Annotated in this window: 111 protein-coding genes, 1 tRNA gene and 1 other RNA gene; 49 read left to right on the forward strand and 64 right to left on the reverse strand. The window is 62.2% G+C overall.

Annotated elements, in window-relative coordinates; all coding sequences use genetic code 11:
- Positions 1–63: 63 nt before the first annotated feature.
- Positions 64–288 (reverse strand): helix-turn-helix domain-containing protein, encoded by a 225-nt coding sequence (locus ATO9_RS16085; RefSeq protein WP_202902151.1) that lies wholly within the window; start codon positions 286–288, stop codon positions 64–66.
- Positions 289–360: 72 nt separating this feature from the next.
- Between ATO9_RS16085 and ATO9_RS23570 the strand changes: the two genes are divergently transcribed.
- Together ATO9_RS23570 and ATO9_RS16095 are read left to right on the forward strand one after the other, a co-directional pair.
- Positions 361–780 (forward strand): helix-turn-helix domain-containing protein, encoded by a 420-nt coding sequence (locus ATO9_RS23570; protein ID WP_162183077.1) that lies wholly within the window; start codon positions 361–363, stop codon positions 778–780.
- A 9-nt stretch (positions 781–789) separates the two neighbouring features.
- The gene (locus ATO9_RS16095; RefSeq protein WP_043751553.1) at positions 790–1,074 is read left to right on the forward strand and encodes a hypothetical protein; all 285 of its coding nucleotides are present in this window, start codon (positions 790–792) and stop codon (positions 1,072–1,074) included.
- Positions 1,075–1,179: 105 nt separating this feature from the next.
- Here the strand turns inward: ATO9_RS16095 and ATO9_RS24335 are convergent, their stop codons facing one another.
- From ATO9_RS24335 to ATO9_RS23590, 11 genes are all read right to left on the reverse strand, one after another.
- Entirely contained in the window at positions 1,180–6,882 is a 5,703-nt protein-coding gene (locus ATO9_RS24335; protein WP_156127892.1) for an ATP-binding protein, read from the reverse strand.
- Positions 6,883–7,042: 160 nt separating this feature from the next.
- Positions 7,043–7,189: an integrase core domain-containing protein gene (locus ATO9_RS24340; RefSeq protein ID WP_156127893.1), complete on the reverse strand. Its 147-nt coding sequence runs from the start codon at positions 7,187–7,189 to the stop codon at positions 7,043–7,045.
- Positions 7,186–7,611 carry a hypothetical protein gene (locus tag ATO9_RS23575; protein WP_052418393.1) on the reverse strand — a complete coding sequence of 142 codons (426 nt, stop codon included), beginning with the start codon at positions 7,609–7,611 and terminating at the stop codon, positions 7,186–7,188. Before ATO9_RS23575 ends, ATO9_RS24340 begins: the two co-directional genes overlap by 4 nt.
- Before the next feature lie 272 nt (positions 7,612–7,883).
- Positions 7,884–8,171 carry a HigA family addiction module antitoxin gene (locus ATO9_RS16105; RefSeq protein WP_043751556.1) on the reverse strand — a complete coding sequence of 96 codons (288 nt, stop codon included), beginning with the start codon at positions 8,169–8,171 and terminating at the stop codon, positions 7,884–7,886.
- 11 nt (positions 8,172–8,182) lie between these two features.
- On the reverse strand, positions 8,183–8,464 hold the full coding sequence (locus ATO9_RS16110; RefSeq protein ID WP_043751558.1) for a type II toxin-antitoxin system RelE/ParE family toxin: 282 nt from the start codon (positions 8,462–8,464) through the stop codon (positions 8,183–8,185).
- A 31-nt stretch (positions 8,465–8,495) separates the two neighbouring features.
- Positions 8,496–8,951 (reverse strand): DUF6634 family protein, encoded by a 456-nt coding sequence (locus ATO9_RS24345; protein ID WP_156127894.1) that lies wholly within the window; start codon positions 8,949–8,951, stop codon positions 8,496–8,498.
- Positions 8,908–9,384 carry a hypothetical protein gene (locus ATO9_RS16115; protein WP_043751561.1) on the reverse strand — a complete coding sequence of 159 codons (477 nt, stop codon included), beginning with the start codon at positions 9,382–9,384 and terminating at the stop codon, positions 8,908–8,910. Before ATO9_RS16115 ends, ATO9_RS24345 begins: the two co-directional genes overlap by 44 nt.
- Before the next feature lie 103 nt (positions 9,385–9,487).
- Positions 9,488–9,712 (reverse strand): hypothetical protein, encoded by a 225-nt coding sequence (locus tag ATO9_RS24745; protein ID WP_052418394.1) that lies wholly within the window; start codon positions 9,710–9,712, stop codon positions 9,488–9,490.
- Positions 9,713–9,715: 3 nt separating this feature from the next.
- Positions 9,716–10,282 carry a hypothetical protein gene (locus ATO9_RS24750; RefSeq protein WP_052418395.1) on the reverse strand — a complete coding sequence of 189 codons (567 nt, stop codon included), beginning with the start codon at positions 10,280–10,282 and terminating at the stop codon, positions 9,716–9,718.
- A gap of 747 nt (positions 10,283–11,029) precedes the next feature.
- Complete coding sequence (locus tag ATO9_RS24755; protein ID WP_052418396.1) at positions 11,030–11,359, reverse strand: plasmid mobilization protein; 330 nt, start codon at positions 11,357–11,359, stop codon at positions 11,030–11,032.
- Positions 11,360–11,466: 107 nt separating this feature from the next.
- Positions 11,467–12,549: a helix-turn-helix domain-containing protein gene (locus ATO9_RS23590; RefSeq protein ID WP_052418397.1), complete on the reverse strand. Its 1,083-nt coding sequence runs from the start codon at positions 12,547–12,549 to the stop codon at positions 11,467–11,469.
- Positions 12,550–13,103: 554 nt separating this feature from the next.
- Here ATO9_RS23590 and tig point away from each other — a divergent pair.
- From tig to ATO9_RS16145, 3 genes are all read left to right on the forward strand, one after another.
- Positions 13,104–14,432 carry a trigger factor gene (gene tig / locus ATO9_RS16135; protein ID WP_043751565.1) on the forward strand — a complete coding sequence of 443 codons (1,329 nt, stop codon included), beginning with the start codon at positions 13,104–13,106 and terminating at the stop codon, positions 14,430–14,432.
- A gap of 134 nt (positions 14,433–14,566) precedes the next feature.
- Positions 14,567–14,911, forward strand: a complete 345-nt coding sequence (locus tag ATO9_RS16140; RefSeq protein ID WP_043751568.1) for a hypothetical protein — start codon at positions 14,567–14,569, stop codon at positions 14,909–14,911.
- A 69-nt stretch (positions 14,912–14,980) separates the two neighbouring features.
- Positions 14,981–15,394, forward strand: coding sequence for a DUF1330 domain-containing protein (locus tag ATO9_RS16145; RefSeq protein WP_043751570.1), 414 nt, complete (start codon positions 14,981–14,983; stop codon positions 15,392–15,394).
- Positions 15,395–15,529: 135 nt separating this feature from the next.
- Here the strand turns inward: ATO9_RS16145 and rplI are convergent, their stop codons facing one another.
- The 3 genes from rplI to rpsF are packed head-to-tail and all read right to left on the reverse strand — an operon-like array spanning position 15,530 to position 16,773.
- Positions 15,530–16,147, reverse strand: a complete 618-nt coding sequence (rplI, locus tag ATO9_RS16150) for a 50S ribosomal protein L9 (RefSeq protein ID WP_043751573.1) — start codon at positions 16,145–16,147, stop codon at positions 15,530–15,532.
- Between the two features lie 12 nt (positions 16,148–16,159).
- The gene (gene rpsR / locus ATO9_RS16155; protein ID WP_005852865.1) at positions 16,160–16,387 is read right to left on the reverse strand and encodes a 30S ribosomal protein S18; all 228 of its coding nucleotides are present in this window, start codon (positions 16,385–16,387) and stop codon (positions 16,160–16,162) included.
- Positions 16,388–16,416: 29 nt separating this feature from the next.
- A complete protein-coding gene (rpsF, locus tag ATO9_RS16160) occupies positions 16,417–16,773 on the reverse strand; it encodes a 30S ribosomal protein S6 (RefSeq protein ID WP_043751578.1) in 357 nt (118 codons plus the stop codon).
- A 345-nt stretch (positions 16,774–17,118) separates the two neighbouring features.
- Between rpsF and ATO9_RS16165 the strand changes: the two genes are divergently transcribed.
- The 4 genes from ATO9_RS16165 (at position 17,119) to ATO9_RS16180 (ending at position 20,122) form a co-directional block, all read left to right on the forward strand.
- Positions 17,119–17,358, forward strand: a complete 240-nt coding sequence (locus ATO9_RS16165; RefSeq protein WP_043751581.1) for a hypothetical protein — start codon at positions 17,119–17,121, stop codon at positions 17,356–17,358.
- 138 nt (positions 17,359–17,496) lie between these two features.
- Positions 17,497–18,432, forward strand: a complete 936-nt coding sequence (gene fabD / locus ATO9_RS16170; protein WP_043751585.1) for an ACP S-malonyltransferase — start codon at positions 17,497–17,499, stop codon at positions 18,430–18,432.
- Between the two features lie 77 nt (positions 18,433–18,509).
- Complete coding sequence (gene fabG, locus ATO9_RS16175) at positions 18,510–19,247, forward strand: 3-oxoacyl-[acyl-carrier-protein] reductase (protein WP_043751587.1); 738 nt, start codon at positions 18,510–18,512, stop codon at positions 19,245–19,247.
- The gene (locus tag ATO9_RS16180) at positions 19,247–20,122 is read left to right on the forward strand and encodes a DMT family transporter (protein WP_043751590.1); all 876 of its coding nucleotides are present in this window, start codon (positions 19,247–19,249) and stop codon (positions 20,120–20,122) included. Before fabG ends, ATO9_RS16180 begins: the two co-directional genes overlap by 1 nt.
- A gap of 74 nt (positions 20,123–20,196) precedes the next feature.
- Here ATO9_RS16180 and ATO9_RS16185 read toward each other — a convergent pair whose 3' ends face one another.
- Positions 20,197–23,766 (reverse strand): efflux RND transporter permease subunit, encoded by a 3,570-nt coding sequence (locus ATO9_RS16185; protein WP_043751593.1) that lies wholly within the window; start codon positions 23,764–23,766, stop codon positions 20,197–20,199.
- Positions 23,763–25,034: an efflux RND transporter periplasmic adaptor subunit gene (locus tag ATO9_RS16190; RefSeq protein WP_043751596.1), complete on the reverse strand. Its 1,272-nt coding sequence runs from the start codon at positions 25,032–25,034 to the stop codon at positions 23,763–23,765. The genes ATO9_RS16185 and ATO9_RS16190 overlap by 4 nt, the downstream gene beginning before the upstream one ends.
- A gap of 231 nt (positions 25,035–25,265) precedes the next feature.
- Between ATO9_RS16190 and ATO9_RS16195 the strand changes: the two genes are divergently transcribed.
- Genes ATO9_RS16195 through der form a run of 3 tightly spaced genes read left to right on the forward strand, consistent with a single transcriptional unit; the run spans position 25,266 to position 28,901 of the window.
- Entirely contained in the window at positions 25,266–25,949 is a 684-nt protein-coding gene (locus ATO9_RS16195; RefSeq protein ID WP_043751598.1) for a tetratricopeptide repeat protein, read from the forward strand.
- 44 nt (positions 25,950–25,993) lie between these two features.
- Positions 25,994–27,358 (forward strand): PQQ-like beta-propeller repeat protein, encoded by a 1,365-nt coding sequence (locus tag ATO9_RS16200; RefSeq protein ID WP_238318789.1) that lies wholly within the window; start codon positions 25,994–25,996, stop codon positions 27,356–27,358.
- Positions 27,359–27,416: 58 nt separating this feature from the next.
- Positions 27,417–28,901, forward strand: a complete 1,485-nt coding sequence (gene der, locus ATO9_RS16205; protein ID WP_043751605.1) for a ribosome biogenesis GTPase Der — start codon at positions 27,417–27,419, stop codon at positions 28,899–28,901.
- 71 nt (positions 28,902–28,972) lie between these two features.
- Here der and ATO9_RS16210 read toward each other — a convergent pair whose 3' ends face one another.
- Positions 28,973–29,671 carry a hypothetical protein gene (locus tag ATO9_RS16210; RefSeq protein ID WP_043751608.1) on the reverse strand — a complete coding sequence of 233 codons (699 nt, stop codon included), beginning with the start codon at positions 29,669–29,671 and terminating at the stop codon, positions 28,973–28,975.
- A 367-nt stretch (positions 29,672–30,038) separates the two neighbouring features.
- Between ATO9_RS16210 and ATO9_RS16215 the strand changes: the two genes are divergently transcribed.
- Positions 30,039–30,275 (forward strand): EF-hand domain-containing protein, encoded by a 237-nt coding sequence (locus tag ATO9_RS16215; RefSeq protein ID WP_052418398.1) that lies wholly within the window; start codon positions 30,039–30,041, stop codon positions 30,273–30,275.
- A 70-nt stretch (positions 30,276–30,345) separates the two neighbouring features.
- On the opposite strand, the gene serS is transcribed toward ATO9_RS16215, so the two are convergent.
- From serS to ATO9_RS23595, 4 genes are all read right to left on the reverse strand, one after another.
- Complete coding sequence (gene serS / locus ATO9_RS16220; RefSeq protein WP_043751611.1) at positions 30,346–31,635, reverse strand: serine--tRNA ligase; 1,290 nt, start codon at positions 31,633–31,635, stop codon at positions 30,346–30,348.
- A gap of 90 nt (positions 31,636–31,725) precedes the next feature.
- Positions 31,726–32,565 (reverse strand): metallophosphoesterase family protein, encoded by an 840-nt coding sequence (locus ATO9_RS16225; protein WP_052418399.1) that lies wholly within the window; start codon positions 32,563–32,565, stop codon positions 31,726–31,728.
- A complete protein-coding gene (locus tag ATO9_RS16230; RefSeq protein WP_052418400.1) occupies positions 32,562–33,548 on the reverse strand; it encodes a diacylglycerol/lipid kinase family protein in 987 nt (328 codons plus the stop codon). Before ATO9_RS16230 ends, ATO9_RS16225 begins: the two co-directional genes overlap by 4 nt.
- Positions 33,549–33,696: 148 nt before the next feature.
- Positions 33,697–35,016 carry a PRC-barrel domain-containing protein gene (locus ATO9_RS23595; RefSeq protein WP_052418401.1) on the reverse strand — a complete coding sequence of 440 codons (1,320 nt, stop codon included), beginning with the start codon at positions 35,014–35,016 and terminating at the stop codon, positions 33,697–33,699.
- Positions 35,017–35,170: 154 nt separating this feature from the next.
- Between ATO9_RS23595 and pdxA the strand changes: the two genes are divergently transcribed.
- Positions 35,171–36,172 (forward strand): 4-hydroxythreonine-4-phosphate dehydrogenase PdxA, encoded by a 1,002-nt coding sequence (pdxA, locus tag ATO9_RS16245; protein ID WP_043751614.1) that lies wholly within the window; start codon positions 35,171–35,173, stop codon positions 36,170–36,172.
- Positions 36,173–36,214: 42 nt separating this feature from the next.
- Here pdxA and ATO9_RS16250 read toward each other — a convergent pair whose 3' ends face one another.
- From ATO9_RS16250 to ATO9_RS16265, 4 genes are read right to left on the reverse strand one after another with little or no spacing between them, the layout of a single operon-like run.
- The gene (locus ATO9_RS16250; protein WP_043751617.1) at positions 36,215–37,423 is read right to left on the reverse strand and encodes a beta-ketoacyl-[acyl-carrier-protein] synthase family protein; all 1,209 of its coding nucleotides are present in this window, start codon (positions 37,421–37,423) and stop codon (positions 36,215–36,217) included.
- Positions 37,420–37,680: an acyl carrier protein gene (locus ATO9_RS16255; RefSeq protein ID WP_043751620.1), complete on the reverse strand. Its 261-nt coding sequence runs from the start codon at positions 37,678–37,680 to the stop codon at positions 37,420–37,422. The genes ATO9_RS16250 and ATO9_RS16255 overlap by 4 nt, the downstream gene beginning before the upstream one ends.
- A gap of 33 nt (positions 37,681–37,713) precedes the next feature.
- Positions 37,714–38,805, reverse strand: a complete 1,092-nt coding sequence (lpxD, locus tag ATO9_RS16260; RefSeq protein ID WP_043751623.1) for a UDP-3-O-(3-hydroxymyristoyl)glucosamine N-acyltransferase — start codon at positions 38,803–38,805, stop codon at positions 37,714–37,716.
- Between the two features lie 33 nt (positions 38,806–38,838).
- The gene (locus ATO9_RS16265; RefSeq protein ID WP_043751627.1) at positions 38,839–40,467 is read right to left on the reverse strand and encodes a L,D-transpeptidase family protein; all 1,629 of its coding nucleotides are present in this window, start codon (positions 40,465–40,467) and stop codon (positions 38,839–38,841) included.
- Between the two features lie 312 nt (positions 40,468–40,779).
- Between ATO9_RS16265 and mepK the strand changes: the two genes are divergently transcribed.
- Entirely contained in the window at positions 40,780–41,349 is a 570-nt protein-coding gene (mepK, locus tag ATO9_RS16270; RefSeq protein WP_052418402.1) for a peptidoglycan L,D-endopeptidase MepK, read from the forward strand.
- 99 nt (positions 41,350–41,448) lie between these two features.
- On the opposite strand, the gene ATO9_RS16275 is transcribed toward mepK, so the two are convergent.
- Entirely contained in the window at positions 41,449–42,132 is a 684-nt protein-coding gene (locus ATO9_RS16275) for an invasion associated locus B family protein (RefSeq protein WP_043751630.1), read from the reverse strand.
- A 501-nt stretch (positions 42,133–42,633) separates the two neighbouring features.
- On the opposite strand from ATO9_RS16275, the gene ATO9_RS16280 reads away from it, so the two are divergent.
- On the forward strand, positions 42,634–44,187 hold the full coding sequence (locus ATO9_RS16280) for a helicase HerA-like domain-containing protein (protein ID WP_043751906.1): 1,554 nt from the start codon (positions 42,634–42,636) through the stop codon (positions 44,185–44,187).
- A 190-nt stretch (positions 44,188–44,377) separates the two neighbouring features.
- On the opposite strand, the gene gpt is transcribed toward ATO9_RS16280, so the two are convergent.
- Both gpt and fabI read right to left on the reverse strand, forming a co-directional pair.
- The gene (gene gpt / locus ATO9_RS16285; protein ID WP_043751633.1) at positions 44,378–44,884 is read right to left on the reverse strand and encodes a xanthine phosphoribosyltransferase; all 507 of its coding nucleotides are present in this window, start codon (positions 44,882–44,884) and stop codon (positions 44,378–44,380) included.
- Between the two features lie 168 nt (positions 44,885–45,052).
- Positions 45,053–45,871 carry an enoyl-ACP reductase FabI gene (gene fabI / locus ATO9_RS16290; RefSeq protein WP_043751636.1) on the reverse strand — a complete coding sequence of 273 codons (819 nt, stop codon included), beginning with the start codon at positions 45,869–45,871 and terminating at the stop codon, positions 45,053–45,055.
- Positions 45,872–45,977: 106 nt separating this feature from the next.
- Between fabI and pdxH the strand changes: the two genes are divergently transcribed.
- The 6 genes from pdxH (at position 45,978) to ATO9_RS16320 (ending at position 53,700) form a co-directional block, all read left to right on the forward strand.
- Entirely contained in the window at positions 45,978–46,583 is a 606-nt protein-coding gene (pdxH, locus tag ATO9_RS16295) for a pyridoxamine 5'-phosphate oxidase (RefSeq protein WP_043751639.1), read from the forward strand.
- A gap of 117 nt (positions 46,584–46,700) precedes the next feature.
- Positions 46,701–47,240 carry a cold-shock protein gene (locus ATO9_RS16300; protein WP_043751641.1) on the forward strand — a complete coding sequence of 180 codons (540 nt, stop codon included), beginning with the start codon at positions 46,701–46,703 and terminating at the stop codon, positions 47,238–47,240.
- Entirely contained in the window at positions 47,237–47,725 is a 489-nt protein-coding gene (locus ATO9_RS16305) for a DUF192 domain-containing protein (protein WP_052418403.1), read from the forward strand. Before ATO9_RS16300 ends, ATO9_RS16305 begins: the two co-directional genes overlap by 4 nt.
- A gap of 45 nt (positions 47,726–47,770) precedes the next feature.
- Positions 47,771–47,847: transfer RNA gene (locus ATO9_RS16310), tRNA-Pro, on the forward strand.
- A gap of 714 nt (positions 47,848–48,561) precedes the next feature.
- Positions 48,562–52,221 carry a vitamin B12-dependent ribonucleotide reductase gene (locus tag ATO9_RS16315; RefSeq protein WP_043751911.1) on the forward strand — a complete coding sequence of 1,220 codons (3,660 nt, stop codon included), beginning with the start codon at positions 48,562–48,564 and terminating at the stop codon, positions 52,219–52,221.
- Between the two features lie 702 nt (positions 52,222–52,923).
- Positions 52,924–53,700 carry a transglutaminase-like domain-containing protein gene (locus tag ATO9_RS16320; RefSeq protein WP_043751643.1) on the forward strand — a complete coding sequence of 259 codons (777 nt, stop codon included), beginning with the start codon at positions 52,924–52,926 and terminating at the stop codon, positions 53,698–53,700.
- A gap of 3 nt (positions 53,701–53,703) precedes the next feature.
- Here ATO9_RS16320 and ATO9_RS16325 read toward each other — a convergent pair whose 3' ends face one another.
- From ATO9_RS16325 to hemB, 3 genes are all read right to left on the reverse strand, one after another.
- A complete protein-coding gene (locus tag ATO9_RS16325; protein ID WP_043751647.1) occupies positions 53,704–55,275 on the reverse strand; it encodes an acetolactate synthase large subunit in 1,572 nt (523 codons plus the stop codon).
- A gap of 153 nt (positions 55,276–55,428) precedes the next feature.
- Entirely contained in the window at positions 55,429–55,989 is a 561-nt protein-coding gene (locus ATO9_RS16330; RefSeq protein ID WP_043751651.1) for a lipid-binding SYLF domain-containing protein, read from the reverse strand.
- A gap of 199 nt (positions 55,990–56,188) precedes the next feature.
- A complete protein-coding gene (gene hemB, locus ATO9_RS16335) occupies positions 56,189–57,187 on the reverse strand; it encodes a porphobilinogen synthase (RefSeq protein WP_043751653.1) in 999 nt (332 codons plus the stop codon).
- Between the two features lie 146 nt (positions 57,188–57,333).
- Between hemB and ATO9_RS16340 the strand changes: the two genes are divergently transcribed.
- The gene (locus ATO9_RS16340; RefSeq protein WP_043751657.1) at positions 57,334–57,861 is read left to right on the forward strand and encodes a hypothetical protein; all 528 of its coding nucleotides are present in this window, start codon (positions 57,334–57,336) and stop codon (positions 57,859–57,861) included.
- A 1-nt stretch (position 57,862) separates the two neighbouring features.
- Positions 57,863–61,339 (forward strand): transcription-repair coupling factor, encoded by a 3,477-nt coding sequence (gene mfd, locus ATO9_RS16345; protein WP_043751659.1) that lies wholly within the window; start codon positions 57,863–57,865, stop codon positions 61,337–61,339.
- Positions 61,340–61,480: 141 nt separating this feature from the next.
- Here the strand turns inward: mfd and ATO9_RS16350 are convergent, their stop codons facing one another.
- The 4 genes from ATO9_RS16350 to ATO9_RS16365 are packed head-to-tail and all read right to left on the reverse strand — an operon-like array spanning position 61,481 to position 63,462.
- Positions 61,481–62,062, reverse strand: a complete 582-nt coding sequence (locus ATO9_RS16350; RefSeq protein WP_043751662.1) for an HD domain-containing protein — start codon at positions 62,060–62,062, stop codon at positions 61,481–61,483.
- Entirely contained in the window at positions 62,043–62,561 is a 519-nt protein-coding gene (locus ATO9_RS16355; protein WP_043751666.1) for a hypothetical protein, read from the reverse strand. The genes ATO9_RS16350 and ATO9_RS16355 overlap by 20 nt, the downstream gene beginning before the upstream one ends.
- Positions 62,558–62,809, reverse strand: a complete 252-nt coding sequence (locus ATO9_RS16360) for a hypothetical protein (RefSeq protein ID WP_043751669.1) — start codon at positions 62,807–62,809, stop codon at positions 62,558–62,560. The genes ATO9_RS16355 and ATO9_RS16360 overlap by 4 nt, the downstream gene beginning before the upstream one ends.
- Positions 62,809–63,462: an alpha/beta hydrolase gene (locus ATO9_RS16365; RefSeq protein ID WP_043751673.1), complete on the reverse strand. Its 654-nt coding sequence runs from the start codon at positions 63,460–63,462 to the stop codon at positions 62,809–62,811. The genes ATO9_RS16360 and ATO9_RS16365 overlap by 1 nt, the downstream gene beginning before the upstream one ends.
- A 156-nt stretch (positions 63,463–63,618) precedes the next feature.
- Between ATO9_RS16365 and iscR the strand changes: the two genes are divergently transcribed.
- From iscR to ATO9_RS16425, 12 genes are all read left to right on the forward strand, one after another.
- A complete protein-coding gene (gene iscR, locus ATO9_RS16370; RefSeq protein WP_043751675.1) occupies positions 63,619–64,092 on the forward strand; it encodes a Fe-S cluster assembly transcriptional regulator IscR in 474 nt (157 codons plus the stop codon).
- 124 nt (positions 64,093–64,216) lie between these two features.
- Positions 64,217–65,260: a cysteine desulfurase family protein gene (locus ATO9_RS16375; RefSeq protein WP_043751679.1), complete on the forward strand. Its 1,044-nt coding sequence runs from the start codon at positions 64,217–64,219 to the stop codon at positions 65,258–65,260.
- A 35-nt stretch (positions 65,261–65,295) separates the two neighbouring features.
- Positions 65,296–66,834 carry a Fe-S cluster assembly protein SufB gene (sufB, locus tag ATO9_RS16380; protein WP_043751682.1) on the forward strand — a complete coding sequence of 513 codons (1,539 nt, stop codon included), beginning with the start codon at positions 65,296–65,298 and terminating at the stop codon, positions 66,832–66,834.
- A gap of 18 nt (positions 66,835–66,852) precedes the next feature.
- Positions 66,853–67,740 carry an FkbM family methyltransferase gene (locus tag ATO9_RS16385; protein ID WP_052418404.1) on the forward strand — a complete coding sequence of 296 codons (888 nt, stop codon included), beginning with the start codon at positions 66,853–66,855 and terminating at the stop codon, positions 67,738–67,740.
- The gene (locus tag ATO9_RS16390; RefSeq protein WP_043751685.1) at positions 67,737–68,504 is read left to right on the forward strand and encodes an FkbM family methyltransferase; all 768 of its coding nucleotides are present in this window, start codon (positions 67,737–67,739) and stop codon (positions 68,502–68,504) included. The genes ATO9_RS16385 and ATO9_RS16390 overlap by 4 nt, the downstream gene beginning before the upstream one ends.
- A gap of 1 nt (position 68,505) precedes the next feature.
- Entirely contained in the window at positions 68,506–68,820 is a 315-nt protein-coding gene (locus tag ATO9_RS16395; protein ID WP_043751687.1) for a heavy metal-binding domain-containing protein, read from the forward strand.
- A complete protein-coding gene (locus ATO9_RS16400; protein ID WP_043751690.1) occupies positions 68,820–69,428 on the forward strand; it encodes a hypothetical protein in 609 nt (202 codons plus the stop codon). The genes ATO9_RS16395 and ATO9_RS16400 overlap by 1 nt, the downstream gene beginning before the upstream one ends.
- 23 nt (positions 69,429–69,451) lie before the next feature.
- Positions 69,452–70,207: a Fe-S cluster assembly ATPase SufC gene (gene sufC, locus ATO9_RS16405; protein WP_043751694.1), complete on the forward strand. Its 756-nt coding sequence runs from the start codon at positions 69,452–69,454 to the stop codon at positions 70,205–70,207.
- Complete coding sequence (sufD, locus tag ATO9_RS16410) at positions 70,207–71,493, forward strand: Fe-S cluster assembly protein SufD (RefSeq protein ID WP_043751697.1); 1,287 nt, start codon at positions 70,207–70,209, stop codon at positions 71,491–71,493. The genes sufC and sufD overlap by 1 nt, the downstream gene beginning before the upstream one ends.
- Entirely contained in the window at positions 71,493–71,978 is a 486-nt protein-coding gene (locus ATO9_RS16415) for a YIP1 family protein (RefSeq protein WP_043751700.1), read from the forward strand. The genes sufD and ATO9_RS16415 overlap by 1 nt, the downstream gene beginning before the upstream one ends.
- A complete protein-coding gene (locus tag ATO9_RS16420; protein ID WP_043751704.1) occupies positions 71,975–72,559 on the forward strand; it encodes a Yip1 family protein in 585 nt (194 codons plus the stop codon). The genes ATO9_RS16415 and ATO9_RS16420 overlap by 4 nt, the downstream gene beginning before the upstream one ends.
- Positions 72,559–73,779 (forward strand): aminotransferase class V-fold PLP-dependent enzyme, encoded by a 1,221-nt coding sequence (locus tag ATO9_RS16425; RefSeq protein WP_043751706.1) that lies wholly within the window; start codon positions 72,559–72,561, stop codon positions 73,777–73,779. Before ATO9_RS16420 ends, ATO9_RS16425 begins: the two co-directional genes overlap by 1 nt.
- Before the next feature lie 16 nt (positions 73,780–73,795).
- Here the strand turns inward: ATO9_RS16425 and ATO9_RS16430 are convergent, their stop codons facing one another.
- Genes ATO9_RS16430 through ATO9_RS16445 form a run of 4 tightly spaced genes read right to left on the reverse strand, consistent with a single transcriptional unit; the run spans position 73,796 to position 78,120 of the window.
- On the reverse strand, positions 73,796–74,365 hold the full coding sequence (locus tag ATO9_RS16430) for a TetR/AcrR family transcriptional regulator (protein WP_043751711.1): 570 nt from the start codon (positions 74,363–74,365) through the stop codon (positions 73,796–73,798).
- Positions 74,362–74,808 (reverse strand): PaaI family thioesterase, encoded by a 447-nt coding sequence (locus ATO9_RS16435; protein ID WP_052418405.1) that lies wholly within the window; start codon positions 74,806–74,808, stop codon positions 74,362–74,364. The genes ATO9_RS16430 and ATO9_RS16435 overlap by 4 nt, the downstream gene beginning before the upstream one ends.
- A 54-nt stretch (positions 74,809–74,862) precedes the next feature.
- On the reverse strand, positions 74,863–77,574 hold the full coding sequence (locus ATO9_RS16440) for a hybrid sensor histidine kinase/response regulator (RefSeq protein ID WP_043751713.1): 2,712 nt from the start codon (positions 77,572–77,574) through the stop codon (positions 74,863–74,865).
- A gap of 36 nt (positions 77,575–77,610) precedes the next feature.
- Entirely contained in the window at positions 77,611–78,120 is a 510-nt protein-coding gene (locus ATO9_RS16445; RefSeq protein WP_052418406.1) for a putative pterin-binding protein, read from the reverse strand.
- A gap of 153 nt (positions 78,121–78,273) precedes the next feature.
- On the opposite strand from ATO9_RS16445, the gene ATO9_RS16450 reads away from it, so the two are divergent.
- From ATO9_RS16450 to ATO9_RS16465, 4 genes are all read left to right on the forward strand, one after another.
- The gene (locus ATO9_RS16450; protein WP_043751716.1) at positions 78,274–78,867 is read left to right on the forward strand and encodes a response regulator transcription factor; all 594 of its coding nucleotides are present in this window, start codon (positions 78,274–78,276) and stop codon (positions 78,865–78,867) included.
- 121 nt (positions 78,868–78,988) lie between these two features.
- On the forward strand, positions 78,989–81,823 hold the full coding sequence (locus ATO9_RS23600) for a methyl-accepting chemotaxis protein (protein ID WP_052418407.1): 2,835 nt from the start codon (positions 78,989–78,991) through the stop codon (positions 81,821–81,823).
- Complete coding sequence (locus ATO9_RS16460) at positions 81,823–82,896, forward strand: protein-glutamate methylesterase/protein-glutamine glutaminase (protein WP_043751719.1); 1,074 nt, start codon at positions 81,823–81,825, stop codon at positions 82,894–82,896. The genes ATO9_RS23600 and ATO9_RS16460 overlap by 1 nt, the downstream gene beginning before the upstream one ends.
- Before the next feature lie 18 nt (positions 82,897–82,914).
- Positions 82,915–83,430, forward strand: coding sequence for a chemotaxis protein CheD (locus ATO9_RS16465; protein WP_043751722.1), 516 nt, complete (start codon positions 82,915–82,917; stop codon positions 83,428–83,430).
- 49 nt (positions 83,431–83,479) lie between these two features.
- On the opposite strand, the gene ATO9_RS16470 is transcribed toward ATO9_RS16465, so the two are convergent.
- The 10 genes from ATO9_RS16470 to ATO9_RS16515 form a co-directional block, all read right to left on the reverse strand.
- Positions 83,480–83,875 carry a hypothetical protein gene (locus ATO9_RS16470; RefSeq protein ID WP_043751725.1) on the reverse strand — a complete coding sequence of 132 codons (396 nt, stop codon included), beginning with the start codon at positions 83,873–83,875 and terminating at the stop codon, positions 83,480–83,482.
- On the reverse strand, positions 83,872–84,258 hold the full coding sequence (locus ATO9_RS16475) for a response regulator (RefSeq protein ID WP_043751728.1): 387 nt from the start codon (positions 84,256–84,258) through the stop codon (positions 83,872–83,874). The genes ATO9_RS16470 and ATO9_RS16475 overlap by 4 nt, the downstream gene beginning before the upstream one ends.
- A 1-nt stretch (position 84,259) precedes the next feature.
- Entirely contained in the window at positions 84,260–85,150 is an 891-nt protein-coding gene (locus ATO9_RS16480) for a CheR family methyltransferase (RefSeq protein WP_052418408.1), read from the reverse strand.
- On the reverse strand, positions 85,147–85,605 hold the full coding sequence (locus ATO9_RS16485; protein WP_043751731.1) for a chemotaxis protein CheW: 459 nt from the start codon (positions 85,603–85,605) through the stop codon (positions 85,147–85,149). The genes ATO9_RS16480 and ATO9_RS16485 overlap by 4 nt, the downstream gene beginning before the upstream one ends.
- Positions 85,598–87,766 (reverse strand): chemotaxis protein CheA, encoded by a 2,169-nt coding sequence (locus tag ATO9_RS16490; RefSeq protein WP_081979624.1) that lies wholly within the window; start codon positions 87,764–87,766, stop codon positions 85,598–85,600. Before ATO9_RS16490 ends, ATO9_RS16485 begins: the two co-directional genes overlap by 8 nt.
- A 9-nt stretch (positions 87,767–87,775) precedes the next feature.
- Positions 87,776–88,141, reverse strand: a complete 366-nt coding sequence (locus tag ATO9_RS16495) for a response regulator (protein ID WP_043751734.1) — start codon at positions 88,139–88,141, stop codon at positions 87,776–87,778.
- Positions 88,138–88,413, reverse strand: coding sequence for an STAS domain-containing protein (locus ATO9_RS16500; RefSeq protein ID WP_052418409.1), 276 nt, complete (start codon positions 88,411–88,413; stop codon positions 88,138–88,140). The genes ATO9_RS16495 and ATO9_RS16500 overlap by 4 nt, the downstream gene beginning before the upstream one ends.
- Before the next feature lie 212 nt (positions 88,414–88,625).
- Positions 88,626–89,603: a methyltetrahydrofolate cobalamin methyltransferase gene (locus ATO9_RS16505; RefSeq protein WP_043751737.1), complete on the reverse strand. Its 978-nt coding sequence runs from the start codon at positions 89,601–89,603 to the stop codon at positions 88,626–88,628.
- A gap of 161 nt (positions 89,604–89,764) precedes the next feature.
- Positions 89,765–90,700: a methylenetetrahydrofolate reductase gene (locus tag ATO9_RS16510; RefSeq protein WP_043751739.1), complete on the reverse strand. Its 936-nt coding sequence runs from the start codon at positions 90,698–90,700 to the stop codon at positions 89,765–89,767.
- A gap of 26 nt (positions 90,701–90,726) precedes the next feature.
- Positions 90,727–91,029 (reverse strand): virulence factor, encoded by a 303-nt coding sequence (locus ATO9_RS16515; protein WP_043751744.1) that lies wholly within the window; start codon positions 91,027–91,029, stop codon positions 90,727–90,729.
- Positions 91,030–91,779: 750 nt separating this feature from the next.
- Here ATO9_RS16515 and ATO9_RS16525 point away from each other — a divergent pair.
- Both ATO9_RS16525 and ATO9_RS16530 read left to right on the forward strand, forming a co-directional pair.
- Complete coding sequence (locus ATO9_RS16525) at positions 91,780–92,892, forward strand: Ppx/GppA phosphatase family protein (RefSeq protein WP_043751751.1); 1,113 nt, start codon at positions 91,780–91,782, stop codon at positions 92,890–92,892.
- Between the two features lie 99 nt (positions 92,893–92,991).
- Positions 92,992–93,708, forward strand: coding sequence for an RlmE family RNA methyltransferase (locus ATO9_RS16530; RefSeq protein WP_043751753.1), 717 nt, complete (start codon positions 92,992–92,994; stop codon positions 93,706–93,708).
- 33 nt (positions 93,709–93,741) lie between these two features.
- Here ATO9_RS16530 and ATO9_RS16535 read toward each other — a convergent pair whose 3' ends face one another.
- The gene (locus ATO9_RS16535) at positions 93,742–93,921 is read right to left on the reverse strand and encodes a hypothetical protein (RefSeq protein WP_043751755.1); all 180 of its coding nucleotides are present in this window, start codon (positions 93,919–93,921) and stop codon (positions 93,742–93,744) included.
- A 353-nt stretch (positions 93,922–94,274) separates the two neighbouring features.
- Here ATO9_RS16535 and ATO9_RS16540 point away from each other — a divergent pair, with 353 nt between their 5' ends.
- Positions 94,275–94,934 carry a hypothetical protein gene (locus ATO9_RS16540; protein ID WP_043751758.1) on the forward strand — a complete coding sequence of 220 codons (660 nt, stop codon included), beginning with the start codon at positions 94,275–94,277 and terminating at the stop codon, positions 94,932–94,934.
- A gap of 200 nt (positions 94,935–95,134) precedes the next feature.
- On the forward strand, positions 95,135–95,941 hold the full coding sequence (locus ATO9_RS16545; protein WP_052418410.1) for a Crp/Fnr family transcriptional regulator: 807 nt from the start codon (positions 95,135–95,137) through the stop codon (positions 95,939–95,941).
- 11 nt (positions 95,942–95,952) lie between these two features.
- On the opposite strand, the gene ATO9_RS16550 is transcribed toward ATO9_RS16545, so the two are convergent.
- Positions 95,953–96,228, reverse strand: coding sequence for a hypothetical protein (locus ATO9_RS16550; RefSeq protein ID WP_043751762.1), 276 nt, complete (start codon positions 96,226–96,228; stop codon positions 95,953–95,955).
- Between the two features lie 62 nt (positions 96,229–96,290).
- Between ATO9_RS16550 and prfA the strand changes: the two genes are divergently transcribed.
- The 3 genes from prfA to ATO9_RS16565 all read left to right on the forward strand — a co-directional run bounded on the left by prfA (position 96,291) and on the right by ATO9_RS16565 (position 99,133).
- Entirely contained in the window at positions 96,291–97,340 is a 1,050-nt protein-coding gene (prfA, locus tag ATO9_RS16555) for a peptide chain release factor 1 (RefSeq protein WP_043751765.1), read from the forward strand.
- A complete protein-coding gene (gene prmC, locus ATO9_RS16560) occupies positions 97,337–98,200 on the forward strand; it encodes a peptide chain release factor N(5)-glutamine methyltransferase (protein ID WP_238318790.1) in 864 nt (287 codons plus the stop codon). The genes prfA and prmC overlap by 4 nt, the downstream gene beginning before the upstream one ends.
- 243 nt (positions 98,201–98,443) lie before the next feature.
- Positions 98,444–99,133: a DUF4167 domain-containing protein gene (locus ATO9_RS16565; protein WP_043751768.1), complete on the forward strand. Its 690-nt coding sequence runs from the start codon at positions 98,444–98,446 to the stop codon at positions 99,131–99,133.
- A 7-nt stretch (positions 99,134–99,140) separates the two neighbouring features.
- Here the strand turns inward: ATO9_RS16565 and ATO9_RS16570 are convergent, their stop codons facing one another.
- The 9 genes from ATO9_RS16570 to ATO9_RS16610 all read right to left on the reverse strand — a co-directional run bounded on the left by ATO9_RS16570 (position 99,141) and on the right by ATO9_RS16610 (position 105,425).
- On the reverse strand, positions 99,141–99,365 hold the full coding sequence (locus tag ATO9_RS16570) for a ribbon-helix-helix domain-containing protein (RefSeq protein WP_043751771.1): 225 nt from the start codon (positions 99,363–99,365) through the stop codon (positions 99,141–99,143).
- Positions 99,365–99,571: a DUF4169 family protein gene (locus ATO9_RS16575; RefSeq protein WP_043751774.1), complete on the reverse strand. Its 207-nt coding sequence runs from the start codon at positions 99,569–99,571 to the stop codon at positions 99,365–99,367. Before ATO9_RS16575 ends, ATO9_RS16570 begins: the two co-directional genes overlap by 1 nt.
- Positions 99,572–99,626: 55 nt before the next feature.
- On the reverse strand, positions 99,627–100,223 hold the full coding sequence (locus ATO9_RS16580; RefSeq protein ID WP_043751940.1) for a protein-methionine-sulfoxide reductase heme-binding subunit MsrQ: 597 nt from the start codon (positions 100,221–100,223) through the stop codon (positions 99,627–99,629).
- A gap of 66 nt (positions 100,224–100,289) precedes the next feature.
- Entirely contained in the window at positions 100,290–100,892 is a 603-nt protein-coding gene (locus tag ATO9_RS16585; RefSeq protein ID WP_043751777.1) for a 2-hydroxychromene-2-carboxylate isomerase, read from the reverse strand.
- Positions 100,893–101,015: 123 nt separating this feature from the next.
- Positions 101,016–102,407 carry a class II fumarate hydratase gene (fumC, locus tag ATO9_RS16590; protein ID WP_043751779.1) on the reverse strand — a complete coding sequence of 464 codons (1,392 nt, stop codon included), beginning with the start codon at positions 102,405–102,407 and terminating at the stop codon, positions 101,016–101,018.
- 161 nt (positions 102,408–102,568) lie between these two features.
- Entirely contained in the window at positions 102,569–103,126 is a 558-nt protein-coding gene (locus ATO9_RS16595; RefSeq protein ID WP_043751782.1) for a class I SAM-dependent methyltransferase, read from the reverse strand.
- Between the two features lie 114 nt (positions 103,127–103,240).
- Positions 103,241–103,735, reverse strand: coding sequence for an SspB family protein (locus ATO9_RS16600; protein ID WP_043751786.1), 495 nt, complete (start codon positions 103,733–103,735; stop codon positions 103,241–103,243).
- A 70-nt stretch (positions 103,736–103,805) separates the two neighbouring features.
- Positions 103,806–105,026 (reverse strand): chromate efflux transporter, encoded by a 1,221-nt coding sequence (gene chrA, locus ATO9_RS16605; protein ID WP_043751789.1) that lies wholly within the window; start codon positions 105,024–105,026, stop codon positions 103,806–103,808.
- A gap of 90 nt (positions 105,027–105,116) precedes the next feature.
- On the reverse strand, positions 105,117–105,425 hold the full coding sequence (locus ATO9_RS16610; protein WP_043751792.1) for an NIPSNAP family protein: 309 nt from the start codon (positions 105,423–105,425) through the stop codon (positions 105,117–105,119).
- Between the two features lie 106 nt (positions 105,426–105,531).
- Between ATO9_RS16610 and ATO9_RS16615 the strand changes: the two genes are divergently transcribed.
- A complete protein-coding gene (locus tag ATO9_RS16615; protein WP_043751797.1) occupies positions 105,532–106,233 on the forward strand; it encodes an ArsR/SmtB family transcription factor in 702 nt (233 codons plus the stop codon).
- A gap of 1 nt (position 106,234) precedes the next feature.
- Here ATO9_RS16615 and ssrA read toward each other — a convergent pair.
- Both ssrA and tyrS read right to left on the reverse strand, forming a co-directional pair.
- Positions 106,235–106,585: a transfer-messenger RNA gene (gene ssrA / locus ATO9_RS23925) on the reverse strand.
- Positions 106,586–106,686: 101 nt separating this feature from the next.
- Positions 106,687–107,940, reverse strand: coding sequence for a tyrosine--tRNA ligase (gene tyrS / locus ATO9_RS16620; RefSeq protein ID WP_043751798.1), 1,254 nt, complete (start codon positions 107,938–107,940; stop codon positions 106,687–106,689).
- Positions 107,941–108,003: 63 nt separating this feature from the next.
- On the opposite strand from tyrS, the gene ATO9_RS16625 reads away from it, so the two are divergent.
- A complete protein-coding gene (locus tag ATO9_RS16625) occupies positions 108,004–109,107 on the forward strand; it encodes an anhydro-N-acetylmuramic acid kinase (protein WP_043751802.1) in 1,104 nt (367 codons plus the stop codon).
- Positions 109,108–109,110: 3 nt separating this feature from the next.
- On the opposite strand, the gene ATO9_RS16630 is transcribed toward ATO9_RS16625, so the two are convergent.
- Positions 109,111–109,737, reverse strand: a complete 627-nt coding sequence (locus ATO9_RS16630) for a YitT family protein (protein WP_043751805.1) — start codon at positions 109,735–109,737, stop codon at positions 109,111–109,113.
- Positions 109,738–109,834: the final 97 nt, after the last annotated feature.

Genomic DNA, 109,834 nt, shown 5'->3' on the forward strand with positions numbered 1-109,834 from the left:
GTTGGCGCAGACTCTACATTAAGGTGAGGGATTTCGCGGGGGGCAGGTCATTGGCCATGAGCTTCATTCCCGCCCTGTCGAGTGGCAAGGTCTCACGCTCGGTGCCACCATGTTGTCGGAAACGAACTCTTCAATCGCGTTCCGCGGCAGATAAAAGTTCGATCCGATGCGAAGGTGGCGCAGCTTTCCATCTTTCAGCAGCTGTCTGATCCGTTTCTCCGGCCATCCGCTATGCGCCGCCAGCTCACGCGGTGTGAGGATGTCCAATGTGTCGTAAGTGCTTTCCATCTCCTGCCTCATCTCGCTATGATGTGGAAATGGTGCCCTTGCGGGGCACGATATTGGGATATTAGGTCACAAATGGGTACACCGCAAGGGGTAATCCCTCTGCTGCCAGAGCGATTGAATGCTGTGCGAAAAGGCGCCGAGCTTTCGCAGGTCGATTTCGCGAAACGCCTCGGTCTGTCACCTCGCGGCTACAAGAACTATGAACTGGGTCTCAGGGAGGTGCCGCTCTCTGTCGTGAGTACGGTCCACCAGGAGTTTGATGTCGACCTTCACTGGCTCGTATACGGTGAGGTGGGCAGCGTATCTTCCCTGGCAGCCGAGGGGGCGATGTTAAGGGTCATGCGGAGCGTCCGCGCCTTCGAGAAAAAGCAAGGTGTCGCGCTTTCGGATGAAAAGGCTGATGTCGTGACGACTTATCTTTTTAGGCAGCTCCTGAGACGCCCTGATTTTTCTGATGATGAGATGTGGGAATACCTTGAAACAACGCTTTAGGAGGTCACGATGAACGCTGATGAACTCTCAGAGCGCTTGGACTACAACGAGCGGGTCATTGGAACCAAGATCCTTCGGGCAATGCTGATATTCGCCGGCATTGATGCTGTCGCATACGTAATATTCTTACTGGCCCATATTCTTGGTTCTGATACCTCGTGGCGCGTCATTCCTGGTATTGTTGCCCTGGTGCTGACTTGCGTTGTTCTCGCATTGGGCGCGGTTGTCTTGTACCTTCGGCAGCACTTCCGCCGCAATCAGGTAGCTCTGCAGAACAAGAGCAAAAGACTCTAGTGTTCGCCGCCTGATTGAAGATGTCCAATTGAGGCAGGGCGTTGAAAGCTGAGCCGCAGCTCAGCTTCCTTAAAGCCGACACAAGTCAGTATTGCAGCAAACTTCTCAAATTCTTTCACTGCGTCGCTCATAGATCTTCTTCGCAGCGAAGTAATCGCCCTGTTGCACCTTACTAAATGCAAATTTCTCAACCGCAACTCTCAATCTTACCACTAAATAAAGGTCACTGCCTAAAGCATTCGAGATCTTCTCAAGATCGCCAGTAGAACAGCATGTAGCCACAGCAAAATTCGAACCAAGCCCTCGTAGACGTGCAGGAAACCACTCTTCCAACCAGAACTTCCAGTAAGCGATCGTTTCGCGACCGAACACGAAAGCTACTCGATCGGTGGAGGGTTCAGAAATGTGCGAAGAACCATCGATATTAAACTTCGGCTCAACATAGCCACGCATACAGAGCTCTGCTTGCCAGCGACCGACATCTCGAGGGATGACTCTTTCGACTAATCTATTACCACCCGCCTTGGTCATATGGTCAAAAATCTTGCCTAGCTGTCCCTGATGCTCTTCCTCCGTAACGATCATACATTCCCAATCCACGTCAACTCCGCGCTCATCAGACCGAAGTGGCCCACTAGCAAACAGCGGGACTTCACTGGGAAACCTCCAATTGTCTAAGAAACGCTGTAGCGCCGCGTCACTTATGTCTGCACCGGATAAATTTAAGTCCCCAAATTTCGGCCAAAAGTCAGGGCGCCGACTGGAGGAGATATCCGAAAATGGCTGACCAAACGGTAGGGCGGGAACGAGATATTCAGCTAAGCCTGCATCGTCCAAAATTCCCTTAGAAACGCAGTATCCGATAGTGCGCAGATACGCCGAGACAATCGCACTTTCACAGTTCCAAGAAAGAGAACAGCTCACATTTTCTAGGCTATTATACTTTTCACTTATGAAGTCGCTGTGATTGAAAAAATAAAAAGGCTTACGCTTGGTCAGCTCTTCCCATTCAGCGGCCATCCGGAGGTCAAGCCTAAGGCTGCAGACGTAAGATAACTTTTGTATTAGCACATTCCAAATACTAGGGATGCCATTTTTAGATCGCTCCATCCTCTCCGATAGCCTAAGATTGCCCTTCGAAAAATCTGAGTACTTTAGATTTTCGAACTGAGTGCTGAACCCTAGATTTCCAAGAATGTACTCAGACAACACAGATGGGTATCTTATGGCAGAACGTATTTCAGACTCGGAAAAGGTTCCCGTGCCACTCAACTTCAATACCGATAAAAGATCACAAATATCCGCTTCATAACAAAGCGTGCCCAACTTCTCCAAATACAAGATGCGGAAATTTTCTTCGGTGAGCAGTAGGTTAGAAATTTCTTTCGCAGCTTTCAGCCTCGCCACCTTGTCTGGAATAAAGTAGTAGGCAAGCAACATTCGGCCTGAGACGTTGGCTACTTCCTCGGCCTTTAATGGCAAGTACTCTGGAGGTAAATTTAGGTGCCGAATGCCTGATTCGAATCCGATAAGCATAGCCTCAGTTACGGCAACAGCTTCATCAAACTGCTCTGACTCAATTAAAAATGCAACCAGATTATCAGTTGGTGCCAGATGCCAGGTATTTAATCTAGTGGTTTTTCCCTCGTGATTTAACGTCTTTTGGAGCAGGTCCTGCCAGTTCTTCTTATATATCCGTGCATATTTCTTAAGCTTAACGGTAGACTCTCGGCCACCATACGCAGACCAAAGTTGATTAGTGTTAATATCTCTTATAGCCCACTTGTAAGCGGTTTTCTTACCTTGGAGTCTTCGGCTAAGTTCAAAGACTTCTCCGAGGTTTCGTTCAAGTCCCCACCCTCTGTCTTTGAATTTTCCTGAAATTTCCTCTATCGCCGAAATGACTTTCAGTCCCTCTCCGGCGTCACTCCAGTATTTTATCCAATCAGATATAATTTCTTCGTATGAGAAGTTATTTTCAGATTTCAACGAGGCTTCAAACTCCCCAACTCTCTCAGGTGGGAAATCTGAAAAAACTAGTTTGGTCTCTTGAGGGGATGAGTTAGTTTCCGAAGGTGGCCGGTCGTTGCCTGAATACAGCCCACCCAGAAACTCGATTTGCTCGTCGTGAATACGTTTAAGTTTTTCGCTTCCTGTTGCTCGCTCCTCAAGTGCAATCAGCGACTTTCTTGAAACCAGACATCTAAGCAGGGCCATGTCCGTATGCGATGACGCATCGGTAAACTTAACAAAGGAGGAAAGAATGCAATCGACCGCTCTCCAATTTTGAACTTCTAGATGGTAATCAAGCTCGGCTGATAGCCGATCAAATGAACACTGACCTGTTAGGTCGAAATACCAATTCGGAAGATGTCGAATTTCTCTCTCAGTAAAATCAAAGACTCCGCATGTTGGCGATGACAATCGGCGAAGCCAGCCGGGTACGTCTCCAATGTTCGAATTAGCACAATATTCAATCGCCTGATATAGATCGTGAAATGATATGTCCTTGCGCCAGCCGTGACCAAGCATGTGAAGGCTAGTCAGTTCAAGCAGTGCGTTGGCTTGACAATCACCTTGGAAACGGCGCGCCAAATCGCAAAGCTCCAAAGCATCATTGGCAAGCGTGCCAATGTTATCTGTTCGCCCCCTCAGTTCAACGTACAGTAGTCTAAAATGATACTCTCCGACATGTTTCGGAATGAACTCCTGGCAAGATTTTGAAAGGACAAAATCAAGCCAGACGTTAGAAGAAAAGCTAGGAATTCTTATTAGTTCATCGATTACTTTTTCCGACATCTCCTCGGCCATCTTGGATCTGTACGTCAAAAAGCACAAATCGACAGATATTTCATTGATGGCTCGCGACACACTCGTCAGATGAGATGAAACACTGTGGTCGGCTTCGTGCCACGAGGGGATGTCAACTGCATCCCAAAACTGGAACAACGAAACCGTCGAGAAACGCCCGCTATCGTTGATTTCCTGGGCTACAATCTGGGCTAGACACGTCAGAGCTGTTTTAACGGCGGCCTTGAACTTCTGTTCGTCGGTTCGCGGAATATCAACAAGATCAATAGGATCAGAAATTTTCCTAAGAGCTTGTGAAAATTCATACAAGAAGTGTTCGCGATAGCCAAGTTCGCATATTTCGTCTTCGAGTGCGGGTTCGCTTAGTGAGGCGATGTCTGAGCCGAGTAAAGCGTTTAAAGCTCGTGTTGTGTAGGATATTGTAAGATGTGGTAAATCAGTACGGCCTTCAACATCTATCTCAGCGACTAAGCAGGCCCAAGAAACAAGTTCCTTTGTCTTTTCCGAAAATTTAGCTAAGAAATCGTATGTAGCTACCTCAGCCACAGATTCTGCGTTTCCGTTCTCTATCAGCTTTGATAGATAACGAATTACGAGTTTCTCCTTTTTTCTGACTCTGCCGAAGAAATTCGACAGTAGATCATAATGTGGAGTGGACATCTGTGAAAGAACATCTACGGCTATGTAAACTAGGTCACTTACCCTGTTGGGCCGATGATCGCCTTGAAACTTTACTGCAAGTTCCAGACGGCGCATCACCTCGTAGAAACATCTTTTGCAGATATCGTCATCAAAGGTTCTCGAAACCGCAGGTAGGATCTTGATCTCTTCATCAGAAAGAAACCTCAAGTTATCTAGTTTCAGGAGCTTTGGATATTCATCCTTTTGAAGAATCAAGGCGCACTTGTGAAATAGAGCTTGATCTTGGATTTGCTGTTCAGGCCCATTTAAGACCCTTACTCGAATCCCTCTGAGGCGAACCAGTTCGCTATAAAGACTTTTTTCTAATGCGTATCTCTCGCTCTCTGAGATGATGTGATCGATGTGATCGAGGGAATAACCACTTGAGACTGAGTGTAGCGCCCAGTCCTTCGTCACCCCTTCAAAAAGCACTTCTGGATTTCCTAATTTTGCTTCAATCAGCCACTTCCAGCCCCATTGCCAGTAGTCTGGAGCGCCATTGTCCAACCAGCTTTTGACCCGCTCCATCAGGACGTGTAGCATGTCTTTAAACTCGTCCGTTCCATGAAGAAAGACGGTCAAGCTTCCATGAAAAGGATGAATCCCACTTTGCCGTTGCTCAATTAGATGTTGAACCTCACCGAAGGCGTTTTGAAAGCTAATAGCTTCAGTATAGCATTTTGACAGGTTCCCTTTATCTGGCCATGGGAATTGTACGCACGCGATTAACAGTAAAATATCTTTCGAACCTCTGCTCAGGCCGGTCCAGAGATGCTGATAGTATTGCCTAATGTCCCCATTGGGACATGGCAGAATGTCATCCATCCTGTAGGCTGACAGATGTCTATCTTTTGCCAGTAGATCCCTAACAGAATAGATTAGGTGCAAAGGGTAGCCTCTAGTCTTAGAAACTAGAGCCTCGGTAATTTCATTCAATTCACGGTCAACGTGATTGTCTCCTCCGTTAAGTAGGAATGATTTCGCATCATGCAGGCCAGATAACCAAGACCTGGTCGAAGCAAAATCCATGGGGGGCAGATCAATCCAAAGTTTTTTGGGAGCCGTGCTTGTCAAACTGTTAGGAAGAAAGCTTTCATCAATTGGTTGAGTTCCGAAAAACAGGCAAACTTCCTCTTTCAACGGCACGAGCCTATTGAGGAGATGGGTTAGTTGGGAGATGTCGGGTCGGTCTCGATGCACATGATCAAGTCCGTCAACAATCACTACGAGGTTCTTCCCTTTTTCTTTCAGACTCTTAGAAACTGCACGGACACATTCATTGAATTTCATTTCCTCGATTTGTGACATACTCACATACTCAGGAAACGCCTCTTGAAGCTGGAACATCATCGATTTTATCGCATGTTCGGAGCGAATACGATCTATGACGCTACTTGAACCTAGCCAATAATGGTGTCGTATTACAGTCACCCCACCACCAATGAGCTTCTCGCTCAAATACGATAGATAAGTGCTTTTCCCAATGCCTGGCTGCCCCACGATAACATAACAACCCGGAGCGGACGATTTTGACACTAGATCGGTGTGAAATGATTGCGAGGGTGGTAAGTAATGATCGGGAATAACAAAGTCTTGGGAGAGCTTTTGAACCAAGTTCGCTCTCAAGATTTCTTCAATATCGATCAGGTTCCATGTTCCATCTGGAGAAGGGAAGTTTCGACGTGTAGCTGACTGGCGGATGACTCTCTGAAGACGGTAGAAACCTTCCTCATTCGTATGATCTGGCACCAATCGGTCGTGCAACTTACTTTCAAAGTCCTCAATAAGCTGCTCACTGTGCGCAAAATTGAAGTTCAAGCAAAAGTTCTTGGCTTTCTGGGCGCTACCTAGCTGAAGTTCAAACTTTTCCCTCACAGGTTGTGGCAATTTGTTGTAGTCCAACCTCCTGCCTGTAAGCGCGTTCTTGAACTCTAGGTTAGGGATGCGATTGGTTCTCAGAGATGCGACTGCGAGCTGTCCAGATGCAGTAAACTTTTCAACATCATGAGACCACTTCTGAAGCAAAGAGGTCCCTTTTCCCTCTTGCTTAAGTAACCAGTCGAAGCCCAAAGCCAATTTATCACGAGACGGATCAATGGTGAATTTAACCTGTGTAAGCTCGAACGAGCCATCAGGTCTTTTACAAATGACGTCATCGAGGCCCTTTAAATTTTCTTGTTCAATATCTCCCTCGATTCGAACCCATTCGTACTTTTGGGGGTCATTGTACCAGTCGATAATAAAGCCTATGCAGACCAAATCTTGGTACTCATATCCGGTACGTGTAAGTTGGGTTGGTTTAATGTTGCTCGCCATTGAAGTCTTGTCTTTCAGTTGAAGGCCGAAACTCAGAAACTATCTTTTTTGCGGGTACCCTTCTTGCGGGGACTTGGTTGTAGAATTTATGCGGCCATTCTCAGTTTTAAAACGGGGCTCGCGCCGCCGTTTACTGTGGTGGGCGTTCTGTGTGGTAGGCCTAGAGCCACTCGGTGGCAATCTGCTGCACGTCGTCGATGCTATCGAAGATATGAAAGTCCGGCCATTCGTTTCTGGCCGTTAGATTGTGGCTTGCGGCATCGGCCTTCAGCTGTAGCTTTCCGGACTGGATATAGGTCAGGGTCATCCTTGTGCTCTGCCCATTCCATAAATTTGCCGCTGAAGTCTTCCGAGCAGCAACTGGGCCGCACCATCTTTGGCGCGCCGTCCGATGATATGGTTCAGCGCTCTGACGCCGCTCTCCGCGAGCAGCGAGAAGTCTATCTGAATGCCCGAGCCTTTGCGGTTGAAGTTGTCCAGAACTTTCAGCAAGCGGAACTGGCGACCGTCACCAATCCGATCAGCCATGGAGTCCATCGACCAGTCCTCGCTTACACCTTCCGGCAACTCCAAGGCACTGAGCTTGTCTCGCTTTAGCCGTATGGGCAGCTTGCTCCGCAGGTTCAGTTCCGTCTCGCGGTAGATGAACGAGTAGCGTTCGGCATGTGATGCGAGGGTCGCCAAAGGGCGATCAATCTCTAGCAGGTGATCGAATTTCTGACTGGTCATCGGAAAAGTTCTTCGTCCCTTCGCCTATCCCGAGAGTTTATCACTTTTCCTGCGATTGCAAGCTGTTGGGAATTCTGTTTCGCAATCCGCTCAGCCCAATACCCGCTACTAGCATCATGCCCATTTGGCCATCCGAAGAAAGAGGTTGCCGCCCTTGGCGGCAGCCGCCTTTCCGTCCCCTGCCTTGTGGGGGCGATGTCCTCCAAGGCGGCGGGGACCAGGCCCGACCCGCTCGCATCACGACGGGCCGTAGGGACGGGTCTGGTGCCCGCTCAGGCCACCAAAGGTTCGATTTCGGACACGTCAATTTGCTGGATGGCGGCGTGCATGTCGAAATTGGTCTGCATGTTCATCCAGTATTCTGGGGTCGTGTTAAATACGCGGGCAAGGCGCAGCGCCGTGTCCGGCGTCATGCTCGTCGCACCCTTAACCAGCCGTTCGATACGGGTCCGCGGAACGCCGAGGCGACGGGCCAGTCCGATCGCGCCGATATCAAGCGGATCAAGATACAGCTCTTTCAGGACTTCGCCGGGGTGCATCGGATCGTGAAGCAAACTCATGACGTCTCCTTTCAGTGGTAATCGACGATCTCCACTTCGGCTGGTCCTTTCGGGGTCCAGACGAAGCAGATGCGCCATTGGCCGTTGATCCGCACCGAGTGCTGCCCGGCACGATCTCCCTTCAGTTCCTCGAGGTTGTTGCCAGGAGGGAAGCGTAGGTCTTCCATCGCAACAGCCGCGTCCAGCGCCGTGAGCATTGCCCTCGTGCGCTTCACGAGATCGGCGGGAAACCCTTTACCGTACTTTCCTTGCAAGGCGTTCGTGGCAAGTTTGCCCTTGGCGCTTTGGATCATGACAGGTATGTATCACGACGTGATGCATGTGTCAAGGTGTGATACATTTGCGCTGCGCCCCTTCGCGCCAGATATTTCGATGTGTCTCCAGACGGGCCGCCGTCGCAGCCAGCGCTCGACCTACAGCGCCCTCCGGTCCTGGGATGTCCCCGACCACTTCGCACACAGCACCAAGCCGATACCAGCGGCTGAAGGATCGAAGCCAACCTTTTGAAGTACCGAAATCGTAATGGAAACCGATCACTGGCGACGTCGTGACCCATGGATCAGAAATCGTTGGGTGGCCGCTCAGGTCTCCTTCAGCGCGGATGGCGTCACCCTCGCGCTTGATAAAGAACCAGTTCTGAAGGAGCGGAGCATCTTCCAGGTCGGAAATTTGCGGCCCAGCTTCTGCGGCTTCGATCGCAAAGAGCAGGGCCTCTGGGGGAACCTGACCAATCATATCAACCTGTTTCTCCCTTGCCGTAGAGCCTTTCGATTTCAGCAAAGAAAGCTTCCTCGTCGAGTTCGAACTCCATGCGTTCCATGGGGCGCAGATCATAGGCCAGCACTTTCATGATCACCATGTTGATCGAGAGGGCGTCCTCGTAGGAGCGTGCCGACGGAAGCTCCACATGAAGGTCGTAAGTTCCGTCGTCTCGTGCTGCGATGCGGATCGACCCCTCTTGGGCCTCGCTATCGATCACCACCGCTCCGTCCCTTTTCAGAGCTTTGCAGCGTGTGACGGTCCGGCAATGTTCAAGAACCGGCGGCAAAGAGTCCAGAAGCAACTCCAGCGCATCGGATTTTCCGGGCGGATTGAGGTGGTACGCACGGGTGTTCTCGATGAGGAGAAAAGTGCTGCCAAAAATCTCTCGGATCGCGTTCTGTGTCGTCCGTGCCTCTTGAGCACGTTTCGCTGACTTGGTTGACCTGACCATGAAGTGGCCTCCTTGCTGATGTTAGGTGACTAAGGCCCATCTTGAGGCGAGTTGCTCGGGCTGGGAGCGGGCCGCCTTGGTGGGGTGAGGTCCTGATCGACCTTCACCTCCTGAACCGGAACCCGCGCGGCTGTTTTGCCTCCGGCTCCGGCTTTGCCTCCGGGGCCTGCAAAGACTGCTCCAAGCCGTTCAAGGACTCGTGCAACTCCTTCTGCAAGCGCGCGAGCGATCTCTCTTGCTCGATCAATCTCGTCATGCAGTCTTCCACGCCTTTGCCGAGCTCTTCGACGCAGGACAGCAACTCGCGCTCCAAGTTCGTCAGGGTCATCCGTTACTCCTCTCGCTGAAGACAGGTGCGCCCAGCCCCGGTCCCTAGCGGACAGCGTGTCGGCACGAGGCCGGGCGGCAGGGCGATCAATTCGCCAAGGCCGCCCACGCCCCGGATCGTTCGGCTGCCTTGCAGCGCCTCGGGCGGCTGCGCCAGGCGCGGGGTCGGCGTGGGCTGATTGCTGGCGATCATCAACGTCACCGCCAGGAATGACCCGCTGAGCGTTAGCGCAGCCATAACTCCGCCTACCAGCGCCACCCGCGCCAGCGTGTGCCGGGTCAGCAGCCTGTTGAGCCGCTGGCTGCGCGCTTGGAGCGCTTCGATCCTCTCCTCGATCGCGTTCAGCGTCTCCGTCGTCTCGCGGTTCAGGCTGTGCAGCCGCTTGCGGGTCTGGTTCTCGAACTCGGCCGTATCGCTCGTGATTGTAGAGAAGGCGCTTCTGGCGCTCTTCGTCCACGCGCCGCTCAAGCTCTTCAACTGCGATTCCAGCGAGTCGAGCTGAGAGGTCAGCAGGCTGTCCATGTTCGCCTGGATGCGCGGGTTGAGTTTGCTCTGTGGTCCAGTTTTCATCGAAGATCGCTCCTTTCAGACGCCAGCGCTCGCCGCTGTCTGGGTCCAGTACGGTGAGGTAGGCCTTGCCCTTGCGGGGTAGCTCGAAGCCGATCTCGGTCAGCGCATCGATCATCGACGCGCGGTCCCGGATCGCGCCGATCGCGATCTGGCCGTCGATCCAGCTGTTCAGCTGCCCGCGCGTGGCGGCGCGGGCCGGTTCCTCGGGCACGGCCTGCGTCTGCCGAGCGCGCGCCGGATCGAGCGGATCGGCCCAGCCATGCCGCCGGTTCTCCAGATCCACGAAAGCGCTGAAGGCCGCCTCGTGGCCAGGCGGCGCAATGTTCAGGCTCTTACGGGTCGAAAGCTCCATGCGGGGCATCAGGAAGTGCAGCTCGACGCGCCCAGCGTGGGTGTGACGCACCCAGAGCATGTCGAACTGGTCGCCTTCCAGCCCGGCGCAGGCGAACTCCTCGAAGCGCTGGATGAGTGCGCGCTGCTGGTCCTCTGTCGGCGCGTCCTCGGGGGCGAAGCTGATAACACCGCTCTTGTAGCGCCATTGGTGCGGCACGGCATCGATGAGCGCCTGCATCCGCGCGGGTTGGCCCTCGATGACCGCGGGCAGCGTGGCACGCCGATCCCAGACCTGCTGCCCCCGCGCGTCCCGGATCGCGTTGCGGTGTTCGTCATAGGCCTTCACCGTCTCGGCGATCAGGTAGGCGACGGCGGGGGCAGCCGGCCCCTGACCATGGGGGAAGAACTTTACCATCATGCCCGCCAGTCCTCGCGCAGGCCGTCCAGCTCCCGTTCGATGGCGACCAGCGAAGCGGAGAGGGCCAACAGGTCGATCCGGTCCAGCGTGCCGAGCTTACGCGCCGCGTTCAGCGCACGGGCGATCTGGTTGAGGTTGGCCCCGATGCGCAACAGTGCGACCAGCAGATCCGGGTCGGCTTCGGGGACCACCTTCCGATGACCGCTGCGCACCAAGGGCAACCGTTCGCGGAGCAGCTCGGCCAGCGGACGCCGGGCGCGCCGGGCTTCCACCTCGAGGCGCGCCTTCTCCGAAGCAGAGCAGCGGAACGCGATGGTTTCGGTCAACGGCTCGGCGTATTTGGGCGTCCTGCTCTTGGCGGGGTTCGAAGGGGCGGCAGGCCCCTCGCATGGTCCCGTGTGCAACACGGGTGACCTTGCTGTCTTCCGATCAGTCACGGACGCACCTCGCCTGTATTGCGTCTTAGCTCAGCCACGAGTGCTGCAATGGCCGCGTCGCCGCGCGTTGTTTTCCGCGTCAATCCGATGAAGGCTGCCGCCGGGTTACGCACCGCGAAGCGGTCGTGCCTCCCGGCGTTCCTGTCAGCGATGACCAGGCAGAGCAGCAAGCGCAGCTCTCCCAGCCGGTCGCGCGCTGCATCCCATTCCAGCCCGGATATCCCCAGCATCTGCGCCCGTTCTCGTGCCGCCAGCGCCAGGGTTCTTCTGCTGGGTCGGGCCCCTTCGTCGGCCGCTTCGGCGTAGACCTGAATGACCTCGGCCATCTCGTCGCTGGCCAACAGACAGACCTGAGCCGGGCTGATCGAAACCTCGGGCTCGGGTCTACAGGTTTCGATTTTCTTATCTCTCTTGGTATCAGGTCGGACCAAACTGTCCGACGGCGCGGTCTGAACTGTCTGACCGGAGGCGGGCGAAAACTCGGCGAGGATGACCTCCAGCGCGTCGATCAGCGCGAACATCCGACCGGCGTCCCGGACCTCGGAGGGTCGTAGACGCGGGAAGGCCTCACGCGCTGCAATGAGCGCCTTCGGCGCATCGAGGCTGCGAATCTGCCGGATCAGATCGTTCAGCCGGTTCCGGTCCTCCTTTAGCTCTTCCGCCGCACGCGCTGTCCGACGGATGCGCGCCAGCAACTCCGGTGCACGCTCGATGAGCGGCGCGAAGTTGATGCCGCCCGCCGAGACGATACGGCCGTCCTCGCTCCGCCGACCGAAACGCCGGCCATTCGCCGCGCCGGTCCGGAGAACCAGCCCGCGCTCCTCCAGCCGGGTCTCTATTCGCGTGATCCTGCGGATGTGGAAGTTCATGCGATCGGCCAGGCCCGCGACGCGCTCCCAGACGGCGCAGATGCGGCCGGGCAAGAAGTCCTCCGCGCGGGCCAGCCGGAAGACGCAGCGCAGGTAAGCCAGGTCCTCGTCGCGCAGGCCCAGTTCGGTGCGCAGCTTGGCGAGCACGTCGAGGAGTTCAAACGGCTTCACGCCTGCGGGGAGGCCGGAATGGGTCAGCGTGATGCTCATGACGCACTCCCAATGCTTGCGGCAGAGGAAGCGGCGCGGTATGAAGCAGGACGATATACTTTTGTTTTGCCGTCGGTGGGAGTTGCAGCTTCCCCGGCGGTTTTTCTTTGCCTGAAAGGCATTTCAGGGCGTTTCGCAGAGTCACGGTTCGTTCTACGTGTGTCCTGCGAAATTTCTCGACTAACCATTTGATTGGGCGCATTATTCGTCCAATTTAGGTTCTGGCGCCTTTGGTGTGGGGGTTCGAGTCCCTTCACCCGCACCATTCATTAACCAGCTCAAAAACGGTTGGCCGTGTAGAGAACGGCCATTCCCTCACACACCTGCGAATGTGGTCGTGAGGGCCTGCTCTGGCTCCATCGGCATAGTTCCCGGAACCCAGACACATCCATTATGCAGGACAGATCGCGAGACTTGTTTTTGTGGTCCCCCGAACAACTCGGCATGATGTGGCAGATCCGCCTTGCACGTTGGCTTTGCGGCGCATAGAAGGGCGCCTGATTTGGCCGGCGCGTTGCGACCGGCCCCGCGACGTTATGGAAGGACGACAAGCGATGCAGGTCACCGAGACCCTGAACGAAGGCCTCAAGCGCGGCTACCAGATTACGCTTCCCGCAAGCGAGCTGGACGCCAAGGTGAACGAGAAACTGGCCGAAGCGCAGCCCGAAGTCGAAATGAAGGGATTCCGCAAGGGCAAGGTCCCGATGGCGCTGCTGAAAAAGCAGTTCGGCCCGCGGATCATTGGCGAAGCGATGCAGGAAGCCATCGACGGCGCGATGACCGATCACTTCGAAAAGTCCGGTGACAAGCCCGCTATGCAGCCCGACGTCCAGATGGTCGACGGCGAGACTTGGAGCGAGGGCGACGACGTCGTCGTCACCATGAGCTATGAAGCCCTGCCGGAAATCCCCGAAGTCGACCTGAAGGCGATTTCGCTGGAGAAGATGGTCGTGAAGGCCGAGGACGAAGCCGTCGAGGACGCGCTGAAGAACCTCGCCGAGAGCGCACAGGATTTCGAAGCCAAGGACGGCGCGGCCGAAGATGGCGATCAGGTCGTCATGGACTTCGTCGGCAAGGTCGACGGTGAAGCATTCGAAGGCGGTTCCGCCGAGGATTATCCGCTGGTGCTGGGCTCCAACTCCTTCATCCCCGGCTTCGAAGAGCAGCTGGTTGGTGCCAAAGCGGGCGAAGAGAAAGCCGTCAACGTCAAGTTCCCCGAGGAATATGGCGCAGAGCATCTGGCCGGCAAGGATGCCGTGTTTGACTGCACGATCAAGGAAGTGAAGGCGCCCAAGGCAGCCGAGATCGATGACGAACTGGCGAAGAAATACGGTGCGGACGATCTGGCCGCGCTGAAGGCCCAGGTCGCTGAGCGTCTGGAAGCCGAGTATTCCGGCGCGGCCCGCGCTGTCATGAAGCGTGGCCTGCTGGACGAGCTGGACAAGGCCGTGTCCTTCGAACTGCCGCCGTCGCTGGTCGAAGCCGAAGCCAAGCAGATTGCACATCAGCTGTGGCACGAGGACAACCCCGAGGTTCACGATCACAACCACGGTGAGATCGAAACCACCGAGGAGCACACCAAGCTGGCAGAGCGTCGCGTGCGCCTCGGCCTGCTGCTGGCCGAGCTGGGTCAGAAAGCCGAGGTCGAAGTGACCGACGCCGAGATGACCCAGGCAATCATGAACCAGGCACGTCAGTACCCGGGTCAGGAACGTCAGTTCTTCGAATTCGTTCAGCAGAACCAGCAGATGCAGCAGCAGCTGCGCGCGCCGATCTTCGAAGACAAGGTTGTCGACTACGTCTTCGAACTGGCCACCGTCAGCGAAAAGGAAGTCTCCAAGGAAGAGCTCCAGAAAGCTGTCGAAGAGCTGGAACAGGAATAAGGTCCATTCGACCAACGGTTCTGAAAAGGGTCGCCTCCGGGCGGCCCTTTTTCCATTTGTCGGGTGATGTTCGGGAGTGTTGACCGGCGGACCTTGCCCTGAGACACCTTGGACGTCTCTGTACGGAGCCGCCAATGCGCCTCATCCCTCTGATTATGTGCCTGTTGGTGACCCCAGTCGTCGCAGAGGACAAGGTGCACCGGCTCGCCATCACCGGCGACACGCTTATCGTGGACAACACGACCATCCGCCTGAAGGACACCGAATGCCCACCCTTCACGACCGATGAGGGCAGGGCGGCCAAGCTGCTGGTCACCGCGATGCTACGGGCGCCCCTGGTCGAATGCGCCTATGTCGACGGCCCGGACGGCAATGTCGGCGACTGCATCTACCGAACCACCAAGCTGGCCCAGAGGGCGCGGTCCATGGTCGATGAGTTGCGCAAGCGGAACCTCTGCCAGCCCCGGACTTCGCTTTGATCAGGATGGGGTTGCGACCGGGCTGGTGATGTCCCAACCTCGGACGCAAACAGCGCAGGGGAGGACGCTATGCATATCGGTTTCACCAAGGAAGGGTTTGAAGCCTTCAAGGCAGATGACAGGCCCGGCCCGATCCATATGCTCAACCTCGTCCGGCTGCGCGACAAGGCGGAATACGAGGACGGTCGCACGGCAACCGGGGCCGAGGCTTACGCTGCCTATGGCCGGGAAAGCCAGCCGGTGCTGGAGCGTCTTGGTGGTCGGATCGTCTGGCGCGGGCGCATGGAACACATGCTGATCGGGCCTCAGGATGAAAAATGGGACCTGTGCTTCATCGCGGAATACCCATCGGTGCAGGCCTTCGTCGACATGATTTACGACAAGGAATACCGCAAAGCGATGCTGCATCGGCAGGCCGGGTGCAGCGACAGCCGCCTGATCCGGATGGAGCCGCTGGATGCTGGTGGCAATTTCGCCGAGTGACCGACGCGCCGTCTTGCGCTGCCGGTTCTTTTGAACGTATTCGCTTGCGGCTTCGGATCAATCCCAAGCCGGACGCGCAAAAGAAAAAGCCGCGGCGCTTTCGCACCGCGGCTTTTCCAATCAGTTGAAACCGGCTCAGTCTTCGTCGTCCGAGGAGGCTTCGGCCGCCGGAGCGGGCGCATCGTCGTCGTCCGAAGAGGCTGCGCCGATATCGTCGAAGAGTTCCGAGATCTCGAACTCTGCAGCGGCTTCTTCCTCTGCGGCCAGGTCCTGGATGGACTTGCCGGAGGCCTGAAGCTCGGCTTCTTCCGGGGAGCGGGCGACGTTCAGGGTGATCTGAACTTCGACTTCCGGGTGCAGGTAGATGTCGACATTGTGCATGCCGAGTTCCTTGATCGGCAGCGGAATGATGACCTGCTTGCGCTCCACGGTGTAGCCGGCCTCGGTGGTGACGGCAGCCACGTCGCGGGGCGTGACGGAGCCGTAGAGGTTGCCACCGTCGGAAGCAGAGCGAATCACGACGAAGACTTCGCCGTCGATGCGCTGTGCCAGGGCTTCGGCTTCTTTCTTGGTCTCCAGGTTGTTCGCTTCCAGTTGGGCCTTCTGGGCTTCGAACTGGGCGATGTTTTCCTTGGAGGCGGTCAGGGCCTTGCCCTGCAGCAGCAGGTAGTTGCGGGCATAGCCGGGCTTGACGGTGACGACGTCACCCATCTGGCCGAGCTTGGCGACGCGTTCGAGAAGAATGACTTCCATTGCTTCAGCTCCTTACTTGACGGCGTAGGGCAGCAGGGCGAGGAAGCGGGCGCGCTTGATGGCGCGGGCCAGTTCACGCTGCTTCTTGGCCGAAACGGCGGTGATGCGGGACGGGACGATCTTGCCGCGCTCAGAGATGTAGCGCTGCAGCAGACGGGTGTCCTTGTAGTCGATCGCAGGTGCATTGTCGCCCGAGAAGGGGCAGACCTTGCGGCGGCGGAAAAACGGTTTTGCGGCCATGGGTTAGGTTCCTTTCCTTAGGCTTCGGATCAACGGCGCTCGCGACGGCGATCGTCGCGGTCTTCGCGCTTCTGCATCTGGACGGACGGACCTTCGGCATGTTCGTCGACCTTGATGGTCAGCACGCGCATCACGTCGTCATGCAGCCGCATCAGGCGTTCCATCTCCTGGACGGCCGGCGCCGGGGCGTCGGAACGCAGGAAGGCATAGTGGCCCTTGCGGTTCTTGTTGATCTTGTAGGCCATCGTCTTGACGCCCCAGTACTCGTTATCAACGAGTTTCCCGCCATTGTCGGACAGGACGGCACCAAAATGTTCGATCAGCCCTTCGGCCTGCGCGTTGGAAAGATCCTGGCGCGCAATGAATACATGCTCATAGAGCGGCATGTTTGCTCCACTTCTGTCTAGGCGCGTTTCAAAGGCGGGGCAGACCTTCCGCACCCCATCCACGAGAGTCCGCGCGGTTCGATATCCTTTGCGGAAGGAAGCGCTGCTCTAACCCGGATCGTCCTGTCTGGCAAGGGGCTGGGACGCGGTATCTGCGTATCATGTGGCAGGTCATCCGGCAGCGTTTGCAACTCCCAGTCGAGCAGGCCTTGCAATGTTGCAATTTCGCCTTTGCCGCCATCGCTCGCCTTAAAGGCGATTAAGACACAATCCTGACGCATTTGAGGTGTTGATGGAGGAACGGAAACAAATCCGCCAATAATAAGAAGACCAAGACCCGCTATCATGACCTACAATTCTCATATCTCCGACACGCTCCCGGGCCGCCGCTATACTCCCGCTGAGGAACAACCCTCCTTCCCGGGGATCACGATTGCACCATCGATCTTCTGGACCGTTGGCGCAGGTGCGCTCGGTGTCGGGGCGATGATGGTCTGGCCCGGCCTCTGGCCGGTGATCTCGGTCGCACTGGCTATGGTTGCAATCGTCGGGGTGCCGCGCATCCTGGGGCCGCGCCGCCGGTAAACCGCGTCAAAGGCGGTTTCGCGCCACTTCTCCCGGGCCGGAAACGCTGCGCTGCAGAAGGTTCGCATCACGTGCGGGCCTGCATTGCCATGCGCTGCGACACAGGCTATCCCCGCCGGAACAAATTGGGAGACAGACATGACACGCGCATTCGTGTTCCCCGGACAGGGGGCTCAGACGATCGGCATGGGCAAGGCTCTGGCCGATGCCTATCCCGCGGCCAAGGCGGTTTTCGACGAAGTTGACGAGGCTCTGGGGGAAAGCCTCAGCGGCCTGATCTGGACCGGCGAACAGGATGACCTGACCCTCACCCAGAATGCTCAGCCCGCGCTCATGGCAACGTCGCTCGCTGCATTTCGCGCGCTGGAGGCCGAAGGGATCAGCATCGATGCGGCGTCTTTCGTGGCCGGGCACTCCCTTGGTGAATATTCCGCCCTGGCGGCGGCCGGCACGCTGAGCGTCGGTGACGCCGCGCGTCTGTTGCGGATCCGGGGGCGCGCCATGCAGGAGGCTGTGCCGGTTGGCGTAGGCGCCATGGCGGCATTGCTGGGGCTCGATTTCGAAACGGCCAAGGCCGTCGCAGAGGAAGCGGCACAGGGGGACGTTTGCCAGGCGGCGAACGACAACGACCCCGCGCAGGTCGTGGTGTCCGGTCACAAGGCTGCCGTCGAACGCGCCGTTGAAATTGCCAAGGGCAAGGGGGCCAAGCGCGCCGTTCTGCTGCCCGTCTCCGCCCCGTTCCATTGTGCGCTGATGGAGCCTGCGGCCAAGGTCATGGCTGACGCCCTGTCAGACGTGACACTATCCGCTCCCAAGGTGCCGGTGGTCGCGAATGTCCGGGCCGAAGCAGTCAGCGACCCCGACACGATCCGCGAACTGCTGATCGAACAGGTGACCGGTTCGGTTCGCTGGCGCGAAAGCGTTGCCTGGATGTCCGGTCAGGGCGTTACCGAGATCTGGGAGATCGGTGCCGGTAAGGCTCTCTCTGGTATGATCCGCCGGATCGACCGTGCCATCGAATGCCGCGCCGTTGGCACACCCGAAGATGTCGCCGCCGTGAAGGACGCCATCTGAGGTCCTGCAAAGGATAGAATTCCCGGCCCCCGTCGCGTTCCCCGTGACGGATAGGGCAAAACAGAGAAGGCAATAGAATGTTTGACCTGAATGGAAAAGCGGCGCTTGTCACCGGGGCCTCCGGTGGGATTGGCGGCGAAATCGCCAAGGCGCTGCACGGTGCGGGGGCCATTGTCGGCCTCTCTGGCACCCGAGTGGAACCGCTGCAGGCCCTGGCGGACGAACTGGGCGAACGCGCCCACGTGCTGCCTTGCAACCTGGGCGACGCCGACGCGGTCGAAGCCCTGCCGAAAGAGGCAATCGCAGCCATGGGCAGCCTGGACATCCTGGTGAACAATGCGGGCATCACCCGTGACCAGATCTTCATGCGCATGTCCGACGAAGACTGGGCCAAGGTGATCGAGGTCAATCTGACCTCCACCATGCGCCTGTGCCGCGCCGTGATGCGCCCGATGATGAAGGCCCGTTGGGGCCGGATCGTGAATATCTCCTCCGTGGTCGGCGCGACCGGCAATCCGGGGCAGGTGAACTACGCGGCCTCCAAGGCGGGCATGGTCGGCATGACCAAGTCCATCGCCTACGAAGTGGCCAGCCGCGGCATCACCGCCAACTGCGTCGCGCCCGGCTTCATCACCACGGCGATGACCGAGAAGCTGACGGACGACCAGAAGGACGCGATCCTGAAACAGGTGCCGACCGGCCGCATGGGCGACCCGAAAGAGATCGGCGCCGCCGTGCTCTACCTGGCCAGCCCCGAGGCGGGCTATGTCACCGGCACCACCCTGCACGTCAACGGCGGGATGGCGATGCTCTGATGCGGTGGTCGGTCAGGCCGGAATGGGTTCTGGCCGGCGTCACCTTCATCTGGGGCGGTACGTTTCTAGCCGTTCAGACGGCCCTGACATGGTCGGGGCCGTTGTTCTTTGTGGGCCTGCGCTTTGCCATGGCGGCGCTGTTCATCGGCGCCTTGTCCTGGCGAAGGTTGCGGCACCTCACGGTCACTGAGCTGTGGGCCGGTGGTTGGATCGGTTTGGCCATTGCCTTGGGCTATGGATTGCAGACTGTCGGTTTGCAGACGATCGCGTCTTCGAAATCGGCATTGATCACCGCGCTCTACGTGCCTTTGGTGCCGATACTGCAATGGATCGTGCTGGGGCGGCCACCGGGCATGCTGACATGGATCGGTGTGGGCTGCGCGACGTTGGGCCTGATCCTTGTCGCGGGGCCGGAGGCCGGCGGGATCGGCTTTGTCTACGGTGAGATCGTCACGATCATTTCCGTCTTCGCCATCGCGGCAGAGGTTATCCTGATCTCGCGCTTTGCCAATCAGGTCGACGCGGCCCGCGTGACGGTGGTCCAGTTGATCGTCGCGTCTATCCTGTGTTTCGCCGCGATGCTTCCAGCTGGTGAAAGCCTGCCGGACCCCGATTGGCGCATCCTTGTTTTTGCCGCGATGCTGGGCCTCGCCTCTGCCCTGATCCAGCTGGCGATGAACTGGGCGCAGAAGAGCGTCTCGGCCACGCGGTCCACCCTCATATATGCCGGAGAGCCTGTCTGGGCCGCCATAATCGGCCGGATCGCCGGGGAGCGCCTGCCTGTCGCGGCACTCTTCGGGGGTGCGCTGATCGTCCTGGGGATGGTGTTGGGGGAATGGCCCGCGCGCCGCAGGCCGGGTCGTCTGCCGGATTAGCTGCGCCGGGTCTTTCGCATTGCCTGGCCCGGAAAAGGAAAAGGCGCGCCGTGATGCGCGCCTCTGACCTGGGTTTATTCTGCAGCGCGTAACGTCGCCGGGGCTGGCGCTTCGCTGTCGTCGCTTTCCAGCGGCCAGATGATCTCGGGCCGTTTGACGCGGCGGGCGGCGCGGCGCAGGGCCCAATCCTGAGCGGCGCGGCTGCCGCGACCAAAGGACAGGCGGGCCAGAAGCCGGGCGAACCAGTTGACATAGGTGCCGAACCAGACCCGCAGCGCCAGCAGCGAGGGGGTGACCACCAGCGTCAGCACCGTCGCCACGCCAAGGCCGAAGACAACAGCCGTAGCCAGCTGTTTCCACCACAGCGCCGTCGGGCTATCGATCGAATAGCCACCGTTCCAGAAATCCAGCGACAGGCCGAACATCATGGGCGCGAGGCCCGCCATCGTCGTGATCGTGGTCAGCAGAACCGGGCGGATCCGTTCCTCTGCCGTGCGGATGATCGCCTCGATGCGCGGCATGTATTGCGAGAACTCCTGGTAAGTGTCGATCAGAACGATGTTGTTGTTCACCACGATCCCAGCCAGCGCGACGATCCCCGTACCCGTCATGATGATCGAGAACGTCTGATCCATCACCAGCATGCCGATCAGGACGCCGGTGGTCGACAGGACGACGGCCAGAAGCACCAGCACCGAATTGTAGATCGAATTGAACTGCGCCAGCAGTATGATGAACATCAACCCGAGCGCGGCCCCGAAGGCCTGACCCAGGAAGGCAGAACTTTCCTCCTGATCTGCCTGGTCACCTGTCCATTCCCAAGTGATCCCCGTCGGCAGGGGATCGGTTTCCAGCCATTCGGTGATCTGTTCGATCCGTTCGTTCGGCGTGATCGGGGCCTGGGTTTCGGTGCCGTCTTCGGCGATCACCGTCTTGGTCAGGCCATCGGCCACGGCGGCCTTGACGTCGTAGAACCGTTTCTGGTCGATCCGGTCGATCTTGGCCAGCTTGGCCACGGGTTCGCGGGTGATGAAGTTGGACAGCGGAACAAGCCCGTCGGAGGTCCGCACCTTCAGCGTGTCGAGCGTCGACAGGACGCGGTCCTCTTCGGGCAGGCGCACGCGGATCTCGATCTCCTCGTCCGAACTGTCGACGCGCATCGTGTCCAGCAGGATGCCGCGCGTGACCAGCTGCACCATCGCCCCGACGGTCGCCACATCCGCGCCAAACCGACCGGCCTTTTCGACATCCACGTCGATCTGCCAGTCGATGCCGGGCAGGGGGAGCGTATCCTCGATCAGGCGGAGGCCCTCCATCTCTTCGAAATGCTGCCGCACCGTGTTGGTCGCCGCCTGAAGCGTGTCGAAATCGTCGCCCATCAGACGCAGATGCACCGGCTTGGCCGATGCCGGGCCCATGCTGGCCGAGAGGATCTCGACCTTGATGCCCGGGATGGATTGGATCTGCTGGGTAAGTTCCTCGATCACGAGGTCGCCATCGAGGTCCGGCCGGTCCATCCGGTCCTCCCATGGCACGATCTCGAGCTGGACCTGGCCGATCGTATCCAGCGGCGGCTGCGCGCCACCGGTATTCGAGTTCAGGCCACCGTCACCGGCAAAGGCAAAGGCGTTCAGAACGCCCGGATGCGTGAGCACGACCTCCTCGACCTCGCGGACAAGCTCGTCCTTCTGGGCCAAGCTCAGGTTGCCGCGGGCGCGGACATAGACGATGGCTTGCTCGGGCTCGCTTTCGACGAAGAATTCGGTGCCCTTGTTGTTCGCACCGTAGGTCTGGAAGGTTGCACCGACGAAGACAACGACAGCTACGACGGTCAGCAACGGCATGATCGGGTTGCCTGCCAGCAGCTTGATGAACCAGCCAAAGGCGGTGCGGCGGTGACCCGCGCGGATCTTCTTGCGGCCCCAAGTGATCTTGGCCGCCCCGATGGTAACGGAGGCCGCGAAGACGCCAAGGCAGAAGATCACTGCCCCGGGCAGCAGGGCCAATGCCCCGTCCGGGGCCTGATCGCCAAGCAGGTAGGCCGGGTTCAGCGTCTGCATCGCGCCGATGAACACCACGTAGAGCGCGACAACCACCAGCACTGCCCGCACGGCCCATGGGGCAGAGCGGCGCAACGCGTCAGACATGTTACCAAGCGCGCGGGAGAACCGGCCGGACACGCCGCCCATGACGGGCAGGTAGACCAGCGCCACCACCAGCGAGGCCGAAAGGACGAAGATCAGCGTGACGGGCAGCATCCCCATGAACTCACCCGGAACACCGGGCCAGAACAGCATCGGCAGGAAGGCGCAAAGCGTCGTCGCTGTGGACGAGATCACGGGCCAGAACATCCGCTGTGCGGCCTCGACATACGCGTGCATCGGGCCGACGCCGTCCTGGATGCGCTTGTCCGCATATTCGACGACGACGATGGCACCGTCGACGAGCATGCCGACGGCCAGGATCAGGCCGAACATGACGATGTTCGAAATCGCGACCCCCATAAGCCCCAGCAACACGAAGCACAGCAGGAAGGAGGTCGGGATGGCAAAGCCCACCAGAAGCGCAGGCCGCGGGCCAAGCGCGGCCAGAACGACGATCATCACCAGAGCGATTGCCGTCAGGACCGAGCCTTCAAGCTGCGACACCATGGAGCCGACGACGCGGCTCTGGTCATTGGAGGTGCCGACCTCGACCGCCGCTTTCAGTTCCTCGGGCCAGGTTTCCTGCTGGGCGGCGACGACGCGCTTCACCTCTTCGGCGGTGTCGATCAGGTTGAACCCCTTGCGTTTCACCACCTGCAGCGCGGTCGTCTTCTCGCCGTTGAACCGTGCGGTGCCGGTGCGGTCCTCGAAGGTCAGCCGGATCTCTGCCAGGTCGCCCAAAGTCACGATCCGGTCGCCGTTCCTTTTGACGGGCAGGGAATAAACGTCCTGTGGTTCGTCGAACGACCCTGGGATCTTGACCGAGAACGTGCCCTGGTTGGTTTCCACCTCGCCGGCGGCGATCAGCTGGTTGTTGTTCTGGACGACGTTGATCAGTTCGGCGGCGGTGACGTTGTAGCTTTCCAGTCGCAGCGGGTCGATCACGACTTCCAGCATCTCGTCGCGATTGCCGGCGATACCCGCCTCGAGAACCGCATCGATCCCCTCAACGGCCTCCTGCAAGTCCTTGATCACAGTCGCCATTGTCCGCTCCGGCACCTGGCCGGTCAGGTTGACGATGATGATCGGAAACTCGGAGAAATTGATCTCGTTGATCGTGTATTTCTCGGATCCTTCGGGGAAATTGCTTTCCGCGGTCGACATGGCATCGCGCACGTCGGCCATGATCTTGGTCTTGTCCCAGCCAAACTCGAATTCCAAAGCCACACCGGCATAGCCCTCGGATGCGGTGGAGGTCATTTTCTTAAGACCATCAAGGTCTTGCAGCTCGGTCTCCATCGGCTTGATCAACAGTGTTTCACTGTCGGCCGCCGAGATGCCAGGGAAGGGGACCGATACGAAAAGAGCCGGGATTTCGATGTCCGGCTCACCCTCTTTTGGCAATGTCGCGTAGGCAAAGCCGCCTGCCAGCAATGACAGGACGACGAAGGCCAGGACCATTCGGGCGCGGGATGCGGCCCATGAGACGATGCCGGTCATTGCTCGGTCTCCTTGACGGTGGGCGCGACGGGCACGCCGGCCACGACATATTCCTGGCCGATGACGATGACCTGGGCGGTCTTAGGCAGGCCGGTCACCCAGACGCCTTCCGGCGTATCGCGCAGCAGGCGCACGGGTTTGAACCCGGCCATGTTGTCATCTTCGACGGTCCGGACACCCAGCTTGCCGTCATCGTTCAGCGTCAGGGCCGATTGCGGGATCAGGTGCGCGTCGGCACCAGCGGATTCGATACCGATCTCGGCGGTCAGACCGTCGCTGATCGAGAGATCGGCGTTTGGCACTTCGATTTCCACGCGGAAGGTTCGGGTCTGCGGGTCGGCGGCGCGGGACAGGAACGTGACGGTCCCGACGACCTGTTCCCCGGTGGCGGCCAGACGGGCACCGGCCCGGGCGCCTTGCTTGACGCGACCCACCTCGGTTTCGGGCACGAAGCCGACCAACTTGATCGGGTCCAGTTGCAGGATCGTGGCGCAGAGCCCGCCGTTTTGCAGCAACGACCCCAGTTCAGCCGTGTCCGCCTCCAGCAGCCCGCCGAAGGGGGCGTGGATCTCGGTCAGCGTCAATGCGCGTTCTGCGGATGCGACGGCGGCTTCGGCAGACTGAATCGCCGCCTGTGCCGTGCTCAGGCCGCTGCGGGCCTGGGCCACTGCAGCCTCGGCAGAACGGACCGACGCCTCGCTCGACACCACGCGGGTTTCGGATGCAAAGCCGCCTTGCGAGAGTTTCTGCGACGCGTTCTGGTTGATGCGTGCTTCGGCGAGCACGGCCAGGGCTTCTTCGACGCGGGCCTCGGCGGAAGGGACGTTGGCTTCGGCTTCGGCCAGCCGTGCCTCGGCTTCGTCCAGCGTGTTCTGCTTGGTGCCGGGGTCCAATTCGCATAGCAGGTCGCCTTCCTGCACCAGCGCGCCTTTGCGGATCGGCGTGGAGATGACCGTGCCGGTCGTCTCCGCGCGCAACTCGACGCTGCGTGCGGCTTCGGTCTGGCCACGGATCACGACAGCGCTGTCGATGACCTGTGCTTCGGACATGATCGTCACAACGCCCACGGGTTTGACGTCAGGCGTCTTGTCGGCGACGTCCACGACCGGCTCTGCCGCTTCGGGCTCTGCGGTGTCTTCGTCCTGCTGCAATAATTCGACCGGTGCAGCCTCTCCGCGTGCGACGGCGAGCAGCGTGTCGCGTTCCATAATCAGCCCGTAAAGAACAAGGACGACCAGGATTGCGCTGAGTATAGGAAATAGTCGCATAACAGAGGGGCCCGATGACAATATTCAACCAGTTTGCCCCGAAGTAGCGATTGCGGCCTCCATTACAAGAGGGCGAGGGGCATTTTCTAAACTGTATAGTTCAGAATCGATTTTCTGCAACGCCGCATAGGGTGAGAACTCTGTTTCTCCTGCCAAACACGGACAATTTCCCGCTCTTGGCACTGCTGGGACGACAGGTTAAGACGGGCCAACCAGAAACAGGGGGTCGTTTTGAGCCAGTCGGATTCTTTCATTGACGAGGTGACCGAAGAGGTCCGCCGTGACCGGCTTTTCGCGATGTTCCGCCGCTATGGCTGGATCGCGGCTGTCGTTGTCATCCTGATCGTCGGCGGCGCGGCCTGGAACGAATACCGCAAGTCGCAGGACCGCGCCCGGGCCGAAACCTTCGGCAATGCCCTGCTGTCCGCTCTGGAACAATCCGAGGCGCAGGAACGCGTGACGGCTCTCGACAGCATTCAGGCGGAAACGCCGGGGGCCGCTGCCGTGCGCGACCTGATGAAGGCGGCCGAAGCGTCCGAAGCCGGGGATACCTCGGGCGCGGTGGATACGCTCACTGTCGTGGCCAACAATCCCGACCTGCCGCTCATTTACCGTTCGCTGGCACAGTATCGCGCGCTGGCGCTTCAGGGCGATACGCTCAGCCCCGCAGATCGCCGTGCGGCCTATGAAGGGCTGTCCGCGCCGGGCGCACCGCTGCGCCACCTCGCGCTGGAACAGATTGCGCTGACCCATGTCGAGGAAGGGGATCGCGACGCGGCCCTCAACGCCTTGAATTCGCTTCTGGAAGAGGCCGGTCTGTCTGCGGACTTGCAACGAAGGGTTTCTCAGTTGATTGTGTCCCTCGGAGGGTCGCTGGACGGCGCCTCGGACGAGGCATCGTCGGACGGAAATTGAAGGGCCGCGGCCTTTTAGGGAATATCGGCGGGGGCGCAGGACCAATGGCATCGCTTGCAATGGCTAAGAACATGAACGGGATCGCATCCCTCGGGCTGCGTCTGGCCCTGATCGGCAGCGTCGCCACGCTCGCGGCCTGTGCCGAACCCGAGAGCTACCTGACCGGCAAGCGCGAAGATATCTCTTCGGTCTATTCCGACGCGCCGGTGGACGAACCTGACGCCGAAACCGTCGACCGCACCGAACCGGTTGCGATCCCGGGCGCCGTGAACAATGCCAACTGGCTGCAACGGCCGGGCTCGCCCTCAACCCGTACCAGCAATGCCGCCTTCACCGCGTCGCCGTCGCTGATCTGGACCGCGAATATCGGGGCCGGCGATGGCCGCCGCGGTCGCATCACCGCCGATCCGGTGGTCGCCGATGGTCGTGTCTTCGCACTCGACAGCGAAGCCAAGGTGACCGCCGTCTCGACCGGCGGCGGTGTCGTCTGGAGCCGCGATCTGGTCCCGGCGCGCGACAATGCCGGTGATGCCTCCGGCGGGGGCCTCGCCTACGGCGCGGGCAAGCTTTTCGTGACGACGGGTTATGGCGAACTGACCGCGCTGGACCCGGCGACCGGTGCGATCCTGTGGGAACAGGACCTCGACGCCGCTGGCACCGGGTCCCCGACCGTGATCGGCGACTTGGTCTACCTCGTCTCCGGGGACAGCACCGCATGGGCCGTTGAAACCGGCAACGGCCGCATCCGCTGGCAATTGGCCGGGACGCCCGACAACAATACCCTGGCCGGTGGTCCGGCCCCCGCCGTGGCAGGCGAGAACGTGATCTTCGCCAATGCCTCGGGTGAGGTTCAGGCCGTCGATCGTGTGGGTGGCCTGCGCAAATGGGGCGCCCTGGTCAGCGGCCGTCGCCCGGGATACGCTCGGTCGGTCGTGACCGATATCAGCGGTGATCCGGTCGTCGCCAATGGCCGCGTCTATTCCGGTATCCAGTCCGGCTCCATGGTCGCGCTCGATGCAGAAACCGGCGAACGGCTCTGGTCTGCCAAGCAAGGTCCGATGTCGTCGGTCTGGTCCGTCGGCAATGCCGTCTTCCTGGTCTCGGACCGGAACGAACTGGTCCGGCTGGACGCGGAAACCGGCGAAAAGGTCTGGGGCACCGAACTTCCGCTCTTCACCACCGACCGCCCCCGCCGCCAGCGCGCGGTCTATCCGCATCACGGCCCTGTCATGGCGGGCGGTCGGCTTGTCGTGGCGTCCGGTGACGGCGTTCTGCGCCTCTTCGACCCGGCCTCGGGCGACCTGGTGGGGCAGGCCGCGCTGCCCGGCGGGGCGACCACGAACCCGGTTGTGGCCGGGGGGACGCTTTATGTGGTATCCGCTCGCGGGCAATTGCACGCTTTCCGTTAAGCCCGGAATAGGCTATCGGGGCGTCTTTCGCAGCTTCTGACAAGGTTCGAGGCCTCAGATGTCCTTTACTCTCGCCATCGTCGGGCGGCCCAACGTGGGCAAGTCGACGCTTTTCAACCGCCTTGTGGGCAAGCGCCTGGCCCTGGTCGACGACCAGCCGGGCGTGACCCGTGACCTGCGCGAAGGCGATGCCAGGCTGGGCCATCTGCGATTCACGGTGATCGACACGGCCGGCCTGGAAGAAGCGACCGATGAAAGCCTTCAGGGCCGGATGCGCAAGCTGACGGAACGGGCCGTGGACATGGCCGATATCTGCCTTTTCGTGGTCGATGCGCGCGCTGGCCTGACCGCCTCGGATCATTTCTTCGCCGATATCCTGCGCAAACGGTCGGCCCATGTGATCCTCGCCGCCAACAAGGCAGAGGGGCGTGCCGGTGAGGACGGCCTGATCGAGGCCTACGAGCTGGGCCTGGGCGAACCGCTGCGCCTGTCCGCCGAACATGGCGAAGGGATGAGCGAACTGGCCGCCGTGCTGGACCCGATCGCCGAAAGCTTTGCCAAGAAAGAGGCCGCAGCCGCCGACGCCATGGAGCAGGCGGGTCTGACCCCCGACACCGATATCGATGTGGACGAGGAGCCGGAGGAGGACGAAAGCTGGCGCCCCAGCGACGAACGCCCCCTCCAGGTCGCCGTGGTCGGTCGCCCCAATGCGGGCAAGTCGACCCTGATCAACAAGATCATCGGCGAAGATCGCCTGCTGACCGGGCCCGAGGCCGGGATCACCCGCGATTCCATTTCTCTCCGCACAGAATGGGATGGGCTGCCGGTTCGCATCTTCGACACGGCGGGCATGCGCAAGAAGGCCAAGGTGCAGGACAAGCTGGAACGGTTGTCGGTGTCTGATGGTCTACGCGCCGTGAAGTTCGCGGAAGTCGTGGTCGTCCTGCTGGATGCGGCGATTCCCTTTGAACAACAGGACCTTCGCATTGCCGACCTTGCCGAACGCGAGGGCCGGGCTGTCGTGGTCGCCGTGAACAAATGGGATCTCGAAGAGGACAAGCAGGGCAAGCTGCGTGATCTGAAGGAGTCCTTCGAACGGCTTCTGCCGCAGCTGCGCGGCGCACCGCTCGTCACCGTTTCGGCCAAGACCGGGCGTGGCCTTGATCGTCTGAACGCGGCAATCGTGCGGGCGCATGAGGTCTGGAACAGCCGGGTCTCTACCGCAAAGCTGAACCGCTGGCTGATCGGCATGCTGGAACAGCACCCACCGCCCGCGCCTCAGGGCAAACGGATCCGCATGCGCTACATGACGCAGGCGAAGACGCGGCCGCCTGCCTTTGTCGTGATGTGCTCGCACCCCGACAAGGTGCCGGACAGCTATTCCCGCTACCTGACCAACGGTCTGCGGGAAGGATTCGATATGCCGGGCACGCCGATCCGGCTCTACCTGCGGTCCCAAGCGGACAAGAACCCTTACAAGGGCCGCAAGAAGGCTACCCCGTCCCGCCTGCGCAAGCACCTTGGAAAACCGAAATTGTCGTGAAGTGACAACGCGCTACGGTGCGTTTCGGAACCGATATGCGAACCGCGGCCCTCTTCCGGCCGCGGTGGCTGTCACGAGCGTTTCAGCACGAATGGCAGGCCCAGAAGCCCCATTCCGATGACCGGTAGGGCGATCATCAGCGGCTCTGCCGGGGCGAGGTTCGACACGACGATCCCGATCAGCGCCCAGACCAGCACCAGCAGGTAAGTGATTTCGGGCAGGATGCGCAGCACGATCGACGCCAGCGCCAAGGCTCCGATCAGAAAGGCCGCATGGATCGTCAGGACCGGGGTTGCGCCATATCCCGTCGCCAGCACCGCAGTCGCCACCGACGATGCAGCGGTCAGCCAGCCACAATAGAGCGCGACCGGCGCCCGCAGCCACCAGCGATCCGTCAGCGGTGTGTGCAGCAGCGCTATCAGGGCCGTGCCCCACATCACCCAGATCAGGACTGTTGCCCAGATGGGCGAGATATTGGCTACCGGTATCCACGCCGCCCCGACGACCAACGACGCGATCAGCGGCCAGCGTGTCCTGTCCCAGGCCGGGTCCTCGTCGCGTTTAAACAGGCCATACCCGGCAGAGAAGATGAGCCAGGCATAGATCAGGCCCCAGATGGAAAATGCCCACCCCGCAGGCTGGATCGGCGGATCGGTCTGCGGCACCGGGAATTGGTCGGGCGAGAAACCGTTGAACCCGGTCGACAACCAAGGCGACAGGGCAAATGCAACGGCGGCGGTGAATGTCAGGATGGCCTTCATGCGTATCATGTTAACCCTACGCGTGAGCCCCCGGTTTGGTTCATTTCAGCCCACGCTTCAGGCAGAATCATCAGCCGATCCGGTCATGGCGGAAACTGGCGCAAATCAGGGCTTTGCGTAAGTGACGATTTGGTTGTGCCGAATGCCGCCCAACCTTCGGCAAGGGCTGGCCGGTTCGGTCGAAAACCGGCCCGGCCGCGGCACCACCAATGCGCGAAACGCAGCCGCAGCCTTCGCGCTTTGGGCATGCGCTTGCGCAAAACCGTGGTCCAGGGTTTCGGACGTTCACAGCGTATTGCCCGCTCTCTCCCTCTCACCCAGCTTCCCTCCTGACGGTCCGTGAAGCCGTCACATCAACCTCAACAGGAGAGAAAACATGATGAACTCGATGACCCGTATCGCCGCGATCCTTGGCCTGACCGCGACCCCGCTTCTGGCGGAAACGATGGTCGAGGACACGGATTCCAGCGGCAGCTATTCCATGGAGGAACTGACCGTCTCCTATCCGGAGCTGACCGAGGCGCTGTTCATGGAAATGGACGCCGATGCCAGCGGCGAGGTGAGCCCGGAAGAGCTGACAGCCGCCGTGGATGCGGGCCTGATCGAAGAGTGATCGCTCTGGGGAGCTGACACCGAAAGGCAAAGGGGCCGCACCCGGGGTGTCCGGGTGCGGCCCTGATCGTTCAGACGAGGACGCCGTCGGCGGTCAGGGTCGTCTTGCCGCCCAGCCAGGGATGCAGCGCCTCGGGCAGGACGACAGAGCCGTCTTCCTGCTGACCGTTTTCCAGCACCGCGATCAGGCAGCGCCCGACGGCGAGGCCCGATCCGTTGAGCGTATGCACGAATTCCGGCTTGCCGCCTTCGGGGCGGTAGCGGGCATTCATGCGGCGCGCCTGGAAGTCACCGCAGACCGAGACCGAGGAGATCTCGCGATAGGCGTTCTGACCGGGCAGCCAGACCTCGATGTCGTGGGTGCGGCGTGCGCCGAACCCCATGTCGCCCGTGCACAGGGCCACGGTGCGGAAGGCAAGGCCGAGGCGCCGCAGGATGCCCTCTGCGCAGTCGGTCATGCGGTCCAGCTCGGCGCGGCTTTCCTCGGGCTTGGTGATCGACACCATCTCGACTTTCTCGAACTGGTGCTGGCGCAGCATGCCGGCTGTGTCACGACCCGCGCTGCCGGCCTCGGACCGGAAGCACTGGGTGTGGGCGACGTAGCGGCGGGGCAGGTAGCCTTCGTCGATCATTACGTCGTTGACGATGTTGGTCAGCGTGACCTCCGCGGTCGGCACCAGCCACCAGCCCTCGCGGGTCTGATAGCTGTCCTCGCCGAACTTGGGCAGCTGACCGGTGCCATACATCATCTCTTCCTTGACCAGGACCGGGGTCCAGGTCTCGGTCAGACCGTTTTCGGTCGTGTGGGTGTCCAGCATGAACTGCGCGAGCGCGCGGTGAATGCGGGCAACACCGCCCGACAACACGACAAAGCGCGAACCGGACAGCTTGGCCGCCGTTTCGAAATCCATACCGTCCTTCACGCCGGGCAGCTCGTAATGCTCCAGCGGCTTGAAGGCGAATTCGGGCGGCGTGCCATGGGTCCGCAGTTCGACATTGTCGTCCTCGTCGGCGCCGTCCGGCACATCGTCGTGGGGCAGGTTGGGAATGCCCATCAGCATGTCGGTCAGCTGGCTGTCCAGCTCTTTCGCCTCGGATTGCATTCGGGCGACCTCGGCCTTCTTCTCGGCCACCAGCGCACGCAGCCGTTCGAACTCGGCCTCGTCACCACTGGCCTTGGCCTTGCCGATCGCCTTGGAGGAGGCGTTCTGTTCCGCCTGGGCGGTCTCGGCCGCATGAATGCGGCTGCGGCGTTGTTCGTCCAGCGCCAGGATCTCGGATGAGACCGGCGACACCCCGCGACGGGCCAGGGCGGCGTCAAAGGCGGAGGGGTTCTCGCGGATAGCGCGGATATCGTGCATGATCTCGTTCCGGAATCAGTCAGGTTGAAGTGTGACTGCTTATGGACGATTTTCCCCTCGGGCAAAACAGGTGCTGCAAACCTGTCTATCTCAGGCCCGGTCGGCGGGGATTTCCTGCACCGACGGGCTTTGCCATCCGTCCTGGCCGCGATGGAATATCAGCTCTTCCCGCGCCGAGAACCGGTAATCCGGCCCGGCAATCCAGCGGGTGATCGTCACCCGGCTGTCTTCGCCCGGTTTTCCGATATCCAGCATTGCGAAATCGTTGGGCTCCCCGCGCTGGCGCGTGGACAGGCCCGTTCCGCAATGCAGTTGCAGGGCACCGGGGGCTTTCGGGTCGGGCGGGGTGATGACATGCCAGCGGTGCAGATGCCCCGAAAGGACGATGTCGGCCCCGGCTTCGGTCAGCTTGGTCAGGCCCTTGGCGGCGTTCCGCATGCCTTTCTTGTCGCTGTGGGCGGGCATGTCGAAGGGATGATGTGCGACGATCACGTTCAGGCGCGACGCCGGGCCGGATTGGCACAGCATCGCCGCGCGACGGATCGACGACCCGCGCGCCCAGCCGCTTTGCCACTGCCAGGGCGAGGCGGTGTTCAGCCCGATCACTGCAAGGTCGGGGCACAGCCAGGTCGGCTCGAGGTCGGGCGAGATATGGCGCCGGTACATGGTGAAGGGACGCAGGACGCGCCGTAAGGGCCGATGGATCGGCAAATCGTGGTTGCCAGGCACGGAAAGAACCGGCGCATCCAGATGGTCGATGAAGGTTCGCGCGGCGCGGAACTGGCTGGAAAAGGCCCGTTGGGTCAGGTCCCCGGAAATCGCAACCACGTCGGGGGCGAGGCGATTGACGGTTTCGATCAGAGGGCGAAGCAGTTCAGGCTTGTCGCGGCCGAAATGCAGGTCGGACAGGTGGATCAGTCGGGTCGTCATGATGGGTCTTGGTCAGTCTCCGGTGCGATGACGCGCAATACGTCCTTGTGCAAGGTGAAGCAGAAGGGGCTTTTCATCTCGCTCTTCTCGCCATCCCGCGCGACGAGTCGCTTTTTCTGCCGCGTCTCGATCTTCACCTCGCGACCGTGGATCAGCTCCATGTCGCGCCCGGGACGGGCGGCGCGACCGGCGAGACGCAGGGCGCGCAGGATCAGCCCGTAGCGCCCGGTATCCGGCGCCACGTAGAGCGCGAATTGCCCCTCGCGCACCTTGTCGGCGCCGGGCAGGTCAAATTCCTCGATCTGGTAGGCAGAATTCGCGACGAAGGCGAGGGGGCTTTTCGCGCGTCGCGGCTCTCCGTCGACCGTGATCTTCATCGACAGGGGGCTGCCAAGCGTCATCAGCGCGCGCAGCACGGACCAATAGGCAGCGATGCGGCTGCGCCCCCATTTGCGGTAGATGCCTTCGCGCTGGTCCAGGATCGCGGGATAGGCCCCCAGCGACGCGTTGTTGAGGAAGACATGTCCATTGACCTCTCCGATGGACAGGGGACGCACCGGCGCCTGTGCCAAAGTGCGAGCGGCGGCATCGGGATCGTCCTGCGGAATGTTCAGGGACCGGGCGACGTAGTTGAAGGTGCCCAGCGGAATGATCCCCAGCGGCGGCACGTCGTGTCCCTGCTGCTGGCGTTCGAACAGGACCGAGGTCACACCGGCGATAGAGCCATCGCCTCCACCGACCGCCAGGATGTCGATGTCATCCTCCAGCGCCTCGCGGGCCACGTCGGTCAGCGACCGGCCATCCTTGACCACGTGCAGGCTGGCCTGTGCGCCGTGGCGGTCCACAGCGTCGCATATCTGGTCGAACAGCCCCGGGTCCCGGCGTCCGGAGCCGGGATTGGCCACGATCGCGATGCGGCGCGGGGCCGCGTCGGTCGCCTGTGCCGGTCCCGACGGCGAAAGAGGGGAGGGTTTGAGATACATCCGAGGGCCCTTTTCAATGCTCCTAGACGAACGCTGGCGGGGCAGGGTTGTTCCCCTTTTCCGTTCTCCGGCTCCATCCCCCCAAACATGCGCGCACGAAAAAGGGGGCCGAAACCGGCCCCCTTTCTCAATTCTCAATCGACAGCGATTACTGTTCGAAGCGCGGCATCTCTTTGAGATCGCTTTCGATCATCGCGGTGTAGATGCGCAGTTCATTGCCACCGTCCTGCTGCATGATCTTCAGATCACTCAGCTTCAGGGCGACCGGCTTTTCGCCAAGGCCGAGGAAGCCACCAACATCGACGATCGCGTCGGTGATTTCGCCTTCTTCGGTCACGACCAGATCGGAGACTTCACCGATCCACTTGTCGTTGGCGTCGTAAACGCGGGCACCGTCAAGATTTTCGGCGGTCAGCACGGCGTCACCAGCGGCCGAGAAGTTCTCGCCGTTCATGTCACCTTCGGCTTCGGCATCCGCTTCGGCCATGTCTTCGCCCATCATCGGCTCACCGGTTTCTTTCGAGGCAGCCATGTTTTCGGCGTCGGCATCGGTCGCTTCGTCAGCGGCTTCGGCCATCTCGTCGTTGGCCTCGTCAGCAGCGGCCGCGATGTCATTGCCGGTTTCTTCGGCAGTGTCTTCGGTGGATTCTGCTGCGTCGGCAACGGCTTCGCCGGTCTCTTCGGCTGCGTTTTCAGCGCCTTCGGCAACGTCTTCACCGGTTTCTTCAATGGCTTCGCCGGTGTTTTCAGCGGCCTGGGCCATGTCTTCGCCGGTTTCTTCCATCGCTTCGCCGGCATTGTCCGCGGCGTCGGCCATTTCGTCGCCGGCCTCGTCCATGGCTGCTTCGGCTTCGTTGCCGGCCTCTGCCATCTCTTCGCCAGCTTCGTTCGCCATCTCTTCGGTTTCCGCTTCGGCGGACTCCATCGGCGTCTCGTCGGTCATGCCGTCTTCGGACGCTTCGGTCCCGGTGGCGGCTGCCATGTCGGAGCCTTCGCCATCTTCGGACATGTCCGCGCTGGCCTGCTGTTCGGCACCAAATTCAGGCGCTTCTTCCAGCGTTGCCGGGTCGGCGTTCAGGACGAGGAAGAAATCGTCGGCATCTTCGGTCGAGCTGTCGGAGACGAACTGGACGTCGGACAGTTTGGCCGCGACCTGGCGCTCGCCAATGCCGAGGAAGCCACCGATATCGACCAGAACGGCGTTGACCTGGCCATCGCGGGACATGATCACATCGTTGATTTCACCGATGTCTTCCCATTCCTGGCCGGCACCTTCGGCTTCGGTCATCTCGCCGGAATTCTCGGCGGCGTAGACGCGCATCCCGATGAAGTTGGAGGCGTGGATCGACTGTTCGCCCGGCTGCGCCATGAACGGCGAAGCGGCGGTTGCATCTTTGTGAGCTTCGGCCTGAACGGCACCGGCAGCACCGGCGGCGATCAGGGCAGTGGTCAGCATGAGATGTTTCATGAGGGGGTCCTCTCCATTTTGTGTAAACGACGCGGCGTCGTTCTTGTTGGGCCAACACGGGGTTGGACATTCCGGTTCCCGCCGAAACGCACTTGTGTTGTAAATTGCTGAAAAGGGGGATTTTTTCACCCTCCATCCGAGGTAGGCTGGCGACATGACAGATTCGAAAACAAGCGTGATCCCGCTTGCCGTTACCCTTGGCGATCCGGCGGGAATCGGCCCGGAGGTGGCCCTGCGGGCCGCGACGCGACCCGGTGCCCCCCGCTGCGTATTGCTTGGCGAACGCGCCACGGCACTACGGGCGCGGGACCTCGTTGCGCCGGGCCTCGACATCGTCGAGATCTCTGATCCGGGTACGGAGGTGCCGGAGGCATCTCTGCCGTTGATCGTGACGGGCAAAGCCCCCGCGCATCCCTATGGACAGGTCAGCGCGGCGGCCGGGCAGGCGGCCTATGATGCGATCCTGAAGGCCATTGATCTTGCGCGCGCCGGCGCGGTGTCGGGCATCGTCACCGCCCCGATCCACAAGGAGGCCCTGTCTGCCGCCGGGATACCGTTCCCCGGCCATACGGAGATGCTGGAGACCCATGGCGGCGTGCGCGAGGCCGGGGGCCGCGTCGCCATGATGCTGGCCAATGACGAGATCCGGACAGTTTTGGTCACCATCCACGTCTCGCTCAAGGATGCGATAGATCAGGCGGATTTCGAAGCGCAGATGCGAGCCATCCGCCTCGCTCAGCAGGGCTGTCGCGCCTTCGGCATCGCCGCGCCGCGCGTGGCGGTGGCCGGTCTGAACCCCCATGCGGGCGAAGGCGGGCTCTTCGGGCGCGAAGAGATCGAGATTATCGCGCCCGCCATCAAGGCCGCGCAGGCCGAAGGGATCGACGCGTCAGGCCCCTGGCCCGGCGATACGGTCTTCATGCAGGCGCGTCAGGGGCGGTTCGACGTGGTCGTGGCGCAATATCACGACCAGGGGCTGATCCCGGTCAAATACATGGGGCTCGAGAAGGGCGTGAACGTGACGCTCGGGCTGCCCTTCGTGCGGACGTCGCCAGATCACGGCACGGCCTTCGACATTGCGGGGCAGGGCATCGCCGACCCGGCCTCCATGGCGACGGCGATGGAGATGGCCGCGCGGATGGTCGCAGCGCTCTAGACCTGTCCGTAGGTTGATGAAATCAAAGGGCTGTGCCCGGCCTTAGACCTTGCGCAGCGCCAGAACCGCGTTCAGACCACCAAAGGCGAAGGCGTTGGACAGGGCGACGTCCACCTTCGCCTCGCGGGCTTCGTTCGGGACGATGTCCAGCGCGCATTCCGGATCCGGTTCCTCGTAACCGATGGTCGGGGCGATGACCCCGTCGCGCACGGCCATGATACAGGCCAGCAGCTCCACCGCGCCGGTGCCGCCGATCAGGTGGCCATGCATCGACTTGGTCGAGGACATCATCAGGTTGTCCGCATGCGGCCCGAAAGCATCCGCTACGGCTGCACATTCGGTCTTGTCGTTGGCGGCGGTCCCGGTGCCATGGGCGTTGATGTAGCCGACCTCTTCGGGGTTGATCCGGGCATCGCGCATCGCGCCGGAAATCGCCCGTGCCGCGCCCTGCTTTGAGGGCATCACGATGTCGGAGGCGTCAGAGGACATGGCATAGCCGATCACCTCGGCCAGAATCTCGGCGCCGCGCGCCTTGGCGTGTTCGTATTCCTCGAAGACGAAAACCCCCGCGCCTTCGCCCTGAACCATGCCGTTGCGGTTGGCTGAGAAGGGGCGGCAGGCATCCTTCGACATGACGCGCAGCCCTTCCCAGGCCTTCACGCCGCCGAAGCACAGCATGCTTTCCGACCCGCCGGTGACCATGGCGGGCGACATGCCGGAGCGGACCATCTGGAACGCCTGCGCCATTGCGTGGTTCGACGACGCACAGGCGGTCGAGACGGTAAAGCTCGGCCCCTTGAGATTGTATTCCATCGACACGTGGCTGGCGGCCGCGTTGTTCATCAGCTTGGGCACGACGAAGGGATGAACACGGTTCTTCCCATCCTCGTAGACCGAGCGGTAATTGTCGTCCCAGGTCGACACGCCACCGCCCGCCGTGCCCAGAACGACACCGGCCCGTGCGGCCAGATCTCCGATGAATTCCAGCCCGGATTGGGTGATCGCCTCGCGCGCTGCGATCAATGTGAACTGGGTGAACCGGTCATAGAGCGCCATCTGCTGGCGGTTGAACTGGCTGTCGGCCTCGAAACCCTTGACCTGACCGCCGATGGTGATGGCCAGCCGTTCGACATCGCGGAATTCCAGTGCCCCGATGCCACAGCGGCCTTCGCGCATGGCGTCCAGTGTCTCATCGACCGTGTGACCAAGCGCGTTGATCGTTCCCGCGCCGGTAATGACAACGCGTTTCACGAGGTCTGTTCCGCCACCAATTTCCGGATACCCGCAACGATCGCGCCGACATTGGTGATGTCGAAATCGCTTTCAGAGGGTTCATTGGCGTTGAAGGGAATCTGGATGTCGAATTCCTCTTCGATGGCGAAGATGCTTTCGACCAGACCCAGGCTGTCGATGCCCAGATCCTCCAGCGTCGAGTCATCGGTGACATCGGACGGCTCGATCATGGCCTGATCGGCGATGATCTTGATGACTTTGTCCCGGACGTCCATGCGACTTCCCCCCTAGACTATGCTGCCCGTGATCTAATCTTTCTGACCCGTCTTGAAAACCGCTTTCTGCAACTCTGCGATGTCCTGCAGAAGGCGGGGCAGACGACGCTGGGCTTTGTAGATTTCCAGATGCGTGTCCATCTTGATGCCCGGATAGCCAAGGATCACACGGCCTGCGGGGATCTTGTTCAGAATTTTCGTACCGCCACCGGCCACGACGTTGTCGCCGATGCTGGTATTGTCGGTTACGCCGACCTGTCCGCCCAGGATCACATTATTGCCAACAGTGGTCGATCCCGCTACGCCGACAAGCGCGGCGAACAGGCAATCATTGCCGATCCGCACGTTGTGGGCCACGTGGCAGAGGTTGTCGATCTTGCAGCCATTGCCGATCTGGGTGGGCCGGATCGTGCCGCTGTCGACGCAGGAATTCGACCCGATCTCGACATCGTCGCCGATCACGACGGAGCCGAGGGAATGGATGCGAATCCAGCTCTGCCCCTGCGCCGTGACCTCTTCGCCCAGCGTGGCGCGGGCCTGTTCGACGGTCGATTCCTCGGGCGTGACAAAGCTCAGCCCATCAGAGCCGATCACCGATCCCGGCTGCGCCACGAAACGCGCGCCGATCCGGACGCGGGCCATGATGCGGGCCGTGGCATGCAGAAAGCTGTCGGGCCCGATCGTGCTGCCCATGCCGACATAGCATTGCGGCCCGATCACGGTGCCGTCGCCAATTTCGACATCCGGTCCGACATAGGCCATCGGCCCGATGGTCACGTCGCGGCCGAGCTTGGCCGACGGATCGACCATGGCCGAGGCATCGACGCCACGGGGATAGCCCTGGCCCGGATCCATCATGGCGGTCAGGCCAGCCATGGCGACGCGCGGACGGGGAACAAGGATTGCCGCCTCCAGGCCCAGCTCCTGCCAGTCGGCATCGGCCCAGAGCATCGCGGCCCGTGCCTTGCCTTCGGGCAGGGCCTTGGCGAAGGCGGGTTTCATGGCCAGCGCCAGCTGTTCGGCGTTGCAATCAGCGGGTTCGGCGCAGCCCGAAACGCTCATCCCGGTATTGCCGGCGGCGGTGCCGCCGACTTCGCGGGCGATTTCCTCGATCGTGTATGACATGCGGGCCTCCCGGACGAAACTGTCCGGGCCGGGTTACCCCTGAACGCCGCGCAGTTCCACCCCTTCGCGGGCCAGCGCGTCCCAGATCTTCGCATCCCGCCCATAGACGTCACGGCGATAAGTCATCTGACCCTTCGCCTGGCTCATCGCGGTGCGATAGATCAGGTGGACCGGCAGCGGTTCCTTCAGATCAACCTTGGTCTCGAGCCCGGTATTCAGCTTGGACTTGAAGAAACCTTCGGGGTCATCGACCTGCCAGGCCAGCAGCGCATAGGCGAAATCGAAAGGTTCGTTCAGGCGGATGCAGCCGTGAGAGAACGCGCGGACATCGCGGCTGAACAGACTTTTTGCAGGCGTATCATGCAGATAGATGTTGTTCTTGTTCGGGAACATGAATTTCACCAGCCCAAGCGCATTGCGGGACGAGGGCGGCTGTTTCAGGTCAAACGGGAAGTTGCGCGCATTGTAGGCGGCAAAGTTCACCGCGCTGCGATCCACCACGCGGCCACGGCCGTCGATCAGCTTCAGATGACCATTGGAATAGGGGTTCCGCTGGAAGGCCGGCAGGTATTCACTCACCGCGATGGAGCGCGGGACGTTCCAGGTCGGGTTGATGATCATGTGTTCCATCACGTCCGAGAATTCCGGCGTGCGGTGTGTGGACAGGTTTTTCCCGATGACGGACCGGGTTTTGAAATAGACCTTGTCGTCTTCCATGATCCTGGCGTGGAAATCGGTCAGATTCACAAGGACATGGCGGTCGCCACGATCCCGGTTGAGCCAGCGTTCCCGCTCCATCGCGACGATGACGGATTGCAGGCGGGCCTCGGCAGGTTCGTTGATCTCGTCGATGGTCGTGCGGCCGGCAACGCCGTCTTCGGGCAGGCCGTGGTCGATCTGGAATTGCAGGACCGCGCCTTCCATCTCGCTGTCGTAGGTCATGTCGACCCGACGGGGCAGGTAGCCCATGGTGACGAGGCGATCACGCAATGCGACCACGTCACGGCCGGTCGTTCCGGGCTTGAGCGCGTTTGCCTGCACGCGCGGACCGAAACCGCCGGTGGCGATCAGCGCCTCGAGGCGTAGCTTTTCCCGCATCAGGCGGGCATATTCGGCGTTCTGCGGCGGCAGGCTTTCGAAAAAGGCCTGCGGATCCTCGGACGTGATGCCCATCAGGTAGCCATCCTTGTCGCGCAATGGCACCTCGCGAACGATGCCGCTGTCGATGCTCGCGGGCGTGAGGATGCCGGTCTGGATGTCCTGGGCGAAATCGAGGAACAGCGCCGAAAGCTTCACGTCCAGCTCGCCGCGCTTGCGGTCGGTATCGGCGGTGCGCATTTCCTCGATCAGGCCCTGCAGATCATAGGCCTGGGCGGGCAGGCCATGGTCGCCGGCCACGGTCAGCGCTGTCATCAGCGCTCGGCGGCGGCTGACATAGGGTTCACCCTGGCCGGTCCAGATCGGCGCGAATTCGGTCTTGCGATAGAAGGTCGCCAGTTCCCGGTTATCGGCTGCGGTTTCCGCCACGGCCTGCTGGAAGGGGGTGATACGGATGGTCGTGTCCGATTGCTGTGCAAAGGCAGCGCCTGCGCTCAGGGCAATCGCCACGGCAGCACTGGCCACCAGGCTTTTGCGGGTTCGGGTCAGGGCAGCAAACGGCATCCTTATCATTCCTTCTTTAAAAACAGCGCTGTGTTCACCGTCGCGAGAGGTTGATGCGCTGTCTATTCACAAATGCTTCAACAGCGAAACAACTTTCTGCTTGATGCAAGCTGGTGACGCCGGTTTCGGCAAGGCGGGAAATCCGTACTTTTGGCAGAATCTCGCCGAAAACCAGTAGATAGATACAATGCTTGTCAATTCAGCCTTGGTCGTTCGCAAACACTATGCGATAAAAATGCAGCATCTGGGGATGAGATGTAAATCAGCCACGTAACATCGTGGCACAGGTAAGCGACGGGACAGGCGCAGAATATGACTATCGAAAGCTCGACGGGCATTTCGCGGCGTGCACTTCTGGGTGCGTTCGCGGCAACGGCAGTAGTAGCAGCACCGACATTCTCCAAGGCAGCGGGCGTTCTCAAGAACGCAGGCGATATTCGCCGTATCCGCATGTACTCCGCCCGCACGGGCGAACGGATCGACATGATCTACTGGGTCGAAGGTCACTACATCAAGGATGCAGTGAAGGAAGTGAACCACTTCATGCGCGACTGGCGCACCGACACCTCCAGCCCCATCGACCTGCGCACCATCGACATAATGGCCGCGTCCCACAACCTGCTGGATGTGAGCGAGCCCTACATGCTCCTCTCCGGCTACCGGACGCCCAAGACGAACTCCATGCTTCGGTCCAAGTCGCGCAACGTGGCGCGCAACTCTCTTCACATGAAAGGCCAGGCTGCCGATCTTCGCCTGTCCTCCCGCTCCGTCAACCAGATGGCCCGCGCAGCTGCGTCCTGCCATGCCGGTGGCGTGGGGCGGTATTCCGGCTCCAACTTCGTGCACATGGATTGTGGCCCGATCCGCAGCTGGGGCGCTTAATTTCTACCTATCAACGCGTGGGGCGCTGTCCCGTTCCACGCAGCATCAAAAAAGCCCGCCAATCTGGCGGGCTTTTTCGTGTTCGGCTGTATCGCTGGATCATTCCTGCGCGGCAGGCGGTGCCTGACGGGGCACGATCGTGTCAAAGCTGGCGGTGAAGCCCGACAGCGACATGGTCAGGTTGACCGGCTGTTCCGGGTTCTCGACCGGGGCCAGGGTCACGGTCGCCGATGCACCGGCCTTGAACGAGCTGATGTCGCTGGCCAGCAGGCCAATCCGCGAATAGCAGGCGTTGCCGTCGCAGAACGCGTAGCGGTAGACCTTGCCCTGGCTGCCATCGACGGCAATGCGCAGGTCACGGTTCAGCGCGGTGCCCAGCGGAACGACGATCGTCGCGCCCGCGGCAACCTGACCGCCTGCGGGCAGTTTCTCGATGATGACCTCGGCCACCGGGTTGTTCTCGGCGCCGCGCAGCAGTTGGTACAGCTGGCAAGGCTCGTTCGCCGGGTCTTCCTGTTTGACGCACTGGATCTGCCAGTCGCCATTTTCCTCGCGGATATAGGGCTGACCGACCTGAGGCTCGCCCGTGTTTTCCGGCGTGCCGACATCCAGGCCGGTTGTCGGGTCGACACCGCTGGGCGCTTCGGCGTCGGTCTGGGCTTCGGCCTCAGCCGCCGGAGCGGCATCCTGGTCCGTGGCGGTGTCTTCGGTCGTTTGAGCGAAGGCCGTGCCGGTCATTGCGGCGATGGCCAGAGCGGAGAGCAAGGTTTTCGTATTGAACATTTCCGTCCCGAAATCTGTTGGTTTGGAGGCTGGCCTAGCACCAAGCCGTGGCAATGTCAGGCCCCATCAAGGCCCATTTCCGGATCAGACCGGCAGGTTGCGAAATCTTGCCAAGGGGCGGGTCGGTTTGCAATCGCGCTTGCACCATGTCCCCAATAGAAAAGGGGCCGATGGCCCCCTTTCATTCGCTCCCTGTCGGACTGGCCGACTTATGTTTGAGCCGACGCTAGGCGGTTTGTACACAGGCGTCAACAGGCAAAATTCCGGAAAAATCCGTGCTGACAGCATGGGTTGCGGAATTCATTTGTGTACTGACAAGTCTGAAACCGCGCCTGGGATGGGTGGGCCAAAAAAAACCGCGCCCTCGGGCGCGGCCAGTATGACAGGGAGGAAGTCAATCGCCGCAAAAGGACATGTGCGGCGACAGATTTGATACTGGCAGGGAAAGGTTAAGATAGTATGTTCGCTCACGAAAATGCGGCGGAACAAGGGGTCGGGCGGATGAGCACGGAGTTGGAGGGTCACGTCTTTATCGGCGGTGGCGGCGAGGAATACGGGGAAAAGCAGGGGCTTGCCCTGAACTACGCCAACCGGCACGGGCTGGTCGCCGGGGCCACCGGGACGGGCAAGACCGTCACGCTTCAGATCATGGCAGAAGGCTTTTCCGCCGCAGGCGTTCCGGTGTTCCTGTCGGATGTGAAGGGCGATCTGTCCGGGCTGGCTGAGGCGGGCAGTGAAAGCTTCAAGCTGCACCAGGCCTTTACCGATCGGGCGCAGAAGATCGGCTTTGCCTCATACGTCTACGAGAAATTCCCGGTGCTGTTCTGGGACCTGTTCGGTGAGCAGGGCCACCCGATCCGCACCACCGTCAGCGAGATGGGGCCGCTGCTGCTGTCGCGCCTGATGGAGCTGTCGGAAGCACAGGAAGGCATCCTGAATATCGCCTTCCGTGTCGCCGATGAAGAAGGCATGCCCTTGTTGGATCTCAAGGACTTGCAGGCCCTTCTGGTCTGGGTGGGCGAGAACCGTGCGCAGCTGAGCCTGCGTTATGGCAATGTCTCGACCTCGTCCATCGGGGCGATCCAGCGGCGGCTGCTGGTGCTGGAAAACCAGGGTGGAGCGAAGCTCTTCGGGGAGCCGGCGCTGGAGCTGGCGGACATGATGCGCACCGATACGGACGGGCGGGGCATGATCTCGATCCTGGCGGCGGACAAATTGATGGGCTCTCCGCGGCTTTACGCGACCTTCCTGCTGTGGCTGCTTTCGGAGTTGTTCGAGGAATTGCCGGAGGTTGGCGACCCGGACAAGCCCAAGATGGTGTTCTTCTTCGACGAGGCGCACCTGCTGTTCGACGATGCCCCCAAGGCGCTGGTCGACAAGGTGGAGCAGGTCGCGCGCCTGATCCGGTCGAAGGGCGTAGGTGTCTATTTTATAACGCAAAATCCCGGTGACGTACCGGAGGATATCCTGGGCCAGCTGGGCAACCGGGTGCAGCACGCGTTGCGGGCCTTCACCGCAAAGGACCGCAAGGAATTGCGGATGGCCGCCGAGACGTACCGCGACAACCCGCGTTTCGTGACCGAGGATGCAATCCGCGAGGTCGGTGTGGGCGAGGCCGTGACCTCGTTCCTTCAGAAGAAGGGCGTGCCGGGAATCGTGGAGCGGACCCTGGTGCGCCCGCCGTCTTCTCAACTGGGTCCGATCGAGCCGACGTTGCGCCGCCAGTTGATCGACACATCGCCGATTTCCGGGAAATATGAGACACTTATCGATCGTGAGAGCGCCTATGAAATCCTGACCAGACGCGCCGCAGAGGCCGCCCGCGAGGCCGAGAAAGCCGAGGCGGAGGAAGAGGAAAAGGAGGCGGCGGAGCGGGAATATTCCGCCGGTCGACGCTATACCGGAGGGCGGGTCAGCCGGTCGACCTCGAAGCCGGTGCGCAAGGAAGATACCTTTGGCTCTGCGATCACCGAGGCCGTCATCAAGGAGCTGAAAGGCACCACCGGGCGGCGGATCGTGCGGGGGATCTTCGGCGGGCTCTTCAAGGGGCGTTAAGGCACCGGACGGGACGTCGGTATCACGTCGGTATTCGGTCGGTATTGCGTCGGTGCGAAACCGGCAGACGTCGGACCAAAGAAAAACGGCCCCTCGAGGGCCGTTTTGCATGTGTGGTTCTCGCAGCGATACGTCGATTTCCGATCACATACGGTGTAAGTTATAAAAAACTTACGATGTAAGCTGATGATCAGTCGGCCCCGCGATAGGGCTTAACGTATTGCATGGCCATGTCCCAGGGGAAGAAGATCCAGGTGTCCTGGCTGACCTCGGTGATGAAGGTATCGACCTGCGAGCGCCCCTTGGGCTTGGCGTAGACGGTCGCGAAATGGGCATTGGGGAACATGGAGCGGACAAGCTCCAGCGTCTTGCCGCTGTCGACCAGGTCATCGACGATCAGAACGCCGGTCCCGTCGCCCATCATCTCTGCATCCGGGGCGTTCAGGACCTCGGCCTCGCCCTGGGCCTGGTGGTGGTAGGATTTCACGGAAATCGTATCGACCATGCGGATGTCCAACTCGCGGGCGACGATCATCGCTGGGGCCATGCCGCCTCGGGTGATCGCGACCACGGCCTTCCAGGCGCCGTCCTTGCCGGGGCCGTGCTTGTCGAGCCGCCAGGCGAGCGCGCGGCTGTCGCGGTGGATCTGGTCCCAGCTGACGTGGAAGCCTTTTTCATGGGGCAGAAGGTCGGACATGGGGCTTTCTCCTTGCGTGGGTCCTGGCCTGGCGGGTTTCACCCCAATTACAGAGCGCGGGGCGCTGCGGCAAGTTTGACGTTGGACGGGGTGGGGCCGGCTGGCGGGATGCCAATGAAAAACGCCGCCCCCGAAGGGCGGCGCTGATGCTGTCGAGGGGGCGGAGGATCAGTCCTCCTTGCCGCCCTTGTGGATGTCGGGGGCATCCACCGCTTTCATCCCGACGATATGGTAGCCGCTGTCGACATGCAGGTTTTCCCCGGTCACGCCGCTGCCCAGATCGGACAGCAGGTAGAGCGCGGATTTTCCCACGTCGTCGATGGTCACGTTGCGGCGCAGGGGGGAGTTCAGCTCGTTCCATTTCAGGATGTAGCGGAAATCGCCGATGCCGGAGGCCGCGAGCGTCTTGATCGGGCCGGCCGAGATCGCGTTGACGCGGATCCCGTCCTTGCCCAGGTCCTCGGCCAGGTATTTGACCGATGCCTCGAGCGCGGCCTTGGCGACACCCATCACGTTGTAATGGGGCATGACCTGTTCGGCGCCGTAATAGGTGAGCGTCACCATGGAGCCGCCATCGGTCATCAGCTTTTCCGCGCGCTGTGCGACAGCGGTGAAGGAATAGACCGAGACATCCATGGTCATCTTGAAATTGTCGCGCGAGGTGTCGACGTAGCGGCCGCGCAATTCGCTCTTGTCCGAGAAGCCGATGGCATGAACGAGGAAATCGATCTTGCCCCATTTCTCTTCCAGCACGGCGAAGGCCGCGTCGATCGACTCTTCGGACGAGACGTCGCAATCGATCAGCGTGTCGACGCCCAACTGGTCGGCCAGCGGTGCCACGCGTTTCTTGAACTGGTCGCCCATGTAGGAAAAGGCAAGTTCCGCACCGGCATCGGCGCAGGCCTTGGCTATCCCCCAAGCGATGGATTTGTCATTGGCCAGCCCCATGATGAGCCCGCGCTTGCCGGCCAGCAGTTGATTTGACATCGCGCCAATCCCGCCCTCTATTTCCCTTTTGGTTCCTTTAGGCGATAGGTCGGAGCGCATCAAGCCCGGCACCTGTCTGCCGGACAAGGCAAGTGGAGAGTGTGACATGAGCGACCGCGATGGAATCTTTGCCGGCGACGATCCGTTCCAGATCGTGCGCACGTGGCTGGCGGAGGCCGAGGACCAGGAAATAAACGATCCCAACGCCATCGCGCTGTCGACGGTGGATGCCGAAGGATTGCCCAATGCAAGGATGGTCTTGCTGAAAGATATCGAAGACGGGGCGTTCGTTTTTTACACCAATTACGAGAGTGCCAAGGCGCAGGAGATAGAGGCGACCGGCAAGGCGGCTTTCGTGATGCACTGGAAAAGTCTGCGTCGCCAGGTCCGGGTGAGGGGGCTTGTCACCCGGGAAGATGGGATGCAGGCTGACGATTATTACCGCTCCCGGTCGTTGAAGAGCCGGCTTGGGGCGTGGGCGTCCAAACAGTCCCGCCCGCTGTCGTCGCGCACGGCCCTGATGGCCGAAGTCGCGAAGGTGACGGCACGGGAAGGGACGGATCCGGCGCGGCCGCCCTTCTGGGGCGGGTTCCGGATTACGCCGGTGGAGATCGAGTTCTGGGCCGATGGCGCCTTCAGGTTGCATGACCGGTTTCGGTGGACGCGCAATAGCGCCAAAGAACCGTGGTCGGTGACACGATTGAATCCTTGACCTTTGTGCTTGGTTAATCGTCAACCTGTTGGAAACATAGTAATTCTATACAAAAGGACAGGGTGTCTCTTCGACCCTTAAGTTGTAAACGAGATATAAATTCATGCGGGGAAAGAAGTGAACGAGAATAGCGCGAAGACCCGCAGGATTGACGGCGTTGTGAAGTGGTTTGATCCGGGGCGCGGCTTCGGATTTGTGGTTTCCAGTGAAGGTGGGCCAGATATCCTGTTACACGCCAACGTCTTACGCAATTTCGGACAAAGTTCGGTCGCTGACGGCGCCAAGGTTTCGATCCTGACCCAGGACACCCAGCGGGGTGTCCAGGCGATTGAGGTATTGGCCATCGAATCGGTATCGAACGGCGATGCGCCGGGCCTTGAAGACTTTCAGTCGATGTCGCCGGAGGAAATCCGGGCGACTCCGCTGGAGCCGGCCAGGGTAAAATGGTTTAACAAAGACAAAGGTTTTGGCTTTGCCAACGTCTTTGGACGCAGCGATGATGTGTTCGTACATATCGAGGTCCTGCGCGCGTCGGGATTGTCGGATCTGCAACCGGGCGAGGCCCTGGCGATCCGCGTGATCGACGGGCGGCGGGGAAAGATGGCATCGGAAGTCTGCACATGGGAAACCGCTCTGAACACCGAAACGAAGGCATGAACCGCTGGCCCCGATGGGGCCGCGCGGTTCTGATGGCCGCCGCGATGGTGCTGGTGCCGATGGCGGCTGCCGCGGAACAGGCCTGTGCGCCGGACCGCGTCACGCTGCGCGGCGATTGGGGCACCGCGACCTTCCGGGTCGAGATTGCGGATGATGCGGCCGAACGGGCGCAGGGGCTGATGTATCGCGACCAGATGGATCGCGGGGCAGGGATGCTCTTCGTCTATCCGCGGCCGCAGGTGGCAATCGCCTTCTGGATGAGGAACACGCGGATCCCGCTGGACATCATTTTTGCCGACAAGACCGGCGTGGTGCAGCAGATCGCCCGCGAGGCGGTGCCCTTTGACGAGACGCCGCTGCCCGGCGGATCCGGTATCCAATACGTGCTGGAGATCAACGGCGGGCTGGCCGAACGCTTCGGGATCGGGCCGGGAACGGAAATCCGTCATCCCGCGATTGGCGAAGACGCCGCCTGGGCCTGTTAGGGTCTTTTCAACCACCGCATCTGCATATAGAGACCACGCACGGTCCGGGGCGTAGCGCAGTCTGGTAGCGCACCTGTTTTGGGTACAGGGGGTCGTGAGTTCGAATCTCGCCGCCCCGACCACTTTTCCACATCTTGCGGTTCTGTCGCCGGCGAAAGCCGGGCGACGGTATATACCTGCAGGGCGGGCTACCACATCTTGTGGCGGTTTGTGCGAGGCAGAAAGGCCTGCAAAAACATGTGCACAGGTTGACAGGCTGTTTTGCTGCGGTTTCAGAACCGCCTGTAATTGCTGACTATGCCGTGGTTTTTCCGACTCCGCCTGTGGATAAGTGCCTAGTGGGCGCTAGTAGTAGATCAACCGTTAATATCAGCACTACATGTTGTGCAAAAATGTGTGGCGATTCTCTGGGCGAGAGGGGTCGAATCGGGGTCCAGGCGGCGGATTTCCGTGCACAGACTTACCCACAGCTGTGAATGCATCGGTTGAGCCATATGCAGGATAACCTTGTTTTGGTGTGGTTTTTGGAGCTGCGGAAAACAAGACGGGAATCGGCCGGGTTGTGAGTATGTCCGTCAAGTGAATTTCGTCGCAAAATGTCGTTGACCATGACCGCCATATTACCGCAGATTGTGGAGGCCGGTTGGATGACCCACCAAATATAGTGGCGGGCGCGGCAAGGGACATACGATACACACAAACCCCCGTAGAGGAGGCCCGTGGTGCAGCTGCAAGGCTGTGCAGTGCTGCCCCTTGTTCCATCCACCGGCACGAATGTCCGGCCCCGCAAAGGCTGGGAGATGGGCGAAAAACACGATCACGAGGCTGTTTCGAATATGAAGATCGAGCGCAAATTCACCAAGGCCGGGCAGGACGCCTATGCAGGGCTGGAGTTCGTCTCCACCACGTCCGAGATCCGCAATCCGGACGGCACCATCGTCTTCAAACTGGACGATTGCGAAGTGCCCGCCAGCTGGAGCCAGGTCGCCAGCGACGTGATCGCACAGAAGTATTTCCGCAAGGCCGGTGTGCCGGCCCGCCTGAAAAAGGTGAAGGAAAAGAACGTTCCCGAATTCCTTTGGCGCTCCGTCCCTGACGGCGATGACGTCGAGACCCGCGGTGAAACCTCCGCCCGCCAGGTCTTCGATCGTCTGGCAGGCGCCTGGGCTTACTGGGGCTGGAAGGGCGGCTATTTCTCCACTGAAGAGGACGCCTCTGCCTATTACGACGAGATGCGTTACATGCTCGCCACTCAACGAGCTGCGCCGAACTCGCCCCAGTGGTTCAATACCGGCCTGCACTGGGCCTATGGCATCGACGGTCCTAGCCAGGGCCACTATTACGTCGATTACAAGTCGGGCAAGCTGACCAAGTCCAAGTCGGCCTATGAACATCCGCAGCCGCATGCCTGCTTTATCCAGTCGGTCGGCGACGACCTGGTGGGCGACGGCGGCATCATGGACCTGTGGGTCCGCGAGGCGCGCCTGTTCAAGTACGGCTCGGGCACCGGCACCAACTTCTCGTCGCTGCGGGCCGAGGGCGAAAGCCTGTCCGGTGGCGGCAAATCCTCGGGCCTGATGGGCTTCCTCAAGATCGGCGACCGGGCAGCCGGCGCGATCAAGTCGGGCGGTACCACCCGCCGCGCGGCCAAGATGGTCATCGTCGATGCCGATCACCCGGACGTTCAGGAATACATCAACTGGAAGGTGAAGGAGGAGCAGAAGGTTGCCTCCATCGTCGCCGGTTCGAAAATGCACGAGCGGTGCCTGAACGCGATCTTCGCCGCGATCCGCACCTGGGACGGCACCGAAGAGGGCGCCTATGATCCGGCCGAGAACGACGCGCTGAAAACCGCGATCCGCGAAGCGAAGAAATCCGCAATCCCCGAGACTTACGTCAAGCGGGTGCTGGATTACGCGAAGCAGGGCTATGCCTCGATCGAGTTCCCGACCTACGACACCGACTGGGACAGCGAAGCCTACGCCTCCGTCTCCGGCCAGAACTCCAACAACTCCGTCCGCGTGACCGATGCCTTCCTGAAGGCCGTCGAGAACAATGACGATTGGGAGCTGATCCGCCGCACCGACGGCAAGGTCGCCAAGACCATCAAGGCGCGCGACCTGTGGGAAGATATCGGCCACGCCGCATGGGCCTGTGCCGATCCGGGCATCCAGTACCACGACACCGTCAACGCCTGGCATACCTGCCCCGAAGACGGCGCGATCCGCGGCTCCAACCCGTGTTCGGAATACATGTTCCTGGACGACACGGCCTGTAACCTGGCCTCGATGAACCTGCTGACCTTCCTCAAGGACGGCGAGTTCCAGGCCGAGGATTACGTGCACGCCACCCGCCTGTGGACCGTGACGCTGGAAATCTCGGTCACCATGGCGCAGTTCCCGTCCAAGGAAATCGCGCAGCTGTCCTATGACTTCCGCACGCTGGGCCTGGGCTATGCCAATATCGGCGGCCTGCTGATGAACATGGGCTTTGGCTATGACAGCGACGAGGGCCGGGCGCTGACCGGTGCCCTGACCGCGATCATGACCGGTGTCGCCTATGCGACCTCGGCCGAGATGGCCGGTGAACTGGGGCCGTTCTCGGGCTACAAGCGCAACGAAAAGCACATGCTGCGCGTCATCGGCAACCACCGCAACGCGGCTTACGGCAATACCGACGGCTATGACGGGCTTGAGATCAAGCCGGTCGCGCTGGACCACGCCAATTGCCCCGACAAGACCCTGGTCGAGCTGGCCAAGGCGTCGTGGGACGAGGCGCTGCGCCTGGGCGAAGAGCATGGCTATCGCAACGCACAGGCCACCGTCATCGCGCCGACCGGCACGATCGGCCTGGTCATGGATTGCGACACCACCGGGATCGAGCCGGACTTCGCCCTGGTGAAGTTCAAGAAGCTGGCCGGCGGCGGCTACTTCAAGATCATCAACCGGTCGGTGCCCGCGGCGCTGGAAAACCTCGGCTACGGGTCGGCGCAGATCGAGGAGATCATCTCCTACGCGGTCGGGCATGGCTCCATCGGCAATGCGCCGGGGATCAACCATACCTCGCTGATCGGGCACGGTTTCGGCCAGCGTGAGCTGGACAAGATCGACGCGGCGCTTGGCTCGGCCTTCGACATCCGTTTCGTCTTCAACCAGTGGACCCTGGGCGAGGAGTTCTGCACCAAGACGCTGGGCATCCCGGCCGAAAAGCTGAACGATCCGGGCTTCGACCTGCTGCGCCACCTGGGCTACACCAAGCAGGAGATCGACGCGGCCAACGACCATGTCTGCGGGACCATGACGCTGGAAGGCGCGCCGTTCCTGAAGGACGAGCATCTGGAAGTCTTCGACTGCGCCAACCCCTGCGGCAAGAAGGGCAAGCGCTTCCTGTCGACGGAAAGCCACATCACCATGATGGCGGCGGCACAGAGCTTCATCTCGGGGGCGATCTCCAAGACGATCAATATGCCCAACGACGCGACCATCGAGGATTGCCAGAAGGCGTACGAGCTGTCCTGGAGCCTCGGCATCAAGGCCAACGCGCTCTACCGCGACGGCTCCAAGCTGTCCCAACCGCTGGCTTCTGCGCTGGTCGAGGATGACGACGACGCGGCCGAAGTACTGGAAAGCGGTTCGACCCACGAAAAGGCCGCCGTGCTGGCCGAGAAGATCGTCGAGAAGGTGGTCATCAAGGAAGTGGCCCGCGCCGGCCGCGAAAAGCTGCCCGAACGCCGCAAGGGGTACACTCAGAAGGCGATGGTCGGGGGCCACAAGGTCTATCTGCGCACCGGGGAATACGAGGACGGCAACCTCGGCGAGATCTTCATCGACATGCACAAGGAAGGCGCCGGCTTCCGTGCGATGATGAACAACTTCGCCATCGCCGTGTCCGTGGGCCTGCAATACGGCGTGCCGCTGGAAGAGTTCGTGGATGCCTTCACCTTCACCAAGTTCGAACCGGCGGGCATGGTGCAGGGCAATGACAGCATCAAGAACGCGACCTCGATCCTGGATTACATCTTCCGCGAACTGGCCGTGTCCTACCTGGACCGCACCGATCTGGCCCATGTGAAGCCCGAAGGCGCGACCTTCGACACGGTGGGGCAGGGCGACCAGAAGGAAGGCGTGTCCAACGTCGAGGAACTGTCCGAAACCGCGGCCTCGCGGTCGCTGGAAGTGCTCAAGCAGATTTCCTCGACCGGGTATCTGCGCAAGCGGATGCCGCAGGAACTGGTCCTGCTGCAGGGCGGCGCCCAGCTGGGCGGCGCGGCGATGACCGGGACCGATCCGGTCGGCGCGCTGCAGACCCTGGTGCCGGAAACCAAGTCCGGAAGCACCGCGATCTCTTCTGGATCGGTGTCGATGGATGCGCGTACCAAGGCCAAGATGCAGGGCTATGAAGGCGAAGCCTGTGGCGATTGCGGCAACTACACGCTGGTGCGCAACGGCACCTGCATGAAGTGCAACACCTGCGGGGCGACCAGCGGGTGCAGCTAAAGGGATAGGCGCGACTGCGATTGATGGTCGCGCCCGTGGATCGAGCCGCAGGCAGAAATTTCCGGGCGGTACCAGAGTGAGCCCGATCCATGATACTGGGGCCCCCAAGCGGGGCCCCAATTTTTTATGGGTTTTTCCCAAAAATTCAGGCTTTGAGACTGGAAAATCAGTTATTAGCCATAAGTATAGTCAAGATGTATACTTGTGTTTGCTCGGCAAGGTTGGTCTTGCAGGATTCGATGTCGGCACTGGCGGACAAGCGATGTTTCGCATGCTAACTAATCAATGTGACGACTCTAGCCGTCACCCGAAGGTGGCGGTGCGCCTTGAGCGCACCGCGGGATTGTTAACGAGTGATGAGGGTACTCTGTGAGCCGGTCGATTGCCCCCGGCCGGCGACGTCCGAAAGGGCGTCATGGCTGTCCGGCGATAAAGCGTGTTGCAGCACCTTTGTCGCCGGGCAGTTTCCCATACCATAGTGCATTTGTCAGATAAGCGAAGCGCAATTATCTTTCGCAAATCGAATTAAGCTCTTGATCGACGCATTTAAATGGATGACCTTGCGGCATCTGCGAGCCGTTTAATCAAGGGTTTGCGCAGGTTTCCCCCACGAAGACCGGTTGCAATCGCCGCCCGGCCCGTGCAGGCAGGGCTGAGGTGGTCCGCGCGGCGGACAGGGGATTCAGGTCTGGAGGCTGGCTCATGCAGATCGAAGTCGATGTCATGCTGGATTACGACCTGAGCGACCCGAACGTCCTGCTGGACATTCGCGCCGTGCACCAGGCCGGCCAGGCGGTGCTGAGCGAGACGATCGAGGCCGAGGGCGCCGAGTTTCGCGAAGTGACCAGCGAAACCGGTGTCGGACAGCGGATGTGGGCCCATGTGCCCAGCCTCGCGATGCGGCTGCATTACAATGCCATGGTCGAGGTCACCCGCGTGGCCGAACCCCTGCGTCACCTTCAGGATACCGACATGCGCGACCTGCCGGGCGAGGTGCTGACCTATCTGCGCCCGTCGCGGTTCTGCCAGTCCGACATGTTCGCCACCTTCGTCGCCCGCGAATTCGAAGGGCTGAGCGGCGGTGCCCGCGTGGCCGCGATCCGGGATTGGGTGGGCTCGCACATGTCCTATATCCCGGGCGCGTCGACGGTGGATACGACCGTGCTGGACACCTTCGTGTCGCGCGAAGGGGTGTGCCGGGATTACGCCCACATGGTCTGTGCCATGGTGCGCGCGGCGGGTGTGCCGGCGCGCTACGCCTCGTGCTATGGCCCCAACGTGCGCCCACAGGATTTCCATGCGGTGGCGCAGGTCTGGCTGGAGGGCGCGTGGCGCCTGATCGACGCCACGGGCATGTCGGACGATTCCAACGCGGTCCTGATCGCGGTCGGGCGGGATGCTTGCGACGTGGCCTTCATGGAGACCTCGTCCTTTGCCTATTTCCTGCGTCAGAACATCAATGTCTGGGGGCCGCTCTAGCCCCTAGATCATCGCCTCGATCAGGAAGGGCCCCTTGGTTTTCGTGGCCTTTTCAAAGAGATCAGTGAAGCCTTCGGCGGTTTCGGCGCGGGCGGCCTCGACCCCCATGGCATTGGCCATCTGCACCCAGTTCAGCGCCGGTTCGTCGAAATCGAGCATGCGGCGCGCGTTCTTGCCGGCCTCGCCGGCGCCGACGCCCTTCAGCTCTCCGTGCAGGATGGCGTAGCGCTGGTTCGAGAAGATCACGACGCAGATATCCAACTGTTCCCGCGCCATCGTCCAGAGCGCCTGGTTGGTGTACATGGCCGAGCCGTCCGCCTGCAGGTTCACCACCTTGCGGTCCGGGCAGGCAATGGCCGCACCGACAGAGAGCGGCAGGCCGACACCGATCGCGCCGCCGGTCAGTTGCAGCCAGTCATGCTTGGCCGCGCCCCAGGTGAAGCGGAAGAAATCCCGGCCCGAGGTGACGGATTCGTCGCAGATGATCGCGTTTTCCGGCAGGCGGTGGCCGACGGTGATCGCGATGGTTTCGGGCGTCAGCGGACCGCTGGCGAGATCCGGGATGGCGGGCGCGGCGGGGATCGGAGCGGGCTTGGCGTTCAGCGCCTCGGCCAGCGCCTGGAGCGCGCCCGGCAGGTCGTCGCCGGGATCGGCCAGGGTGGTCACGTTGCAGCCCTCGGGCAGCGGGGTGGAGGGCTTGCCGGGATAGGCGAAGAAGGTCACCGGGCTTTTCGCGCCGACGAGGATCAGGTTGTCGACATCCGCGAGCGCGGCGATGGCCTGGTCGATCGGGTAGGGCACGCGGTTGATCGGTACGATCCCGGCGCCACGTTCCATCCGCGCATTGGCCTGCTGGGCCAGGATCGTCGCGCCGGTGGCGGCAGCGACGGCATTGGCGGTTTCCAGAGCGTCGGCGCGCAGGGCGCGGCCGGTCAGCAGCAGCACGGTCTTGCCGCCGGATTTCAGCAGCTTGACCGCCTCGGCCACGCGGGCCGGATCGGCGGCGGTCGGGTTGCGCAGCTGGGCCTTCACGGGAGCGGTCTGGGGCGCTGTGCCCCAGGCGGCGTCGGCAGGCAGGATCAGCGTGGAGACGCCGCCGGGCGCGCGCATGGCGTGGGTGACGGCCTCGGCGGTGGCAGGGCTGACATCGTCGGCGCCCGCGATGCGGCGCACGTATTGCGACATCGGCCGGGCCAGGCTGTCGATGTCCGAGGTCAGCGCGGCATCCATCGGCAGGTGATAGCTGGCATGGTCGCCGACCACGTTCACCATGGGCGAAAAGGCGCGGCGTGCATTGTGCATGTTGGCCAGGGCATTGGCCATGCCGGGCCCGGTATGGAGCAGCGTGGCGGCGGGCTTCTCGGCCATGCGGGCATAGCCGTCGGCGGCCCCGGTCACGACACCTTCGAACAGGCCCAGGACGCAGCGCATCTGCTGCTTGCGGTCCAGCGCGGCGACGAAATGCATCTCTGACGTGCCGGGATTGGCGAAACACACATCGACGTCATTGGCCAGCAACGTGTCGCAGAGGGCATCCGCCCCGGTTTCGCCCGGCTTTCCAGCTATATCCGACATGTGATCCTCCCTTTGATCTTCCGTCTTCGATCTTCGGGCGGAGTGTTTCCTGACATGCGTCCGGCGTCCAGAGAGAAATGCCGCGTCAGGTCGGAAAGTGCGGGGATGCAGCGGTGGCGGGGCCGATGTCCGGACATGGCCCCGCCGAAAGGATCAGGGGATGATCCGGGTGTACTTGATGCCTTCCAGCGTGGCGCCGATGCGCGCGCCGGCCTGGGCAAAGAGGTAGGCCACGACCGGCGAAGAGGCGTTGTTGGTATCGGTGCGCAGGTTTTCCCCGACATCGGAGAAGGCGTATTCGATATCCGCGCCAGCGGCCCAGCCATCGTTGCGACGGAAGCGCGCCAGCGAGTCCTGGGTCATGAAGAACAGCACATGCGCGTATTGCTGTGCGCCGATCTGCAGCCCGATATTGGCGGCGGTGGCGGAATAATAGTCGACCGTCGTCCCCTCGATCCGGAGCGCGCCGCGCCCGTAGGACCCGCCGATCCCGAAGCCCGCCTCGGTGATGACCGGCATCACCAGCGTGGCCACGGATTTCGCCGAAACATCACGGGCTTCGGGGTAATTGGTGTAGAGGTAGTTGAGCGTCGCATCGACGCGGGCGTCGATGGTGGATGCGTTGGTGTTGCCCACGCCATTGCCGCAGGCTGCCGTCAGCCCGATGGCTGCTAGCGCCGCAAGGGTCACGGCCCGCCGGTTCAGATTTTTCATGTCACTGCCTGTTCTGGGGCGCCTGTTGCGCCGGTTGCCCGATATGGCCTTTTGGCCCGCCGGTTATCCCCGGCTTGGGGCCAGTATAGTAGGGCAAGGCGGGGGTGTCACCACCAATGGTGGCCTCGGCAGAGCGTTGCCGAAGCTATAGTGGTCCGTTGATCCGCGAGGCTGTGTCCCGGGCGAGGTCAGGCGGGGCCTAGCCGTTCAGGGCGCGGGCCATGGCGGGGGCGAAATAGGTCAGAACGCCGTCGCAACCGGCACGTTTGAAGGCCAGCAGGCTTTCGGCCATGGCGCGGTCGCCGTCGATCCAGCCGTTTTGCGCCGCGGCCTGGATCATCGCGTATTCGCCCGACACCTGGTAGGCGAAGGTCGGCACCTGAAGTTCCCGCTTCACCCGCGAACAGATGTCGAGGTAGGGCATGCCCGGCTTGACCATGACCCAATCCGCGCCCTCGGTGATGTCGCGGGTGACGAGGCGCAGTGCCTCGTCCGAATTGGCGGCGTTCATCTGGTAGGTCTTCTTGTCGCCCTTCAGCGCCCCGGTCGCACCGACTGCGTCGCGGAAGGGGCCGTAGAAGGCCGAGGCATACTTGGCCGCATAGGACAGGATCAGAACGTTGGTGTGGCCGCCGGCCTCGAGCGCGTTGCGCATGGCGGCGATGCGGCCGTCCATCATGTCCGACGGGCCGATGATGTCCGCGCCGGCTTCGGCCTGGCTGAGCGTCTGTTTGACCAGCGCCTCGATGGTTTCGTCGTTCTGGATGACGCCATCGACGACAAAGCCGTCATGGCCGTCGATATTGTAGGGGTCCAGCGCCACGTCGGTCATGATCGCAAGGTCGGGGCAGGCGGCCTTGATCGCACGGGTGGCGCGGTTCGACAGGTTGTCGGGGTTCCAGGCCTCGGCGCAGTCGCGGGTGCGTTTCTCCATCGGGGTATAGGGAAAGAGGCAGATCGCGGGGATCCCCAGATCGGCGCCTTCCTTCGCGGCCTCGACGACCCGGTCGACGGAATAGCGATAGACGCCGGGCATGGAGGGCACGGGTTCCTCGGTATCGGTGCCCTCGGTCAGGAAGACCGGCCAGATCAGGTCGTTCACCGAGACCTCGTTTTCCTGCATCAAGGCGCGGATTGCAGGCGATTTTCGCGCGCGGCGGAAACGGGCGGCGGGGAACGGGGCAGCCAGGCGTGTCATGGGGCATCCTTATCTTGATCCGGCGCCAAAGGGGTGGCATGGAATGGCCTACACCACAAGTGGGCCAATCCCGGCACTTTGCCGCGCCATGTCGCGGGTCGGGGCTGAGGGCCTCGATGATGAGGCGATACCAGAGGGGCAGCGGATTGGACCTGACGCAGACGATATTCGAAGTGATCGATATGCGGAGCTTTTCGAACCTGTGGTTCTGGATCGCTCTGGCCGTGCTGTGGTCGACCGCCAGCCATTGGGTCATGGGGGTGCCGTGGGACCTGATCTCGCGGGCCCGTCGCAAGGGCGGCACGGCGGAACATGACGTGGCCGAACTGGTGCGGATCTACACGACGCGGATCCTCTATGTCTCGGAAGTGTCGGGGCTGGTGCTGATCGTGCTGGTCAGTTTCACGCTGACGACGCTGGCGGTGCTGGGCTTTGGCTATGACGTGGAATTCGCACAGGCGGTGTTCCTGCTGGTGCTGCCGATGTCCATCGTGGGCGCATTGTCGGTGCGCACGGCCTACAAGTTCAAGGCCGACTGGCCCGAGGGGCAGACGCTGTACCGCAAACTGCATCACCACAGGATGCTGGTGCAGTTCATCGGCATGGTCTCGATCTTCGTGACGACGATGTGGGGCATGTTCCAGAACTTCTCGATCGGCGTCCTGGGAGGCTGACATGGCACAATCGGGCGACAAGATCACCCTGGGCGGCGCGCCCGAGGGCTTCGACGCCTCTCTGCTTCTTGCGGAGGTGGCCAAGCGCGGTGCGCCGGTCATGCATGTGGCGCTGGACGACAAGCGCATGGCGTCGATGGCCGACGCGCTGCGGTTCTTCGACCCATCGATGCCTGTGCTGCAATTCCCCGCCTGGGATTGCCTGGCCTATGACCGGGTGTCGCCGAACCCCGATATTTCGGCGACGCGGATGGCGACGCTGGCGGCGCTGGCCCATGGCATGCCCGACCGGTTCATCCTGCTGACCACCGTCAACGCGGCGACCCAGCGGATCCCGGCGCGTGACGTGCTGCGGGAGGCTGCGTTTTCCGCCCGTGTCGGCAACCGCATCGACGAGGCCGCGTTGCGCGATTTCCTCGTGCGCATGGGGTTCTCGCAAAGCCATTCGGTGACGGAGCCGGGCGATTACGCGATCCGTGGCGGTATCGTGGATATCTACCCGCCCGGAGAGCTGGGGCCGGTGCGGCTGGACCTGTTCGGGGACGTCCTGGACGGGGCGCGCCGCTTCGATGCGGCAACCCAGCGGACCACGGAAAAGCTGGACGTGGTGGAGCTGGCCCCGGTGTCCGAGGTCATCCTGGACGAGGCCGCGATCACCCGGTTCCGGCAGAATTACCGGATCGAGTTCGGTGCGGCGGGCACGGACGATCCGCTTTACGAGGCGGTGAGCGCGGGGCGCAAGCACCAGGGCGTGGAGCATTGGCTGCCGTTCTTCCACGAGAAGCTGGAGACGCTGTTCGACTACCTGCCCGGGGCCTCGGTCATGCTGGACGAGCAGGTGACCCCGGCGCGGCTGGCCCGCTGGGATGCGGTGAGCGATCAATACGAGACCCGGCGCCTGGCCCTGGCGCAGAAGGACCGGCTGGATTCGATCTACAAGCCCGTGCCGCCGGCGCTGCATTACATGGACGATGCCGCCTGGGAGGCCGCCGTGGCGCCGCTAAGGGTGGTACAGATGTCGCCGTTGCAGCGTGCCTCCGGCCCCGGTGTGGTGGATGCGGGCGGGCGCGTGGGGCGCAGTTTCTCGCCCGAGCGGCAGATGGAAAACATCAGCCTTTTCGGCGCCTTGGCCAGCCATGTGAAGTCAAAGCTTCAGGATGGTCCGGTCGTCATCGCCTCCTATTCCGAAGGGGCGCGGGAACGTCTGGACGGGCTGATCGAGGATGAGGGCCTGAAAGGCGCGGTGCATATCCGCGATGCGGGCGGTATCGGCAAGACCGGGCTGCACCTGGCCGTCTGGGCGCTGGAGGCCGGGTTCGAAGGACCGTGGCGCGACCGTCGGCTGACGGTGATTTCCGAACAGGACGTGCTGGGCGACCGGCTGATCCGCGGGGCCCGCAAGAAGCGCCGGGCCGAGAACTTCCTGACCGAGGCCCAGAGCCTCAGCCCCGGTGATCTGGTCGTGCATGTGGACCACGGCATCGGGCGGTATCACGGGATGGAGGTCATCACCGCCGCCGGGGCGGCGCATGAATGCCTCGTGCTGGAATATGCCGAACAGGCGCGGCTGTACCTGCCCGTCGAGAATATCGAGCTGCTGTCGAAATACGGCCACGAGGAAGGGCTGCTGGACAAGCTGGGCGGCGGTGCCTGGCAGGCCAAGAAGGCCAAGCTCAAGGAACGCATCCGCGAGATGGCCGACCGGCTGATCCGCGTGGCGGCCGAACGCGCCCTGCGGCGCGCCCCGATCCTCGAGGCACCGGGCGGGGAATGGGACGCGTTCCAGGCGCGGTTCCCCTACCAGGAGACCGACGATCAGCTGTCGGCGATCGAGGATGTTCTGACCGACATGGCCTCGGGTCACCCGATGGACCGATTGGTCTGTGGCGATGTGGGGTTCGGCAAGACCGAGGTGGCGTTGCGCGCCGCCTTCGTTGCCGCCATGTCGGGCCAGCAGGTTGCGGTGATCGCACCGACCACGCTGTTGGCGCGCCAGCATTACCAGGGCTTTGCCGAACGGTTCCGGGGCTTCCCGCTACAGGTCGCGCCCCTGTCGCGCTTCGTGTCGTCGAAGGACGCCGCGCAGACGCGGGAAGGCATGGCCAAGGGCACGGTCGACATCGTGGTGGGCACCCATGCGCTGTTGGCCAAGGGCGTGCGGTTCAAGAACCTCGGCCTGCTGATCGTGGACGAAGAACAGCGCTTTGGCGTGAACCACAAGGAACGGCTGAAACAACTGCGATCCGACGTGCATGTGCTGACGCTGACCGCGACGCCGATCCCGCGGACGCTTCAGCTGTCGTTGTCGGGCGTGCGGGATCTGTCGATCATCGGCACGCCGCCGGTCGACCGTCTGGCGATCCGCACCTACGTGTCCGAATTCGACGGGGTAACGATCCGTGAGGCGCTGCTGCGCGAACGCTATCGCGGCGGGCAGAGCTTCTACGTGGTGCCGCGGATTTCCGACCTGGCCGAGGTCGAGGATTTCCTGAAGAACCAGGTGCCAGAGATCTCTTACGTGGTGGCCCATGGCCAGATGGCGGCGGGTGAGCTGGATAAGCGCATGAACGCCTTCTACGACGGCAAGTTCGATGTGCTTCTGGCGACGACCATTGTCGAATCCGGCCTCGATATCCCGCGCGCCAACACGATGATCGTGCACCGGGCGGACATGTTCGGGCTGGCGCAGCTCTATCAGATCCGGGGACGCGTGGGCCGTGCCAAGACCCGCGCCTATGCCTACCTGACCACGAAACCGCGCGTGCGCCTGACCGATGCGGCCGAAAAACGCCTTCGGGTTCTGGGCACGCTGGATACGCTGGGCGCCGGGTTCACGCTGGCCTCTCAGGATCTGGACATTCGTGGCGCCGGCAACCTGCTGGGCGAAGAGCAGTCGGGCAACATGCGCGATGTGGGCTATGAGCTTTACCAGTCGATGCTGGAAGAGGCGATTGCCAAGATCAAGGCCGGCGAGCTGGAGGGCCTGTCGGAGAGCGACGACCAATGGGCGCCGCAGATCAACCTCGGCGTGCCGGTGCTGATCCCCGAGGATTACGTGCCCGATCTGGACCTTCGCCTGGGCCTCTATCGCCGCCTGTCGTCCCTGTCGACGAAGGTGGAGCTGGAGGGCTTCGCGGCCGAGTTGATCGACCGGTTCGGCAAGCTGCCGAAAGAGGTGAACACCCTGCTGTTGGTCGTGCGCATCAAGGCGATGTGCAAGCGGGCCGGGATCGCCAAGCTGGATGGCGGGCCGAAAGGTGCGACGATCCAGTTCCACAACGACAAGTTCGCCTCGCCCCAGGGGCTGGTTGAGTTCGTTCAGGCCCAGAAGGGGCTGGCCAAGGTCAAGGACAACAAAATCGTCGTGCGCCGCGACTGGAAGAACGACGCCGACAAGATCAAGGGCGCCTTCGCCATCGCCCGCGACCTGGCCGAGAAGGTGGCCGAGGTGAAGAAGAAGGCCAAGGCGAAGGCCTGAGGGGCACGGCGGGGCAAAGTGCGTCTTTGCCACGTTTCCGATGAGCCGCACGTTTTTGAGGGCAGCGACAGACACGTGGGCGGGCGGCCCTTGTGTGGCACCAGACGAAACCGGTTGGCTGAGGGCTGTCCGACCCGGTGACTAGCGCAGAACCGCCCGGATCTTCGGGGCGATCCAGTTCCAGAGGGTCGGGGCGCCGCGGCGGACGGGTTTGCCGACACGGCGATCCAGCTCGTCGAAGGTCACATTGTAGGTTTTCCACGACCCGCCACCGTTGACGAGGTTCAGGTTGGGCGGCTGGAACCGGTCGAGCGACTTGGCAAAGACGGCGTCCGGTGACTCGGCCGCCTCGAATTCCTGCCAGAGGGCGAGCATGTCGGCCGCCTGATCGTCAGGCAGCAGCCCGAAGATGCGTTTGGCGGCCTCCAGCTCGGCCGCTTCGGTGTCGGATTGGGTGTCGGCGGATTGCAGGTAGATGGGGACGTCGCCGGCGTCGATCTCGACGATGTCATGGATCAGCAACATGCGGATCACCCGGTCGATGGAGACGCCTTCGGGCGCGTGTTCGGCCAGGATCAGGGCGTAGAGGGCGATGTGCCAGCTATGCTCGCCCGAATTTTCCTGGCGGGAACCGTCGCCGATGGGCGTGGCGCGCAGGATCGTGCGGAGCTTTTCGGCCTCGGTCAGGAAGGCCATCTGGGCGTCAAGGCGGGGGGATGTCATCGGACCTCCAGGCAATGAAAAGGCGGGTGGACAGGGCCATGATCAGCCCGACGGGCAGGATCGCATAGAGCAGGAGCCAGCCTTGCGGCCCGGCCTCGTCGCAATCGTGCTGCATGTCGAGCGGCAGCAGGATCAGCAGGCAGGTCACGAGAAAGAGCGCGAGGTTGACCCACATGGCGCGGCGGATCCGGCGCGTGGGTCCCAGCCAGAGAAACAGCGCAAAGAGCAGGAACGGCCCGAAATGCAGCAGCGTCATCAGCGGATGCGAAAAGGGCGGCGTGACGGTTTCCAGCACGACGGGAATGAATTCGCTAGGGGCGAAGATCGACGGCAGGCCGGGCGCGTCGCCCTTGATGTGGATGAAGCAATGGTGCCAGTGCCGTTCGCCAAGCGCGAGCAGGAAAGACAGCAGGAACCCCGGCAGGATCAGAACGGCCAGCGCGGCGCGAAGCCCGCCGCGGCGGGGCCTGTCCGGGTCCGTGGGGCCGGGGGCGGTCATTGATCGGGGGCGGAAGGCTTTGCCTGGGACTTCGCTGCGGATTTCTTGCGCGCGCGGATGAAGGCGATGGCCTTGTTTGCGGCGAGGCGCACCCGGACCTCGGTCAGGTACGCCTCTTCCAATGTCTGGGAGGCCGCGCCGATCATCTGGCTGACCTCCATGTAGAACCGTTCGTCGCCGGTTTCCTTCATGACCTCCAGGGTCTCCTCGGCCAGCTTTGCGGCTATGCGGTCGAGGGAGGAGGACATTAGCGGGTCGTCTCGGTCAGGCGGCGCTTCACGTAGTCGGTGACGGAGCCGATCATCGGATCCATGTAGGGCTCCTCGAAGAAGTGGCCCGCGCCCTCGATCTGTTCGTGGGTGACGGTGATGCCCTTCTGTTCGTGCAGCTTGCCCACCAGCGCCTCGGTATCGGCGGGGGGCGCGACACGGTCGGCGGTGCCGTTGATGATCAGGCCCGAAGACGGGCAGGGCGCCAGGAACGAGAAATCGTACATGTTGGCCGGCGGAGAGATCGAGATGAAGCCGGTGATCTCGGGGCGGCGCATCAGCAATTGCATGCCGATCCAGGCGCCGAAGGAGAAGCCCGCGACCCAGCAATGCTTGGAATTGTTGTTCATCGACTGCAGGTAGTCGAGTGCGGAGGCCGCATCGGACAACTCGCCCACGCCCTGGTCGTATTCGCCCTGGGAGCGGCCGACCCCGCGGAAGTTGAAGCGCAGAACGGTGAAGCCCATGCGATGGAACGCATAATGCAGGTTGTAGACCACCTTGTTGTTCATCGTGCCGCCGAATTGCGGATGCGGGTGCAGGATGATGGCGATCGGGGCGTCGCGTTCCTTCTGGGGATGGTAGCGCCCTTCAAGGCGGCCTTCGGGACCGGGGAAGATGACCTCGGGCATTTACGTCTCCTGTGTGGCGCGTATTCTTGACCTATATAGTCAAGCACCTTAGAAAGATTCTAAAGCCGAGGCAGGACGCCTTGGCGTTAGGGCTGGAAGCGAGATAAGCGCTTGTTCCGGCGGCGTCAATGAATTCGCGATTCGCATGAGGGTGTCATGAAGCTGAGTACCAAGGGACGTTACGCCATGGTGGCGTTGGCAGATATCGCCCTGCAGCCGGATGGCACGCTTGTGACGCTGGCCGAGATTTCCAAGCGTCAGGACGTGTCTTTGCCCTACCTGGAGCAATTGTTCGTCAAGCTGCGCCGCGCAGGGCTGGTCACGTCGGTGCGAGGGCCCGGTGGCGGGTACAAGCTGGCCAAGTCGGCCTCGGACATCCGGGTGTCGGATGTGCTGGGCGCCGTGGACGAGACGATCGACGCGCTGCACAAGGGCGCGGGCGCCTCTGGCGGGTTGTCGGGGTCGCGGGCGCAATCGGTGACGAACCGGTTGTGGGAAGGGCTGAGCGCCCATGTCTACGTCTTCCTGCACCAGGCGCGACTGTCTGACGTGGTCTGCAACGGTCTGGCGCCCTGTCCGGCCGTGCCGAACCTGTTTGCCGTCGTCGACGAAGCGGATGAGCCGGCGTGAGAGCGGGTCTGTCATATCGCCTGCGGCGGGCGGGGGACGGGGGGCGCTGCCCCCCGCTTGAGCCTGCGGCTCAATTCACCCCCCGGAGTATTTCCGGCAAGATGAAGCCTGGGGTGGCATCGGCATGATGCGGAGCTACCTGGATTTCAACGCCACGATGCCCCTGCGTCCCGAGGCGCGTGCGGCGATGATCGCCGCGATGGATGTGGGCGGGAACCCGTCGAGCGTTCATGCGGAAGGGCGTGCTGCCAAGGCACTGGTGGAAAAGGCCCGGGCGCAGGTGGCGCGGGCCGTGGGGGCCGATGGGGCCGAGATCGTCTTTACCTCCTCCGCGACAGAGGCGGCGGCGCTGGCGCTGCATGGAAGAGGCCTGCATGGCGCGGAGGTCGAGCACGACGCGGTCTTCAGTCATCTGGTTGGAGATTATGCGGTCGATGCCCAAGGGATCGTGCAGATTGCCGATCAAAAGGTTGCATCCGTGCAATTGGCCAATTCCGAGACCGGGGTGATTCAGACCCTGCCCGAGGGGCTGGCCGTCTGCGATGCAACCCAGGGGGTGGGAAAAATTCCCGTGGCCTTCAACTGGATGGGCTGCGATATGGCGCTTATATCGGCGCACAAGATCGGTGGCCCCAAGGGGATCGGCGCGCTGATCCTGAAACGCGGGATCGACCTGCCGGCGATGCTGACCGGGGGTGGCCAGGAAATGGGGCGCCGCGCCGGCACGGAGAACGTGATCGGCATTGCGGGGTTCGGTGCGGCCGCCGAGGCGGCATTGGCCGAGCTGGAAGACGGGACCTGGGACCGGGTCCGCGCGCTGCGCGACGGGTTCGAGCAACGCATCCGGTCCGCGGCGCCGGACGTAGTGATTGCAGGGGACGGGGCCGCGCGCCTGCCCAACACCTCCTGCCTGATATCGCCGGGCTGGAAGGGCGAGACGCAGGTGATGCAGATGGACCTGAAGGGCTTTGCCATATCGGCGGGTTCGGCCTGTTCCAGCGGCAAGGTGAAGGAAAGCCGGGTCCTGCGGGCCATGGGATACGGGGCGGACCAGGCCGGATCGGCGATCCGGGTGTCGCTGGGGCCGACCACGACGGAAGACGAGATGACGCGCTTTGCCGATGCCTGGCTGGCGCAACGGGAAAAACACCGCGCCCGGGCTGCCTGAAGGCCCGAGGACACGCGAGAGGAAGGAAGGCTGAGATGACCACTTTGGATGAGCGCAAGTCGAATGACGAGGTGCAGGTCAAGGACGGTGTCGACCAGGAGACGGTGGATGCCGTCAAGGCGGTCGGCACGTACAAGTACGGCTGGGACACCGATATCGAGATGGAATATGCCCCGCTCGGCCTGAGCGAGGACATCGTCCGCCTGATCTCGGAAAAAAACGAAGAGCCGGAATGGATGACCGAATGGCGCCTGGCCGCCTATCGCCGCTGGCTGGAAAAGGAAGAGCCGGACTGGGCGATGATCGACTATCCGGAAATCGACTTCCAGAAGCAGTATTACTATGCCCGCCCGAAGAGTATGGAAGTGAAGCCCAAATCGCTGGACGAGGTCGATCCGAAGCTGCTGGCGACCTATGAAAAGCTGGGCATCCCGCTGAAGGAACAGATGATCCTGGCCGGTGTCGAGGGGGCCGAGGACGCGCCCGCCGAGGGCCGCAAGGTCGCCGTGGATGCGGTGTTCGATTCCGTCTCCGTCGGCACCACGTTCCAGGAAGAACTGAAGAAGGCCGGCGTCATCTTCTGTTCGATCAGCGAGGCGATCCGCGAACATCCCGAGCTGGTGAAGAAATACCTCGGGTCCGTCGTGCCGGTGTCTGACAACTTCTATGCCACACTGAACAGCGCCGTCTTCTCGGACGGGTCGTTCGTCTACGTGCCGCCGGGGGTCCGCTGCCCGATGGAGCTGTCGACCTATTTCCGCATCAACGCCGAAAATACCGGCCAGTTCGAGCGGACGCTGATCATCGCCGACAAGGGGGCCTATGTGTCCTACCTGGAAGGCTGCACGGCGCCGCAGCGCGATACCAGTCAGCTGCACGCCGCCGTGGTCGAGATCATCGCCGAGGAAGATGCCGAGGTGAAGTATTCCACCGTTCAGAACTGGTTCCCCGGGGACGAGAACGGCAAGGGCGGCATTTACAACTTCGTGACCAAGCGCGCCGATTGCCGGGGCGATCGGTCCAAGGTGATGTGGACGCAGGTGGAAACCGGCTCGGCCGTGACGTGGAAATACCCGTCCTGCATCCTTCGCGGCAATGACAGCCAGGGTGAGTTCTATTCCATCGCGATCACCAACAACTGGCAGCAGGCCGATACCGGCACCAAGATGATCCACCTTGGCAAGAACACCAAGTCGCGGATCGTGTCCAAGGGGATCAGCGCCGGGCAGGCGCAGAACACCTATCGCGGGCTGGTGTCGATGCACCCGAAGGCGAAGAACAGCCGGAACTACACGCAGTGCGACTCGCTGTTGATCGGCGACAAGTGCGGCGCGCATACGGTGCCCTATATCGAGGTGAAGAATAACACCTCGCGGGTGGAGCATGAGGCGACCACGTCGAAGGTGGACGACGATCAGCTGTTCTATTGCCGTCAGCGTGGCATGGACGAGGAAGAGGCCGTCGCGCTGGTCGTGAACGGGTTCTGCCGCGACGTGCTTCAGGCGTTGCCGATGGAGTTCGCCATGGAAGCGCAGCAACTGGTTGCGATTTCCCTGGAAGGGTCGGTCGGCTAAGGCCGCATTGGAGCAGGCATGTCGGAACCTTTTGATGCAGATCGCGCGCGGTTCCTGCTCGGGCTGTTGAAGCCCGAGCGGCTGACCCGTGTCGTCGATATCGGCGCCAATCCGTTGGAGCCGACCCCGTATAGCGGGCTGTTATCTGTCGAAGGATGCGAAGTCTGGGGCTTTGAGCCTCAGAAGGAAGCCTATGACGAGCTGGTCGCCGCCGCCGGCCCGCTTGAGCATTACGTGCCTCATGCGGTCGGCAGCAAGGGCACCAAGCGCCTGAACATCTGTGCCGAGAGCGGCTTTACCTCTCTGCTGGAGCCGAACCCCGCGCTGCCTGCTTTCACCGGCCATTTCCGCCACGGCATGAGCGTGCGCGAAACGGTCGAGATGGAGACGATGCCGCTGGACGGGATCGACCTGCCGCAGCCCGACCTGATCAAGATCGACATCCAGGGCAGCGAGGTGGACGTGTTCCGCAGCGGCCCCGGGATCGTCGCAGGCGCGCTGGCGGTGATCACCGAGGTGGCCGCGCTGCCGCTCTACCAGGATCAGCCGCTGCTGGACGACCAGATGCGGGAATTGCGCGGGGCGGGGTTCCACCTGCACAAGTTCCTGTTCCTGAAATCGGTCAAGCTGCGCCGCCCGGCGATCGGCGGGCTGAAGCGTGGGCACCGGTCGCAGCTGATCGACGGCGACGCGGTCTTTGTCCGGGGCCTGATGGACCTGGAGGGGATGGACACCGAGGCGCTGAAACATATCGCGATCCTGGCCGACACGGTTTTTGGCAGTGTCGATCTGGCCGCCTTGGTCACCGACGTGCTGACCGAACGGGGTGCTTTGGCGGCGGGATCGTCCAAGGCCTATGTCGACGCGGTGCTGAACGGCGCCCCGGCCATGGGAGGTGCGGCATGAGCCTGAACCTGCCACGGCCGGAACTGACGGGTCCCGATTATTTCGACCTCGCCGCCGCACTGGCCGCGATCGAGGCGGGGCGCCCGGTGCGGTTCCCGCCCTTCGAAGTCGTGCACTGGGGTGGGCTGAACTTCTGCCTCAACTTCGAGAAGGACCCGATCCAGCGCTGCCTGCGCCGCGGCGAATTCTTCGAGGAGGCCGAGCTGTCTGCGCTGTCGCAATACCTGCGCCCCGGCTTCCATGCCATTGATATCGGGTCGAATATCGGAAATCACGCGCTGTACTTTGCCGCTCGGCTGGGGGCAGGGCGCGTGGTGGTGATCGAACCCAACCCGCTGGCGCTGGCCCCGCTTGTCGCCAATGTGGTGATCAACGATCTGGGCGGGATCATCGACATGGGCGCGCTTGGTATCGGGCTGTCGGACGTGTCGGCGGGCGGCTATTTCATGGGACGCCATGATCGCAACCTTGGTGCTACCCGAATGAAGCCCGAGGGCGGCGATCTGCAGGTGCATCCCGGCGACGACCTGTTCGAGGCCGAGGCCCCGGACCTGGTCAAGATCGACGTCGAAGGGATGGAGATGAAGGTGCTGGCCGGCCTGGAGCAGACCATCGCCCGCGCCCGACCGCTGATCCTGATCGAGGTGGACGGCGAAAACGATGCGGCCTTTGCCGAGTGGATGGCCGCACATCGCTACCGCGTTGAGATGACGAACCGCCATAACCCCAAGAACTGCAATTACCTGCTGGCTCCGGAGGAGTGACATGATCCTGACGACGACCAACACCATCGAAGGCAAGACGATCACCGATTACCGCGGCATCGTGGTGGGCGAGGCGATCATGGGCGCGAACGTGGTCCGCGATTTCTTTGCCGGGATAACCGACATCATCGGCGGACGCTCCGGCGCTTACGAAAGCAAGCTGCAGGATGCCCGCGACACGGCGATGCGCGAACTGGAGGGCCGGGCGGCGGCGCAGGGTGCCAATGCTGTGGTCGGGATCGACCTGGATTACGAGGTGGTCGCGGATTCGATGCTGATGGTGTCCGTCTCGGGCACGGCCGTGGTGGTGGAGTGATGGAGTTCCTGTCCGAAGGCCCTGTCGCGCGCCCCGAACTGACCCTCCCGCCTGAAGAGGCGGCGTTCCTGCGCGAACGCTATGCGGAGGCGACCGAGATCCTGGAATACGGATCGGGCGGGTCGACCGTCGTGGCGTCTGAACTGGATGGCAAGACGATCACCAGCGTGGAAAGCGACCGTGACTGGGCCGACATGATGCAGCGCTGGTTCAAGGAAAATCCCGGGAAAAGCCCCGTCGACGTGTTCCACGCCGATATCGGGCCGACCAAGGATTGGGGCTATCCCACCGGCCCCGAGGAATGGCGCCGTTTCCCGTCTTACCCGCTGCGGGTCTGGGAACGGGCCAAGGAGATTTCGCCGGACCTGGTTCTGGTGGACGGACGGTTCCGGGTCGGCTGTGTGCTGGCAACGGCGCTGTCGACGCAGAAGCCGCTGACGCTGCTGTTTGACGATTACACCCCGCGCAAGGCCTATCGCCGCGTGGAGGGGTTCGTTGGGGAACCCCAGAAAATTGTGGGCCGGATGGCCGTCTTCGCGATCGAACCGATGTCGATCCCGAAAGGCCGTTACCTGCGCACGATCGAACTTATGTGCGCCCCCCTCTAAGGCGCCGTCGAAAGGAAAAGAAGATGCTGAGTATCAAGAACCTGCACGTGAAGCTGGAAGACGAGGACAAGCAGATCCTCAAAGGTGTCGACTTGGAGGTCGAAGCCGGCAAGGTGCACGCGATCATGGGCCCGAACGGGTCCGGCAAGTCGACCCTGTCCTATGTCCTGTCGGGCAAGGATGGCTATGAGGTCACCGATGGGTCTGCCGCGCTCGAGGGCGAGGACCTGCTGGACATGGACCCCGAAGAGCGTGCGGCCGCTGGCCTGTTCCTGGCGTTCCAGTACCCGGTCGAGATCCCCGGCGTCGGCAACATGACCTTCTTGCGCACCGCGCTGAACGCGCAACGCAAGGCGCGCGGCGAAGACGAGATGTCGGCGACCGACTTCCTGAAATTCGTCCGTGAAAAGGCCAAGACCCTGAAGATCGACGCCGAGATGCTGAAGCGTCCGGTCAATGTCGGATTCTCGGGCGGTGAGAAGAAGCGGAACGAAATTCTCCAGATGGCCGTTCTGGGCCCGCGCATGTGCATTCTGGACGAGACCGATTCCGGCCTCGACGTGGACGCGATGAAGCTGGTGTCGGACGGCGTGAACGCGCTGCGCGACGAAGGCCGCGGCTTCCTGGTCATCACCCACTACCAGCGCCTGCTGGACCACATCAAACCGGACGTCGTGCACATCATGGCCAATGGCCGCATCGTGAAGACCGGTGGCCCCGAGCTGGCGCTGGAAGTCGAACAGAATGGTTACGCCGACATCATGGAGGCCGCGCAGTAATGGCACTTCCCAAGCAGAAACAGGATGCCACCGACACGATGCTGACGGCGCTTGGTGCCGTTCCGGCCTCGGGCTGGTCGGCCGCGCCCCGCAAGGCCGCGCTGGACCGGTTGGTCCAGATGGGGCTGCCGCAGGGTCGTGACGAGTATTGGAAATTCACCCGCCCGACCGCGCTGATCCAGGCGGACCCGGTGCCGGCGCCCGCCTTCGAGGCTGCCGAGGCCCCGATCTTCGGTGAGGTCGACCGGGTCAAGCTGGTCTTCGTGGACGGTGTCTTTGATGCAGAGGCGTCGGACGATCCGGCCATGGCCGGGGTCAAGATCGACCGCCTGGCCGAGGTGGCCGAGGCCGATATTCACTGGGCGCAGGGCCTCTACGGCCAACTGGAAACCAACGGTCAGGACCCGGTTGTCCGCCCGCTGGCCGCACTGAACACGGCCTATGCGACGGACGGCGTCCTGATCCATGTGACCGGCAAGGCAGAGAAACCCGTTTCCCTGATTTACCGTCATGTTTCAGACACTTCGGACGCGATCCTGCATAATTGCGTCAAGCTGGAAGAGGGCGCGGAGCTGACCCTGCTGGAGAACGGCCCCGCCGCCGCACGGTTCAACAAGGTGCTCGAGGTCGACGTGGCCGACAACGCGACCTTCCACCATGTGCGCGCCCAGGGCCGCGATCACGATCGTCACGCGGCGACCCACATCTTCGCGCGGCTGGGACAGGAAAGCACCTTCAAGAGCTTCACCTTCACCGCCAATGGCAAGCTGACCCGCAACGAATGCGTGATCGAGCTGACCGGCGACGACGCGGTGGCCCATGTGGCCGGCGCCTGTGTCGGTGACGGCGATTTCCACCATGACGATACGGTCTTCGTCACCCATGACGCGGTGAATTGCGAAAGCCGCCAGGTCTTCAAGAAGGTGCTGCGCAACGGTGCGACTGGCGTCTTCCAGGGCAAGATCCTGGTGAAGGAAGGCGCGCAGAAGACTGACGGCTACCAGATCAGCCAGTCGCTGCTGCTGGACGGGGACAGCCAGTTCCTGGCCAAGCCCGAACTTGAGATCTACGCCGATGACGTGGCCTGTTCGCATGGCTCCACCTCGGGCGCGATCGACGAGGAAGGCCTGTTCTACCTGCGCTCGCGCGGGGTGCCGGAGGGCAAGGCGACCGACCTGCTGACCATCGCCTTCCTCGCGGAAGCGGTGCAGGAGATCGACGACCAGGGCCTGGCGGACGAGATCGTCGAGCGTATCTCGGCCTGGCTGGACCGCCGTCGCGACTGATGTCGGTTCTTGCCGATATCGCGGCCACCTACCGGGGGCCGGTGCCCGTTCTGGGCCGCCGGCTGGCCGGGGGGCAGAGAGAGGACCGCGCGCTGGCCATCCTGATGGCCGGCTGCGTGGTGCTTTACATCGCGCAATGGCCCCGCCTGGCGCGGGAGGCCCATCTGAGCGATGCGCCGCTGGATATGCTGCTGGGCGGGTCCTTGCTGGCCGTGGTCTTTATCGTGCCGCTGGTGCTTTATGCGCTGGCGGGGGTCAGCCACCTGATCGGCCGTATGCTGGGCGGGCAGGGCACGTATCATGCCGCGCGGATGGCACTGTTCTGGGCGCTGCTGGCGTCGGGGCCGGTCTTTCTTCTCAACGGGTTGATGCAGGGCTTTGCCGGCGAGACGGCGCAGTCCCAGGTGACGGGGCTTCTGGCGCTCGGCATTTTTCTGTGGTTCTGGTTGGCCGGTCTGATGGCGGTCGAAAGGGGACGCGTATGAACGGCGAGATGTTCAAGGCGCTGGTGGTCGAAACGGTGACCAAGCCCGGTATGGCGGCGCGCAGGGTGATCGACCTGGGCTACGACACCGGCACGCTCTGGACCGGGCTTGTGCTGGTTTCGGTGCTGAACGGTATCTTCTACGGCATCCTGCTGCCCGGTGCGGCGGCGCAGGGCCTGATCCTTCCCGACCTCGCCGCGTCGCCGGTCATGCTGGCCATCTTCATCGGCGTCGCGCTGACGATCACGGTGCAGTTCCTGGTGATGACCGGCCGCGTGCTGGGCGGCTCCGGCGATCTGCGTACCATTTTGACTATCATGGTCTGGCTGCAATTGCTGCGGCTTGGCCTGCAACTGGCGATCACGGTGATCTCGCTTGTTATCCCGGTGCTCGGGTCGCTCGTGGCGCTTGTCGCGGGGTTCTGGGGGCTGTGGGTGCTGGCCAATTTCATCGCCGTTGCGCACGGCATCGACGTGCTGAAATCCGTGGGCGTGATGGTCATGACCTTTTTCGGCATCATCGTGGTGCTGTCCGTTCTGATGGCCGTGCTTGGCTTTGGTGTCCCGGCAGGAGGAATTTGATGTACGATGTGAACGCGATCCGCGCGGATTTCCCGATCCTCTCGCGAGAGGTCAACGGCAAGCCGCTGGTCTACCTCGACAACGGCGCCTCGGCCCAGAAGCCGCAGGTGGTGATCGACGCGATCAACCAAGCCTATTCGCAGGAATATGCCAATGTGCATCGGGGCTTGCACTACCTGTCCAACCTCGCGACCGAAAAGTACGAGGGCGTGCGGGCCAAGGTGGCGAACTTCCTGAATGCCGGGTCGGAAGAAGAGATCATCTTCAACACCGGCACGACAGAGGCGCTGAACCTCGTCTCTTACGCCTGGGCCGCGCCGCGGCTGGAGGCCGGGGACGAGATCATCCTGACGGTCATGGAACACCACGCCAATATCGTGCCGTGGCATTTCCTGCGGGAACGGCAGGGTGTGGTTCTGAAATGGGTCGATATCGAACCGGACGGGTCGCTGGATCCGCAGAAGGTGATCGACGCCATGGGGCCGCGGACCAAGATGGTCTGCGTCACCCATATGTCCAACGTGTTGGGCACCGTGGTCGACGTGGCCGCGATCAGCGCTGCCGCGCGGGAGCGGGGGATCGTCAGCGTGATCGACGGTTCGCAAGCCGCGGTCCACGGCCCGGTCGACGTGCAGCAGATCGGCTGCGACTTCTACGCCATCACCGGTCACAAGCTTTATGGTCCCTCCGGGTCCGGCGCGATGTATGCCCGGGCCGAACGGCAGGCCGAGATGCGGCCCTTCATGGGCGGCGGCGACATGATCCGCGAGGTGACCAAGGACAACGTCACCTGGGCCGACGCCCCGATGAAGTTCGAGGCCGGTACGCCTGGCATCGTGCAGACGATCGGCATGGGGGTGGCGCTGGATTACATGACCTCCATCGGAATGGAGGCGATCGCGGCGCATGAACGCGACCTGACCCAATATGCGCAATCGCGGCTGGATGGTCTGAACTGGCTACAGGTGCAGGGCAAGGCGCCGGGCAAGGGTGCGATCTTTTCCTTCACGCTGGACGGGGCGGCGCATGCGCACGACATCTCGACCATCCTCGACAAAAAGGGCGTGGCGGTACGGGCCGGGCAGCATTGCACCGGGCCGCTGATGCAGCATCTTGAGCTGAACGCCACCTGCCGTGCGTCTTTCGCGATGTACAACACGCGCGACGAGGTCGACGTGCTGATCGAGGCGCTGGAACTGGCCCACGATCTGTTTGCCTGACATTTGCGGGGCCGGATCAGCCGGCCCGCGCCACCCGTGACAGGATATCCCCGGCCCGGTGCAGGGCGACGGTAGAGCGCTGGCCGCGCGCCCGCGCCATGGCGCCGTCGAGGGCGGCGAGCACGGTGGTCGCCAATTCCTCCGGTGCCGATGCGCCGCCGGTTTCCAGCGCTTCGGCCAGTTGGGTGGTCGCCTCACGATAGGCCTTGGCCACGCGGGCGCGGAGGGCGGTTTCGCCGGTTTCGACCTCCTGCGCCAGCAACGAGATCAACGCGCCCTGGCTGTAATCATGTCCTTCCAGCCAGGCGGCCGTATCGGTGAAAAGGCGCGAGATCTGTTTTTCCGCCGGGATGCCGCCCTCGGTCGCGCGGGCGAAGCGGCCGGCCATCTCCTCGGCCAGGAAATCAACGGTGGCGACCGCAAGCGCCTGTTTGCCTTCGGGGAAATGGTGGTAGAGCGACCCCTTGGGCACGCCTGCATGAGACAGGATCTGCGCGATCCCGGTGGCGTGATAGCCTTGGGACTGGAACAGGGCCAGCGCGGCGCGGATCAGCCGCTGGCGGGTTTCTTCGCCTTGGCGGGTCATGCGGCGCGCGGCCGTCTTTCGGGAAGGATCGCGATGGAGGCCATGGCGGCGGCGACCTTCTTGGGGTCGCGTCCATCATCTTCGGTCCAGACCTCAGCCTCGACCGTGGCGAGCGTCTTGCCGGACCGGATCGTGTGTGCCTTGGCGCGCAGCAAGGTGCCGGTGGCGGGGCTGAGGAAATGCACCGAGTAATTCGAGGTCACGACATCCTTGTCAGAAGCCGCGGCGCCGGCCCAGGCGCAGGCCATATCGGCCAGCGCCGACAGGCAGCCACCATGCACATAGCCGTGATGCTGGAGCATTTCGGGGCGGATCGGAGCGATGATCTCGACCTTGCCATCCCCGGCGGCCAGCCCTTCGGCGCCGAACCATTGGTTGAACCCCTGATGTGCGGAGCCGGAATTCAGACGCGCCAACAAGTCGGGATTGTTCCAGTCATACATGGCAAACCTCATCAATAGACCACTTGGTCTAGTGTCCCGATCCCGGGTCTTCGGTCAAGCTCTATCTGACCGCGCGGTCAGGGACGCGGCGTCGGGGCGGGCTTCGATTAGGATCGCGCGACGGTCGGGCCAGAGCGCGGCTGCCTCTTCCACCAGATCCGCCGTCGTACTGGTCTGGCCCTCGCGTTCGCTGGCCTCGGCCCGGATCAAAAGCAGGTGCATTTCGCTTGCGCCGAAGTTGGTCGCGGCTCCGGCGAGCGCATGCAGATCGTTCGCCAGGGGAATATCGGATGTCTCGCGCGGGGTGGTTGCGCGGGTCAGCAGGTCCGGCAACTTGGCATCCGCCTCGGTGATGAACCCGTCGATCAGGCGTCGCGCGGTTTCGGGGTCGATCGTGTCCAGCAGGTCGTCGAGGGCATTGCGGGGCGGCGTCATGGACACTAGGCCGGGCACGGTATGGTTGTCGTGGCAGGCACGGATCTGGCGGCGCAGCTCCTCCCGATCAAGGGGTTTATGCAGCACGGCGTCCATGATCCTGGCGGTGCGCTGGTTGTCCAACCCGCCCTCGATATGCGCGGTCAGCGCAACGAGGCGGGACGTTTGGTTGGGACCGGGCTGGCGCCGAATTTCCTGCGCGGCGGCGATGCCGTCCATAACGGGCATGGAGATATCCAGCAGGATCAGGTCATAGGCATCCTTCAGCGCGGCGGCGACCCCCTCGGCCCCGTCAATTGCCTCGGTCACTTTGTGACCGTCGTTTTCCAGCAGGCGGCGGGCGATGAAGCGGTTGGTCGCGTTATCCTCGACGACAAGGATATTGCAGGGAGTGACCGTTTCATCTGCGATGGCCACGGCTTGTCCGGGCATTTCGGCGGCGGTCGGGGGCAGGGGAACACGCACCCAGAACAGCGATCCTTCGCCTTCCTCGCTTTCCACGCCGATCTCTCCGCCAAGGGCGTCGATGATGTTGCGCGCGATGCCGAGCCCCAGCCCGGTACCCTGGATCTGGCCATGGACAGCTGCGTTGGTGCGGAAGAAATCCTCGAAAATCCGCTCCCGGTCGGCGTCGGACATACCGATCCCCGTATCCACGATCTGAAATTCCACCTCGTCCCCGTCGAGCCGCACCGCGTCGATCGAGACGGAGCCGTCGCGGGTGAATTTCATCGCGTTGGCAAGGATGTTGCCCAGCACTTGGCGCAGGCGATCCGGGTCGCCATGGACCCAGCCGATCGGGGCTTCGCTCGTCACCTCGATCGTGTTGTTTTGAGCGCGGGCCCGTCCCATTTCGGCCGCGATCAGCCCCTCAATAAGGGCATCGGCATCGAAGGGGCGCGGCATCACCCGCACGCCGCTTTCGATCTGGGTCAGGTCGAGCACGTCATTGACCAGCGTCAACAGGTTACGGGAGGAGCTTTGCAGCACAGGCAGGTAGGTGTCGCACAACTCGCTGGCGCGGGCGTCGGGTTTGCTCGCCTCTTCCTTGATCAGGTCGATCGTGCCGAGGATACCGTTCAGGGGGGTCCGCATCTCGTGGCTGATGACGCCGAGGAACCGTGCCTTGGCGCGTTCGCCGGCACGGGCCTTGTCCCGCGATTCCTTCAGCGCGAATTCGGCGGCGGCCTGGTGGACGATGTCACGGATCACGCAGACGCAGATCGGGGTGCGTTCGCGGGTCGAGATGTCGATCGTGATCTCAACCGGGAATTCGGAGCCGTCGCGCCGCCGCCCGGTCAGGCGGATACCCGTCTTGCGGCCTGAAGCGGCGGCTTCGAACAGCTCTCTTCCGGTGATGGGCACGAAGCCGTCATCGCCGCGGCGCGTCAGCAGGCGACCGATGCGTCGACCGCGGACATCGAAATCCTTCAGCCCGAACATCTCGCTCCCCGAGCGGTTCAGGTTGACGATGCAACCGGCGGAATCCAGCACGGCAATCGCGTCGCGCGAGGTCGAGAAAATCGTTTCAAGACGAGCCGACGTGGCCAGGTTCTCTCGCAGGCGGGCATCGGATGTCTGGGCCATGCGCCGGAAGGAAAATGCCATCGCGACCAGGGTGATCAACAGAACGGTCGCGGCAATCACGAGGCGCGAGAGTACCTGCACCATATCCTTCCGCGCCTCGTCGGACTGGATGGACAATTGGTGGTTGCCCTGGGTCATGACGCTGCGGGTGAGGGGGCGGAGGTTGTCCATCTCGTCCCGCAGAACGGGCAGAGAGGCACGAAGGTCAGCGTCGGTCTGGTCGATCAGATCGGCCATCGCGAACAACCGTCGGGCCAGCACCGTCAATTCCGCCTTCAGCGCAGGTTCCCTGAAGGCCGCGCGGTAGATCTGGCTGTCGGTCAGGGTTTGCGTCCGGGAATAGAGGATGTCGTACCTTTGACGTACATCGTCCAACGGCACTGTTTCGTTCTGGGCACTTTCCAGTTCCAGCGCGAATTGCAGGTACTCCACCTCAAACTGGGCAAGGGTCCATTGCACGTTGTCCTGTGGCGACGACGTCAGTTCCGCCAGCTTGGCACGCACGTCGGTCAGCAGGTAGCCGACGACGACCGCGGTGATGGCAATGATCGCACCGAGGAAGACGACGCGAACCAGAAACCTGTTCTGCAGGCTTATGCGGGACAATTCGTCAATACGGGCATTCGTGAAACCGGCGCTGGACACCTTGGTGGCAGGTGTTTCGCTCCGACGTGTGCCGCTGTCGGTGCCAAAGGTTTCTCTTGGCTCCGTCTGCTGTGTCGCGGGGGCCTTGTCGTCGGTCATGCGCCGGCTCCGCCAGGTCAGTCAGGTGTCACATTGTCAGCGCGTGACGATAATCCGGTCGAGTTGCCAGATCGAATTGGAATAGATCAGTTCGGAGCGGAATTTCGAATCGCTGTCATAGGGGTACACCATCCAGACCGGCCCCTTGTCCCGCAACCCCATGGCACGACCGTTGCGGTCATAGGCCAGGATCGCGCCATCCGGTTCGAAACTGCTGACATCGACATCCACCTGGTAATCATTGGCGGCCATGAGCGTCAGCGTGCCGCTGTCGACCCCCAGACGCTCCAGCAATTCGGTCACACGCAGACCTACGAAGGTCTGGGGCCCTTCCGTCCAGATGGTTGTGGTCGTGAACTCGACCGCGGGCAGGGCGCGCAGGCCGTCCGAGTCGAGAGGATAGACATCGTCTCCCATCGTGATCGTCAGAACCGGGTCCGAGGTCGCCGCGGGCAGGTCGACGGCCTGCGCCGGGAGCGCGAACAACGCCGCAGCCATGACCAAGGTCAAAGCCGTGCGGACAAAACGGTGGAAACTCACTGTCATCTTCGATCCTATCCGGGGAATTGCAGGGAGAATGTTCATAATTTCTGTTTAAACGCAGATCCTTGATGGTCCGTGAACGTAGCAGCAAGTTCTAAAGACGTGCACTCTACTTTTGGGTAGGTTAGACAATAATAAAAAAGGGGAATCGCCGCTGTGGTTAAGATCCTGATCGCCGACGACCATGAACTCGTGCGCGAAACCATCGCCGCCTATCTTCGACAAACCGACCGGTTTGAGGTTTTCCCCGTGTCCGACATGACCGAAGCAGGCGAAGCCCTGGCGCAGGATCCCGAGTTCGACCTTATTCTGCTGGATTACCGCATGCCGGGGATGGAATCCCTGGATGGAATCGAGCAAGTCCGTGGCCTGGCGCCGGACGTTCCCGTCGCGCTGATCTCTGGCGCCGCCAGCACGGAGGTCGCCCGCCAGGCGATGGAGCTGGGCGCGGCCGGGTTCATCCCCAAGACGTTGGCGCCCGCCGATCTGGTCGGTGCGGTCCAGGTGCTCAGCTCGGGCGGCACCTATATGCCCGAGGATGCGCTGGCCAACATGACCCACAGCCTGACCCCCCGCGAGGTCGAGGTCGTGCGCGGGATCGCCGGGGGCAAGTCCAACAAGGAAATAGCGCGGGATCTTGGCGTTCAGGAAGTCACGATCAAGCTTCATGTGAAGACGCTGTCGCGCAAACTCGATGCCCGCAACAGGACCCATGCCGCAATGCGCGCGCGTGACCTCGGGTTGGTCTGAGCGCCGGGGAAAGAGAAAATCCTCAGGGCTTGTCCTGGAACAGTTAAGCCAATTTTCATAGCCGCTGGCGATAAATCCCCGTGACGTTCGAAGCGTTCGAACCTAAGGCGGGGAAATCCTCATGCAGCTGTCGAAACTTGGTCTGGCCTGGAAACTGCTGATCGCACTTCTGATCCTTGATGGTCTGTCACTGGCCGTGCTCGGGGTGTCCGACGCACGGCAGACACGGCAACAGGCGCATGCCGATGCCCTTCAGGCCGTTGAACTTCTGGCCGCGCAAGAGGCCTCAGCGATCGAGGGTTGGGCCAGTCGGCTAGAGGATCAACTGGTCTATTTCGCCGGATCCGAACGGGTCCTTTCAGCTGTTTCAGCGCTGTCGGATGCCCGGCTTGATGGAACTGCCTCAGGTGATCTGCCCGCGAATGCCGGAGCTGAAAGCGAACGTTTCGAACGGGTTCTGGACCGCGTCGCCCCCGATCTGGAGGTTATCCAGCGGATCGGTGGATTTGAAGCGCTCTACGTGACGGATGAACAGAATCGGCTGCTCTACCGAGCGGGGAGTGCCGCGATGGAGCAGGCCCCGGATGCCGGATTGTTCGATAAGAACAGCATTTCACCAAGTAATATTGGTATTATGGCACATTCTGGAGCGGATAATGTCATGGATGGGGATATCATGATCTCCATCCCGTTATCCGGTGCGGCAGCCGGATCGATCACAGTGGTTCAAGCTGTCGATCGGGTGTTGACCAATGCAGGTATCAGCGGGCCAGCAGAGCTGCGCGCTGATCGTGTCGATGCCAACCTGTCCAGCGAAATGGTCGGCGATCCGTCCGTTCTGCTGGGCGTCGCGCCAGTTTCGATCCTGGGCCAGGAATGGAGCTTGTCCATCCAGCGGCAGGCTGAAGACCTCGCTCCGATGGCAGCCGCGAACGGCCCCTCGGGGTTGATTGTCGGAATAGCCCTCATCGGCGTGGTCGGTCTGTTGGCCTTTGCTGTCATGGTGTCTTCGCTCAAACCGCTCAAGGGCATGACGCGTTCGCTCGGGCTCATGCGCCAGGGGGATTATTCCGACGTGATCAAGATGCCGCGTAGCCGTGACGAATTGGGTGTCATGGCGCGTGGGCTTGAAGAACTTCGTCAAACACTGGCGATGAATTCCGCCAAACAGGAAGAGAACAAGTTCAAGAGCGCCGCCGTCGAGGCGACCTCTGCCGCGCTGATGCTGACGGACGCGAATTTCAACATCACCTACATGAACAACGCGGTGATCGACCTGATGGACAACCGCGTGTCCGACTTCCGGCAACTGATCCCCGATTTCGATCCGCGCGAGCTGATCGGCGTGAACATGGACCGGTTTCACAAGGTGCCGGAACGGATCCAGACGATCCTTCGTAACCCGGCCAACCTGCCGTTCCGCACGGATATCTATATCGGCCAGGCTTCGGTGCAGTTGGAAATCAATTCCGTTCTGGGCAGCAACGACGCTATCTGCGGCCTCGTGGTCGAATGGGTCGATGTCACGGATCTTCGCCGCAACGAAGCCGTTCTGGCCGCCATCAATACGAGCCAGGCCAAGGCCGAATTCTCGATCAAGGGCGACCTGAGCCAGAGCAACGAGAACTTCAAGCAGGCCGTGGACGCCTCCGGTCCTGCTGCCAACCTGTCCACGATCTTCACGCCGGTCGATGACGCGCTCGTCAGCGGTGCGATCGCGGACAAGATTCGCGACGGTGAAATTGTCCGTGGCCATTTCACGATGTCAGGCACTGGAAAGATACTGGATGGCGGTTTCTATCCGATCCGCGACCGCTCCGGCAAACCGGCGGGGATCGTTTTCCTTGGCTCTGATGTCACCGCCGAACAGCAAGCGTTGAACGCCGCGGAAGAAGAGCGTCGCATGATGCAAGCATCTCAGGAACAGGTGGTCGACGGACTTCGTGTCGGGCTGAAAGCCATTGCCGATGGCAACCTGACTTATCGCCTGACCTCTCAATTCGCCCGCGACTACGAGCAATTGCGCGTCGATTTCAACGCTGCGGTCGAGAAACTGACCGAGGCCATGTCGGTTGTCGCCGAAGAAAGCGGTTGCATGCGCCAGGAAACGGCTGAAATCGTCAAAGCGGCCGATGACATGGCAAGGCGGACAGAAACACAGGCCATGACGCTTCAGTCGACCGCAACGTCCTTGGGAGAACTGACCGCAAACGTCGCCGGGACCGCGAAAGGGGCCGCCAAGGCGAACCAGCTCGTAGCACAGGCGCGACAGAGTGCGGAATCGTCAGGCCCCATTGTTGATCGCGCCGAAGCTGCCATGGCGGAAATCGCGGCCTCCTCCAAGGAAGTCACCAAAGTGATCTCGGTCATTGATGACATCGCCTTCCAAACCAATCTTCTGGCGCTCAATGCCGGGGTCGAGGCAGCGCGGGCTGGCGAGGCAGGACGCGGATTCGCGGTTGTCGCCACTGAGGTGCGTGCCCTGGCACAGCGCTGTTCGGATGCGGCCGCGGAGATCAACAACCTGATCTCGACGTCTGACCAACACGTGACGCAAGGCGTCGATCTGGTCGGCCAGACGGGCTCTGCACTCAAGACCATCGTCGGCTCCATCAGCGAGATTTCCGGATATATCGAAGAAATAGCCAAATCCGGCGATGAACAAAGCAAGGGGCTGGGGACGATCAACGACGCCGTCGGCGAAATCGACCACGCGACGCAACAGAATGCCGCCATGTTCGAGGAAACCACCTCGGCCGCCCATGCCCTGGCGCATCGCGCTCAAAGCCTCGCGTTGTCTATGGCCAAGTTCGATATCGGTGTCGACATGAATAAGGACGCCTCTGCCTATGCCGATATACTGGCCCCGGTTGCCACACCGGCTGCTGCTACCGTCGTCAATGGGATACCCGGAACTCTATCATCCGGCTCGAACGATGATTGGAGAGAATTCTGATGGTCGCGTCGGAGGCCGGCCCCATCAAGGTGCTGCTCGTCGATGATTCACCCGCCTTGCTTCGGTTACTCTCTCTCGGCCTATCGCGGCATCCCGATATCCAGATCGTCGGTACGGCTCTCGACCCCTATGATGCGCGAGAGAAGATCAAGCAACTGAACCCCGACGTCATTACTCTCGATGTCGAGATGCCGCGCATGAACGGACTGGATTTTCTGGAACGGATCATGCGGCTTAGACCGATGTCGGTCGTCATGCTCTCCAGCATAACTCAGGAGGGCAGCCAGGCCGCTGTCAGGGCTCTGTCTCTGGGTGCGGTCGATGTACAGGTCAAGCCGGCGGATGGTATAGACACGCAATTCATTCAATCTATGGCCCGCCGTCTCCTGACGGCGGCCCGCAGTAATCGTTGCAAGGCAACCAGAAGGCCGGGGCTCAAGATCGATCCAGAAAAGTTCGTGCCTGCGAAGCTGGACCGTTGGAACGGCAAGCTTGCGTTGGTTGGCGCTTCGACAGGCGGCGTAGCAGCCATAGAGACGCTGCTGTCCGCAATGCCCGAAAATTGTCCTCCAATGGTTATCGCTCAGCACATGCCATCGAGTTTTCTGGTGTCGTTCGTTGATCGTTTGAACGAAAAATGCCCTGTCAAAGTTTTCCTGGCGCGAGATGGCCTACAAGTCCTTCCGGGCACTGTCTGCCTCGCCCCGGGGGGCGACGTCCATACCGGCGTGGTTCGCCGCGGTGCAAACTTCTATTGTACCGAAATCCGTGGCCCCAAACGCAATGGCCACTATCCGTCAGTCGACGAATTGTTTCTGTCTGCGACAGATTTCGCAGACAGGGTCATTGCCGTTATCTTGACGGGCCTGGGACGGGACGGGGCGGAAGGTATGGCGCAACTCCAAAAGAACGGTGCCAGAACAATTGGCCAGGACGAAGCGAGCTCTGTCGTGTTCGGTATGCCCCGAGCGGCGGCCGAGTTGGGCTGTGTCGATCGACAATTGCCTTTGCGCGAAATTGCCAACGAAACTTGCCGGCTCGCCGGCGCGGCCGAGCAGATCGCTCGTGCCTAACCCGCTCGTCGAGGACCAATGACTGGAAAACAATACAATATCACCCAGGGTGAATATGCGATTGCAGATGAACCTGGCGCGATGATCTCGACGATCCTGGGGTCCTGCGTGGCGACCTGCCTCTGGGACCCGGATCGGCACATTGGCGGCATGAACCATATCCTGGTCGCTCAGACCAGCGTTGGTGGCGTGGCTTGCGACTTCGCCGGAGTGAATGCGATGGAGCTGCTCATCAACGCGATGGTCCGTCGCGGCGCAGATCGGAACAACCTGCGCGCCAAGGTGTTCGGCGGTGCAAAAATGGTCCGCGGATTGTCCGATATCGGACATCTGAATGGTCTCTTTGCATTGGGTTTCCTGGAGCGAGAGGGCATTCCCTGTTTGGGTCAATCCCTTGGGGGAACCTCGGCGCGCCATATCAGGTTTTTTCCAGCCGAGGGGCGTGCCATGCAAAAGACGGTGGAATCCGCACCTGAACTGAAGCCCATTTTGAAACCGGCATCACCACAGAAGAACGATGTCGAACTGTTTTGACCAAGAAAAAGCTGCGTTGGATACCAACGCAGCTTTTTCTTTTCGATACTCAGAGCCAGATGTCGTGTTGATGAACCGTCTTCGAAGGGTTCGGTGGCTGAACAATGCCTCTGAGGCTGTCTTGCATATCCACGAGGTCACGCAATGTTTCTGCCGTGACATGCGTATCTAGCTTCCAATCCATTGAAGGTCCCAGATGTGTCAGGAGGGCTGCAATATCTTTGAGCGACAGGCGCAGATAGTCGACGCGTTGCATCGTATGTATCGCCGAGTCCGAAAGGCCGTTGCAGGCGCAGATGTTTTGGGAGACGGAATTCTCGAGGCCCACAACAAGGCTGTGCAGGCTGGACAATTGTCCAGCAAGCACGGCGACGAGGCTGGCTGCATCAATGTCGAGGCCGCTATCCGGGTCGTGGTCCGTATTGCGAGCTTCTTTGTCGCTCATAGCCGTCCAACCACTGCCTCAATACAGGCTTGCAAGTCCTTAGGTTCGAAGGGTTTCTTCAGGAAGTTGTTCATGCCCAGTTTTCGGCCGTGTTCGATAATCGCTTTGTCGGCCTTGCCGGTGATCAGGATGAACCCAACCCCTTTGGTTTTCGCTCCGGTCCGGAGCTTGTGCAGGAGTTGTAACCCATCCATATCCGGCATGTTGTAGTCGGATATGACCAGGTGCACCGGACTGGTCTCCAGCGTTTTCAGAGCCGTAGGACCGTCGGATGTACTGGCGACATTTCGGATACCGAACGCGTCCAGTGCCTGAGTGATCAGGCCACGGCTCGTGGACATGTCGTCGACGACCATGATACGGATTTGATCTCGCAGTGCCATATCAGGCCTCCCTCGCGTTTGTTAATATGCTTTGTGTCTGGTTTCGGTTTTGGATAGGGCGATACGCCGTCATTCCCACCGATTGGAAGTCATTGGCTGCAGTATCTGCGACACGCTCCGAATGCCCCAGGAAGAACCAGCCATTTGGCTTCAGCGCATTTCTGAACCTGGGCCAAAGCGCATTCTGGGTTTCACTGTCGAAATAGATGACGACATTCCTGCAGAAGATGACGTCGAACTTCATTCGCATGGGCCAATTTCCAATCAGATTCAATTCCCGAAACCGGATCATCTTTTTGAGATTGGCGCTTACGTGGTATTGGGTGCCGTTCTTTTTCAGGTACTTTTTTTGCATTTCCGGAGGAATGCCGGCGATCTGCTGTTCCGAATACGCGCCTGCTTCGGCGGCTTCCATAATCTTCGGGTCGATATCGGAGGCGAGGATCAGCGTGTCTTGTCCCACCAATTCCGGCGCGTATTCGTGGATCAGCATCGCGATCGAGTAAGGCTCCTGGCCACTGGAACAGCCGGCTGACCAGATCCGGATACCCTCTCCCTTGCGGGCTTGTTGAAGGAGTTCCGGAAAAGCATCTCGGCGCAGGATTTCGAAGTGGTGGTTCTCTCTGAAGAAGTGAGACACGTTTGTCGTGAGTGCCGAGATCATCATGCGACGTTCGACGTCGCCCTCCGCACCCGCGACGAACTTCGCATAGGCTTCGTAAGAGGTGATGTTCAGCGCTGTCAGTCGCGATCGAAGCCGCGACTGAACCATTGTGATCTTGCTGGCTGGCAGAATCAGACCCGCTTCGGCCCGGGCCAGTGCCGAGATTTGTGCGAATGCAGCATCACTCAGGCTGAGGGCCTGAGGGCCGGTATTCGGCACTGTGTTCATGCGGCCTCGTCCGACGAAGCCGGCACGACGGCCGAAAGGTCCAGTACACGGATCATACGATCATCAATGACCGTCAGCGCGCGGACGACAGACATTTGCGGATCAGATGAGAGGTCAGGCGGCGGCTGCAGGTCATCTTCGCTCATCGCGACAATGTCGGAGACGGCATCGACCAGCAGACCCGTGAGGATCCCATTGAGTTTGACCACGATTATCACGTTCCGATCGGTGGTTTCCCGCGACGGCAGGTTCAACCGGCGTGCGAGGTCCATGACCGGAAGCACGGTGCCGCGCAGGTTGATGACGCCGCGCATGTAGTCAGGTGCATGCGGCATGGGCGTGGTTCTGGTCCAGCCGCGGATCTCTCGGACGGACATGATGTCGAGGGAGTATTCCTGATCGGCGACCCGGAATGTCAGGAGTTCGAGCCCCTGGGTGCTGGCAAGTTCATTCATTTGCAACCTTCCTTTCGGGCATTGGTTTATCCATGATCCTGTTCGGCGTTGCGGCCGCGATCACGTCAGTCGGGTCCAGGATCAGTGCGATCTGGCCATCCCCCAGGATGGTTGCCGCAGCGATACCGGGAGCCCGGTAGAAGCTGTCATCGAGCCCCTTGATGACGACCTGGCGCTGGTCCTGGATGCCGTCGATCACGAGGGCCGCGCGGTTGCCGTCTTCGAGAGAAATCAGCAGGACGATGGACCCCTCGTGCGTTTCGCGCGGGCTTCGATAGCCCAGCATGACCCCGAGGTCATAGAGCGGCACAAACCCGCCCCGGACCCGGACCACGAATTCGCCGGGACGCAGCATCTGGACATCGTTCGCCCCCAGGGACAGGGTTTCGACGACGACGTTCAGCGGCAGAACAAGCGTTTCGTCAGCGACGTTGATCACCATGCCATCAAGAACGGCCAAGGTAAGGGGCAGGCTGATCGAGAAGGTCGTTCCCTTGCCGCGTTCAGAGGTGATCGTGATGCGCCCGCCGAGCTGCTGGATCGAAGTGCGAACCACATCCATGCCGACACCACGCCCGGACAGGTCGGACACCTGGCTGGCCGTGGAGAAGCCCGGCAGGAACAGGAGGTTGTCGATTTCGCTGTCGCTGAGATTTGCGTCCTGCGGGATCAGGTTCTTGGACTTGGCGATGCTGAGGACCCGCGGACGATCAATGCCGGCACCGTCATCGGAGACTTCGATGATCACACGGCCGGACCGATGTGCGGCGGTCAGGCGAACCTCACCAGTGCCGGACTTGCCTGCAGCTTCGCGATCTGCAGCGGTCTTTTCGAGGCCGTGGTCGACAGCGTTGCGGATCATATGGGTCAGAGGATCCGACAGGCGTTCGATCACGGTCTTGTCGACCTCGGTGCCTTCGCCCTCGGTCAGAAGGCGGACATCCTTGCCAACCGCGGCGGAGGATTCACGCACGATGCGGGACATGCGCTGGAAGAGCGATTTGACCGGCTGAGCGCGGATCATCATCACCGAATCCTGGATGTCGCGGGTGAGGCGCTGGAACTCCTCCAGTCCGTTCATTGCATCGGAATGCGGAGACAGGCCCGCCTGATCGAGGCTTTGTGCCAGCATGGCCTGGTTGATGACCAATTCGCCGACGAGGTTGACCATGCGCTCGATCCGTTCCAGATCGACGCGGACCACGGATTTCGGGCCGGCATTGTTTTTCTGTGCTCCGGCGGCCGAGGCTGAGGGCGCCGCAGCTTCGGGTTCGATGACCTTCAACTCAACCGGTGCGTCTTCGACGACAGGTGCTGCCACGATCGGGGCTTCAACGATTATTTCGGGCTCCGAAGCAGGCGGTTCGTCCACAATTTCCGGAACCGGAACGTCGACTCCGGACGCCGTGACCTCCAACTCGCAAAGGCCTTCCACGAATTCAAAGACTTCGCGGATTTCAGCCTCTGAAATATCGGCGGTCAGGCGAATATTCCACTGGAAATACGGGGTTTCCGGGGCCAGCTGGTCGAGCGGCGGCAGGGTGGAGAGGTCGCAGGTGATCTCGGCCTCGCCGAGCGCGGCAAGGTTGCGGAGCAGCATCTGCGGTTCGTTGCCGGTCGCAAACAGGTCCTGGCCGGGGCGGAACACAATGTCGAAACACGGGGTTTCCGGCTCCGCTTCGATATCGAGGTCGGGCAGGTCAAGGGACAGGGCCACGCCAAGGGGCTGGAAATCCTCGGCGGTGACTTCCTCTTCCTCATGTTCGTCGCCGAGCAGGGCGTTGAGGGCTGTCAGCAGGGCCTCGCCCTCGGCCACCGGGATTGGCTGGTCGTCACGGCAGATGCGGACGAGGTCAGACAGGTGGTCGGCACATTGAAAGAAGACTTTCTGAGCGTCGGAGGTGGCTGTCAGGCGATGGTTGCGAACCTCGTCCAGGACCGTTTCGTAGCGGTGTGCGAAACGGACCAGCGGTTCGAGGCCGAAGGCCCCGGCGCCGCCCTTGATCGAATGGACCGCGCGGAAGACGACGTTGATGGTTTCGGCGTCTTCGCTGCCGTCGGCCAGTTCCTGAAGGCCATCTTGCAGGGCTTCCAGCAATTCCTCGCATTCGATGAAGAACGAGGCGCGGATTTCCGCCATGGGGTCGTTGATGTCGGTCATCGCGGCCTCCTATCCCGTGACCATGGTCAGCGCCTTGACCAGTTTTTCCGGATCGAACGGTTTGACGATCCAGCCGGTGGCACCGGCGGCGCGCGCACGCTGCTTGAGCTCCGGGGCGCTTTCGGTGGTCAGGACGAGAATGGGCGTGGCGCGATGCTTGTCCTGGGTGCGGACGGCGTCGATGAAGCCGAACCCGTCCATGCGCGGCATGTTGATGTCGGTGATGATGGCGTCGGGGGACAACCCATCCAGCACCTCGACGCCGTGCACGCCGTCCTCTGCCAGGTGAACGTCGAACCCGGCGGGGGCCAGGCACATGCGGATCATGTCCCGCATGGTGCGGCTGTCATCGACGGCGAGTATGGTGACGCTCATTCCGCGACCTCCGTCAGGCTTTCAGGGGAAAATCCAAGGTGACCAAGCTGTTCGACGACACGATCGGTCATGTGGATGATGCGCGCGCTGTGACCCGCGCGGTGCAGGCTGAGCGCGGCAGAGGCGATCACCTGTGTGCAAAGCGCCCCGATCTGGGTCACTTCGGAGGCGTCGAGGACAAGGTCATCGTCCAGACGCGACTTGAGGTCCTGGGCGAGAGGCGTCGCCGCAGGCAGGTCGAGCTTGGGCGGAAGCATATAGGGTTCAGACATCGGCAGCCGCCTTCGGATAATGGGGCAAGGACATAGCGACCCGGACTCCCTTCGTTCGATAAGATGAGAGGGTTCTAGGGCCCCGTAAGTTAAGGCGGGGTTACGCTCGGGCGGGAAAATGCAGGCTTTTGTTCCGACCGCGAAAAAAGGCCCCTCACAAAGCAAAACCCCCGCCGGTTGGGCGGGGGTTTTCTGATTGGTCTGTCAGTGACTTAGCGGCGGCGGCGACGCCCGCCACGACCGCCGCCACCAGCGGCGGCAGCCTTGGCCGCTTCGGGGAAGGACGCGCCTTCCTTGACCGCGTCGACGATGCGGGAGAAGCCGATCCACTGGGCACCGTTGGGGTCGTGATTCATCAGCATGTTCGCGGCCTTGATCGCCTCCATCTCGACCTGGCGGACGGGGTTCATGATCGCGGAGGTCATGCCGGCGCCGATGGCCATGGGCAGGAAGGCGGCGTTGATGCCGTGACGATTGGGCAGGCCGAAGGACACGTTGGAGGCGCCGCAGGTCGTGTTCACGCCCAGCTCATCGCGCAATTTCCGAACAAGGGCAAAGACTTGCTGGCCGGCGGTGGCCATGGCGCCGATCGGCATGACGAGCGGGTCGACGACGATGTCATGGGCGGGGATGCCGAAATCGGCGGCGCGTTCCACGATCTTCTTGGCGACGGCGAAACGCACGTCCGGATCCTCGGAGATGCCGGTGTCGTCGTTGGAGATCGCGACGACCGGAACATTGTACTTCTTGACCAGCGGCAGAACCAGTTCCAGGCGTTCTTCCTCGCCGGTGACGGAGTTCAGCAGCGGGCGGCCTTCGGCGGCTTCAAGGCCCGCCTCGAGGGCGCCGGGCACACTTGAGTCGATGCACAAGGGAACGTCGACAAGCCCCTGAACACACTTGATAAGTTGCGGCATCAGGGTGGGTTCGACAAAGTTGTTGTCGGCGTAGCGCGGGTCCTCGGCCATCTTGTTGGTGAAGACCGCGCCGGAGTTCACATCCAGCACCATCGCGCCACAGGCGACCTGTTCGATGGCGTCCTGTTCCACCGTCGAGAAATCGTCGAGTTCGAGCTCTGCGGCGAGCTTTTTCCGGCCGGTCGGATTGATCCGTTCGCCGATGACGCAGAAGGGTTCGTCGAACCCGATCACGACGGTTTTGCTTTTGCTCTCGATCACGGTGCGAGTCATTTTGATCCCTTATTTTGTCGCGTCGGTATTACGTCGGTGCGACGTCGGTATAACGTCGGTGCGATCTCGGTGCCAGTTCCCGGCGCGATACAGGCGCCGGGTCCGGTCTGTTTGGGTCCAGCACCACCCGCCGGACGGATCCGGAGGGCAGGGGCGCTGGATCAGCCTGCGGCGACGCGCGCGGCGGGCACGCCGGCCTGGCCGGCATTGTTGGTGACCCATTCGGCCGCCGACTTGATGCCGCCCAGCGGGAAGATGTGGGTCTGCGCGATCAAACTGTCGGGGTTTTCCGCCTTGTGCTGGGCGAGGTCACGCAGCACGTCGGTCGGCTCGTAGGGCAGAACCAGCTTGGTCACGTCCATGGCACGCTTCTGAAGAACCTTGAGCGAGGGACCGACGCCGCAGGCGATGGCGAACTTGATCAGGGTCTGCAGCTTGGCGGGGCCGGCGACACCGACATGGATCGGCAGGGTCAGGCCTTCGGATTGCAGGCGGTTGGCCCAGGCGATGATCGGCTGCGCGTCGAAGGCGAACTGGGTGGCCAGGGCCATCTGCGCATCGGTGCGGTCGGCGAAGGCCTGTTTCCAGCGGAGCGCTTCCATCACCTCGGCATCGCCACCGTTGGGGTCGATGTCCTTGTTGCCTTCGGGGTGGCCGGCAACATGCAGGTGGGTAAAGCCCGCCTGGTCGAAGAGACCGGTTTCCAGCAGCTGCATGGAGGAGTGGAATTCGCCCTTCGGCTCGGCCACGCCGCCGGCGAGGATCAGGCCCTGCTTGATGCCGGCCTCGCCCTGGTAGCGGGCGATCCAGTCCTGCAGCGTCGCGGCATCGGGGATGATGCGCGCCGGGAAGTGGGGCATGACGTCGAAACCGTCATCGGTGAGACGGGCGGCGGTTTCCACCATCTCCTCGATCGGAGTGCCGTCGATATGGGCGATGTAGACGCGGGTGCCGCGGGGCAGGAGCGCCTTGAAATCTTCGACCTTGGAGGCCGTGCGGGGCATGACCTCGATCGAGTAGCCGTTCAGGAAGGTCTCCAGACGGGCATCGGTAGGTGCGGCGGCCGCGTTGCGGCGTCCAAAGTTCAGAATGGCCATCAAAGCCTCCCTCAATCCTCCGGGCGTCATGCCCATCCATCATTTGCGATCAGTTGCTTCAGGCGCTCCTGATCGTATTCCGCATCGAGCCGCGCAATTTCGCGGGCGGCGATGTCGGAGGGGTCGCCCTCCTGGGAGCCAAGGGACGTCTTGCGCCATTCGGCCAGGTAGGCGTCGGTATCGGCGGCGCCAACCTTCATCGCGGCGCGGTCAATCGCCTGTTCGAACCGTTCCGGCAGAACCTGCTTGGCCGCTTTGCGTCCCTTGCCGACGATCACCTGGGCGGGAATGTCCCGCCAGCAAACGAGGGTGATATCGGTGGAGGCCATGCGCGTTTCCTTGGTTTCCCTAGGGTCCCTGATACTGGGGGCCGAGGGGGGAGGTGGGGTCGTTTTCGACACAACACATCGCACAGGCGACGTCCGGTCGGTTTCAGCAGGTTAGCGTGCGGGGGCCGGGGCCTCCAGCCGGGCGAATCGTCGAATTCTTCATGACGGTCATGAGGGGGGACATCATGGAGGGTGACATGGCGTGCGGCGCATTCTGCGTCGCAAGCGGACCTGGCGGCCCGAATTCTGGCGCAGTGACATGTGACAAAGGACCTACGACAAAAGTCGTATATGCCAAAGTCGAATAAGCGTCCTTGCAAAACTGGCGTATCAGAAATTTGTAAATCCGATGTTACTTTAAGATGTGTTTGGGATCCCGTTTTCGATCCAGGTTTCAGTTGAAGAGTGAGGTGGTTGCGTGAAATGTACCCGTCATCAGATCAGTGCCCTTCGTGCCCTCGCCGATTGGAATGACGGTGGATTTGTCCCACTGGCACGATTGAGAAGCCGGCGCCTGGCCCTGCCCGGACCGGTTCTTTCCCGTTTGGCCACCATGGGACTCGTTGAACAGGAACGTGAAGTGATCGCCGGGCAGGGGCCCGGCTATCGTCTGACCCAACAGGGGTGGGATTTGCTGGCATGTCAGGCCGATATGCAAACCCGCCGACGTGTTTCTGACCCGTGACAGCCCTTGCGCGAACACATGCGACGCAGTAAATTTGTGGCAACACGTAACAGGAGGGCGCAACCATGGCGCCCAGGCGTCCCAAAGGTGCGGGCGCATTCCCGAAACCGGTCGAGAGCCCCGTACCCAACACACCGGATCCAGCCGAGCTGTATGCCGCGCTGGATCTCGGCACAAATTCGTGCCGCATGCTGATTGCCCAACCCAAGGGCAGTCAGTTTCACGTCGTGGACAGTTTCTCCAAATCCGTGCAGCTGGGTGCCGGTCTCGAGCGGTCGGGACAATTGTCCCGGTCGTCGATGGGCCGGACGATCCAGGCGCTGCGGGTCTGCCAGCAGAAACTGCGCCGCCACAAGGTCCGCCACATGCGGCTGGTCGCGACGGAGGCCTGCCGCCGCGCGGGCAATGCGCGCCGCTTCATCGACCAGGTGGAGAACGAAACCGGGCTTCGGCTCGAGATCATCCAGCCGGAGGAAGAAGCCCGGCTGGCCGTGATCTCCTGCGCGCCGCTGGTGTCGACGAAGACCGATCAACTGCTGGTGGTGGATATCGGCGGCGGCTCGACCGAGCTGGTCTGGATCGACCTGACCGCCGTGCCGCGCCGGGAACGGCCGCGGGCGATCATGCGGCTGCATGCGGGGTTCCACCCGGCCGAAAGCCCGTTTCCCGCCGCCAAGGTGGTGGACTGGATTTCGGTTCCGCTGGGTGTGGCGACGCTGCGCGACCAGTTCCGCGACGTGCAGGACGACACCGCGCGGTTCGCGCTGATGTCATGGTATTTCGAGGAAAGCCTGGCCGAGTTCGCGCCCTACAAGGACGAACAGGTCCGCGAGGGGTTCCAGATCATCGGCACGTCGGGCACGGTCACGACCGTCGCGGCCTCGCATCTGGGGCTGAAGCGCTATGACCGGACGAAGGTTGACGGGTTGCGCATGACCTCTGACCAGATCGACCGGGTGATCCGCGATTACCTGACGCTGGGCCCCGAGGGGCGGCGCAAGGATCCGCGGATCGGGCAGGACCGGCAGACGCTGATCATGTCCGGCTCTGCGATCCTGCAGGCGCTGCTGCGCTGCTGGCCGACCGACCGACTGTCGGTGGCGGATCGTGGGCTGCGCGAGGGGCTGCTTTATGCGCAGATGTCGGCTCACGGGGTGCTGGAGGACGCGCCTTATTGACAGGGCGCGCCCGCCGGGCCGGGACCACGGGCCATCCGCCCTTGTGACCGGCGCGTTAAGGCGGATATGAGGGGCGCGGGATCATCCGGGAGCGGCACAATGGCCAAGAAACCTACGGGAAAGAACACATCGGGCCGCGGCCAGCGTGACCTGACCGTCAAGGTGAAGACCGCACGGGGACGGAAGCTGTCCTCGACCCGGTGGCTGCAGCGCCAGTTGAACGACCCCTATGTGCAGCGCGCGCAGGCCGAAGGCTATCGCGGACGCGCCGCCTTCAAGATCATGGAGATCGACGACAAGTACCGGTTCCTGGTGCCCGGCGCACGGGTGGTCGACCTGGGCTGTGCGCCTGGCGGCTGGTTGCAGGTCGCGGTGCCGCGGATCAACGCGCTTGGCGAGAAGAAGGGCAAGGCCGTGGGCCGGATCATCGGCGTCGACCTTCAGGAGGTCGAGCCGCTGCCGGGCGCGGAGGTCCATGTGCTGGACTTCATGGAAGACGGCGCGGACGACAAGGTGAAGGAATGGCTGGGCGGTGAGGCAGACGTGGTGATGTCGGACATGGCTGCCGCGTCCTCGGGACACAAGCAGACCGACCACCTGCGCATCATTTCCCTGTGTGAAACGGCGGCCTACTTTTCCTTCGACGTGCTGACCGAGGGCGGGACCTTCGTGGCGAAAGTCCTGGCCGGCGGCGCGGAAGGCGAATTGCAGAAGCTGCTGAAGCAGAAATTCGCCAAGGTGGCGAATATCAAGCCGCCATCGTCGCGGTCCGACAGTTCCGAGAAATTCGTGGTCGCTACCGGGTTCCGCGGCTGAGGTCCGGCCGGGGCGGTGACAGGGACGGGCGCCTTAGCGCGCCCGGATCGAGGCCATGGCGGATTTCATGAAATCCTCGGCATCGGCGGCCTCGGACCGAGGCGGCGTGACGGACGCGGCGGTATTGAGAGCCTCCTGGCGAAGCAGGTCGAACAGGCGTTTGCGGCGGCTGGCGGCCAGTGCGCTGGCCTCTTGATCGGTCTCGTGTTTCATCTGGTGTCCCGTCTTCTTTTGCTGACGAGTAATCCGGCGGGATGACCAAATTGTATCCCCTTCGGCGTGATTTCCGGGCAATTGTTTGTCATGCGTCAAAAATGCCGCGAGACCCCGGGTATTGCATCACCTTGCGTCAACTTTGACGCGTATTCCAGTACACTTGTTCAACGGTCAAGAAACTCGTCGTGGCCACGAGTAAACTACTACGACTTTGAGCGTTTTTTCGGCGTTCGGCGGGTCCCGTTTGCCCTTGGAGGCATGGACCTCGCCGGTATGGCAGGTAGCTTTGTACCGTTCTTGTCGGATGAACGGCAAGCAAGGCGGTCAGTCCCGGAAAGGAAACGTACTTCGTGAACGCTGAAGGCCAGGTACTCTCGCGGCCCGATATTCAATCCATTGCCCTTGATCTGGCGCTGTCGGCGCAGCCCGAGGCGCTGCTATTGCTGGACGGCACCGGAATGGTGCTGGATGCGCGGATGGCCCCCGGTGCGGAACGCGGTCAGGGTGCGGGAACTGTGGGTACGGATTGGATCAGCCTCTGGCCGGCCTCGGAACAGGCGGCGCTGCGAAGCTGCGTGAACCGCGCCCTGGTCGAAGACAGGGCCGACACGGTGGTGACGCCGCTGGAGGATGGAGATCGCTACCGGATCGACATCCACCTTGTGCCCGACACCGACCCGGTGCTTCTGGTTGCCGGCTGCGGACCCGCGGCGGAAACCGAGGCGACTGACGGTTCGGGCGGACCGCATCAGGATGCAGGCGAGGCGGGCGATGACTGGCCCACCAGCATGCATGATCTGAACAATGCCCTGACGGCGCTTCACGCCTCTGTCCGGCTGCTGGCCCGCAGCTTGCCCGAGGCGAAGGTCGATCTGGGCCGCCAGGTGGTCGGCGAAGCCGATGGCATGATCGAACGCTCGCAGCAGGGGCTGGAGCGGATCCGGTCCATCCTGGATCGCAAATTGCCGCGCAAGGCGGATCTGAAAGGAATTTTTTCGGATCGTGTTTAAGATTTTCGTAACCCCTGACATGCATCAAGCGCGTCGAGCGCTGATTGATCCACTTTAACTAAATGATCCCGGGGGCTTACGGCGGTTCCGCTGGAATTTCTGACGCGCCGTCAGAGCCGGCGCGGGGAACCCGACGGTGAATTGACCGTTTTTACCCCACGACAAGCAAGCGAACGAATGACCAAACGAGGAGTCCCGCGATGCACCGCGCGCCACAAAATCTGAACCGCACCGGCAGTTTTGCCGGCGGTGTGGGCGGTGGCAGTTGCTTTGCAGCCAGATTGTCCCGCTACGCCGACCTGACCGAGCACGAACACACCTTCGTGTCCCGCATGGAAGAGAACGAACGCAGGGTCCGCCACGAGGAGGTGCTGGTCGAGATCGGCCAGACCCCGGAGAACCTGTTCATCCTGAAGGAAGGCTGGGCCGTCGCGCGCAGCCGCAACTTGAACGGCCGCACGCAGGTGGTGCGTATCTACCTGCCGGGCGAGATGATCGGCCTTCCCGGGCTGGGCACGCGCAATGCCGCCCACGAGATTGCCATGATCACCGACGGCGTGGTCTGCCCGTTCCCGCGCGACCATATGACTGCCGTCTATGCCAAGGCGCCGCGACTGGCGGCCCTGTTGACGGCGATTTCAAGCCTCGACCAGATCGCCCTGAAGGACCGTCTGGCGATGATGGGGGTCGGATCGGCCCGCGAACGCATGGCGCATTTCCTGCTGGATGTGCATGAACGTCTTCTCCAGACTAATCCGGAGCTTGGGCGCCGGTTCCGGCTGCCTTTGCGGCAGGTCGATATCGGCGAGGTGCTGGGCCTGACCAAGGTCTACGTGAACCGCCTGTTGCGCGGCTTCACCGACGAGGAGCTGATCGAGATCCAGCGCCCCTATGTGCGGATGCTGCAACCGGAACGGCTGCGCGACATTGCGCAGTACACGAACCGCTACGAGCAGCTGGACAATTCCTGGTTTCCCAGCGTCCGCGACAACGAATTGAACGTGTAACCGGCGCGGGGTCAGCCCGCGCTGGTGGGAATGGGGGAGAATAACGGTGCGCGCGACACCTCGCACCCATCCTGAAGCTCGCGCCACATCGGCACGTTCAGCGACATCTGGCATTGCGCGGTGTAGCGGCGGCCGTCGACCTCGAGACAGATGATCTGGCCCATTTCGACGCGGGCCCCGGTGCGATCAGTGCAGTAGCATTCGATCACCTTGCCCTTGGATGTGCCATCCGCCAGGGCGGGCGCCGCGGCGGCGAGGGACAGAAGAAGGGGCAGGGTGCGGATCATTCCGTAGTCTATCACAGGCGCAGGTCTTGACCAAACTCTAAGGATAGGGGACAGGATCGCGCATGATTTCCGAAGACAGGCTTGTCCAGATCACCCAGAGGTTCGAATACCTCGAGGCGCAGATGTCCGAGGGGCGTGGCGATATCGCCGCGCTGTCGAAGGAATATTCCGATCTGCGCCCGGTGGTTGCGACGATCCGGGACTGGCAGACCGCGCGATCCGACATGGACGAAGCGCAGGCGATGCTGGCCGATGCCGAGATGCGCGACCTGGCCGAGGAAGAGATCGAGCGCCTGACGGAAACCCTGCCTGAACTGGAAGAGGCGGTGCAGCTTGCGCTGCTGCCCAAGGATGCCGCCGATGCACGCCCCGCCATGGTCGAGATCCGGCCCGGCACCGGGGGCGACGAGGCCGCGTTGTTCGCCGGCGACCTGCTGCGCATGTACCAGCGCTATGCCGAGGCGCGGGGCTGGCGGTTCCAGATCGTGGAACTGTCCGAGACCGAGCTGGGCGGCATCAAAGAGGTCGTGGCGAATATCCAGGGCGACGACGTCTTTGCCCGGCTGAAATTCGAAAGCGGCGTGCACAGGGTCCAGCGCGTGCCCGAAACCGAGAGCGGCGGCCGGATCCATACCTCTGCCGCGACAGTGGCGGTTCTGCCCGAAGCCGAGGAGGTCGATATCCGCATCGACCCCGCCGACATTCGTATCGACACGATGCGCGCGTCGGGCGCGGGCGGGCAGCATGTGAACACGACGGATTCCGCCGTGCGCATCACCCATGTCCCGACCGGGATCGTCGTCACCTCGTCCGAGAAATCGCAGCATCAGAACCGCGCGATTGCGATGCAGGTCCTGCGGAACAGGCTGTTCGATCTGGAACGTCAGAAGGCGGCGGATGACAGGGCCGCCAGTCGGAAAAGCCAGGTCGGGTCGGGCGACCGCAGCGAACGGATCCGCACCTACAACTTTCCGCAGGGGCGGGTGACGGATCACCGGATCAACCTGACGCTCTACCGGCTGGACCAGGTGATGCAGGGCGACATGGACGAGATCATCGACGCGCTGACCGCCGATCACCAGGCCGCCCTTCTGGCGGAGATGGAGGGGTGAGCGACCCCTTGACGGCGATTGCCGGGCCCCGGGTTCAGGACGCGCTGATCGCGGCGACGCGGCTGCTGCGCGAGGCCGGGATCGACGGGGCGCAGGGTGACGCGCGGCGTCTGATGGCCGATGCCCTCGGGATCGAGGCGGGGCGGCTGACGCTGGCGGGGCCCGATCCCATCTGGGATAAGGCATTGGCGCGGTTCCGCGATCACGTGGGGCAAAGGCTGGCGCGGCGGCCCGTTTCGCGCATCCTGGGATGGCGGGATTTCTTCGGGCTCCGCTTCAGGATCAGCGACCAAACCCTTGATCCAAGGCCGGAAACTGAAACGCTGGTCAGCGAAGGGCTGGCCGGGGATTTCACCCGCGTGCTGGATCTGGGGACCGGGTCGGGCTGCATCCTGATCGCGCTCCTGGCGGGGCGCGAGGGTGCGACCGGGCTGGGCACGGACCTGTCGGACGGTGCCCTGGCGGTTGCTGCGGAGAATGCGGAAACGCTGGGCGTGGCGGCGCGGGCAGACTTCCGTCGCTCGGATTGGTTCGCGGATGTGGAGGGTGTCTTCGACCTGATCGTGTCCAACCCGCCCTATATCGCGCTGGAGGAGATGGCTGCGCTGGCGCCCGAAGTGTCGGGCCACGATCCGCGCCTTGCCCTGACCGATGAGGGCGACGGTTTGGCCTGTTACCGCATCATCGCCGGTGGCGCGCCGCAGCACCTGCAACCGGGCGGGCGGCTGATGGTCGAGATCGGCTGGACCCAGGGGCCTGCGGTCGCGGATCTGTTTCGCACGGCTGGCCTGAGTGATGTCCGGATCGTGCCCGATCTGGATGGGCGGGACCGCGTGGTGACGGGGCGGAAGCCGGGCTGAGCATGGCCTGTCCAACGGGGTGAGCCGGCCACGATCCGCCGGGCAATTGGGAAAACTTTAAGGTTTCTCCTTGTATTCACCCCGGTGACGTGTTTAGTCATTAAGCAGTCAAGGCAAGTGACGCGGTTTCCCCGTATCCGCCCTGACGGCAGTAAGCCCAAAACGTCGACGACCCGCCGCAGCGCATCAGACCGCGCAGGCAGGGTGAACGACAGCCAATTTAGCAAGGCTCGCAAGAGGCTCATGAGATCATCTAAATCGCGTTCGCGCAACAAATCGAACCGCAACAGGTCTGTCGGTAATATCGTGAACCGGGTCTTTGACAGCTCCGGTCCCGAAGGCAAGGTGCGCGGCACCCCGCAGCAGATCATCGACAAGTACAACCAGCTGGCCCGTGACGCGCAATTGTCCGGCGACCGGGTGGCGACCGAGAACTTTCAGCAACACGCGGAACATTACCTCCGCCTGCTGGGCACCGCCCAGAAGGAACAGGAGAAGCAGCGCGATCAGCAGGATCAGAAGAACCGCGATCGCAACGGCAATTCCAATGACAAACCGCGTGGCGACCAGTCGAATGACGGCCAGTCCGACAACGGGAATGGCGGCAACGGCGGCAATAACGGCAATCAGGGTGGCAACAACCAATCTGGTGGCGGCAAGAAATCCGACAACCAGGTGCCCGGTGAAGGCGATCAGCCCGATGTGATCGAGGCCTCGTCGGATAACGGCGATAGCGGCCTGGTGGAAACGCCGGAAAGCAAGGTCGAGTCCAAGCCGTCGGACGAACCGCCGTCCAAGCCGAAGCGGACCTATACCCGGAAGCCCAAGGCGAAGAAGACCGAAGACGCGCCCAAGGCGGAAGCGCCCAAGACGGACGCGGCCCCTTCGGTTGAGGGTCAGGGCGACGGCGGCAGCACCGAAGCGGCGGAGTGATCCGCGCCTAGCCCGCGGCCTGACGGTAGTAGTTCAGGATATAGACACGAATGGCAGAGGCGAGGCCGGCATCGGTGCCGCGCGCCTCGTCAATCTCGGCGGCGAGCGCATTGATCGCGCGCCCTTCGGACGCCGCGATATCGCGGAAGGCATCCCAGAAGTCCTGTTCGAGGGACACGGAGGTCCGATGCCCCCGAAGCGTGAGGGAATGTTTCTGCGGGCGTGCTGTCATCAGGCCGGATCCCCCTTGGGGTCTTCCGGGTCCGCATCGCGGCGATGACCATCCAGGTGACGCTCTGCCGCGGATTGCTCCATCTCGTCACGGGTCCTTTCGGACTTGGTCCGGCCGAATTTCGCAGCATTTGAATCGCCGAGGGCCCGCTTTTCCGAGCGGGCCTTGTCTTTGCGAAAACGATTTAGGTTCACGACTTTGGCCATACCGCCTTAGGTAGCGTGACCTTTGCGGAAGGCCAATGAATAAGCGTGCAAGTTTTCAGATATGTACTGAACGGCGCTTGGGATGGGCGCGGACCCAGATCCGGTAGGCCTCAAGTGCAGCCAGCGGGGCGAAATGGATCAGCGCCGCGGCTGGATGGCCCCAATCGTGCAGCGCGGCCCAGTGAAGCAGCGTCAGCATAGCCGCCGAATAGGTCCAGCGTTGCAGCGATTTCCAGGCGGGTCCCATCTTGCGCACCGCATAATCCATGGAGGTCGCCGCAAGCGGCAGCATGATCGCGAAGGCGATCCAGCCCGTCCAGATATAGGTGCGCGGCAATTCGGCCAGGACCGTGGCGCTGCTGCCCTTGTCGATCAGGTAGAAGACCACGTGCAGGGCGGCATAGCCAAAGGCCGCGACACCGAGATAACGGCGATTGCGCCGCAGCCAGCGCGGCCCGCGCCAGCCCTTGAAGAGCATCATAAGCGGCGTCGCCATCAGCGCGACGATCAGGAGCCGCGCGGCGGTTTCACCCGAAGGATGGACGAGGATGTGGTAGATGCGGGGATTTGTGCTGGTTGCCAGGTCATAGCCCATGCCGAAAGCGGGCAGGGCGAGAACGAACCAGAGCCAATAGGGGGAAAAACGGGACATGGCGCACCTCTTTGCGTTGCCGATATCGGTCATACGGCAAGGCGCGGGCGTTCCGTCGGTGAGGTGTCAGCTTGTCGCAGCCCAGTCGAGCGCGGCGTCGAGACGGTCATCGCCCCAGAAGAGTTCATCGCCCACGGTGAAGCTGGGCGCGCCGAAGATGCCCTTGGCCTGGGCGGTTTCCACGACCTGGCGGAGGGCGGCCTTGTTCTGCGGTTCGGTGGCGGTGTCGACCAGCGCGGCCGACAGGCCGGCGCGGGTCAGGCAGGTGGCGAGCGTTTCGGGGGCGGCAATCTCGGCCCCGTCCCGGAATTCGGCGAGGTAGACCTGGCGGCAGAATTCCGGCCCCTCGGGATGTTTCAGCGCCAGTTGGGCGACGCGGGCGGCCAGAACCGAATGGGCCGGCCAGTGATCCGGTGGTGTGTCGAGGAAGGGCAGGCCGCGTGCGGCGGTCAGACGCTGCATGTCGCGCCACATGTAGACGCCCTTGGCGGGGTAGATGCGGAACGGCGACGTGTCCCAGCCCTGCGCATGAAAGATCGGGCCAAGCAGGAAGGGTTGCCAGGTGACGGCGACGCCCCGATCACGGGCCATGTCCCCGATCCGCATGGCGGAGAGGTAGGAATAGGTAGAGGCGAAATCAAACCAGAAGGTCAGATGCGGCTTTTCCATCTCAGGATTACCCTTTGCAGGCAAAATGGTTCGAATAAGGAAAGCCACGTCTCCGGGCAAAAGGCAAAGAAAAAGGGCGGCCCCCGCAGGTGCCGCCCCATTCGGTCCGGTTGGACCGGGTGCTTATTTCGGGCCGATCATGTCTTCGGGGCGGACGACCTTGTCGAAGGTTTCCTCGTCCACGAAGCCGAGCGCGATGGCCTCTTCCTTCAGCGTGGTGCCGTTCTTGTGCGCCGTCTTGGCGACCTTGGTCGCGTTGTCGTAGCCGATGGTCGGGGCCAGCGCCGTGACCAGCATCAGCGATTCCTTCATCAGCTTTTCGATCCGCGGCTCGTTCGCCTGGATGCCGTTGAGCATGCGTTCGGTGAAGCTGTCCGCGACGTCGCCCAGCAGCTGCATGGATTGCAGCAGGTTGTAGGACATCATCGGGTTGTAGACGTTCAGCTCGAAATGGCCCTGGGAACCGGCGAACTTGATCGCGGCGTCGTTGCCCATGACGTGGGCGGCGACCTGGGTCATCGCCTCTGCCTGGGTCGGGTTGACCTTGCCGGGCATGATCGACGAGCCAGGTTCGTTTTCGGGCAGGATCAGTTCGCCCAGGCCGGACCGTGGACCGGAGCCGAGGAAACGGATGTCGTTGGCGATCTTGTAGCAGGAGCCCGCCACTGTCGCGAGCGCGCCGGACATGAAGACCATGGCGTCATGGGCAGCGAGGCTTTCGAACTTGTTGGGCGCGGTTACGAAGGGCAGGCCGGTGATCTCGGCCATGTTGGCGGCGACCTGTTCGCCCCAGCCCTTCTTGGTGTTCAGCCCGGTGCCGACGGCGGTGCCGCCCTGGGCCAGTTCGTAGATGCCGGGCAGGGCGGCGTTGATCCGCGCGATGCCCTGGCGGATCTGGTGGGCATAGCCCGAGAATTCCTGGCCCAGCGTCAGCGGCGTCGCATCCTGGGTGTGGGTGCGGCCGATCTTGATGATGTCCTTGAACTCTTCCGCCTTGGCGTCGAGGCTGGCCAGCAGTTTCTCGAGCCCCGGCAGCAGCACGTCGCGCGCGGTCATCGCGGCGGCGATATGCATCGCGGTCGGGAAGGTGTCGTTCGAGGACTGGCCCATGTTGCAATGGTCGTTCGGGTGCACCGGATCCTTCGACCCGATCTCGCCACCGAGGATTTCGATGGCGCGGTTCGCGATGACCTCGTTCGAGTTCATGTTGGACTGGGTGCCCGACCCGGTCTGCCAGACAACCAGCGGGAAGTTGTCGTCGAACTTGCCCTCGACCACCTCACCGGCGGCCTGGATGATCGCATCGGCCAGTTTCGGGTCCAGCGCGCCGTTGTCCTTGTTGGCCATGGCGCAGGCCTTCTTGATCACGCCGAGGGCACGCACGATGGCGACGGGCTGCTTTTCCCAACCGATGGGGAAGTTCATGATCGAGCGCTGCGTCTGCGCGCCCCAATACTTGTCCGAGGGAACCTCGAGCGGGCCGAAACTGTCGCTTTCCGTGCGGGTCTGGGTCATCGTTTCTCACTCCGATGTATGACGTCGCGTTCGGCTATACGCGCTCACCCGCATGGGCGCAATCGGACTGCCGCCTGTGAGCGCAACCATCCGGGCCATTTCCCCGGAAAACCCGGGGCTTGGCATCGGCGGCAAGGTGGCCTTGCCGCCGGGCCGGGGGATTATTGCATGCGGCGGCGGAATTCGAAGACACGGGCCGGGGGCAGGTTGGCCCAGACGGTGCCGCGCTTGGTCGCTCTGATGCCCATGTCGATCTGCACGTCTTCCGGGATCGGCGCGTTCGGCGAATAGGTGATCTGGACGAAGACGCCTTCGGGCGACATCACCTTGAAGGCGTTGCCCACGACCTCGCGCTGGATCTGGGGCCGCGCCAACACCGGCACACCCGAGATCACGCAGCCCAGGCCGGTCACGCCCAGTTGTTCGATTTCCTGCGCCGGGCGGTTCAGCACGGTCACGCCGGGAAACTTTCGGCTGAGTTCTTCGCAGAACCGGGGGTTCAGCTCCATCAGGATCAGCCGTTCCGGAGCGACGCCGCGTTCAAGGATGACCTTGGTGAAGGATCCGGTGCCGGGACCGATTTCGACAATCGGGCCTGAGACGTTTTCAACGCCCTCGGTCATCTTGCGCGCCACGGCCGTGGAGGAAGGCGCAATGGCCGAAACCTCCTTGGGGCGGCGCATCATCTCGCCCAGGAACACAGTAAAATCGCTGGCCATCTCCGGATCTCTCCCTCGGTTTTTGCCTTGCTGTCGATGAACGACACGAGGCGGATTCCGGCAAGGCAGATCAGCGGTCTTTTACAAAAATTTCACGCAGGCCAGCGAAGGCGATTACTTGCGGAACTTGTCCAGCTGGACCACATCCGCTTCGCCCGAGGGGCGGCGCGACGCATCATCCGAAGTGTCCGCGTCATCCCGCGTGGCCCGCAGCGGGCGCGGCGGGTCCTCGGGATCGTCCTCGTCCGAGCCATCATCCTGAGTTTCGAAGCGCAGGCCGAATTCGACCGACGGATCGACGAAGGTCAGGATGGAATCGTAGGGGATATAGAGCCGTTCGGGGCTGTCGCCGAAATTCAGCGTGATGCCGAAGCCGTCATCGTTCACCTCGAGCGCGTCATACCAGTGCTGCATCACCACGGTCATTTCCGACGGGTAGCGTTCGCGCAGCCAATCGGCCAGCTCTGCCCCTTCGTGACGGGTGTCGAAGGTGATGAAGAAATGGTGAGAGCCCGGCAGGCCGCGATCAGCGACATCTGCCAGGACTTCCTGGATCAGCCCGCGCATGGCGCGATGCATGAGGTTTCCGTAATCGATTGAGCGCGTCATCTGGTCTTCCACGAACTTAGGCCGAGCATAGGGGATTCGAACGAAAACGGAAGCACTGTGTCGCCCCCGATCAGACGAGGGTGGACCAGATCAACCCGAGCGCTGCCATCAGGGCCAATGCAGTCAGCAAACCAAGGCGCAGAAGCACCAGCAGTCCCGCGGCGATGGCCGTCAAGGCAAGAGCCAGGGGATCGAAGCTGTCCAGTTGCGGGCGCGGAATCGTGCCGGTTTCATCGACGGTGCCAAAGAGCACGTGCAGCGCGAACCAGAGCGACAGGTTCAGGATGACCCCGACCACCGCCGCCGTGATCGCGCCAAGCGCGCCCTTGAGCCGGGGATTGGCCAGGATACGCTCGACGTGCGGAGCAAAGGCAAAGATCCACAGGAAACAGGGCACGAAGGTCATCCACAACGTCAGCAGCCCGGCGGTCAGTCCCAGCCACCAGCCGCCCTGTTGCAGCCCTGCGAGGTGCCCGGTGAATTGCGTGACGAGGATCAGCGGCCCCGGCGTGGTTTCCGCCAGGCCAAGCGCGTCGATCATCTGGTCAGGGGTCAGCCAGCCATGGGTATCGACCACCGCCTGCGCCATGTAGGCCAGCACCGCGTAGGCTCCGCCGAAGGTCACGATCGCAAGCTTGCCGAAGAAGAGCGCGAGATGGGTCAGGAAGGTCTGGCCGGTCGCCCAGACCAGCAGCAGCGGCGCGGCCCAGAGCGCGCCCCAGATCAGTGCGGTGCGGATGGTGTGGCCCCAATCCACGGGTGTCTGCGACGCAAACCCGGTGTCTTCATGCGGCCGCAGCAGGCCCCAGAGTCCGGCGGCCAGGATGATCGCCGGAAAGGGCAGGCCGAGCGCGAAGATAGCAAGGAAGGCAAGCAGGGCGAGGGCCCAGCCCTCGGCCCCGTTCAGCGCCTTTTTCGACACTTTCCAGAGCGCCTGAAGCACGATCACGATGACCAGCGCCTTGATCCCGAGAAACGCGTCCTGAACGACGGGCAGGGTGCCCCAGCGGGCATATGCGAAGGCCAGCGCCGCGATGACCAGCGCCCCCGGCAGCACGAAGAGCAGCCCGGCCAGCAGACCGCCCGCAACCCCGCGCAGGCGCCATCCGGCATAGGTGGCCAGTTGCATCGCCTCGGGCCCGGGCAACAGCATGCAGAAGCTGAGCGCGCCGAGGAAATCCTTCTCCTCGAGGTCCCGACCCTTGTCGACCAGTTCCTCGTGCATCACGGCGATCTGAGCGGCGGGGCCGCCGAAGGACAGCAGGCCGATACGGCCGAAGCGGCGGATCATCTGGGTCCAGGTAGGGGTCACGTCCGATCCTGCTGTCGTGGCGCGGTCGCGGGCAGATGATCCGCCCGACTGCCCGGTGTCAAGCCGCCCCTAGCCCTGATCGACGCGGGCCAGCCAGGTGCGATCCTCGGCGCGGATGAACTTCTCGGTCATGGCGAATTCGTAATTCTCGCGCCCCAAAGGATCGGCGGCCAGGCTGGCGCGGTAGCGTTCATAGGCGGCGAGGTCGTCGATATTGTAGATGCCGTAGGCCAGCGTCGACGAGCCTTCGCGCGGAGAGAAATACCCGATCAGATCGGCGCCGTTGCGGGGGATGCACTGGCCCCAGTTGCGGGCATATTGCTCGAACGCGGCGCGCTTGGTCGGGTCGATGTCGTAGCGGATGATGCAGGTCAGCATGGGATGGCTCCTTTGATATGCTTGGCCAGTCATAGCGCGCGACGTCGCGGGGATGTTTTTGTCCGGACCGAAGTATTTCCGGGACGCGCCGTGCTAAGATGCCGCCATGAAAGACGGACCTGACATTGCCGCCCTTGCCGCGCTGATCGGCGATCCGGGGCGAGCCAACATGATGACCGCGCTGATGGATGGCCGCGCGCTGAGCGCGGGCGAGTTGGCACGGGAAGGCGGCGTGAGCCTGCCCACGGCCAGCGGCCACCTGTCCCGGCTGGTCGAAGCGGGGCTGCTGCAGGTCGAACGGCAGGGGCGCCACCGCTACTTCCGCCTGGCGGGATCGGATGTGGCCGAGGCGCTTGAGGCGCTGATGGTGCTGGCGGAGGGACGCGGCCGCAAACGCGTGTGCACCGGCCCCCGCGATGCAGAGATGCGGCTGGCGCGCAGCTGCTACAAGCACCTGGCCGGAGAGCTGGGGGTGCGGATGTATGACAGCCTGCGCGCCGCACGTGCGATCGAAATGGGGCCGGAGGGGCTGCGCCTTGGCGACGGCGGGCGGGTGCAATTGACCGGGCTTGGCCTGCCCGATGCGGTGCTGCGGGCCCGCGCGCCGGTCTGTCGCGAATGCCTGGATTGGTCGGAACGGCGCATGCACCTGTCGGGGCCCTTGGGCACCGGGCTGCTGGCGCTGATCCTGGACAGGGGCTGGGCGCGCAGGGTGCCGGACAGCCGGGTGATCCGGTTCAGCCAGGCCGGGCGAACGGCCTTTGACGCAGCTTTTCCATTGCGCGAAGATGTCGATGTAGGAAATTGAAAATGCAGGCTTCTGTTGCCAGGTGCCTGCGGACCCCGCCTAGATTTGCTAGAACCTAGGGCTTAAGTTTCGATTCCTCGAACTGCTTACGCAGCCAGAGCAACCGGAGCACGATTGTCGTTTGCAATTGTACTTTTCGGACCGGTAACGGTGGTACCTCACCGAGACAAAGCAAACCCCTTTAGACGTCCGTCGATCCTATTTCGGCCCCATGATCCCCAAACGAAGGATGATTGGTGGAGCCGCCGGGTACCGCCCCCGGGTCCGAGCCGCTTATTACGAGCGCGTTTATGTCCATAGTCGGTTGCCCGACAGCCGAGATATAGGGGCTGGGCCGGTGCTTTTCAACGGGGGAATTGCACGGGATCGGTCGGATCGTGACGCGGATCCGGGCGCGAGGGGCGCTGCCCCCGGCCCGTCTGGGCACCGGGGGCAGCGTAGTCTTTCCGGGGCTTACTGGGCCAGCTTGACCAGCGCGTGCCGCTTCTTGCCGGCCGACAGTTTCACCGGCGAGGCCAGCGCCGCCGCATCGAGCATCAGCCCGGCATCGGTCAGGGCCGCATCGTCGATCCGCGCGCCATTGTCCGAGATCAGGCGCTTGGCCTCTTTCCCGGACTTGGCAAGGCCGGTGCGCACGATCAGCTGCACGACGGAGATCCCGTCGGCGACCTCGTCAGCCGTCAGTTCCAGCGTCGGCAGGTCATCCCCGACGCCGCCCTGCTCAAAGACCTCGCGCGCGGTCGCCTCGGCGGCGGCGGCGGCGTCGGCGCCGTGGCAGAGCGTCGTGACCTCGTTGGCCAGGACGATTTTGGCATCGTTGATTTCGGACCCGCCCAGGGCGGCAAGGCGGTCGCATTCGTCGAGCGGCAGCTCGGTATAGAGCTTGAGGAACCGGCCGACATCGGCATCGGTGGTGTTGCGCCAGAATTGCCAGAACTCGTAGGGGCTGCGCATGTCGGCGTTGAGCCAGACCGCACCATCCGCCGACTTGCCCATCTTCTTGCCATCCGAGGTGGTCAGCAGCGGTGAGGTCAGGCCGAAGATCTGGTGATCCAGCACACGCCGCGTGAGGTCGATGCCGTTGACGATGTTGCCCCATTGATCCGACCCGCCGAACTGCACGAGGCAGCCGTAGCGGCGGTTCAGCTCAAGGAAGTCATAGGCCTGCAGGATCATGTAGTTGAATTCGAGGAAGGACAGCGATTGTTCGCGATCCAGCCGGGACTTCACGCTCTCGAAGGACAACATCCGGTTGACCGAGAAATGCCGCCCGATATCCCGCAGGAATTCAAGGTAGTTCAGACCGTCCAGCCATTCAGCGTTGTTCAGCATGAGGGCTGGGTTGTCGGCCTTGTCGTAGTCGAGGTACTTGGCGAAGACCTGCTTGATGCCGGCGATGTTGTCGTCGATCTGGTCGGGGGTCAGAAGCGGGCGTTCATCGGCCCGGAAGGAGGGGTCGCCCACCTTGGTGGTGCCGCCGCCCATCAGGGTGATCGGCTGGTGGCCGGTCTTCTGCAACCAGCGCAGCATCATGATCTGGATGAGCGAGCCGACATGCAACGACTTGGCCGTTGCGTCGAAGCCGATATAACCGGGCACCATTCCCTGGCTCAGCGCATCATCGAGGCCCTGATAATCGGTGCAGTCGGCCAGGAAGCCGCGCTCGATCATCACGCTCATGAAATCCGATTTGGGGTGGTAGGTCATATCTCTTGTCCCGGTTGAAAGTGCACGGCATCTATAGGTGGCAGGCTGGCAAAGGAAAAGACCATGTCGAAGGCAGTGGCCAAGAAAGGTCCGGTAAGGGCGCTTGGGGCGATGTCCGGGACCTCTCTGGACGGGGTGGATGCGGCGGTGATCGTCACCGACGGGCTGGATATCCTGGGATTCGGGGAAAGCGATTACCGCGAATACACCGAAGAGGAGCGCGCGGTGCTGAGCGCCGCCCTGGGCCTGTGGCCCGGCGAGGGCGAGGAGAAGGCCGCCGAGGTCGTAATGGCCGCGCACGAGGCGCTGCTGGGCCGGTTCCGCGATATCGACCTGGTGGGCTTTCATGGCCAGACCCTGGCGCATGAACCGCGCGGGCGGGGCACGCACCAGGTGGGCGATGGCGATGCGCTGGCCACGGCTCTGAACCTGCCTGTCGTGTGGGATTTCCGGTCCGCGGATATCGAGATGGGCGGCGAAGGTGCGCCGCTGGCCTCGTTCTACCACCATGCCTGTGCCCGCTGGATCGGTGCGCAGGGGCCGGTGGCCTTCCTCAACATGGGTGGCGTGGGCAACCTGACCTGGGTCGATCCGCGCATCGCCCGGCCCGAGGCGGAGGGCGCGCTGCTGTCTTTCGATACCGGGCCGGCCAATGCGCCGGTCAATGACCTGGTCTGGGCGCGGCGCGGCCTGGCTTATGACAAGGATGGCGAACTGGCGCGGCAGGGCGAGGTCGAGACCGGCGCGCTGGAGCTGTTCCTGGACGATCCCTATTTCAGCCGGATCCCGCCCAAGTCGCTGGACCGCAACGCCTTTCCCGAGATGATGTCTCTGGTGCGCGAGCTGAAGGACGAAGATGCCGCCGCGACCCTGATGGGCATGGCGGCGGCGGCGGTATTGCGCGGGATGGAGCATTGCCCCGAACCGCCCGAGATGTTGCTGGTCACCGGGGGCGGGCGCAAGAACCCGGTCCTGATGGAAATGCTGAGCGTGTCGCTGGACTGCCCGGTCCAGCCGGTCGAAGAGGTCGGGCTGGATGGCGACATGCTTGAGGCGCAGGCCTTCGGCTACCTGGCGGTGCGGGTGTCGCGGGGCTTGCCGACCTCGTGCCCGTCGACCACGGGCGTGAAGATGTCGGTCGGGGGCGGCAAGGTCAGCCGGCCCTAGGACCTAGTCGGCGATGTAGCGGTCGCGGTCGTGATTGAAGGCGATGACGCCGTTCAGGACGACCGCGCCGAACAGCGAATAGAGCACGACATCCAGATCGAACAGGAAGAAGGCGGTGCCGAAGATCAGCCCGTCGGCGATCAGCTGCACATAGCCGGCGCGGAACCCCGTCTTGTCCTGCACCAGCAGCGCGATCACGCCCAACCCTCCCAGCGACCCTTTGTGCCGGAACGTGCCCAGCAGGCCGAACCCGGTCAGCACTCCGAAGATCAGCGTGCCGAGGATCGGGTTGAGATAGGCGAAATTCATGCCCAACGGCAGGTAATCGACCAGCAGGGACAGCATGGTGACGCAAAAAATGGATTTCAGCGTGAATTCCGCCCCCAGCCGTTTCCAGGAAAAGGCGTAAAAGGGGATGTTCACGATGAAGAAGACCGTGCCGAAACTGTAGCCAGACAGGTAGCTGATGATCAGCGCGATGCCCGCGGTCTGGCCCGTCAGGAACCCCAGCGAGGCCAAGAAGGTCACCCCCACACCGGCGGTCAGCAGGGAAATCGTCAGGCCCTGCACATCCTCGATCCAGGTGTGCTTGTGACGGTATTCGGTGGGTATCGGAAATGGTGCCGGCATGATCCGAGTTTTGGGTCAGGCCCGTTGACCTGTCAACGCGTAACGCAGGGTCCGGGTGCGCGTACGCATCGGCTGATTTCGTCCTGTGCATCCGCGC

This window comes from Pseudooceanicola atlanticus (assembly GCF_000768315.1).
Lineage (GTDB): Bacteria > Pseudomonadota > Alphaproteobacteria > Rhodobacterales > Rhodobacteraceae > Pseudooceanicola > Pseudooceanicola atlanticus.

What these genes read in the sequence shown, in the direction of transcription:
- ATO9_RS16595 (WP_043751782.1), bottom strand. Translation starts at nt 103,126, where the DNA reads ATGGCCAGCGATTTTACTGTGTTCCTGGGCGAGATGATGCGCCGCCCC.
- sufB (WP_043751682.1), top strand. Translation starts at nt 65,296, where the DNA reads ATGACCACTTTGGATGAGCGCAAGTCGAATGACGAGGTGCAGGTCAAG.
- ATO9_RS16515 (WP_043751744.1), bottom strand. Translation starts at nt 91,029, where the DNA reads ATGGCCTCCACCGATATCACCCTCGTTTGCTGGCGGGACATTCCCGCC.
- ATO9_RS24340 (WP_156127893.1), bottom strand. Translation starts at nt 7,189, where the DNA reads ATGACCCTGACCTATATCCAGTCCGGAAAGCTACAGCTGAAGGCCGAT.
- ATO9_RS16505 (WP_043751737.1), bottom strand. Translation starts at nt 89,603, where the DNA reads ATGACTCGCACCGTGATCGAGAGCAAAAGCAAAACCGTCGTGATCGGG.
- ATO9_RS16530 (WP_043751753.1), top strand. Translation starts at nt 92,992, where the DNA reads ATGGCCAAGAAACCTACGGGAAAGAACACATCGGGCCGCGGCCAGCGT.
- ATO9_RS23595 (WP_052418401.1), bottom strand. Translation starts at nt 35,016, where the DNA reads ATGAAACATCTCATGCTGACCACTGCCCTGATCGCCGCCGGTGCTGCC.
- ATO9_RS16190 (WP_043751596.1), bottom strand. Translation starts at nt 25,034, where the DNA reads ATGCGACTATTTCCTATACTCAGCGCAATCCTGGTCGTCCTTGTTCTT.
- ATO9_RS16525 (WP_043751751.1), top strand. Translation starts at nt 91,780, where the DNA reads ATGGCGCCCAGGCGTCCCAAAGGTGCGGGCGCATTCCCGAAACCGGTC.
- gpt (WP_043751633.1), bottom strand. Translation starts at nt 44,884, where the DNA reads ATGTCCGACCTTCTGCCCCATGAAAAAGGCTTCCACGTCAGCTGGGAC.
- serS (WP_043751611.1), bottom strand. Translation starts at nt 31,635, where the DNA reads ATGCACGATATCCGCGCTATCCGCGAGAACCCCTCCGCCTTTGACGCC.
- mepK (WP_052418402.1), top strand. Translation starts at nt 40,780, where the DNA reads ATGACTATCGAAAGCTCGACGGGCATTTCGCGGCGTGCACTTCTGGGT.
- ATO9_RS16305 (WP_052418403.1), top strand. Translation starts at nt 47,237, where the DNA reads ATGAACCGCTGGCCCCGATGGGGCCGCGCGGTTCTGATGGCCGCCGCG.
- ATO9_RS16630 (WP_043751805.1), bottom strand. Translation starts at nt 109,737, where the DNA reads ATGCCGGCACCATTTCCGATACCCACCGAATACCGTCACAAGCACACC.
- ATO9_RS23600 (WP_052418407.1), top strand. Translation starts at nt 78,989, where the DNA reads ATGCAGCTGTCGAAACTTGGTCTGGCCTGGAAACTGCTGATCGCACTT.
- ATO9_RS16230 (WP_052418400.1), bottom strand. Translation starts at nt 33,548, where the DNA reads ATGTATCTCAAACCCTCCCCTCTTTCGCCGTCGGGACCGGCACAGGCG.
- ATO9_RS16105 (WP_043751556.1), bottom strand. Translation starts at nt 8,171, where the DNA reads ATGAGTTTGCTTCACGATCCGATGCACCCCGGCGAAGTCCTGAAAGAG.
- ATO9_RS16255 (WP_043751620.1), bottom strand. Translation starts at nt 37,680, where the DNA reads ATGGACGTCCGGGACAAAGTCATCAAGATCATCGCCGATCAGGCCATG.
- ATO9_RS16390 (WP_043751685.1), top strand. Translation starts at nt 67,737, where the DNA reads ATGAGCCTGAACCTGCCACGGCCGGAACTGACGGGTCCCGATTATTTC.
- ATO9_RS16470 (WP_043751725.1), bottom strand. Translation starts at nt 83,875, where the DNA reads ATGAGCGACAAAGAAGCTCGCAATACGGACCACGACCCGGATAGCGGC.
- ATO9_RS16585 (WP_043751777.1), bottom strand. Translation starts at nt 100,892, where the DNA reads ATGGAAAAGCCGCATCTGACCTTCTGGTTTGATTTCGCCTCTACCTAT.
- ATO9_RS16085 (WP_202902151.1), bottom strand. Translation starts at nt 288, where the DNA reads ATGGAAAGCACTTACGACACATTGGACATCCTCACACCGCGTGAGCTG.
- ATO9_RS16565 (WP_043751768.1), top strand. Translation starts at nt 98,444, where the DNA reads ATGAGATCATCTAAATCGCGTTCGCGCAACAAATCGAACCGCAACAGG.
- ATO9_RS16095 (WP_043751553.1), top strand. Translation starts at nt 790, where the DNA reads ATGAACGCTGATGAACTCTCAGAGCGCTTGGACTACAACGAGCGGGTC.
- ATO9_RS16550 (WP_043751762.1), bottom strand. Translation starts at nt 96,228, where the DNA reads ATGATCCGCACCCTGCCCCTTCTTCTGTCCCTCGCCGCCGCGGCGCCC.
- pdxA (WP_043751614.1), top strand. Translation starts at nt 35,171, where the DNA reads ATGACAGATTCGAAAACAAGCGTGATCCCGCTTGCCGTTACCCTTGGC.
- fabG (WP_043751587.1), top strand. Translation starts at nt 18,510, where the DNA reads ATGTTTGACCTGAATGGAAAAGCGGCGCTTGTCACCGGGGCCTCCGGT.
- ATO9_RS23590 (WP_052418397.1), bottom strand. Translation starts at nt 12,549, where the DNA reads ATGAGCATCACGCTGACCCATTCCGGCCTCCCCGCAGGCGTGAAGCCG.
- ATO9_RS16420 (WP_043751704.1), top strand. Translation starts at nt 71,975, where the DNA reads ATGAACGGCGAGATGTTCAAGGCGCTGGTGGTCGAAACGGTGACCAAG.
- ATO9_RS16480 (WP_052418408.1), bottom strand. Translation starts at nt 85,150, where the DNA reads ATGAACACAGTGCCGAATACCGGCCCTCAGGCCCTCAGCCTGAGTGAT.
- ATO9_RS16315 (WP_043751911.1), top strand. Translation starts at nt 48,562, where the DNA reads ATGAAGATCGAGCGCAAATTCACCAAGGCCGGGCAGGACGCCTATGCA.
- tig (WP_043751565.1), top strand. Translation starts at nt 13,104, where the DNA reads ATGCAGGTCACCGAGACCCTGAACGAAGGCCTCAAGCGCGGCTACCAG.
- ATO9_RS16460 (WP_043751719.1), top strand. Translation starts at nt 81,823, where the DNA reads ATGGTCGCGTCGGAGGCCGGCCCCATCAAGGTGCTGCTCGTCGATGAT.
- ATO9_RS16280 (WP_043751906.1), top strand. Translation starts at nt 42,634, where the DNA reads ATGAGCACGGAGTTGGAGGGTCACGTCTTTATCGGCGGTGGCGGCGAG.
- ATO9_RS16545 (WP_052418410.1), top strand. Translation starts at nt 95,135, where the DNA reads ATGCACCGCGCGCCACAAAATCTGAACCGCACCGGCAGTTTTGCCGGC.
- ATO9_RS16115 (WP_043751561.1), bottom strand. Translation starts at nt 9,384, where the DNA reads ATGGTCAGGTCAACCAAGTCAGCGAAACGTGCTCAAGAGGCACGGACG.
- fabI (WP_043751636.1), bottom strand. Translation starts at nt 45,871, where the DNA reads ATGTCAAATCAACTGCTGGCCGGCAAGCGCGGGCTCATCATGGGGCTG.
- ATO9_RS16570 (WP_043751771.1), bottom strand. Translation starts at nt 99,365, where the DNA reads ATGACAGCACGCCCGCAGAAACATTCCCTCACGCTTCGGGGGCATCGG.
- ATO9_RS16510 (WP_043751739.1), bottom strand. Translation starts at nt 90,700, where the DNA reads ATGGCCATTCTGAACTTTGGACGCCGCAACGCGGCCGCCGCACCTACC.
- ATO9_RS16400 (WP_043751690.1), top strand. Translation starts at nt 68,820, where the DNA reads ATGGAGTTCCTGTCCGAAGGCCCTGTCGCGCGCCCCGAACTGACCCTC.
- ATO9_RS16465 (WP_043751722.1), top strand. Translation starts at nt 82,915, where the DNA reads ATGACTGGAAAACAATACAATATCACCCAGGGTGAATATGCGATTGCA.
- ATO9_RS23570 (WP_162183077.1), top strand. Translation starts at nt 361, where the DNA reads ATGGGTACACCGCAAGGGGTAATCCCTCTGCTGCCAGAGCGATTGAAT.
- ATO9_RS16210 (WP_043751608.1), bottom strand. Translation starts at nt 29,671, where the DNA reads ATGATACGCATGAAGGCCATCCTGACATTCACCGCCGCCGTTGCATTT.
- ATO9_RS24750 (WP_052418395.1), bottom strand. Translation starts at nt 10,282, where the DNA reads ATGAAAACTGGACCACAGAGCAAACTCAACCCGCGCATCCAGGCGAAC.
- rpsR (WP_005852865.1), bottom strand. Translation starts at nt 16,387, where the DNA reads ATGGCCGCAAAACCGTTTTTCCGCCGCCGCAAGGTCTGCCCCTTCTCG.
- ATO9_RS16350 (WP_043751662.1), bottom strand. Translation starts at nt 62,062, where the DNA reads ATGACATCCCCCCGCCTTGACGCCCAGATGGCCTTCCTGACCGAGGCC.
- ATO9_RS23575 (WP_052418393.1), bottom strand. Translation starts at nt 7,611, where the DNA reads ATGACCAGTCAGAAATTCGATCACCTGCTAGAGATTGATCGCCCTTTG.
- chrA (WP_043751789.1), bottom strand. Translation starts at nt 105,026, where the DNA reads ATGATCCGCCGCTTCGGCCGTATCGGCCTGCTGTCCTTCGGCGGCCCC.
- ATO9_RS16425 (WP_043751706.1), top strand. Translation starts at nt 72,559, where the DNA reads ATGTACGATGTGAACGCGATCCGCGCGGATTTCCCGATCCTCTCGCGA.
- iscR (WP_043751675.1), top strand. Translation starts at nt 63,619, where the DNA reads ATGAAGCTGAGTACCAAGGGACGTTACGCCATGGTGGCGTTGGCAGAT.
- ATO9_RS16475 (WP_043751728.1), bottom strand. Translation starts at nt 84,258, where the DNA reads ATGGCACTGCGAGATCAAATCCGTATCATGGTCGTCGACGACATGTCC.
- ATO9_RS16325 (WP_043751647.1), bottom strand. Translation starts at nt 55,275, where the DNA reads ATGTCGGATATAGCTGGAAAGCCGGGCGAAACCGGGGCGGATGCCCTC.
- ATO9_RS16110 (WP_043751558.1), bottom strand. Translation starts at nt 8,464, where the DNA reads ATGATCCAAAGCGCCAAGGGCAAACTTGCCACGAACGCCTTGCAAGGA.
- ATO9_RS16500 (WP_052418409.1), bottom strand. Translation starts at nt 88,413, where the DNA reads ATGTCTGAACCCTATATGCTTCCGCCCAAGCTCGACCTGCCTGCGGCG.
- rpsF (WP_043751578.1), bottom strand. Translation starts at nt 16,773, where the DNA reads ATGCCGCTCTATGAGCATGTATTCATTGCGCGCCAGGATCTTTCCAAC.
- ATO9_RS16180 (WP_043751590.1), top strand. Translation starts at nt 19,247, where the DNA reads ATGCGGTGGTCGGTCAGGCCGGAATGGGTTCTGGCCGGCGTCACCTTC.
- tyrS (WP_043751798.1), bottom strand. Translation starts at nt 107,940, where the DNA reads ATGACCTACCACCCCAAATCGGATTTCATGAGCGTGATGATCGAGCGC.
- mfd (WP_043751659.1), top strand. Translation starts at nt 57,863, where the DNA reads ATGGCACAATCGGGCGACAAGATCACCCTGGGCGGCGCGCCCGAGGGC.
- hemB (WP_043751653.1), bottom strand. Translation starts at nt 57,187, where the DNA reads ATGACACGCCTGGCTGCCCCGTTCCCCGCCGCCCGTTTCCGCCGCGCG.
- ATO9_RS16200 (WP_238318789.1), top strand. Translation starts at nt 25,994, where the DNA reads ATGGCATCGCTTGCAATGGCTAAGAACATGAACGGGATCGCATCCCTC.
- ATO9_RS24335 (WP_156127892.1), bottom strand. Translation starts at nt 6,882, where the DNA reads ATGGCGAGCAACATTAAACCAACCCAACTTACACGTACCGGATATGAG.
- ATO9_RS16225 (WP_052418399.1), bottom strand. Translation starts at nt 32,565, where the DNA reads ATGACGACCCGACTGATCCACCTGTCCGACCTGCATTTCGGCCGCGAC.
- ATO9_RS16610 (WP_043751792.1), bottom strand. Translation starts at nt 105,425, where the DNA reads ATGCTGACCTGCATCATCCGCTACGACATCGACCCGACCAAGCGCGCC.
- ATO9_RS16165 (WP_043751581.1), top strand. Translation starts at nt 17,119, where the DNA reads ATGACCTACAATTCTCATATCTCCGACACGCTCCCGGGCCGCCGCTAT.
- ATO9_RS16215 (WP_052418398.1), top strand. Translation starts at nt 30,039, where the DNA reads ATGATGAACTCGATGACCCGTATCGCCGCGATCCTTGGCCTGACCGCG.
- ATO9_RS16185 (WP_043751593.1), bottom strand. Translation starts at nt 23,766, where the DNA reads ATGACCGGCATCGTCTCATGGGCCGCATCCCGCGCCCGAATGGTCCTG.
- ATO9_RS16330 (WP_043751651.1), bottom strand. Translation starts at nt 55,989, where the DNA reads ATGAAAAATCTGAACCGGCGGGCCGTGACCCTTGCGGCGCTAGCAGCC.
- ATO9_RS16415 (WP_043751700.1), top strand. Translation starts at nt 71,493, where the DNA reads ATGTCGGTTCTTGCCGATATCGCGGCCACCTACCGGGGGCCGGTGCCC.
- ATO9_RS16385 (WP_052418404.1), top strand. Translation starts at nt 66,853, where the DNA reads ATGTCGGAACCTTTTGATGCAGATCGCGCGCGGTTCCTGCTCGGGCTG.
- ATO9_RS16355 (WP_043751666.1), bottom strand. Translation starts at nt 62,561, where the DNA reads ATGACCGCCCCCGGCCCCACGGACCCGGACAGGCCCCGCCGCGGCGGG.
- ATO9_RS16365 (WP_043751673.1), bottom strand. Translation starts at nt 63,462, where the DNA reads ATGCCCGAGGTCATCTTCCCCGGTCCCGAAGGCCGCCTTGAAGGGCGC.
- ATO9_RS16320 (WP_043751643.1), top strand. Translation starts at nt 52,924, where the DNA reads ATGCAGATCGAAGTCGATGTCATGCTGGATTACGACCTGAGCGACCCG.
- ATO9_RS16445 (WP_052418406.1), bottom strand. Translation starts at nt 78,120, where the DNA reads ATGACAGTGAGTTTCCACCGTTTTGTCCGCACGGCTTTGACCTTGGTC.
- ATO9_RS16615 (WP_043751797.1), top strand. Translation starts at nt 105,532, where the DNA reads ATGAAAGACGGACCTGACATTGCCGCCCTTGCCGCGCTGATCGGCGAT.
- ATO9_RS16140 (WP_043751568.1), top strand. Translation starts at nt 14,567, where the DNA reads ATGCGCCTCATCCCTCTGATTATGTGCCTGTTGGTGACCCCAGTCGTC.
- ATO9_RS16495 (WP_043751734.1), bottom strand. Translation starts at nt 88,141, where the DNA reads ATGAGCGTCACCATACTCGCCGTCGATGACAGCCGCACCATGCGGGAC.
- der (WP_043751605.1), top strand. Translation starts at nt 27,417, where the DNA reads ATGTCCTTTACTCTCGCCATCGTCGGGCGGCCCAACGTGGGCAAGTCG.
- ATO9_RS16275 (WP_043751630.1), bottom strand. Translation starts at nt 42,132, where the DNA reads ATGTTCAATACGAAAACCTTGCTCTCCGCTCTGGCCATCGCCGCAATG.
- lpxD (WP_043751623.1), bottom strand. Translation starts at nt 38,805, where the DNA reads ATGTCATACACGATCGAGGAAATCGCCCGCGAAGTCGGCGGCACCGCC.
- sufC (WP_043751694.1), top strand. Translation starts at nt 69,452, where the DNA reads ATGCTGAGTATCAAGAACCTGCACGTGAAGCTGGAAGACGAGGACAAG.
- ATO9_RS16265 (WP_043751627.1), bottom strand. Translation starts at nt 40,467, where the DNA reads ATGCCGTTTGCTGCCCTGACCCGAACCCGCAAAAGCCTGGTGGCCAGT.
- ATO9_RS16485 (WP_043751731.1), bottom strand. Translation starts at nt 85,605, where the DNA reads ATGAATGAACTTGCCAGCACCCAGGGGCTCGAACTCCTGACATTCCGG.
- ATO9_RS16375 (WP_043751679.1), top strand. Translation starts at nt 64,217, where the DNA reads ATGATGCGGAGCTACCTGGATTTCAACGCCACGATGCCCCTGCGTCCC.
- ATO9_RS16600 (WP_043751786.1), bottom strand. Translation starts at nt 103,735, where the DNA reads ATGACGCGCTCAATCGATTACGGAAACCTCATGCATCGCGCCATGCGC.
- rplI (WP_043751573.1), bottom strand. Translation starts at nt 16,147, where the DNA reads ATGGAAGTCATTCTTCTCGAACGCGTCGCCAAGCTCGGCCAGATGGGT.
- ATO9_RS16490 (WP_081979624.1), bottom strand. Translation starts at nt 87,766, where the DNA reads ATGACCGACATCAACGACCCCATGGCGGAAATCCGCGCCTCGTTCTTC.
- ATO9_RS16145 (WP_043751570.1), top strand. Translation starts at nt 14,981, where the DNA reads ATGCATATCGGTTTCACCAAGGAAGGGTTTGAAGCCTTCAAGGCAGAT.
- ATO9_RS16435 (WP_052418405.1), bottom strand. Translation starts at nt 74,808, where the DNA reads ATGTATGACTGGAACAATCCCGACTTGTTGGCGCGTCTGAATTCCGGC.
- ATO9_RS24745 (WP_052418394.1), bottom strand. Translation starts at nt 9,712, where the DNA reads ATGACCCTGACGAACTTGGAGCGCGAGTTGCTGTCCTGCGTCGAAGAG.
- ATO9_RS16440 (WP_043751713.1), bottom strand. Translation starts at nt 77,574, where the DNA reads ATGACCGACGACAAGGCCCCCGCGACACAGCAGACGGAGCCAAGAGAA.
- fumC (WP_043751779.1), bottom strand. Translation starts at nt 102,407, where the DNA reads ATGACCCAGACCCGCACGGAAAGCGACAGTTTCGGCCCGCTCGAGGTT.
- ATO9_RS16360 (WP_043751669.1), bottom strand. Translation starts at nt 62,809, where the DNA reads ATGTCCTCCTCCCTCGACCGCATAGCCGCAAAGCTGGCCGAGGAGACC.
- pdxH (WP_043751639.1), top strand. Translation starts at nt 45,978, where the DNA reads ATGAGCGACCGCGATGGAATCTTTGCCGGCGACGATCCGTTCCAGATC.
- ATO9_RS16535 (WP_043751755.1), bottom strand. Translation starts at nt 93,921, where the DNA reads ATGAAACACGAGACCGATCAAGAGGCCAGCGCACTGGCCGCCAGCCGC.
- ATO9_RS16395 (WP_043751687.1), top strand. Translation starts at nt 68,506, where the DNA reads ATGATCCTGACGACGACCAACACCATCGAAGGCAAGACGATCACCGAT.
- ATO9_RS16575 (WP_043751774.1), bottom strand. Translation starts at nt 99,571, where the DNA reads ATGGCCAAAGTCGTGAACCTAAATCGTTTTCGCAAAGACAAGGCCCGC.
- sufD (WP_043751697.1), top strand. Translation starts at nt 70,207, where the DNA reads ATGGCACTTCCCAAGCAGAAACAGGATGCCACCGACACGATGCTGACG.
- ATO9_RS16430 (WP_043751711.1), bottom strand. Translation starts at nt 74,365, where the DNA reads ATGACCCGCCAAGGCGAAGAAACCCGCCAGCGGCTGATCCGCGCCGCG.
- fabD (WP_043751585.1), top strand. Translation starts at nt 17,497, where the DNA reads ATGACACGCGCATTCGTGTTCCCCGGACAGGGGGCTCAGACGATCGGC.
- prfA (WP_043751765.1), top strand. Translation starts at nt 96,291, where the DNA reads ATGATTTCCGAAGACAGGCTTGTCCAGATCACCCAGAGGTTCGAATAC.
- ATO9_RS16625 (WP_043751802.1), top strand. Translation starts at nt 108,004, where the DNA reads ATGTCGAAGGCAGTGGCCAAGAAAGGTCCGGTAAGGGCGCTTGGGGCG.
- ATO9_RS16580 (WP_043751940.1), bottom strand. Translation starts at nt 100,223, where the DNA reads ATGTCCCGTTTTTCCCCCTATTGGCTCTGGTTCGTTCTCGCCCTGCCC.